The organism is Streptomyces sp. NPDC003027, assembly GCF_053591435.1.
In genome coordinates this window covers 1-114,194 of sequence record NZ_JBSFTU010000001.1, presented here as the reverse complement: position 1 = coordinate 114,194, position 114,194 = coordinate 1, and the positions used below count along the sequence as shown (strand labels likewise).

Annotated in this window: 96 protein-coding genes and 4 tRNA genes; 32 read left to right on the top strand and 68 right to left on the bottom strand. The window is 71.3% G+C overall.

Going from position 1 to position 114,194, the window contains the following annotated elements; genetic code table 11:
• The first annotated feature begins 219 nt into the window (after nt 1–219).
• Nucleotides 220–1,641 carry an MFS transporter gene (locus ACWDX6_RS00500; RefSeq protein WP_451482730.1) on the top strand — a complete coding sequence of 474 codons (1,422 nt, stop codon included), beginning with the start codon at nt 220–222 and terminating at the stop codon, nt 1,639–1,641.
• A gap of 142 nt (nt 1,642–1,783) precedes the next feature.
• A complete protein-coding gene (locus ACWDX6_RS00495; protein ID WP_451482729.1) occupies nt 1,784–2,128 on the top strand; it encodes a hypothetical protein in 345 nt (114 codons plus the stop codon).
• A gap of 382 nt (nt 2,129–2,510) precedes the next feature.
• Here ACWDX6_RS00495 and ACWDX6_RS00490 read toward each other — a convergent pair whose 3' ends face one another.
• The 7 genes from ACWDX6_RS00490 to hrcA all read right to left on the bottom strand — a co-directional run bounded on the left by ACWDX6_RS00490 (nt 2,511) and on the right by hrcA (nt 8,987).
• Nucleotides 2,511–3,515, bottom strand: a complete 1,005-nt coding sequence (locus ACWDX6_RS00490; protein ID WP_451482728.1) for an adenosine deaminase — start codon at nt 3,513–3,515, stop codon at nt 2,511–2,513.
• Between the two features lie 4 nt (nt 3,516–3,519).
• Nucleotides 3,520–4,422, bottom strand: coding sequence for a ribonuclease Z (locus tag ACWDX6_RS00485; protein WP_451482727.1), 903 nt, complete (start codon nt 4,420–4,422; stop codon nt 3,520–3,522).
• A 16-nt stretch (nt 4,423–4,438) separates the two neighbouring features.
• Nucleotides 4,439–4,798, bottom strand: a complete 360-nt coding sequence (locus ACWDX6_RS00480) for a histidine triad nucleotide-binding protein (protein ID WP_451482726.1) — start codon at nt 4,796–4,798, stop codon at nt 4,439–4,441.
• A 117-nt stretch (nt 4,799–4,915) separates the two neighbouring features.
• The gene (locus ACWDX6_RS00475) at nt 4,916–5,659 is read right to left on the bottom strand and encodes a 16S rRNA (uracil(1498)-N(3))-methyltransferase (protein ID WP_451482725.1); all 744 of its coding nucleotides are present in this window, start codon (nt 5,657–5,659) and stop codon (nt 4,916–4,918) included.
• Complete coding sequence (locus ACWDX6_RS00470) at nt 5,656–6,729, bottom strand: nitronate monooxygenase (RefSeq protein WP_451482724.1); 1,074 nt, start codon at nt 6,727–6,729, stop codon at nt 5,656–5,658. The genes ACWDX6_RS00475 and ACWDX6_RS00470 overlap by 4 nt, the downstream gene beginning before the upstream one ends.
• A 101-nt stretch (nt 6,730–6,830) precedes the next feature.
• Nucleotides 6,831–7,970: a molecular chaperone DnaJ gene (gene dnaJ, locus ACWDX6_RS00465; protein WP_451482723.1), complete on the bottom strand. Its 1,140-nt coding sequence runs from the start codon at nt 7,968–7,970 to the stop codon at nt 6,831–6,833.
• A complete protein-coding gene (hrcA, locus tag ACWDX6_RS00460) occupies nt 7,971–8,987 on the bottom strand; it encodes a heat-inducible transcriptional repressor HrcA (protein ID WP_451482722.1) in 1,017 nt (338 codons plus the stop codon).
• 160 nt (nt 8,988–9,147) lie between these two features.
• Here hrcA and ACWDX6_RS00455 point away from each other — a divergent pair, with 160 nt between their 5' ends.
• Nucleotides 9,148–9,867, top strand: coding sequence for an MBL fold metallo-hydrolase (locus tag ACWDX6_RS00455; protein WP_451482721.1), 720 nt, complete (start codon nt 9,148–9,150; stop codon nt 9,865–9,867).
• Between the two features lie 10 nt (nt 9,868–9,877).
• Nucleotides 9,878–10,681, top strand: coding sequence for a DUF3097 domain-containing protein (locus tag ACWDX6_RS00450; RefSeq protein WP_451482720.1), 804 nt, complete (start codon nt 9,878–9,880; stop codon nt 10,679–10,681).
• A gap of 38 nt (nt 10,682–10,719) precedes the next feature.
• Here ACWDX6_RS00450 and hemW read toward each other — a convergent pair whose 3' ends face one another.
• The 3 genes from hemW to lepA form a co-directional block, all read right to left on the bottom strand.
• Complete coding sequence (gene hemW / locus ACWDX6_RS00445) at nt 10,720–11,952, bottom strand: radical SAM family heme chaperone HemW (protein ID WP_451482719.1); 1,233 nt, start codon at nt 11,950–11,952, stop codon at nt 10,720–10,722.
• A 90-nt stretch (nt 11,953–12,042) separates the two neighbouring features.
• Nucleotides 12,043–13,917 carry an AMP-dependent synthetase/ligase gene (locus ACWDX6_RS00440; protein ID WP_451482718.1) on the bottom strand — a complete coding sequence of 625 codons (1,875 nt, stop codon included), beginning with the start codon at nt 13,915–13,917 and terminating at the stop codon, nt 12,043–12,045.
• 254 nt (nt 13,918–14,171) lie between these two features.
• Nucleotides 14,172–16,043 carry a translation elongation factor 4 gene (gene lepA / locus ACWDX6_RS00435; protein WP_451482717.1) on the bottom strand — a complete coding sequence of 624 codons (1,872 nt, stop codon included), beginning with the start codon at nt 16,041–16,043 and terminating at the stop codon, nt 14,172–14,174.
• A 185-nt stretch (nt 16,044–16,228) separates the two neighbouring features.
• On the opposite strand from lepA, the gene rpsT reads away from it, so the two are divergent.
• A complete protein-coding gene (gene rpsT, locus ACWDX6_RS00430; protein ID WP_137989361.1) occupies nt 16,229–16,495 on the top strand; it encodes a 30S ribosomal protein S20 in 267 nt (88 codons plus the stop codon).
• A 273-nt stretch (nt 16,496–16,768) separates the two neighbouring features.
• On the opposite strand, the gene holA is transcribed toward rpsT, so the two are convergent.
• The gene (gene holA / locus ACWDX6_RS00425) at nt 16,769–17,755 is read right to left on the bottom strand and encodes a DNA polymerase III subunit delta (RefSeq protein ID WP_451482716.1); all 987 of its coding nucleotides are present in this window, start codon (nt 17,753–17,755) and stop codon (nt 16,769–16,771) included.
• A 54-nt stretch (nt 17,756–17,809) separates the two neighbouring features.
• Between holA and ACWDX6_RS00420 the strand changes: the two genes are divergently transcribed.
• Entirely contained in the window at nt 17,810–18,055 is a 246-nt protein-coding gene (locus ACWDX6_RS00420; protein ID WP_451482935.1) for a hypothetical protein, read from the top strand.
• 144 nt (nt 18,056–18,199) lie between these two features.
• On the opposite strand, the gene ACWDX6_RS00415 is transcribed toward ACWDX6_RS00420, so the two are convergent.
• The 5 genes from ACWDX6_RS00415 to leuS all read right to left on the bottom strand — a co-directional run bounded on the left by ACWDX6_RS00415 (nt 18,200) and on the right by leuS (nt 26,595).
• A complete protein-coding gene (locus ACWDX6_RS00415) occupies nt 18,200–20,647 on the bottom strand; it encodes a ComEC/Rec2 family competence protein (RefSeq protein ID WP_451482715.1) in 2,448 nt (815 codons plus the stop codon).
• Nucleotides 20,644–21,309 (bottom strand): helix-hairpin-helix domain-containing protein, encoded by a 666-nt coding sequence (locus tag ACWDX6_RS00410; protein ID WP_451482714.1) that lies wholly within the window; start codon nt 21,307–21,309, stop codon nt 20,644–20,646. The genes ACWDX6_RS00415 and ACWDX6_RS00410 overlap by 4 nt, the downstream gene beginning before the upstream one ends.
• Before the next feature lie 486 nt (nt 21,310–21,795).
• A complete protein-coding gene (locus tag ACWDX6_RS00405) occupies nt 21,796–22,641 on the bottom strand; it encodes a DegV family protein (RefSeq protein WP_451482713.1) in 846 nt (281 codons plus the stop codon).
• Nucleotides 22,642–22,764: 123 nt separating this feature from the next.
• Entirely contained in the window at nt 22,765–23,559 is a 795-nt protein-coding gene (locus ACWDX6_RS00400; protein WP_451482712.1) for a hypothetical protein, read from the bottom strand.
• 159 nt (nt 23,560–23,718) lie between these two features.
• Nucleotides 23,719–26,595: a leucine--tRNA ligase gene (gene leuS / locus ACWDX6_RS00395; protein ID WP_451482711.1), complete on the bottom strand. Its 2,877-nt coding sequence runs from the start codon at nt 26,593–26,595 to the stop codon at nt 23,719–23,721.
• Between the two features lie 394 nt (nt 26,596–26,989).
• On the opposite strand from leuS, the gene ACWDX6_RS00390 reads away from it, so the two are divergent.
• Entirely contained in the window at nt 26,990–28,171 is a 1,182-nt protein-coding gene (locus tag ACWDX6_RS00390) for a hypothetical protein (RefSeq protein ID WP_451482710.1), read from the top strand.
• The gene (locus ACWDX6_RS00385; RefSeq protein WP_451482709.1) at nt 28,168–29,745 is read left to right on the top strand and encodes an NADH-ubiquinone oxidoreductase-F iron-sulfur binding region domain-containing protein; all 1,578 of its coding nucleotides are present in this window, start codon (nt 28,168–28,170) and stop codon (nt 29,743–29,745) included. Before ACWDX6_RS00390 ends, ACWDX6_RS00385 begins: the two co-directional genes overlap by 4 nt.
• 115 nt (nt 29,746–29,860) lie before the next feature.
• Here the strand turns inward: ACWDX6_RS00385 and ACWDX6_RS00380 are convergent.
• Nucleotides 29,861–29,933, bottom strand: a tRNA-Ala gene (locus ACWDX6_RS00380).
• 122 nt (nt 29,934–30,055) lie between these two features.
• On the opposite strand from ACWDX6_RS00380, the gene ACWDX6_RS00375 reads away from it, so the two are divergent.
• Entirely contained in the window at nt 30,056–31,273 is a 1,218-nt protein-coding gene (locus tag ACWDX6_RS00375) for a glycosyltransferase 87 family protein (RefSeq protein ID WP_451482708.1), read from the top strand.
• Here ACWDX6_RS00375 and ACWDX6_RS00370 read toward each other — a convergent pair.
• The 8 genes from ACWDX6_RS00370 to ACWDX6_RS00335 form a co-directional block, all read right to left on the bottom strand.
• A complete protein-coding gene (locus tag ACWDX6_RS00370; protein WP_137989347.1) occupies nt 31,242–31,475 on the bottom strand; it encodes a hypothetical protein in 234 nt (77 codons plus the stop codon). The genes ACWDX6_RS00375 and ACWDX6_RS00370 overlap by 32 nt on opposite strands.
• Before the next feature lie 3 nt (nt 31,476–31,478).
• Entirely contained in the window at nt 31,479–31,682 is a 204-nt protein-coding gene (locus ACWDX6_RS00365) for a hypothetical protein (RefSeq protein WP_451482707.1), read from the bottom strand.
• A 165-nt stretch (nt 31,683–31,847) separates the two neighbouring features.
• A tRNA-Ala gene (locus ACWDX6_RS00360) sits at nt 31,848–31,920 on the bottom strand.
• 96 nt (nt 31,921–32,016) lie between these two features.
• Nucleotides 32,017–32,670, bottom strand: coding sequence for a histidine phosphatase family protein (locus tag ACWDX6_RS00355; protein WP_451482934.1), 654 nt, complete (start codon nt 32,668–32,670; stop codon nt 32,017–32,019).
• A complete protein-coding gene (rsfS, locus tag ACWDX6_RS00350) occupies nt 32,667–33,104 on the bottom strand; it encodes a ribosome silencing factor (RefSeq protein WP_451482706.1) in 438 nt (145 codons plus the stop codon). Before rsfS ends, ACWDX6_RS00355 begins: the two co-directional genes overlap by 4 nt.
• Before the next feature lie 107 nt (nt 33,105–33,211).
• The gene (locus tag ACWDX6_RS00345) at nt 33,212–34,933 is read right to left on the bottom strand and encodes an LCP family protein (RefSeq protein WP_451482705.1); all 1,722 of its coding nucleotides are present in this window, start codon (nt 34,931–34,933) and stop codon (nt 33,212–33,214) included.
• 19 nt (nt 34,934–34,952) lie between these two features.
• The gene (gene nadD, locus ACWDX6_RS00340) at nt 34,953–35,573 is read right to left on the bottom strand and encodes a nicotinate-nucleotide adenylyltransferase (RefSeq protein WP_451482704.1); all 621 of its coding nucleotides are present in this window, start codon (nt 35,571–35,573) and stop codon (nt 34,953–34,955) included.
• A 52-nt stretch (nt 35,574–35,625) separates the two neighbouring features.
• Complete coding sequence (locus tag ACWDX6_RS00335) at nt 35,626–35,784, bottom strand: hypothetical protein (protein ID WP_403288804.1); 159 nt, start codon at nt 35,782–35,784, stop codon at nt 35,626–35,628.
• A 226-nt stretch (nt 35,785–36,010) separates the two neighbouring features.
• Between ACWDX6_RS00335 and ACWDX6_RS00330 the strand changes: the two genes are divergently transcribed.
• Complete coding sequence (locus ACWDX6_RS00330; RefSeq protein ID WP_451482703.1) at nt 36,011–37,174, top strand: M48 family metallopeptidase; 1,164 nt, start codon at nt 36,011–36,013, stop codon at nt 37,172–37,174.
• On the opposite strand, the gene ACWDX6_RS00325 is transcribed toward ACWDX6_RS00330, so the two are convergent.
• The 8 genes from ACWDX6_RS00325 to rfbA form a co-directional block, all read right to left on the bottom strand.
• Nucleotides 37,159–38,241 (bottom strand): SCO2583 family membrane protein, encoded by a 1,083-nt coding sequence (locus ACWDX6_RS00325; RefSeq protein ID WP_451482702.1) that lies wholly within the window; start codon nt 38,239–38,241, stop codon nt 37,159–37,161. The genes ACWDX6_RS00330 and ACWDX6_RS00325 overlap by 16 nt on opposite strands.
• 61 nt (nt 38,242–38,302) lie before the next feature.
• Nucleotides 38,303–38,902: an SCO2584 family spore wall biosynthesis protein gene (locus ACWDX6_RS00320; RefSeq protein ID WP_451482701.1), complete on the bottom strand. Its 600-nt coding sequence runs from the start codon at nt 38,900–38,902 to the stop codon at nt 38,303–38,305.
• A 125-nt stretch (nt 38,903–39,027) separates the two neighbouring features.
• Nucleotides 39,028–40,311: a glutamate-5-semialdehyde dehydrogenase gene (locus ACWDX6_RS00315; RefSeq protein ID WP_451482700.1), complete on the bottom strand. Its 1,284-nt coding sequence runs from the start codon at nt 40,309–40,311 to the stop codon at nt 39,028–39,030.
• A 102-nt stretch (nt 40,312–40,413) separates the two neighbouring features.
• Nucleotides 40,414–40,917 (bottom strand): hypothetical protein, encoded by a 504-nt coding sequence (locus ACWDX6_RS00310; protein WP_451482699.1) that lies wholly within the window; start codon nt 40,915–40,917, stop codon nt 40,414–40,416.
• Nucleotides 40,918–41,075: 158 nt separating this feature from the next.
• Nucleotides 41,076–42,203, bottom strand: a complete 1,128-nt coding sequence (proB, locus tag ACWDX6_RS00305; protein WP_451482933.1) for a glutamate 5-kinase — start codon at nt 42,201–42,203, stop codon at nt 41,076–41,078.
• Between the two features lie 120 nt (nt 42,204–42,323).
• Nucleotides 42,324–43,301 (bottom strand): UDP-glucose 4-epimerase GalE, encoded by a 978-nt coding sequence (gene galE / locus ACWDX6_RS00300; protein WP_451482698.1) that lies wholly within the window; start codon nt 43,299–43,301, stop codon nt 42,324–42,326.
• Between the two features lie 94 nt (nt 43,302–43,395).
• Nucleotides 43,396–44,004 carry a dTDP-4-dehydrorhamnose 3,5-epimerase gene (gene rfbC / locus ACWDX6_RS00295; protein WP_451482697.1) on the bottom strand — a complete coding sequence of 203 codons (609 nt, stop codon included), beginning with the start codon at nt 44,002–44,004 and terminating at the stop codon, nt 43,396–43,398.
• A gap of 57 nt (nt 44,005–44,061) precedes the next feature.
• Nucleotides 44,062–44,931 carry a glucose-1-phosphate thymidylyltransferase RfbA gene (gene rfbA / locus ACWDX6_RS00290; protein WP_451482696.1) on the bottom strand — a complete coding sequence of 290 codons (870 nt, stop codon included), beginning with the start codon at nt 44,929–44,931 and terminating at the stop codon, nt 44,062–44,064.
• 103 nt (nt 44,932–45,034) lie between these two features.
• Between rfbA and rfbB the strand changes: the two genes are divergently transcribed.
• From rfbB to ACWDX6_RS00250, 8 genes are all read left to right on the top strand, one after another.
• Nucleotides 45,035–46,024 (top strand): dTDP-glucose 4,6-dehydratase, encoded by a 990-nt coding sequence (gene rfbB / locus ACWDX6_RS00285; RefSeq protein WP_451482695.1) that lies wholly within the window; start codon nt 45,035–45,037, stop codon nt 46,022–46,024.
• Nucleotides 46,021–46,902 carry a dTDP-4-dehydrorhamnose reductase gene (rfbD, locus tag ACWDX6_RS00280; RefSeq protein ID WP_451482694.1) on the top strand — a complete coding sequence of 294 codons (882 nt, stop codon included), beginning with the start codon at nt 46,021–46,023 and terminating at the stop codon, nt 46,900–46,902. Before rfbB ends, rfbD begins: the two co-directional genes overlap by 4 nt.
• Nucleotides 46,899–48,167: a lipopolysaccharide biosynthesis protein gene (locus ACWDX6_RS00275; protein ID WP_451482693.1), complete on the top strand. Its 1,269-nt coding sequence runs from the start codon at nt 46,899–46,901 to the stop codon at nt 48,165–48,167. Before rfbD ends, ACWDX6_RS00275 begins: the two co-directional genes overlap by 4 nt.
• A 154-nt stretch (nt 48,168–48,321) precedes the next feature.
• Complete coding sequence (locus ACWDX6_RS00270; RefSeq protein WP_451482692.1) at nt 48,322–48,720, top strand: DUF2304 domain-containing protein; 399 nt, start codon at nt 48,322–48,324, stop codon at nt 48,718–48,720.
• Entirely contained in the window at nt 48,717–49,448 is a 732-nt protein-coding gene (locus tag ACWDX6_RS00265; protein ID WP_356890468.1) for a glycosyltransferase family 2 protein, read from the top strand. The genes ACWDX6_RS00270 and ACWDX6_RS00265 overlap by 4 nt, the downstream gene beginning before the upstream one ends.
• On the top strand, nt 49,445–50,353 hold the full coding sequence (locus ACWDX6_RS00260) for a glycosyltransferase family 2 protein (RefSeq protein ID WP_451482691.1): 909 nt from the start codon (nt 49,445–49,447) through the stop codon (nt 50,351–50,353). Before ACWDX6_RS00265 ends, ACWDX6_RS00260 begins: the two co-directional genes overlap by 4 nt.
• A gap of 48 nt (nt 50,354–50,401) precedes the next feature.
• Nucleotides 50,402–52,669: a bifunctional glycosyltransferase/CDP-glycerol:glycerophosphate glycerophosphotransferase gene (locus tag ACWDX6_RS00255; protein WP_451482690.1), complete on the top strand. Its 2,268-nt coding sequence runs from the start codon at nt 50,402–50,404 to the stop codon at nt 52,667–52,669.
• Between the two features lie 60 nt (nt 52,670–52,729).
• Complete coding sequence (locus tag ACWDX6_RS00250) at nt 52,730–54,271, top strand: hypothetical protein (protein WP_451482689.1); 1,542 nt, start codon at nt 52,730–52,732, stop codon at nt 54,269–54,271.
• An 89-nt stretch (nt 54,272–54,360) separates the two neighbouring features.
• Here ACWDX6_RS00250 and obgE read toward each other — a convergent pair whose 3' ends face one another.
• The 18 genes from obgE to ACWDX6_RS00160 all read right to left on the bottom strand — a co-directional run bounded on the left by obgE (nt 54,361) and on the right by ACWDX6_RS00160 (nt 79,177).
• On the bottom strand, nt 54,361–55,800 hold the full coding sequence (gene obgE / locus ACWDX6_RS00245) for a GTPase ObgE (protein WP_451482688.1): 1,440 nt from the start codon (nt 55,798–55,800) through the stop codon (nt 54,361–54,363).
• A 107-nt stretch (nt 55,801–55,907) separates the two neighbouring features.
• On the bottom strand, nt 55,908–56,162 hold the full coding sequence (gene rpmA, locus ACWDX6_RS00240; protein WP_356890480.1) for a 50S ribosomal protein L27: 255 nt from the start codon (nt 56,160–56,162) through the stop codon (nt 55,908–55,910).
• Nucleotides 56,163–56,176: 14 nt separating this feature from the next.
• Entirely contained in the window at nt 56,177–56,497 is a 321-nt protein-coding gene (rplU, locus tag ACWDX6_RS00235; protein WP_114036861.1) for a 50S ribosomal protein L21, read from the bottom strand.
• A gap of 199 nt (nt 56,498–56,696) precedes the next feature.
• On the bottom strand, nt 56,697–57,599 hold the full coding sequence (gene galU, locus ACWDX6_RS00230; RefSeq protein ID WP_451482932.1) for a UTP--glucose-1-phosphate uridylyltransferase GalU: 903 nt from the start codon (nt 57,597–57,599) through the stop codon (nt 56,697–56,699).
• A 103-nt stretch (nt 57,600–57,702) separates the two neighbouring features.
• A complete protein-coding gene (locus ACWDX6_RS00225) occupies nt 57,703–61,473 on the bottom strand; it encodes an Rne/Rng family ribonuclease (protein WP_451482687.1) in 3,771 nt (1,256 codons plus the stop codon).
• 232 nt (nt 61,474–61,705) lie between these two features.
• Nucleotides 61,706–62,497: a TIGR03936 family radical SAM-associated protein gene (locus tag ACWDX6_RS00220; RefSeq protein WP_451482686.1), complete on the bottom strand. Its 792-nt coding sequence runs from the start codon at nt 62,495–62,497 to the stop codon at nt 61,706–61,708.
• 124 nt (nt 62,498–62,621) lie between these two features.
• On the bottom strand, nt 62,622–63,752 hold the full coding sequence (locus ACWDX6_RS00215; protein WP_451482685.1) for a hypothetical protein: 1,131 nt from the start codon (nt 63,750–63,752) through the stop codon (nt 62,622–62,624).
• A 73-nt stretch (nt 63,753–63,825) separates the two neighbouring features.
• Complete coding sequence (locus ACWDX6_RS00210; RefSeq protein WP_451482684.1) at nt 63,826–65,754, bottom strand: TIGR03960 family B12-binding radical SAM protein; 1,929 nt, start codon at nt 65,752–65,754, stop codon at nt 63,826–63,828.
• Between the two features lie 50 nt (nt 65,755–65,804).
• Complete coding sequence (locus tag ACWDX6_RS00205) at nt 65,805–67,328, bottom strand: CYTH and CHAD domain-containing protein (protein ID WP_451482683.1); 1,524 nt, start codon at nt 67,326–67,328, stop codon at nt 65,805–65,807.
• A gap of 76 nt (nt 67,329–67,404) precedes the next feature.
• Nucleotides 67,405–68,604: a rod shape-determining protein RodA gene (gene rodA, locus ACWDX6_RS00200; RefSeq protein ID WP_451482682.1), complete on the bottom strand. Its 1,200-nt coding sequence runs from the start codon at nt 68,602–68,604 to the stop codon at nt 67,405–67,407.
• 4 nt (nt 68,605–68,608) lie between these two features.
• Nucleotides 68,609–70,801: a penicillin-binding protein 2 gene (gene mrdA, locus ACWDX6_RS00195; protein WP_451482681.1), complete on the bottom strand. Its 2,193-nt coding sequence runs from the start codon at nt 70,799–70,801 to the stop codon at nt 68,609–68,611.
• Nucleotides 70,802–70,820: 19 nt separating this feature from the next.
• Entirely contained in the window at nt 70,821–71,483 is a 663-nt protein-coding gene (gene mreD, locus ACWDX6_RS00190; protein ID WP_451482680.1) for a rod shape-determining protein MreD, read from the bottom strand.
• A gap of 4 nt (nt 71,484–71,487) precedes the next feature.
• Nucleotides 71,488–72,552 carry a rod shape-determining protein MreC gene (gene mreC / locus ACWDX6_RS00185; RefSeq protein ID WP_451482679.1) on the bottom strand — a complete coding sequence of 355 codons (1,065 nt, stop codon included), beginning with the start codon at nt 72,550–72,552 and terminating at the stop codon, nt 71,488–71,490.
• Nucleotides 72,553–72,669: 117 nt separating this feature from the next.
• Nucleotides 72,670–73,689 carry a rod shape-determining protein gene (locus ACWDX6_RS00180; RefSeq protein ID WP_093876113.1) on the bottom strand — a complete coding sequence of 340 codons (1,020 nt, stop codon included), beginning with the start codon at nt 73,687–73,689 and terminating at the stop codon, nt 72,670–72,672.
• A 282-nt stretch (nt 73,690–73,971) separates the two neighbouring features.
• A complete protein-coding gene (ndk, locus tag ACWDX6_RS00175; protein WP_403288763.1) occupies nt 73,972–74,382 on the bottom strand; it encodes a nucleoside-diphosphate kinase in 411 nt (136 codons plus the stop codon).
• Between the two features lie 132 nt (nt 74,383–74,514).
• Nucleotides 74,515–74,880, bottom strand: coding sequence for a DUF4233 domain-containing protein (locus tag ACWDX6_RS00170; RefSeq protein WP_451482678.1), 366 nt, complete (start codon nt 74,878–74,880; stop codon nt 74,515–74,517).
• Nucleotides 74,881–74,885: 5 nt separating this feature from the next.
• Nucleotides 74,886–76,385 (bottom strand): bifunctional tetrahydrofolate synthase/dihydrofolate synthase, encoded by a 1,500-nt coding sequence (gene folC, locus ACWDX6_RS00165; RefSeq protein WP_451482677.1) that lies wholly within the window; start codon nt 76,383–76,385, stop codon nt 74,886–74,888.
• Nucleotides 76,386–76,555: 170 nt separating this feature from the next.
• Nucleotides 76,556–79,177, bottom strand: a complete 2,622-nt coding sequence (locus ACWDX6_RS00160; RefSeq protein ID WP_451482676.1) for a valine--tRNA ligase — start codon at nt 79,175–79,177, stop codon at nt 76,556–76,558.
• 138 nt (nt 79,178–79,315) lie between these two features.
• On the opposite strand from ACWDX6_RS00160, the gene ACWDX6_RS00155 reads away from it, so the two are divergent.
• On the top strand, nt 79,316–80,332 hold the full coding sequence (locus ACWDX6_RS00155; RefSeq protein WP_451482675.1) for a hypothetical protein: 1,017 nt from the start codon (nt 79,316–79,318) through the stop codon (nt 80,330–80,332).
• 71 nt (nt 80,333–80,403) lie between these two features.
• Here ACWDX6_RS00155 and clpX read toward each other — a convergent pair whose 3' ends face one another.
• The 5 genes from clpX to ACWDX6_RS00130 form a co-directional block, all read right to left on the bottom strand.
• On the bottom strand, nt 80,404–81,687 hold the full coding sequence (gene clpX / locus ACWDX6_RS00150) for an ATP-dependent Clp protease ATP-binding subunit ClpX (protein ID WP_384504978.1): 1,284 nt from the start codon (nt 81,685–81,687) through the stop codon (nt 80,404–80,406).
• A 156-nt stretch (nt 81,688–81,843) separates the two neighbouring features.
• The gene (locus ACWDX6_RS00145; protein WP_373309179.1) at nt 81,844–82,530 is read right to left on the bottom strand and encodes an ATP-dependent Clp protease proteolytic subunit; all 687 of its coding nucleotides are present in this window, start codon (nt 82,528–82,530) and stop codon (nt 81,844–81,846) included.
• A 50-nt stretch (nt 82,531–82,580) separates the two neighbouring features.
• On the bottom strand, nt 82,581–83,186 hold the full coding sequence (locus ACWDX6_RS00140; RefSeq protein WP_391936361.1) for an ATP-dependent Clp protease proteolytic subunit: 606 nt from the start codon (nt 83,184–83,186) through the stop codon (nt 82,581–82,583).
• A gap of 256 nt (nt 83,187–83,442) precedes the next feature.
• Nucleotides 83,443–84,807 carry a trigger factor gene (tig, locus tag ACWDX6_RS00135; protein ID WP_451482674.1) on the bottom strand — a complete coding sequence of 455 codons (1,365 nt, stop codon included), beginning with the start codon at nt 84,805–84,807 and terminating at the stop codon, nt 83,443–83,445.
• A 187-nt stretch (nt 84,808–84,994) separates the two neighbouring features.
• Nucleotides 84,995–85,071 (bottom strand) — tRNA-Pro (locus tag ACWDX6_RS00130).
• A gap of 131 nt (nt 85,072–85,202) precedes the next feature.
• Here ACWDX6_RS00130 and ACWDX6_RS00125 point away from each other — a divergent pair.
• Nucleotides 85,203–85,276 (top strand) — tRNA-Gly (locus tag ACWDX6_RS00125).
• 57 nt (nt 85,277–85,333) lie between these two features.
• On the opposite strand, the gene ACWDX6_RS00120 is transcribed toward ACWDX6_RS00125, so the two are convergent.
• From ACWDX6_RS00120 to ACWDX6_RS00110, 3 genes are all read right to left on the bottom strand, one after another.
• Nucleotides 85,334–85,528, bottom strand: coding sequence for a hypothetical protein (locus ACWDX6_RS00120; RefSeq protein ID WP_403288754.1), 195 nt, complete (start codon nt 85,526–85,528; stop codon nt 85,334–85,336).
• A 162-nt stretch (nt 85,529–85,690) separates the two neighbouring features.
• Nucleotides 85,691–86,140, bottom strand: coding sequence for an HD domain-containing protein (locus tag ACWDX6_RS00115; protein ID WP_451482673.1), 450 nt, complete (start codon nt 86,138–86,140; stop codon nt 85,691–85,693).
• A gap of 41 nt (nt 86,141–86,181) precedes the next feature.
• On the bottom strand, nt 86,182–87,327 hold the full coding sequence (locus tag ACWDX6_RS00110) for a PP2C family protein-serine/threonine phosphatase (protein WP_451482672.1): 1,146 nt from the start codon (nt 87,325–87,327) through the stop codon (nt 86,182–86,184).
• A gap of 107 nt (nt 87,328–87,434) precedes the next feature.
• On the opposite strand from ACWDX6_RS00110, the gene ACWDX6_RS00105 reads away from it, so the two are divergent.
• A complete protein-coding gene (locus ACWDX6_RS00105) occupies nt 87,435–88,664 on the top strand; it encodes a GNAT family N-acetyltransferase (RefSeq protein ID WP_451482671.1) in 1,230 nt (409 codons plus the stop codon).
• Between the two features lie 85 nt (nt 88,665–88,749).
• On the opposite strand, the gene ACWDX6_RS00100 is transcribed toward ACWDX6_RS00105, so the two are convergent.
• Entirely contained in the window at nt 88,750–89,574 is an 825-nt protein-coding gene (locus tag ACWDX6_RS00100; protein WP_451482670.1) for an Fpg/Nei family DNA glycosylase, read from the bottom strand.
• Entirely contained in the window at nt 89,574–90,068 is a 495-nt protein-coding gene (locus tag ACWDX6_RS00095; RefSeq protein ID WP_356890532.1) for a ribose-5-phosphate isomerase, read from the bottom strand. Before ACWDX6_RS00095 ends, ACWDX6_RS00100 begins: the two co-directional genes overlap by 1 nt.
• Nucleotides 90,069–90,252: 184 nt before the next feature.
• On the opposite strand from ACWDX6_RS00095, the gene ACWDX6_RS00090 reads away from it, so the two are divergent.
• Nucleotides 90,253–91,698 carry an amino acid permease gene (locus ACWDX6_RS00090; protein ID WP_451482669.1) on the top strand — a complete coding sequence of 482 codons (1,446 nt, stop codon included), beginning with the start codon at nt 90,253–90,255 and terminating at the stop codon, nt 91,696–91,698.
• Between the two features lie 135 nt (nt 91,699–91,833).
• Here the strand turns inward: ACWDX6_RS00090 and ACWDX6_RS00085 are convergent, their stop codons facing one another.
• A complete protein-coding gene (locus ACWDX6_RS00085) occupies nt 91,834–92,427 on the bottom strand; it encodes a biotin transporter BioY (RefSeq protein ID WP_451482668.1) in 594 nt (197 codons plus the stop codon).
• Between the two features lie 254 nt (nt 92,428–92,681).
• Between ACWDX6_RS00085 and ACWDX6_RS00080 the strand changes: the two genes are divergently transcribed.
• The 3 genes from ACWDX6_RS00080 (at nt 92,682) to ACWDX6_RS00070 (ending at nt 96,432) form a co-directional block, all read left to right on the top strand.
• On the top strand, nt 92,682–94,076 hold the full coding sequence (locus ACWDX6_RS00080; RefSeq protein ID WP_451482667.1) for an amino acid permease: 1,395 nt from the start codon (nt 92,682–92,684) through the stop codon (nt 94,074–94,076).
• 115 nt (nt 94,077–94,191) lie between these two features.
• Nucleotides 94,192–95,610: an amino acid permease gene (locus ACWDX6_RS00075; protein ID WP_451482666.1), complete on the top strand. Its 1,419-nt coding sequence runs from the start codon at nt 94,192–94,194 to the stop codon at nt 95,608–95,610.
• A gap of 177 nt (nt 95,611–95,787) precedes the next feature.
• The gene (locus ACWDX6_RS00070; RefSeq protein WP_451482665.1) at nt 95,788–96,432 is read left to right on the top strand and encodes a superoxide dismutase; all 645 of its coding nucleotides are present in this window, start codon (nt 95,788–95,790) and stop codon (nt 96,430–96,432) included.
• Between the two features lie 125 nt (nt 96,433–96,557).
• Here the strand turns inward: ACWDX6_RS00070 and ACWDX6_RS00065 are convergent, their stop codons facing one another.
• Nucleotides 96,558–97,193 (bottom strand): mycothiol-dependent nitroreductase Rv2466c family protein, encoded by a 636-nt coding sequence (locus ACWDX6_RS00065; RefSeq protein ID WP_451482664.1) that lies wholly within the window; start codon nt 97,191–97,193, stop codon nt 96,558–96,560.
• 148 nt (nt 97,194–97,341) lie between these two features.
• On the opposite strand from ACWDX6_RS00065, the gene pepN (ACWDX6_RS00060) reads away from it, so the two are divergent.
• On the top strand, nt 97,342–99,906 hold the full coding sequence (gene pepN, locus ACWDX6_RS00060; RefSeq protein WP_451482663.1) for an aminopeptidase N: 2,565 nt from the start codon (nt 97,342–97,344) through the stop codon (nt 99,904–99,906).
• A gap of 259 nt (nt 99,907–100,165) precedes the next feature.
• A complete protein-coding gene (locus ACWDX6_RS00055) occupies nt 100,166–101,020 on the top strand; it encodes a hypothetical protein (protein WP_451482662.1) in 855 nt (284 codons plus the stop codon).
• Between the two features lie 3 nt (nt 101,021–101,023).
• Here ACWDX6_RS00055 and ACWDX6_RS00050 read toward each other — a convergent pair whose 3' ends face one another.
• The 5 genes from ACWDX6_RS00050 to ACWDX6_RS00030 form a co-directional block, all read right to left on the bottom strand.
• Nucleotides 101,024–102,187 carry a serine hydrolase domain-containing protein gene (locus tag ACWDX6_RS00050; RefSeq protein WP_451482661.1) on the bottom strand — a complete coding sequence of 388 codons (1,164 nt, stop codon included), beginning with the start codon at nt 102,185–102,187 and terminating at the stop codon, nt 101,024–101,026.
• A gap of 94 nt (nt 102,188–102,281) precedes the next feature.
• A complete protein-coding gene (locus ACWDX6_RS00045; RefSeq protein ID WP_451482660.1) occupies nt 102,282–102,749 on the bottom strand; it encodes an NUDIX hydrolase in 468 nt (155 codons plus the stop codon).
• 9 nt (nt 102,750–102,758) lie between these two features.
• The gene (locus ACWDX6_RS00040; protein ID WP_451482659.1) at nt 102,759–103,253 is read right to left on the bottom strand and encodes an HPP family protein; all 495 of its coding nucleotides are present in this window, start codon (nt 103,251–103,253) and stop codon (nt 102,759–102,761) included.
• Entirely contained in the window at nt 103,250–104,119 is an 870-nt protein-coding gene (locus ACWDX6_RS00035) for a pyridoxamine 5'-phosphate oxidase family protein (RefSeq protein WP_451482658.1), read from the bottom strand. The genes ACWDX6_RS00040 and ACWDX6_RS00035 overlap by 4 nt, the downstream gene beginning before the upstream one ends.
• 63 nt (nt 104,120–104,182) lie before the next feature.
• The gene (locus tag ACWDX6_RS00030) at nt 104,183–104,638 is read right to left on the bottom strand and encodes a VOC family protein (protein ID WP_451482657.1); all 456 of its coding nucleotides are present in this window, start codon (nt 104,636–104,638) and stop codon (nt 104,183–104,185) included.
• A 132-nt stretch (nt 104,639–104,770) separates the two neighbouring features.
• Between ACWDX6_RS00030 and ACWDX6_RS00025 the strand changes: the two genes are divergently transcribed.
• The 5 genes from ACWDX6_RS00025 to pepN (ACWDX6_RS00005) all read left to right on the top strand — a co-directional run bounded on the left by ACWDX6_RS00025 (nt 104,771) and on the right by pepN (ACWDX6_RS00005) (nt 114,052).
• A complete protein-coding gene (locus tag ACWDX6_RS00025; protein WP_451482656.1) occupies nt 104,771–105,313 on the top strand; it encodes a CGNR zinc finger domain-containing protein in 543 nt (180 codons plus the stop codon).
• Between the two features lie 197 nt (nt 105,314–105,510).
• Complete coding sequence (locus ACWDX6_RS00020; protein ID WP_451482655.1) at nt 105,511–108,828, top strand: S8 family serine peptidase; 3,318 nt, start codon at nt 105,511–105,513, stop codon at nt 108,826–108,828.
• Between the two features lie 171 nt (nt 108,829–108,999).
• On the top strand, nt 109,000–110,019 hold the full coding sequence (locus ACWDX6_RS00015) for an aspartate-semialdehyde dehydrogenase (protein ID WP_451482654.1): 1,020 nt from the start codon (nt 109,000–109,002) through the stop codon (nt 110,017–110,019).
• A 91-nt stretch (nt 110,020–110,110) separates the two neighbouring features.
• Entirely contained in the window at nt 110,111–111,424 is a 1,314-nt protein-coding gene (locus ACWDX6_RS00010) for a TerD family protein (protein WP_451482653.1), read from the top strand.
• 51 nt (nt 111,425–111,475) lie between these two features.
• Nucleotides 111,476–114,052, top strand: a complete 2,577-nt coding sequence (gene pepN / locus ACWDX6_RS00005; RefSeq protein ID WP_451482652.1) for an aminopeptidase N — start codon at nt 111,476–111,478, stop codon at nt 114,050–114,052.
• Nucleotides 114,053–114,194 lie beyond the last annotated feature (142 nt).

Here is a 114,194-nt window from a genome sequence, read left to right as displayed (position 1 = left end):
TCAGTGTGCCTGATGGGGGTGGCGTGACGGGGTTGGCGCAGCCGGGAGGCGGGCGTCCCTACCCGGCGGTTCCGATCCCAAACGGAAAGTGTCCTAGATCACATGAGCGGAGGAGGGTAGCGGCTTCTCCGAGGGCTTGATGCCTTGATTACATATGACCGCGATCCCGTGCAACACCGGGCGCTCCACCCCCTCTTCTCTTCCTTCCCTGGAACGCCCATGTCGTCGCGCCCGCGCGCCCTGGGGCCTCTCGTCGCCCTGTTCACGGCCGGTTATGTCGCCCCGTACCTGTTGCCGACCGTCGTCGGCCGGCTCTCCGCCGGACTCGGTCTCACCCCCGCCCAGGCGGGCCTGGTGGGCTCGGTCCTGCTGCTCGCCTCCGCCTCCGCCGGTTTCACGCTGGCCGCGCGCGTGGAGCGGCTCGGCCCGCGCCGGGTCGCCCGGATCGGCCTGCTGGCCATGTGTACCGGTTACGGCACGGCGGCGCTGGCCGCGGCGGTCCCGCTGGTCGTCGGCGGCGCCGTCGTCGGCGGTTTCGGCTCCGGTACCGCGACGGCGGTGGCCGCGACCGGCATCGCCGCGCAGCGGGATCCGCACCGGGCCTCGACGCTCGGCCTCCTGTCGGTCTCGGCGGCCGCGGGCGCGCTGTATCTGACGCTGCCGCACCTGGGCGGGGGTCACGCGCTGCCGTTCGCCGCGATCGCCCTGACCGCGGCGCTGGTGTGGCCGCTGACGGCCGGCCTGCCGGACGGGCGGGGCGGACACCGATCCGGCCCGACGAACCGCCAGGGCCGGACCGGCCGCATCCGCCGGGTCACCGGCGCCTCGGCGGCGCGCACGCCGGACGTCGGCTCCTTCCCGCTGCCGGACGGGCCGGCTCCCGGGTCGGCCCCGATGCCCCACCGGCGCTCGGGCATCGTGCTCGCCGCGGCGATCCTCCTCTGGTCGATGGCCCAGAACGCCCTGTGGGGCGTGAGCGGCCGGATCGGTCTGACCCAGGCCGGGCTGACCGAGGTCACCGTCGGCGCCGTCTTCGCCGCGGCGCTCGGCGCCGGTCTCCTCGGGGTCACCGCGGCGGGCGCGCTCGGCGCACGCCTGGGACGGGCCGTGCCGATCGGGGCCGGCACGGCGGTCATCGCCTGCTGCGTGCTGCTGAGTTCCGCGGCCGGGAGCCTGGCCGCCTTCGCGACCGGCGAGATCCTCTGGAACCTCTGCTACCCGGTGGTGCTGTCCTACCTGCTGGGCCTGGCCGCCTCCCTCGACCCGCGCGGCCGCTGGGCGGTCCTGGTCGGCTCGGCGTCCTCCCTCGGCGTGGCCTGCGGCCCGGTCGTCGGCAGCGTCCTGTCGGAGGCGGCCGGGTACCCGGGCATGGGTCTCGTCCTGTGCGCCGTGCTTCTGGTGCTCGCGTTCCCGATGACCGCGGTCGCCCTGCACACCTCCGGCCGCCCCCTGGTCCCGGGCTCCGTCCGCCGCCGCGGCGGCGCCCCGGCGGCGGTGGTCGCGGGCACGACGACCGCCTCCACGGGCCTGCTCCCCCAGATGGGCGCCCCGGAACAGGAGGTCACCGAGGTCCCGGTGCCCGCCAACCCCCGCGTCGCGCAGCGCTCCTTCCGCCTCGCCCGCCCGAACGACCGGGGCTAGGGCCCGTCTCCTGGACCGGGCCCGGTCTTTGTGTGACGAGATGGGATAGGGGACGTTCGGGTGGTGAACGGGACGTACCGGAACCTCCGTCGGGTGCCGCGCCCTCTTCCTGTTCAGTCGCACGACAACTGAGGAGGCACCCATGACCGCGCTCCAGACGTTCACCACGGTCCCGACCGCGCTGTCGGACCTCGACCCGTACCGCTTCCCCGCCATGTTCGACCACGACCTTCCCGAGGAGCCCCGCACGGCCCACGGGGTCAGGGACATGGACTCCGGCGACCACACGCTGCCCGCACCGGCGCCGGCCAGCCGGCTGCCGCTGCCGCTGGAGCCGGAGGACCGCCGGCGCCTGGACCTGCACGCCGCGCTCACCACGGCGGGCATCGCGCCCCTGCCGGGCGACCTCGCCGCCATCGAGGCGCTGTGCAGGCTGGACGACGCCACCCACATCGCGCTCCAGCGGTGGATCACCCGGATCGTCTGATCCGGTTCCGGTCGATCCGCCGCGGACGCGGGCCGGCCGCTCGGAAGTCGTCGGCGCCGTTGCGCGGCTGGGGCGTCCAGTAGCCGGTCGCCCACTTCGCCGGAGCGACGGCGACGGTGACGCCGACTCCGCCGGGGGCGCCGACGAGGCGGGAGCCGGTGCGGAGCCGTCGGCCGCGGGGCCCGCGGACCTGTCGCCGGAGCCATCCCCGCCGCAGGCGGTGACGGTCAGCGTGACCACGGCGGTGGCGGCCGCGGCGAGGACGGTACCTCGGGGTCAGGCTCGGGGGCGGGCCGGTCCGGCCGCGTCGCGAAAACCGACGGGGCCGGGAGGGGCCGCGCCCCGCCCAGCCCCGTACGCCCGTCGGACGAACTCGCCCGGGCTACTCCGCGTCGAAGTCGTACGCCTCGACCTCGGCGAGGTACCGCGCCCTGCGCGCCTCGTCGTCGTCGAGGAACGACGCCTCGAAGGAGTTGCGCGCCAGCGTCCGCAGCCGGTCGCGGCTCAGCCCGAGCGCGCCGCGCACCGCCGCGAACGTGTCGCCGACGTACCCGCCGAAGTAGGCGGGATCGTCGGAGTTGACGGTCACCATCAGCCCCGCGTCCATCATCGAGACCAGCGGATGGTCCTCCAGGACGTCGATCGCCCTCAGCCGTACGTTCGACAGCGGGCACAGCGTGAGCGGTACCCGCTCGCGGGCCAGCCGCTCCACCAGCTCCGGATCCTCCATCGCGCGCAGGCCGTGGTCGATCCGCTCCACGCCGAGGACGTCCAGGGCCTCGCGGATGTAGGCCGCCGGACCCTCCTCGCCCGCGTGGGCGACCTTGCGCAGGCCGAGCGCCTCGGCCGCCGCGTACACCTCGCGGAACTTCGACGGCGGGTGCCCCACCTCCGCCGAGTCCAGGCCGACGCCCGTGATCCGGTGCAGATACGGCTTCGCCGCCTCCAGGGTCGCCATCGCCGACTCGGCGGACTCGTCGCGCAGGAAGCACATGATCAGCCGGGTGGAGACGCCGTACCGCTCCTCGGCCCCGTCCAGCGAACGGGCCAGGCCCTCGATCACGGTGCCGATGGCCACCCCGCGTGCCGTGTGCGCCTGCGGGTCGAAGAAGATCTCCGCGTGCCGGACGCCCTGTTCGGCGGCGCGCGCCAGATACGCGTCGGTGAGCTCGGTGAAGTCCTCCGCCGTGCGCAGGACGGCCATGAGGCCGTAGTACAGGTCGAGGAAGGACCGCAGATCGCTGAAGAGGTACGCCTTGCGCAGCTCCTCGGTGTCCGCGAACGGCAGGGTGACGCCGTTGCGGGCGGCGAGCGCGAAGGCGAGCTCGGGCTCGAGGGTGCCCTCGATGTGGAGGTGGAGTTCGGCCTTGGGGAGAGGCTGGGGCATGGCTCTATCTTTTCGGTAGGGGGACCCTCATGAGGTCCTGGGCGATGCTCAGCTCGCCCTCGAACCCGGCCGCCCGTGCCTGGCGCTCGAACTCCGCCGGGTCGCTGTAGCGCTGCGAGAAGTGGGTCAGCACGAGATGCCGTACGCCCGCCTCGCGCGCCACCGACGCCGCCTGTCCGGCCGTCAGATGGCCGTGGTCCTCGGCGAGCCTGACGTCCTCGTCGAGGAAGGTCGACTCGATGACGAGCATGTCGGCGCCGTCGGCGAGCGCGTGCACGCCGTCGCAGAGCCGGGTGTCCATGACGAACGCGAACCGCTGCCCGCGCCGGATCTCGCTGACCTCGTCGAGCGTGACCCCGTCGAGGACGCCCTCGCGCTGGAGCCGGCCGACGTCCGGGCCCTTGATCCCGTGCGCGGCGAGCTTCGCGGGCAGGATGCGGCGCCCGTCGGGCTCGGTCAGCCGGTAGCCGAACGACTCGACGGGGTGCGAGAGCCGGTACGCGTCGAGGGTGTACGCGTCGGTGACGGCGAGGGGGCCGTCGGCGGCGACCGGCGTCTCGGTCAGCCGTACGGTCTCGCGGTAGGCCGTCGCGTACCGCAGCCGCTCGAAGAAGCGCTGACCGCTCGCCGGGTAGTGCGCGGTGACCGGGTGCGGGACCTGGTCGAGGTTGATCCGCTGGATCACCCCGGCCAGGCCGAGCGAGTGGTCGCCGTGGAAGTGAGTGACGCAGATCCGGTCGAGGTCGTGGGCCGCGACACCGGCCCGCAGCATCTGGCGCTGGGTGCCCTCGCCGGGGTCGAAGAGGATGCCCTGGCCGTCCCAGCGCAGCAGATAGCCGTTGTGGTTGCGGTGCCGGGTGGGCACCTGGCTGGCGGTGCCGAGGACGACCAGTTCACGTACGGACACGACCGGTTCTTTCCTCTTATCCGGGGGGCCAGTTGAGGCCGCGGCCGCCCAGCACGTGCGCGTGGGCGTGGAAGACGGTCTGGCCCGCGCCGACGCCCGTGTTGAAGACGATGCGGAAGCCGCTGCCGTCGACCTTCTCCTGCGCGGCGATCTCGCCGGCCTCGCGCAGCACGTCGGCGGCGACGGTCGGCGCGGCGGCGGCGAGGGAGGAGGCGTCCGGGTAGTGGAGGCGCGGGATGACGAGGACGTGCGTGGGCGCCTGCGGGTTGATGTCCCGGAAGGCGAGGGTCGTCTCCGTCTCCCGGACGATCGTCGCCGGGACCTCCCCCTCCGCGATCTTGCAGAACAGGCAGTCGCTCTGCGGCTCTCCGGCCATGGCCCGGGCCTCCTCGCCTTCGATGATCAGTACACGGGCATCGTATCGGCCACGTCCGGGCCGGGAGTCGCGGTGGTACGGGCGCGGCGCCCGCGCTCGCGGGACCCCGGCGGGGGCTCAGGACCAGCGGCCCGTACGGCCGAGCAGCAGCGCGGTCGCCGCCGTGCCGGCCGTGGAGGTGCGCAGGACGCTGTGGCCCAGCCGGTACGGCTGGGCGCCCGCCTCCTCGAAGAGGGCCAACTCCTCCGGCGACACTCCCCCTTCCGGCCCGACGACCAGCACGATCTCGCCCTCGGCCGGGAGAGGCGCGTCGGCGAGCGCGCCGCTGGGGTGGGCCCGGTCCTCGTGCAGGACGGCCGCGAAGTCCGCGCCCGCGAGGAGCGCCGCCACCTGCTTGGTGGTCATCGCGTCGGCGACCTCGGGGAAGCGTGTACGACGCGACTGCTTGCCGGCCTCGCGCGCGGTGGCCCGCCATTTGGCGAGGGCCTTCAGGCCCCGGTCACCCTTCCACTGGGTGATGCAGCGGGACGCGGCCCACGGCACGATCGCGTCGACACCGGTCTCGGTCATGATCTCGACGGCGAGTTCGCCCCGGTCGCCCTTGGGCAGCGCCTGGACGACGGTGATACGGGGCGTGGGCTCCGGCTCCTCGTACGTGCCCGAGACCTCGACGGTCAGCCGGTCCTTGCCCTCGGCGGCCAGGACGACGCAGTCGGCCCAGGTGCCGCGCCCGTCCGTGAGGACGAGCTCCTCCCCCGCGCGCAGGCGCTTCACGGAGACGGCGTGGCGGCCCTCGGAGCCGTCCAGGACGAAGCTTCCGGTGCCGGGGACGGCGTCGACGACGAAGACGGGTGCGGTCATGTCAGGTTCCTCTGGGCGAGCGCGGAGAGCGCGGTGTCGAGTTCGGCGGCCAGCACCTCGACGAGCTGTCCCGCCGGGAGTTCGCGGGCGAGCCGGTGGCCCTGGCCGGCCCACAGGGCCATGCCCTGCGCGTCGCCCGCGGCGGCGGCGGCCTTGCGCAGGGGGGCCGTGAGGTGGTGGATCTCGGGATATCCGGCGGGGGCGTAGGGGCCGTGCTCGCGCATGAAGCGGTTGACGAGGCCGCGCGCCGGGCGCCCGGAGAAGGCCCGGGTGAGCTCGGTGCGGACGAAGAGGGGGTCGGTCATGGCCCGCTTGTGCAGCGCGTGCGCGCCCGATTCGGGGCACACGAGGAACGCGGTGCCGAGCTGGGCGGCGTCGGCCCCCGCGGCGAGCACGGCGGCGATCTGCGCCCCGCGCATGAGTCCGCCGGTCGCGACGATCGGCAGCCGCACGGCCTCCCGGACCTGGGTGACCAGCGTCAGGAGCCCGGTCCCGTCGCCGGCCTCCGGGTCGTCGCGATGGGTCCCCTGGTGCCCGCCCGCCTCCACGCCCTGGGCGCAGACGGCGTCGGCCCCGGCCCGCTGGGCGGCCCGGGCCTCCTCGGCGGAATTGACGGTGACGACGGTGAACGTACCGGCGCGGGCGAAGGCTTCGAGGGTGTCGCGGCCGGGGCAGCCGAAGGTGAAGGAGACGACGGGGACCGGGTCCTCCAGCAGGATGGCGACCTTGGCGTCGAAGGCGTCGTCGCGTCCGCTGTCGGCGTCGCCGAGGGCGGTGTCGTACCAGGTGGCCTCGCCGGCGAGCTGGTGACCGTACATCTCGACGGCGGCGGGGTCGGCGGGCTGCCCGCTCTGCGGCATGAAGAGGTTGACGCCGAAGGGCTGCCCGGTCAGCCCGCGGACCTGTTTGATCTCCTGGTACATGCCGCCGGCGGTCTTGTAGCCGCCGGCCAGGAAGCCGAGGCCTCCGGCCTCGCAGACGGCTCCGACCAGCTGCGGACAGGAGGCGCCACCCGCCATGGGGGCCTGCACGATCGGGTACCGGGAGAGATCGTTCAGTGCGGTGGACATGCAGGCATCGTGTCATGAGCGGGTACCGCGCCCGAAACGCCGGAGGGCGCCCTCCGCGCTCGGCGGAGGGCGCCCCCGTACGGGCTTCGGCGGGCCGGTGTCTACCGCCCGTTGAACGCGTCCTTGAGGCGGGAGAACAGGCCCTGCTGACCCGGCTGGAACTGGCCCGTCGGCCGCTCCTCGCCGCGCAGCTTCGCCAGCTCCCGCAGCAGGCGCTCCTGCTCGGGGTCCAGCTTCGACGGCGTCATGACCTCGACGTGCACGATCAGGTCGCCGCGCCCGCCACCGCGCAGATGCGTGATGCCGCGCCCGTGCAGCGGGATCGACTGGCCCGACTGCGTGCCCGGACGGATGTCGACCTCCTCGATGCCGTCGAGCGTCTGCAACGGCACCTTGGTGCCGAGCGCGCCCGCGGTCATCGGGATCGTGACCGTGCAGTGCAGGTCGTCGCCCCGTCGCTGGAAGGTCTCGTGCGGGACTTCGTGGATCTCGACGTACAGGTCGCCCGCCGGGCCTCCGCCCGGGCCGACCTCGCCCTCGCCGGCGAGCTGGATGCGGGTGCCGTTGTCGACACCGGCCGGGATCTTCACGGTCAGCGTGCGACGCGAGCGGACCCGGCCGTCGCCCGCGCACTCGGGGCACGGGGTCGGGACGACGGTTCCGAAGCCCTGGCACTGGGGGCAGGGACGGGAGGTCATGACCTGGCCCAGGAAGGACCGCGTCACCTGCGACACCTCACCGCGGCCGCGGCACATGTCACAGGTCTGCGCGGAGGTGCCGGGCGCGGCGCCCTCGCCGGAGCAGGTCGTGCAGACGACCGCCGTGTCGACCTGGATGTCCTTCGTCGTACCGAACGCGGCCTCGTTGAGGTCGATCTCCAGCCGGATCATCGCGTCCTGGCCGCGGCGCGTCCGCGAGCGCGGCCCGCGCTGCGAGGCCGTACCGAAGAACGCGTCCATGATGTCCGAGAAGTTCCCGAAGCCGCCCTGGCCGAAGCCACCGGCACCGCCGGCACCGCCGGAGGCCGAGAGCGGGTCGCCGCCGAGGTCGTAGACCTGCTTCTTCTGCGGGTCCGACAACACCTCGTAGGCGGCGTTGATCTCCTTGAACCGCTCCTGCGTCTTCGGATCGGGATTCACATCCGGGTGCAGCTCGCGGGCGAGCCGCCGGAATGCCTTCTTGATCTCGTCCTGGGACGCGTCGCGGCGCACGCCGAGTACGGCGTAGTAGTCCGTGGCCACTTACGACTCCGCCAGGATCTGTCCGACGTAACGTGCCACTGCGCGTACCGCTCCCATCGTTCCGGGGTAGTCCATGCGGGTCGGTCCGACCACGCCGAGTTTGGCGACTGCCTCGTCGCCCGAACCGTAGCCGACCGCGACGACGGACGTGGAGGTGAGTCCCTCGTGGGCGTTCTCGTGCCCGATCCGTACGGTCATGCCCGAGTCCTTGGCCTCGCCGAGCAGCTTGAGGAGCACGACCTGCTCCTCCAGAGCCTCCAGGACGGGCCTGATCGTGAGGGGGAAGTCGTGCCCGAAGCGGGTGAGATTGGCGGTGCCGCCGATCATCAGCCGTTCCTCGTGCTCTTCCACCAGGGTTTCCAGCAGGGTCGCGAGAACCGTCGAGACCGTGCCGCGGTCCTCCGCCTCGAAGGACTCCGGCAGATCCTGCACCAGCTGGGGCACGTCCGCGAAACGGCGGCCGACGACCCGGCTGTTCAGCCGGGCCCGCAGATCCGCCAGCGAGGTCTCGCCGAACGGCGCCGGGCAGTCGATCATCCGCTGTTCGACCCGGCCGGTGTCCGTGATCAGGACGAGCATCAGCCGGGCGGGGGCCAGCGAGAGCAGCTCCACGTGGCGGACCGTCGAGCGGGTCAGCGACGGGTACTGCACGACGGCGACCTGGCGGGTCAGCTGCGCGAGCAGCCGGACCGTACGCCCGACGACATCGTCGAGGTCCACGGCACCGTCGAGGAAGTTGTGGATGGCCCGCCGCTCGGGCGTCGACAGCGGCTTGACACCGGCCAGCCGGTCGACGAAGAGGCGGTAGCCCTTGTCGGTCGGGATACGTCCGGCGCTGGTGTGGGGCTGGGCGATGTAGCCCTCGTCCTCGAGGACGGCCATGTCGTTGCGAACGGTGGCGGGCGAGACGCCGAGCTTGTGACGCTCCGTGAGCGCCTTGGAGCCCACGGGCTCCTCCGTCCCCACATAGTCCTGGACGATGGCGCGCAGCACCTCGAGTCTGCGTTCGCTGAGCATGGGCGCACACCTCCAGCTGTCGTTCCGGTTGCTCCGTGTTTGGCACTCGCCCTGTTCGAGTGCCAGGAAACCCCCGGCCAGTGTACGGCGGTGGTCGTCGTTCCTGGCAAGGCGGCGGCGACGCACTCCTGCCCCCCGCCTCAGCGGATAGCGTCGCCGCATGGATGTCGGTTGGGAAGAGTTCGGCTGGGAGCGGCTCGCGGACGGGGTCGGGCGGCGGCGACTGCCCGGCTGGGACGCCACGGTGGGACTGGTGCTCGGGGAGAGGGCGGTGCTCTTGTACGACACGGGCTCCACGCTCCGCGAGGGCGCCGAGCTGCGGACGCAGGTGGAGGCGATGACCGGCCGCAAGGTGACGCACATCGCACTGAGCCATCCGCACTTCGACCATGTGCTGGGTACGGCGGCGTTCTCGGCTGCGGAGGTGTACGGCGCGGTGGGCGTCGACGAGCTGATGCGCCGGGAGCGGCACGCGCTGCGGACGGACGCAGTACAGCACGGGGTCGACGAGGCCGCCGCGACGGAGGCGACCGACGTGCTGGTGGCGCCGCGCCACACGGTGTCCGGCGAGTGGACGCTGGAGCTGGGCGGCCGGCAGGTGCTCCTCGCCAATGTGGGTCCCGGTCACACGGGGCACGACCTGGTGCTTCTCGTACCCGGCGCCCCGGAGGTCGTCTTCTGCGGCGACCTGGTCGAGGAGTCCGGGGAGCCGCAGGCCGGTCCGGAGGCGATCGGCACGCACTGGCCGGCGGCGCTCGACCGGCTGGTGGCCCTGGGCGGCGAGGACGCGGTGTACGTGCCGGGTCACGGGGCGGTCGTCGACGCCACGTTCGTACGGGCGCAGCGGGAAGAGCTGGCACGGCGCTTCGGAGTGTCATAACCTCGCGCGAATGCGCAGCTACAACCCGGACCTGACGCCCCCTTGGAAGAAGCCGGCCCCGGTGCCGGAGGTCCCGGCGGACGCCGACCTCGTGGTGGAGGAGGTCTCGACGGGCTTCTGCGGGGCGGTGATCCGCTGTGAGGCGGGCACGGTGACCCTGGAGGACCGATTCGGCAAGCACCGGGTCTTCCCGATGGAGCCGCGTGGCTTCCTCCTGGAGGGCCGTGTGGTGACCCTGGTCCGTCCGGTGGCGGCGGCGCCCTCCCGCCCCGCCCGTACGGCCTCGGGCTCGATCGCGGTCCCGGGCGCGCGGGCCCGGGTCGCCCGAGCGGGCCGCATCTATGTGGAGGGCCGCCACGACGCCGAGCTGGTGGAGCGGGTCTGGGGCGACGACCTGCGCATCGAGGGTGTCGTGGTGGAGTACCTGGAGGGCATCGACGACCTGCCGTCCATCGTGGCCGACTTCGCCCCGGCGCCGGACGCGCGGCTCGGTGTGCTGGTGGACCACCTGGTGGAGGGGTCGAAGGAGTCCCGCATCGCGTCCCGGATCTCCTCTCCGGACGTCCTGATCGTCGGCCATCCCTACATCGACGTGTGGGAGGCGGTGAAGCCGTCCTCCGTGGGCATCCCGGCCTGGCCGGCCGTCCCGCGCGGCCAGGACTGGAAGACGGGCGTCTGCCGCGCACTGGGCTGGCCGGAGAACACGGGCGCGGCCTGGCAGCACATCCTGTCGAAGGTGCACTCCTACAAGGACCTGGAGCCGGCCCTGCTGGGCCGGGTGGAGGAGCTGATCGACTTCGTCACGGCCCCGTAGGAGTCCACGCGCTCCCGGCGACCCCGGGCAGGCGTCCGCTAGTCCACCAGGTCCCTCACCACCGCGTCCGCCAGCAGACGCCCCCGGAGCGTCAGGACCGCGCGCCCCGACGCGTACGCGGCCGGGTCGAGGAGCCCCTCGTCGCGGGCGCGCAGCGACGCGGAGAGGCCCTCCGGGCGCAGGAGGTCCAGCGGGCAGCCCTCGCGGAGCCGGAGTTCGAGGAGCACCCGCTCCACGCGCCGGTCCTCCGCCGAGAGGATCTCCCGCCCCGCGCCCGGCGACCTCCCCGACGCCAGCGCCGCCGCGTACGCCCCCGGATGCTTCACGTTCCACCAGCGCACACCACCCACGTGGCTGTGTGCCCCCGGCCCGGCGCCCCACCAGTCGGCGCCGCGCCAGTACAGCTCGTTGTGCAGGCAGCGCCCGGCCTCCGTGGTGGCCCAGTTCGACACCTCGTACCACTCGAAGCCGGCCTCCGCGAAGACCGAGTCGGCGATCAGATACCGGTCCGCGTGCACGTCGTCGTCGGTCATCGGCACCTCGCCCCGCCTGATCCGCCGTGCCAGCTGCGTCCCCTCCTCCACGATCAGCGCGTACGCGCTGACATGGTCGGGGCCGGCGCCGATCGCCGCGTCGAGCGAGGCCCGCCAGTCGTCGTCGGACTCCCCCGGCGTGCCGTAGATCAGGTCGAGGTTGACGTGTTCGAAGCCCGCAGCCCGGGCCTCCGCCACGCAGGCCTCGGGGCGCCCCGGCGTGTGCGTGCGGTCCAGGACCTTCAGGACGTGCTGCCGCGCGCTCTGCATCCCGAACGAGATCCGGTTGAACCCGCCCGCCCGCAGCTCCGCCAGGTACGCCGGGTCCACCGACTCCGGGTTCGCCTCCGTCGTCACCTCGGCGTCGTCCGCGAGCCCGAACTCGTCCCGCACCGCCGCCAGCATCCGTACGAGATCCCCGGCGGCGAGCAGGGTCGGTGTCCCGCCGCCCACGAACACGGTCCGCACCGGCCTGGGGTCGTCGCCGAGCACCTTCCGGGCGAGCCGGATCTCCTCGGCCACCTGCTCGGCGTAGTTGTCCCGGGAGGCGAGCACGCCTCCGCTGCCGCGCAGCTCGCTGGCGGTGTACGTGTTGAAGTCGCAGTAGCCGCAGCGCGTCGCGCAGTACGGCACGTGCAGATAGAACCCGAGGGGCCGCTCGGCCGCCCCTTCCAGGGCGTGCGCGGGCAGCGCCCCGGTCTCGGGCATGGGCTCACCATCGGGCAGTACGGAAGGCATGAGCCCATTGTCCCGTACCGCCCGAGGTGACCGTCCTGCCTGTGGAAAACCCGGCCGCGCGGCGCCGCACGCCCCGCGCGCCCGCGTCCGTCACGCCTCGCGCGCGCCGGCGTACATCTCGTCGATCAGGTGCTTGTACGTCCGCTCGACCACCGGCCGCTTGAGCTTCAGGGACGGGGTCAGCTCGCCGTGCTCGATGTCGAGGTCGCGCGGCAGGAGACGGAACTTCTTGATCGTCTGCCAGCGCTGGAGCCCCTCGTTGAGGCGGTCGACGTACCCCTGGATCAACTTCTCGACCTGCGGGGAGGCGACGACCTCGGCGTAGGACCTGCCCGCCAGGCCGTTGTCGGCGGCCCAGCCGAGGATGGTGGGCTCGTCGAGCGCGATCAGCGCCGTGCAGTAGTTCCGGTCGGCGCCGTGCACGAGGATGTTGGAGACGAACGGGCAGACGGCCTTGAACTGCCCCTCGACCTCGGCGGGGGCGATGTACTTGCCGCCCGAGGTCTTGATCAGGTCCTTCTTGCGGTCGGTGATGCGGAGGTAGCCGTCGGCCGAGAGCTCGCCGATGTCGCCGGTGTGGAACCAGCCGTCGGACTCCAGGACCTCGGCCGTCTTCTCGGGCAGGCCGTGGTAGCCCTCCATGACACCGGGGCCGCGCAGCAGGATCTCGCCGTCGTCGGCGATGCGGACCTCGCAGCCGGGGAGCGGCTTGCCGACGGTGCCGGTGCGGTACGCCTCGCCCGGGTTGACGAAGGAGGCCGCGCTGGTCTCCGTCAGGCCGTACCCCTCCAGGATGTGGATGCCGGCACCGGCGAAGAAGTAGCCGATCTCGGGCGAGAGGGCGGCGGAGCCGGAGACGGCGGCGCGCAGCCGGCCGCCGAACGCCTCGCGGAGCTTGGAGTAGACGAGCGCGTCGGCGACCTTGTGCTTGGCGGTGAGGCCGAAGGGGGCCGAGGCGGTGCCGGTGCGCCGGAAGTTGTCCTGGGTGACCTTGGCGTACTCACGGGCGACGCCCGCCGCCCACTGGAAGATCTTGTACTTGGCGCCGCCGCCGGCCCGGGCCTTGGCGGCGACTCCGTTGTAGACCTTCTCGAAGATGCGGGGCACGGCTGCCATGTAGGTCGGCTGGACCACCGGAAGGTTCTCGATGATCTTGTCGACGCGGCCGTCGACGGCGGTGACGTGGCCGACCTCGATCTGGCCGGAAGTCAGCACCTTGCCGAAGACGTGGGCGAGCGGCAGCCACAGGTACTGGACGTCGTCCTCGGTGACCAGGCCGGTCGCGGCGATGGCCTTGGCCATGTACGACCAGTTGTCGTGCGGGAGGCGGACGCCCTTGGGGCGGCCGGTGGTGCCCGAGGTGTAGATGAGGGTGGCGAGCTGGCCGGAGGTGATGGCCGCGACGCGCTCCTTGACCGCGTCGGGGTTCTTCTCCAGGTACGCCTTGCCGCGCGCCTCCAGGTCGGCGAGGGTCAGCACCCACTCGTCGGTCTCGACGCCCGTGGGGTCGATGACGACGACGTGGTGGAGCCCGGGCAGGTCGGCGCGGCGCTCGCGGGCCTTGGCCAGCTGGGCCGCGTCCTCCGCGATCAGGACCTTCGACTCGGAGTCGGAGAGGATGAACGCCGACTCCTCGGCGTTGGTCTGCGGGTAGACGGTGGTGGTCGCGGCGCCCGCGCACATCACACCGAGGTCGGCGAGGATCCATTCGACCCGGGTGGAGGAGGCCAGGGCGACCCGCTCCTCGGGCTGGACCCCGAGGTCGATCAGGCCGGCGGCGATGGCGTAGACCCGTTCGGCCGCCTGCCCCCAGCTGAGCGACTTCCAGTCGTCTGGGCCCTGGCCGGACGCGGCCGGGACCGGGTAGCGATAGGCCTCCGCGTCGGGAGTCCGCGCCACGCGCTCAAGGAAGAGGGCTGCCACGGAGGGCGGCCGGTTCTCGATCAGGGTCTGTGTGTCGCTCACGACGTCCTCCGGGCGGCGGCGGTGCCTGCTGGTGGTGCGATCTGGCGTGCGTTTCTAACCGGCGTGCGTTTCTAACTGGCGAGTAACCTTCGAGCCGGGATCAGAGTAGATGGCCGAAGTCCGCCGCGTAAGGCCCTGTGGGCCGCCGCTTGATACCCGGTTGATAACAGAACGAACGCCGAACGGGCCCGCGCACAGTCCGTGCGTGGGCCCGTTCGGTGTATCTGTCAGCTACGCGTCCGCCGACTGGCCGATCACTTCTTGCTCTTGCCGCCGGCGGAGTCGTCACTCGACAGGACGGCGATGAAGGCCTCCTGGGGCACCTCCACGGAGCCGACCATCTTCATCCGCTTCTTGCCTTCCTTCTGCTTCTCCAGCAGCTTCCGCTTACGGGAGATGTCACCGCCGTAGCACTTGGCGAGGACGTCCTTGCGGATGGCGCGGATGGTCTCACGGGCGATGACCCGCGAGCCGATGGCGGCCTGGATCGGGACCTCGAACGCCTGCCGCGGGATCAGCTCCCGCAGCTTGGCCACGAGCCGCACGCCGTACGCGTACGCCGCGTCCTTGTGGGTGACGGCGGAGAACGCGTCGACCTTGTCGCCGTGCAGCAGGATGTCGACCTTGACCAGGCTGGAGGCCTGCTCGCCGGTGGGCTCGTAGTCGAGGGAGGCGTAACCGCGCGTCTTGGACTTCAGCTGGTCGAAGAAGTCGAAGACGATCTCGGCGAGGGGCAGGGTGTAGCGGATCTCCACCCGGTCCTCGGAGAGGTAGTCCATGCCGAGCAGGGTGCCGCGGCGGGTCTGGCACAGCTCCATGATCGCGCCGATGAACTCGCTGGGGGCGAGGATCGTGGCCCGTACGACGGGCTCGTACACGTCGCTGATCTTGCCCTCGGGGAACTCGCTCGGGTTGGTGACCGTGTGCTCGCTGCCGTCCTCCATGACCACGCGGTAGACCACGTTGGGGGCGGTGGCGATCAGGTCGAGACCGAACTCGCGCTCCAGGCGCTCCCGGATCACGTCCAGGTGGAGCAGACCGAGGAAGCCGACGCGGAAGCCGAAGCCGAGCGCGGCGGAGGTCTCCGGCTCGTAGACCAGCGCGGCGTCGTTGAGCTGCAGCTTGTCGAGGGCCTCGCGGAGGTCCGGGTACTCCGACCCGTCCAGCGGGTAGAGGCCCGAGAACACCATCGGCTTGGGGTCCTTGTAACCGCCGAGGGCCTCGGTGGCGCCCTTGTGCAGCGACGTGATCGTGTCACCGACCTTGGACTGACGGACGTCCTTCACGCCGGTGATGATGTAGCCGACCTCGCCGACGCCGATGCCGTCGGCGGGGGTCATCTCCGGGGACGAGACACCGATCTCGAGCAGCTCGTGGGTGGCGCCGGTCGACATCATCTTGATGCGCTCGCGCTTGTTGAGCTGGCCGTCGACGACTCGTACGTACGTCACGACGCCGCGGTAGGAGTCATAGACCGAGTCGAAGATCATCGCGCGGGCGGGCGCGTCGGCCACACCGACGGGAGCCGGCACGTTCTCCACGACCCGGTCGAGCAGCGCCCCGACGCCGATGCCCGTCTTGGCGGAGACCTTGAGCACGTCCTCGGGCTGGCAGCCGATCAGGTTGGCGAGCTCCTCGGAGAACTTCTCCGGCTGAGCGGCCGGCAGGTCGATCTTGTTCAGTACGGGAACGATGGTGAGGTCGTTCTCCATCGCCAGGTAGAGGTTCGCCAGGGTCTGCGCCTCGATGCCCTGGGCCGCGTCCACGAGCAGGATCGTGCCTTCACAGGCGGCGAGGGAGCGCGACACCTCGTACGTGAAGTCGACGTGCCCGGGGGTGTCGATCATGTTCAGGATGTGGGTCTTGCCCTGGCCCGTGCCCTCGGTGGGCGCCCAGGGCAGCCGGACCGCCTGGGACTTGATCGTGATGCCGCGCTCGCGCTCGATGTCCATCCGGTCGAGGTACTGGGCGCGCATCTGCCGTTGGTCGACGACACCGGTCAGCTGGAGCATCCGGTCGGCAAGGGTCGACTTGCCGTGGTCGATGTGCGCGATGATGCAGAAATTGCGGATCAGCGCCGGGTCGGTACGGCTCGGCTCGGGCACGTGGGTAGGAGTCGCGGGCACGCAGGGTCTCGTCTCGGGGCGATGTCGGATCGATACGTAGGCTCCATGGTCCCACGACCGCGGCGCTGTGCTCGGTTTGGGCGGCACTGAGAGCGCCTGATACCGTGGACAGCTGTGTCTCGTGTGCCCTCTCAGCTACGGGACGCACTCTCTGAAACATCATCGAACCTGAAAAGGCTCTTTTCGTGGCGAACATCAAGTCCCAGATCAAGCGGAACAAGACGAACGAGAAGGCGCGCCTGCGCAACAAGGCCGTCAAGTCCTCGCTCAAGACCGCGATCCGCAAGGCCCGCGAGGCCGTCGCCGCGGGTGACGTCGAGAAGGCCGTCGTGGCTTCTCGCGCCGCCTCCCGTGCGCTCGACAAGGCTGTCTCGAAGGGTGTCATCCACAAGAACGCCGCCGCCAACAAGAAGTCGGCGCTGGCCACCAAGGTTGCCGCTCTGCAGGGCTGAGCTCTGATGTGACGCCGGACGGGACCCAGCGGGCCCTCTCTTCCGCTCCCACCCGGCACCCCGGACTCGCGCGCGACACGCGTTCGCCACGCGTGCGCGAGCCCACCAGTCTCACGCCGAAGGCCCCGCCACTCTCCTTCCCCAGGAGAACGGCGGGGCCTTCGCCGTTCTCCGGACGCCGTCCGCCACGCGACTGCGACGCGCCGGGGGAGGTGCGGTGACCGGCACGGGTCCCGCCCCCAGCTCAGCGCGCCCGCGCAGCGCACGCCGCGCCTACCGTCGCAGCCGCGCCGCCCTCGCCACCGCGACCACCGCCTTCTCCAGGGCGTACTCCGGGTCGTCCCCGCCGCCCTTCACGCCCGCGTCCGCCTCCGCTACCGCCCGCAGCGCCAGCGACACCCCGTCCGGTGTCCAGCCCCGCATCTGCTGACGGACCCGGTCGATCTTCCACGGCGGCATCCCCAGCTCCCGCGCGAGGTCCGCCGGCCGTCCGCCCCGCGCCGCCGACAGCTTGCCGATCGCCCGGACACCCTGCGCCAGCGCGCTGGTGATCAGGACCGCGGGGACGCCGGTCGAGAGCGACCAGCGCAGGGCCTCCAGCGCCTCCGCGGCCCGCCCCTCCACCGCGCGGTCCGCGACGTTGAACGAGGACGCCTCCGCGCGGCCCGTGTAGTACCGCCCGACGATCGCCTCGTCGATCGTGCCCTCCACGTCCGCGGTCAGCTGCGACACCGCCGAGGCGAGCTCCCGCAGATCGCTGCCGATCGAGTCGACCAGCGCTTGGCACGCCTCGGGCGTGGCCGACCGCCCCAGCGAACGGAACTCCTGCCGTACGAACGTCAGACGCTCCGCCGGCTTGGTCGTCTTCGGGCAGGCCACCTCGCGCGCGCCCGCCTTGCGCGCCGCGTCGAGCAGGCCCTTGCCCTTGGCGCCGCCCGCGTGGAGCAGGACGAGCGAGATGTCCTCGATGGGCGCGTCGACGTACGCCTTGATGTCCTTGATCGTGTCCGCGGACAGGTCCTGGGCGTTGCGCACGACGAGGACCTTGCGCTCGGCGAAGAGCGACGGACTGGTCAGCTCCGCCAGCGTGCCGGGCTGGAGCTGCTCGGGGGTGAGATCACGCACGTCCGTGTCGGCGTCGGCGGCGCGGGCGGCCGCCACCACCTCCTGGACCACGCGGTCGAGGAGCAGGTCCTCCTGGCCCACGGCGAGCGTGACGGGGGCGAGCAGGTCGTCGGTCGAAGTCTTTCTGGTGGCCATCGCGTCCCAGCATCCCACGGGCCACCGACACTCCCTCCCGTACCGGAGAATGTCCTGGTGAGCGAACGACACGTACTCGTACTGCCGGACCGCGACGCCGCCGAGGAGGTCGCCGAGGAACTGCCCGCCCGCTTCGGTGTCGCCGAGGAGCCGAAGCTCGTCAGGGACGCCCTGGCGGGCGAGGACGACGCGGAGGACGCCCAGTGGCTGGTCGTCGTGGAGGACCCGGAGGGCCGGCTCGACTCCGCGGCGCTGGACGCGCTCGCCGCCGAGTACGAGGGCTGGCTGGAAGCACCGTAGGAGCTGCGGGTCGCGGGTGGCCGCGGCGCCGGTACGGATGACTCGACGGTCGCCTGGTCGCCTGGTCGCCTACGGAGCCGGCACGGGTTCCTCGGCGGGCGAGGGCCTACGGAGCCGGTACGGGTTCCTCGGCGGGCCGAGCGCTCACCAGCCGTCTCCTCTCGGCAGTGCCCGGAGGCCCGGGCCCGCACCCGTCACCGCGATCGCTCCGTCCTGGTCCGTCCTGAGCACCTCCGCTCCCCCGGCCCGCAGTGCCTCGACCGTTCGGGCCGACGGGTGCCCGTACGGGTTGTCGCGACCGGTCGACACCAGCGCCAGCCTCGGTCGCACGGCCCGTATCAGCCCGGGATCCTGATGGGCGGAGCCGTGGTGGGCGACCTTGAGCACGTCCACCGGTCGCAGGGCGGGGTAGGCACGCGCCAGGGCCTGCTGGGCGGGAGGCTCCAGGTCCCCGAGGAGGAGCAGGGTCATCCCGGCCGCCGTCCGGACGAGCAGGGTGACGCTGGCGTCGTTCGGCCCGGACTCACCTTCCTCCACCGCCCCGGGTGCCGCCCGGGGCCACAGCACCTGCCACTCCAGCGGCCCCAGGCTCCGTCGCTCCCCGGGCCACGCCCGGACGACGGGGACCCCGGCCGCCGCCGCCTGCCGCCGCACGAACGCCGCCTGCCCGGGCGGCTCTTCCAGCCCTGTCGTCTGGATCGCGCCGACGGCCCGCCCCCGCAGCACTCCCGCGAGACCGGCGACATGGTCCGCGTGGAAATGCGTGAGCACCACCAGGGGGACCCGTCGGACCCCGAGGTCGCGCAGGCAGCGGTCCACCAACGCCGGATCGGGCCCGGCGTCCACCACGACGGCCGCATCCCCTCCGGCCGCGAGCACGGTCGCGTCCCCCTGCCCGACCTGGCACATGGCGAACGCCCAGCCCGGCGGCGGCCATCCGGTGACCAGCCGGGTCAGCGGCACCGGCCGCACCACCACAACAAGCAGCAGGACGGCGCACCCGGCTCCGATCACCCGCCGACCGGGCAGCTTCCGCGCGCCGAGCACCAGCAGACCGAAGAGGACCGCCAGGAACAGCCCGCCCCGCCAGCCGCCCGGCCACACCGCCTCCGCCCCCGGCAGCGCGGCCCCGGCGCGGGCGACTTCGGCGACCCACTCGGCGGGCCAGGCCGCGAGCCGCGCGACCAGTTCGGCGGCCCGGGGAGACACCGGTGCCAGGGCGAGGACGGCGAACCCGAGAACCGTCGCGGGGGCGACCGCCGGCTCGGCGAGAAGATTGCACGGGATCGCGACCAGGCTCACCCGGGCCGCGAAGACCGCCACCACCGGCGCGCACACCGCCTGGGCCGCCAGGGCGGCGGCCAGCGCCTCCGCCGGCCTCTCCGGCACGCGGCGCCGCCGCAGCGCCTCGCTCCAGCGCGGCGCGATCGTGAGCAGCGCCCCGGTCGCGAGCACGGAGAGCAGGAAGCCATGGCTTCGCGCCAGCCACGGGTCGTACAGCACCAGCAGCAGCACCGCCGCGGCGAGCGCGGGCAGCAGCGATCTGCGCCGCCCGGTGCCGATGGCGAGGAGGGCGACCAGGCCGCAGGCCGCCGCTCGCAGCACGCTCGGGTCGGGCCGGCAGACGATGACGAAGGCAAGGGTGAGACCGCCGCCGATCAGCGCGGTGGACCGCAGCGGAATACCGAGGCGAGGAGCGAGCCCACCGCGCTCCGCGCGCAGCGCGGTGCCCGGTCTGCCGACCAGGAGCAGCAGGACGATGGTGAGGTTGGACCCGGACACCGCGAGAAGGTGGGTGAGATCGGTGGCCCGGAAGGCGTCGCTCAACTCGGGGTCGATCCGGGAGGTGTCCCCGACGACCAGCCCCGGCAGCAGCGCCCGAGCGTCCGGCCCGAGATCCTCGGTCGCGCGCCGTAGTCCGGCGCGGAGCTCGCCCGCCGTCCGCTGCAAGCCACTCGGCGGACCGGTGATCCGCGGTGGCAGCTCCCGGTCGACCCGGAGCACCGCCGCCAGCGGTTCGCCCTCACGGGTGGTCGGAGCGAGCCGTCCGTCGACCCGCAGCCGGGTGGAGGGCAGCAGACCGAGCCACCGCCCCTGGGAGCCGCCCGCCGGCACGATCACGAGCACCGGCGTCCTGGTCCGGTGCGCCGAACCGTCGGTCGCCTCGACGCGAGTGACCTCCCCGTGCAGGACGACGGAGACCGGGGCCGCGTGGTCGCCCCGGATCCGCGGCCGGGTGAGCCGTGGATCGGAGGTGACCGTCACCTCGGCGCTCACCCGGGCGTACTCCCCGGCGAGTCCCGGTACCGGCCCCCGGCCCAGGTCCGCCGCGTGCAGCCCGCCCGACGCCGCACCGGCCCCGGCGCAGAGCAGCGCCGCCGCCCCCGCCGTGGCCCTGAGCCGCCACGCCCTCCCCCGCCCCGCCCGAGCCACCACGGGAAGCAACAGCAGCGCCGCCCCCGCGGCACACAGCAGCACCCCCGTGAACGTCCACCACCCGGGGACGCCCACGGCGATCGCCGCCGCTCCCCAGGCGGCCAACGCCGGTGGTACCAGCCGGAGATCGACCGGCCCCTCGTCGCTCGGGCTCATGGCCGGACCAGCGGTTCGAGATCCGCGAACCTGCGTTCGCCGATGCCGTTGACCTCACGCAGCTCGGCGACCGACCGGAACCCGCCGTGCTCGGTGCGATGGTCCACGATGTGCTGGGCCAGGACCGGCCCGACGCCGGGCAGGGTGTCGAGCTGCTCCACGGTCGCCGCGTTGAGGCTGAGCGGCATCGCCCGCCGGCCGGCCGCCGCACCTGCGCCGATGCCCGAACCGCTGCCGGACGCGCCGACGGCCGCAGCCGGCATCGGCAGGCCGACGACCACCTGTTCGCCGTCCATGAGGATCCTGGCCCGGTTGAGGCCGGTGACGTCCGTACCCGGCCGGACCCCTCCGGCCGCCCGCAGGGCGTCCGCCACCCTCGATCCCGACGGCAGCGTCAGCACCCCGGGCCGTCGTACCTTGCCGCTCACGTCGACCACCACCGCCGGTGGCGGCGTTCCCGTGGCCGGGGTGAGCGGTTCCGGGGCCGGCGGAGAGGCCCCGCTCTCCGGAAGCGGCGCGGCGCGCACGATCTCCGGTGCCCGCACCGCTTCCGGCCGCCCGGTCCAGAAGTAGCGTCCGGCGAAGCCCGCCGCCACCACCAGGATCACGGCCAGCGCGGCCAGCGTCCTCGGTTCGAGACCGCATCTCGACTGCACCCACATCGGCAGCCGTTCCCTGAGCGCGAGCCCCAGCCGCTCCCGCCGCCGGGGCCCGAGCCTCTCCTGCCGTACCCGGTCGTCCGGTGGTTCGGGCCCGGCGGCGGACGTGCCGGAAGAGACAGGCGTGCCGTGAGCAGCGGACGTACCGGAGGTGACGCCGGCGCCGGCGGGTGGGAAGAGGGCGTCGCCCCGGTGCCTGACGGTCGCGCGGGTCGCCGCGACCGCGTGTCGCCCCCGGGACCGCCGCCGGGCGCGGCCGTCCGATCCCGGGGCGCGACCGGGGCCGCTGGTCGCCCTCGGTGCCCTCACCGGGGACGCGGTCGCCTCGGAGGGAGATGAGTGAAGTGCCTGACGTGCCGTGAAACCAGTGCGAAGAGCCATGCACGAGACGGTAGGCACATCGGCGGGAACCCGCTGAGACGCCTCGATTCCGGTGCATTACTGACCGGTTGTGGAAAAACGCGTCACTCCCACGGGTGACGGAACACCTCAGCGGGGTGAGACGACGACCGCGAGCAGGCCCGGGCCCGTGTGCGCGCCGATCACCGCTCCCACCTCACTGACCTGCAACGCCTCCACGCCTGTCAGTCGCTCACGCAGGCGCTCGGCCAGCACGGCGGCCCGCTCGGGCGCGGAGAGGTGGTGCACGGCGACATCCACCGGGCCGGAGCCCGCCCGCTCCACGGCGATCTCCTCCAGCCGGGCGATGGCCCTCGACGCCGTGCGTACCTTCTCGCGCAGTTCGATCCGGCCCCCCTCGAGTTCGAGGAGCGGCTTCACGGCGAGCGCGGAGCCCAGCAGCGCCTGCGCTGCCCCGATGCGCCCACCCCTGCGCAGGTATTCGAGCGTGTCGACGTAGAAGAAGGCGGAGGTGCCCGCGGCCCGCTTCTCGGCCGCGGCGACCGCCTCGTCGAGCGATCCGCCCGCCTCCGCGACCTCGGCCGCCGCCAGTGCGCAGAACCCGAGCGCCATCCCCATCATCCGGGTGTCCACCACCCGTACGGGCACGGGTGCGTCCTTCGCCGCCAGCACGGCGGCGTCGTACGTGCCGGAGACCTCGGCGGAGAGGTGGAGCGAGACGATGCTCCGCGCGCCGGCCTCGGCCGCGGCGCGATAGGTCGCCGCGAAGACCTCGGGGCTGGGACGCGAGGTGGTCACCGGCCGCCGTTTCTGGAGCGCCTGGGCCAGGGACCGCGCCGAGATCTCGGTGCCCTCCTCAAGGGCCCGGTCGCCGATGACGACGGTCAGCGGTACCGCTGTGATGCCGTGCCGCTCCATCGTCTGCGGTGGCAGGTAGGCCGTGGAATCGGTGACGATCGCGACATGCCGGGACATGAGCGGGAGGTTACCCGCCAAGGCCGCCCCGCGGCAGCCCGGCCCTCGCACGGAAACGGGCCATGTCACCGCGCAGGAGGGGTCTCCCGTCCTGGCGCGCGGTCAACCGGTGTCAGCGCCGCCTCAGTTGGTGGTCTCGGGCCGGGCGGACTTCTCCCAGGGATAGGCCGTCTGCCGAGGATCGCGGGGCGTGATCGCGGGCGGGGTCCGCTGACCCTCGCCGCCCTTGGGGGCGGTGGCACCGGAAGCACCCGAGGCCCTCCCCGGCTCCGCCTCGGCTTCCGCCGGCCACACCTGCCCCGGGTCGGCACCGGGCGCGGCGACGCCTGCCTCGGGCCACGAGAAGTCGGCCGTGTCACGTCCCTGGGCGTCGGTCACCGTCCAGTGGCGCAGCGCGCCCGCCTCCAGGTCGATCTGCGCACTCAGCGAGGACAGGTCGTCCTCCGCGAACCTGCGCGCCCGGTCCCGGGCGGCCCAGCGCAGTGAGTCCGCCGACTGTGTGATCTGTTCCGTACGCTGCCGCAGCTCGGGGAGCTGACCGGCCACCCTCGTGCGGTCCGGCTCCCGCTCCAGGCGCTTGAGCTCCTCGTCGAGCTCCTGACCGTGGGCGCTCAGCCGGTGGAAGAGGTCCAGGGTCTCCTTCAGCGACGCGTCCTCGGCGGCACCTGCCCGCAGGGCCTCCTGCGTGGCCCGCATCGAGGTGCGCAGCGAGAGCCTCAGCTGGGCCAGTTCACCGGCGACCCCGATCTGGCCGTAGCTCTTGGCGCGCAGTGTGGTGTCCTCGACCGTGCGCCGGGCCTGTGTGATCGTGCGGTCGACACCGCGCTTGGCGGCCTTGGCGACCTTCACGGTGGCGTACACCCCCAGCGCCACGAAGGCGAAGAAGAGCAGCGCCATGATCACAATCGCGGCTTCCATGTGCGCCCCTCCGGCGTCGGTCGAGTTCCCCGGCTCGCGAGTCGCCTCGCGCGTCGGGTCTCCTCAGCTGTCGTTCTCCACGGTAAACGCAGCGGGCAGGATGAGGGTTCCATCGGAACCCCCAACCTGCCCGTAGGGGAAAGCCCCCATGCCTCGTCGTCAGCCGGCCACGATGTTGACCAGCTTCGGCGCGCGCACGATCACCTTGCGGATCTGCGCGCCGCCCAGCGCCGCGACCACGTTCGCGTCACCGAGGGCCAGCGCCTCCAGCTCCGCGTCGCTGATCGACGGCGAGACCTCCAGACGCGCCTTGACCTTGCCCTTGATCTGCACGACGCAGGTCACCGTCTCGTCGACGACGTACGCCGGGTCGGCGACGGGGAAGTCCTGGTGGACGACCGAGTCGGTGTGGCCGAGCTTGCGCCACAGCTCCTCGGCGATGTGCGGGGCCAGCGGGGCGACCAGCAGCACCAGCTGCTCGGCGACCGGCCGCGACACCGCTCCGCCCGCCTTGGTCAGGTGGTTGTTCAGCTCCGTGACCTTGGCGATGGCGGTGTTGAACCGCATGGCCGCCATGTCCTGCGAGACGCCGTCGATCGCCTTGTGCAGGGCGCGCAGCGTGTCCTCGTCGGGCGCGGTGTCGACGACCGTGACCTCGCCGGTCGACTCGTCGACGATGTTGCGCCACAGCCGCTGCAGCAGCCGGTACTGGCCGACCACCGCGCGCGTGTCCCAGGGGCGCGAGACGTCCAGCGGGCCCATCGCCATCTCGTACAGGCGCAGGGTGTCGGCGCCGTACTCGGCGCAGATCTCGTCCGGGGTGACCGCGTTCTTCAGGGACTTGCCCATCTTGCCCAGAACACGGCTGACCTTCTCGCCCTGGTACCAGAAGCCGCCGTCGCGCTCCTCGACCTCGGCCGCCGGCACCGCGATCCCGCGCGCGTCGCGGTAGACGAAGGCCTGGATCATGCCCTGGTTGTACAGCTTGTGGAACGGCTCGGCGGAGGAGATGTGGCCCAGGTCGAACAGCACCTTGGACCAGAACCGCGCGTACAGCAGGTGCAGTACGGCGTGCTCGGCACCGCCGACGTACAGGTCGACGCCACCGGTCGGCATGCCCTCGCGCGGGCCCATCCAGTACTGCTCGATGGCCGGGTCGACCAGCTTCTGGTCGTTGTGCGGGTCCAGATAGCGCAGCTCGTACCAGCAGGAACCGGCCCAGTTGGGCATGGTGTTGGTCTCGCGGCGGTACTTCCTCGGCCCGTCGCCCAGGTCCAGGGTGACGTTGACCCAGTCCTCGTTGCGCGACAGCGGCGTCTCCGGCTGGGTGTCGGCGTCGTCCGGGTCGAAGGTGCGCGGCGAGTAGTCGTCGACCTCCGGCAGCTCCAGCGGCAGCATCGACTCGGGCAGCGGGTGCGCGATGCCGTCCTCGTCGTACACGATCGGGAAGGGCTCGCCCCAGTAGCGCTGGCGGCTGAACAGCCAGTCGCGCAGCCGGAAGTTGACGGTGCCCTCGCCGATGCCCCGGTCGGCCAGCCAGGCGGTGATCCTCGCCTTGGCCTCGACGACGCCCAGGCCGTCCAGCGTGACGTCGCCGTTCGACGAGTTGATCAGCTTCGCCTCGTACGAGGAGAAGGCGTCGTCCCAGGTGGACGGGTCGGTGCCGCGGCCGTCGCTCGGCTCGACGACGCAGCGCATCGGCAGCTCGAAGGCGCGCGCGAAGGCGAAGTCCCGGGAGTCGTGCGCCGGGACGGCCATGATCGCGCCGGTGCCGTAGCCCATCAGGACGTAGTCGGCGATGAAGACGGGGACCTGCTCGCCGCTGACCGGGTTGGTGGCGTACACGCCGGTGAAGACGCCGGTCTTGTCCTTGGCCTCGGCCTGCCGCTCGACGTCGGACTTGGAGGCGGCCTGCTTGCGGTAGGCGTCGACGGCCTCGGCGGGGGTGGCGTGGCCGCCGGTCCACACGTCGTGGGTGCCCTCGGGCCAGGCGGCCGGGATGATCTTCGCGGCGCCGTCGACCAGGGGGTGCTCGGGGGCCAGGACCATGTAGGTGGCGCCGAACAGGGTGTCCTGGCGGGTGGTGAAGACGGTGATGGCGTCGGAGTCGCCGACCTGGAAGTCGACGCGGGCGCCCTCGGAGCGGCCGATCCAGTTCCGCTGCTGCAGTTTGATGGCCTCGGGCCAGTCCAGCGCGTCCAGGTCGTCCAGCAGGCGGTCCGCGTAGGCGGTGATGCGCATGTTCCACTGGCGCAGCTTGGCCTTGAAGACGGGGAAGTTGCCGCGCTCGGAGCGTCCGTCGGCGGTGACCTCCTCGTTGGCCAGGACCGTGCCCAGGCCGGGGCACCAGTTGACGGGGGCGTCGGAGGCGTACGCCAGGCGGAAGTCGCCCAGGACGTCGGCGCGCTCGGCGGCGGTCAGCTCGCTCCACGCGCGCGTGCCGGGGACCTCGCGCGTGCCGTTCTCGAACTGCTCGACCAGTTCGGCGATCGGCCGGGCCCTACCGGCCTCGTCGTCGTACCAGGAGTTGAAGATCTGCAGGAAGATCCACTGGGTCCACTTGTAGTACTCCGGGTCGATCGTGGCGAACGACCGGCGCTTGTCGTGGCCCAGGCCCAGCCGGCGCAGCTGGACCTTCATGTTCTCCATGTTGGCCTCGGTCGACACGCGCGGGTGCGTGCCCGTCTGCACGGCGTACTGCTCGGCCGGCAGGCCGAAGGCGTCGAAGCCCAGGGTGTGCAGCACGTTGTGCCCGGTCATGCGCTGGTGGCGGGCGAAGACGTCGGTGGCGATGTAGCCCAGCGGGTGGCCGACGTGCAGGCCCGCGCCCGACGGGTACGGGAACATGTCCATGATGAACTTCTTGGGCCGGGCGGCGATATCGGGGTCGCCCGCCAGGTCGCCGGTGGGGTTCGGCGCCTCGTACGTGCCTTCGGCGTCCCAGAAGTCCTGCCAGCGTGCCTCGATGTCGGCGGCCATGGCCGCCGTATAACGATGCGGGGCCGCCGTCTCGGCAGCCGAATTCATCTCGCTCATGATCCTTGAAGCTCCATCGATCGTCTCTGCCCACTGCCACGAAATGCCACGAAATGAAAAATCCCCTCGCACAGGAGGGGACGCCGCGCCGATTCCGACCGGATCTTTCATCCGTCGGGACTGATCAGCGCGGCTCGCTAAGCAGAAGGCGTACGGCACGCATGGCGTCAGGGTACCGCAGGGCCCGAGCGACCCGCACCGACGTTCCGTCCGCTGGGCCGCAGGGCGCCCGAGGCGCCCGGGTTACTCCGCGTATCGCCCCTATCCAGGGCAACCCCAGAGTCAGTTGCGCGTCGCGCCCCGCGTAAACGAGCAAACCACCTACCGGTCGGTATGCAGCGACTTAGCATGCGGCAACGGGACCGCTTATCCGCACCATTCCGGAGTCGCCCCCATGAACCCTCATCGCAAGATCCGTTCTTCTCCCGCCCTGCGAACCGGTTTGAGCCGGCCGGTCCGGGGCGGGCTTTCGGTCGCGGGACTGGTGATCATTCCGCTGCTCGCGATAGGCGGCAGTGACGGTTTCCGGGCCGCGCTCGACTTCACCACCGGTGTGCTGTCGCTGGTGGCGCTGACCGCCTCGGTCGCGTGGGGCCTCGTCGCCACCGACCGCCTGCTACTCTCCGCGCGTCACCGGCTGCTCGCGCAGGGCGTCCACCGCGCCACCGCCGTCGCCTCCCTCGGCTTTCTGCTGCTGCACGGCACGATCAAGGTCTCCCTCGGTCATGTCGAGCCGATCGGCGCGCTGATCCCCTTCGGCCTCGGCATCACCGGCGCGGCCGGTCTGATCGGCTTCGGCTCCCTCGCCGGTCTGCTGATGGTGATCGCCGCCGCGACCGGCGCTCTGCGCAGCACCCTGGCCTGCCGGAGCCGGTTCGCCGCCCACTGGCGGCCGCTGCACATGCTGGCCTACCCCGCGTGGTGCTTCGCCCTGGTCCACGGCCTGTACGCGGGCCGGCCGGCCGCCGGCTGGGTCGTGGTCGTGTACTGCCTGGCCCTCGCGGCGGTCGCCGCGGCCGTCGCGCTGCGCCAGTTGCCCGCCCCGGCGCAGCGCGAGCTCGCCGACCGGCTGGCCGCGTTCCTGACCTCCCTGGAGGGCCGCGGCCGCCGCGGTCGCCGCGGTCGACCGGCCGCCGGGCGGCCCCCCGGGACCCAGCGGCGCGACGAGGGGGAGCCGCCCCCCGACGAGCCCCCCACGCTGTCCGCCGAGTGGCTGGACCGCCCCGTCGCCCGGCCCCCGGTGAACGCGCCGCCGCCTCCGCCCGTACCCCAGTTGTACGAGACGGCGCCACCGCCCCCGCGCGCCGGCGCGGGTTTCTCCGCCGCCTATCGCGCCGTCTCCCGCAGCCCGTTTCCCGCCCCGAACCCGCCCGCACCCGTCGACCCCGGCGCCCCGCTCGCCGAGCGCGTCCCCATGACCGAGGAGCTTCCCGTCGTCCCCGACCCCTCTCCCCGCCCGCCTTCCTCCCGACCGGGCTACTGGCCCACGCCCTCGCCCACGATGCCGACACCGACCCACGCGAGCCCGCCGCCCGCGGGTGAGCCCTGGACCGCGCCCGGAGGGGACCGCCCGTGAACCGACCCCTCCCCGACGTCCCCGAGGTCCGCGTGGTCGGTCTGCCGCAGCTCACCCAGGGCTTCGACCTGGTCGAGCGGCTCGGCCTCGCCATGCACCTGAAGGTGCACGGACCGCTGGAGCCGATGAGTGGCGAGCGGCTCGCCCAGCTCACGGACGAGATATCCCTGCACGGGCGCGGTGGCGCCGGTTTTCCCTTCGGCCGCAAGCTGAGGGCGGTCGCGCAGGCGGCGATCCGCCGCGGTGTGCGCCCCGTCGTGGTGATCAACGGCAGCGAGGGCGAGCCGGCCTGCCGCAAGGACACGGTGCTCCTCAACCGCGCGCCGCACCTGATTCTGGACGGCGCCCTGCTGGCGGCCGAGGCGCTCGGCGCCCGGACCCTGGTCGTCGCCGTCACCCGCAACTCCACGGAGATCTCCGTCCGGGCCGCCCTGGCCGAACGCGGCCTCTCCGACCGGCGGGGGCAGGCACTACGCGCGCGTGTCGTCCGTACTCCCGAGCGGATGGTCTCCGGCGAGGCGTCGGCGGTCGTCCGCGCGGCGGGCGGGGGCCCCGCTCTGCCCATGGGCCGCCGTGAGCGCGCGGCGGAGTCGGGGGTGGGCGGCGCGCCGACCCTGCTCTCCAACGCCGAGACGTTCGCCCAGCTGGCCGTCGCCGCCCGGATCGGCCCGCGCCGCTTCGGCCACACCGGCCTGGACTCCGAGCCCGGCACGGTCCTCCTGACGATCTCGGGGGCGGTCGCGCGCCCCATGGTGGTCGAGGTCCCGACGGGCGTCCCCCTGCGGTACGTGCTCCAGCTGGCAGGTGCCCCGGCGCTGCCGCAGGGCGTCCTCACCGGCGGCTACCACGGCAACTGGATCGACTCGACCGCCGTCCACAACGCCGTCGTCTCGCGCGCCTCCCTGGCGGCCGTCGGTGGCGCCCTGGGCGCCGGGGCGATCCTGCCCATCGGCCCCGAGACGTGTCCGCTCGGCGAATCACTGCGGGTGGCGAACTGGCTGGCGGCGGAGACGGCCGGCCAGTGCGGGCCCTGCCGGCTCGGTCTGCCCGCGGCGGCCGGCGGTCTGTCGGACGTGCTGAACGGCGGCGGCCCGGCCGCGCTGGAGGCGCTGCGGGAGGTGACGCAGGCGGTGAAGGGCCGCGGCGCGTGCAAGCATCCCGACGGCTCGGCCCGCTTCTTCGCCTCCACGCTGTCGGCGTTCACGGACGATCTGGCCGCCCATGTCCTCGACGGCGGCTGCGGCCGCCCCACGACGGGGGTGCTGCCGCTGCCCGGTCCCGGCTACCAGGACCTGGAGGAGTCCATCCCGAGCGGCGAGAAACTGGCCGTGGACTGGACCCTGTGCCAGGGGCACGGACTGTGCGCCGACATCGTGCCGGAGCTGATCAGGCTGGGCCCGGACGGCTATCCGGCCCTGGCCGACACTTCCGTACCGGTGCATCTGCGAGGACGCGCGCAGCGGGCCGTACGCCGCTGTCCCGCGCTGGCGCTCCGGGTGGAGGCGCCGCCCGCGGAGCGGTCCGTCCTGCCGCCGGTCACGGGCCGCAAGGCGCTGGGAACCGGCCTGGGTTGACGCTGGCACGCACGTCGGCACACGCGGCGCACGTCCGCACATGCCGGCACATGCCGGCACATGCCAGCACACGAAGAAGCGGGTCATCCGATCCGGATGACCCGCTTCTCTTCTGTGGAGCTAAGGAGAATTGAACTCCTGACCTCCTGCATGCCATGCAGGCGCTCTACCAACTGAGCTATAGCCCCGTGCTGTCCGCCCCGTTTCCGGGGTTTCCCCCGCGGCGACAGACAGAACATTAACCGGCTCTCCGGGGGATCACCAAATCGTTTCCCTGGGGGCCGGAGGACGGCAGGTAGGGTCCCCCTCTGTGACCGTGTCCGTCCTCTCCCGAGCCCGCGCCCGCCAGTGGCCCCTCGCCACCGCCGCGGCGGTGTGCCTGCTCTCCTTCATCGCCTTCTGGGTGGCCCAGCGCCTGGCCCACGTGAACATGCTCGACGTGATGGTCTACCGGGCCGAGGGCGAGACGGTCCGGGCCGGCGGCGATCTCTACGCGATGCGCGCCACCTCGGCGAACCTCGCCATGACCTACCCGCCGTTCGCCGGGCTGCTGTTCGTCCCGCTGACGCTGGTCGGCGTCCCGCTGATGCGGACGCTGGCCACCGCGGGGAACCTCCTCCTGGTGATCGCGCTGGTCCAGCTCTCGCTCCAACTGGTCCGCCCGGCCCTGCCGCGCGAGGAGCTGTGGCGCAGGACGTTCTGGGTGGCCGCCGCCGTGGTCTGGTGCGAGCCGGTGTGGACGACGCTGCGGTACGGCCAGATCAATCTGCTCATCGCCGTCGCGGTGCTCTGGGACCTCACCCGGCGCACGGGACACCGCTGGGCCGGGGTCGGCATCGGTCTCGCCACTGCGGTGAAGCTCACACCCGGGCTCTTCGTCGTCCTCCTCCTCGCCGCCGGTCTGTTGGTCCTCCGGCGCGACAAGGGCTGGAACCCGTGGCTGCGCGCGGCCGCCACGGCGACCGCGACGTTCCTCACCGCGACCCTGCTCAGCGCGCTGGTCCTGCCGTACGACTCCCGGCGTTTCTGGACCGGGACGCTCTTCGAGAGCGGCCGGGTGGGCTTCGCCGAGGAGACCGCCAACCAGTCCCTGCGCGGGGTGCTCGCCCGGCTGATGCACACCGACGATCCGGGCATGTGGTGGGCGGTCACCGCGGCCGTCTGCGGCGGTGCGGCGATGGTGTTCGCGGTACGGGCCGCGCTGCGCGGGGACAAAGCCCTGGCGGTGGTGGTCTCCGCGGTCACGGCGCTGATGATCAGCCCCATCTCCTGGTCCCACCACTGGGTGTGGTGCGTACCGCTGCTGCTCCTGATAGCGGACCGGGTGAAGCCGGTGTGGCCGGTGCTGGTGCCGGTGGCGCTGGCGTTCGCCTCGTTCGCGCTGTGGTGGGTGCCGCACGACCCGGGGCGGCCCGAACTCGACCAGAACGCCGGTCAGATGGTGCTCTCCGCCATCTATCCGCTGACGGTGACGGTGCTGTTCGCCGGGTACGGCGTCAGGCGGTGGCGAAGGAGTAGAACCGCTTGAGGGTGCAGTGCTCGTCGAGGAGCCGTCCGTAGATCGGCTCGCCCTCGAGCTCGCGGTAGGTCTCGATGGGGTCGCCTTTTATGATCAGCGCCCGCGCGCACTCCTCGCACCAGTACTGGTACTCGGTGTTGACCGGGTCCATGTCGCGGACGATGGGCGTACCGCTGCCGCACCAGTCGCACTTCCGCCTGTGTGCACCCATCACTCAGCTCCAGCTGTGGCCGCAGGACGTGCACACATAGGACACTCCCCCGTTGTCGCCGAGCACTTGGGCGACCTGGGCAGAGCCGCACGAGGGGCAGTCGAGCCGGGCCCGGGCGCCGCCCTCGGCCCCGGGGTGGTCCTCGACGGGCTCCGCGACGGTATCGACCTCGGCACACTCGGCACCATCGGAACCGCTCGCGGCCATGCGCACACTCCCTCCCGTCCGGACCCTCGTCCCCTCCGGCCGTGCCGATTCTGCCATGGCGCCGCAAGAGAGGGCAGCGCGCTTGGGCCGATACGGAGGAGGAGGGCGCGCAGGGGAGGGAAACGACGAATCCCGCCCCCTACTGGGGACGGGATTCGGTGACTGTGGAGCTAAGGAGAATTGAACTCCTGACCTCCTGCATGCCATGCAGGCGCTCTACCAACTGAGCTATAGCCCCTCGTGTTCTTCGCGCTCCGCGCTGCGAACAAGAAGAACTTTAGCCTGTGACCTGCCGGAAAGTGAAATCCGGGGCTTCGGGCGGTGCCGCGGCCGGTCAGTCGTCGTCGCCGAGGACCGGTTCGGGCAGCGTGCCGGCGTTGTGCTCGAGCAGACGCCAGCCGCGGGCCCCCTCGCCGAGGACCGACCAGCAGCAGTTGGAGAGCCCGCCCAGGCTCTCCCAGTGACGCGCCTCCAGGTCGAGGAGACGGCCGATGGTGGTGCGGATGGTGCCGCCGTGGCTGACGACGACCAGCGTGCCGTCCTCGGGCAGCTTGTCGACGTGCTCCAGGACCACCGGGGCGGCCCGGTCGGCCACCTCGGTCTCCAGTTCGCCGCCGCCCCGGCGCACGGGCTCGCCGCGCTTCCAGGCGGCGTACTGCTCGCCGTACCGCGCGACGATCTCGTCGTGGGTCAGGCCCTGCCACTCCCCCGCGTACGTCTCGCGCAGGGCGGAGTCGTACGCGACGGGGTGGCCGGTGAGGGAGGCCAGCTCGCTCGCGGTGGCCGCCGCCCGCTTCAGGTCGGAGGCGATGATCGCGTCCGGCTTCAGCGAGGCGAGGAGCCGGGCGGCCCGGCGCGCCTGGGCGACACCGGTCTCGGTCAGCTCGATGTCCGTGGAGCCCTGGAAACGGCGCTCCAGGTTCCAGGAGGTCTGGCCGTGGCGCCACAGGACGATGCGGCGGCCCTTGCCGCCCTTGGTGCCGTTCAGCTCAGCTCACCGTCCGCTCCGTCGGCGCCGGTGAGGCGGGCGTGCTCCGCCGCCTTGCCGCGCGTCTTCAGGGCGTCCTCGGGCAGGGACAGCTCGGGGCAGTCCTTCCAGAGCCGCTCCAGGGCGTAGAAGACCCGCTCCTCGCTGTGCTGGACGTGGACGACGATGTCGACGTAGTCCAGGAGGATCCAGCGGGCGTCGCGGTCGCCCTCCCGGCGCACCGGCTTGGCGCCGAGCTCCTTGTTCAGGCGCTCCTCGATCTCGTCGACGATCGACTTGACCTGGCGGTCGTTGGGAGCGGAGGCGAGCAGGAAGGCGTCGGTGATCGACAGCACATCACTGACGTCGTACGCGATGATGTCGTGCGCGAGCCGGTCGGCCGCCGCCTGGGCGGCGGCGTTGACGAGCTCGATGGAGCGATCCGTGGCGGTCACAAGCAGGCTTTCGTCGGCGGTCAGAGACACCTCAAGGGTCTCACGTACCGCCGACCGCCCCGTAAACCTTTACGGGGCGGTACGGCGAGGGGAAGGTCACCCGCTGGTCAGCCCTTGCTGCCGGGGATCCTGTAGTCCTCGCCCAGCACCACGGTGACCTCCGCGTTTCCGGCGGCCTTGCCCTTCTTCACCGAGCCGGCCGGCAGCCCGAGCGTCTTGGCGACCTCGCTCGCCGTCGCCTTCTGGGCGTCGTCGGCGTAGAGGACCTCGGACTTGTTCTCGGTGTCCGTCCCGGAACCGCCGGCGAAGGCGAAGCCGCCATTGATCAGGACGATCCGGGCGGCCTCGGTGGCGCCGTCGTCACCGGTCGCGTTGCGGATCGAGACGCGGGCCGCCGCTCCCTTCTCGGGGGCGCTGACCTTGCCGCCGAGGATGTCCTTGACCACGCTGTCGGCGGCGTCCTCGCTCAGCGAGCCGTCCTGCTCCACCGGGAGCAGCGCCGTCTTGTGGTCGCCGACCTTGGCGTGCTCGGCCAGCTTGGCCAGCGAGGCGCCGAGGTCCTTCTCCGGCAGCGAGGGGTCGAGGATCTGGGCGAGCGTCTCGATGGTGACCGTGGCGGCCTCCGGGTCGTCGGAGAGCTTCCGCAGCACGCCGTACATGACCTGGCCGAACCGCTGCAGCTGCTTGGCCTCGGCCTCGCCGGGCGCGCGGTAGGTGGCGTAGGCGACGGCGGCACGGCCGTTGAGTGTCTGGTTCTCACCCTTGGGGACGAGCGGGGCGTCGCCCTTCTTCTCGCCGGGCACCTCGGTGTCGGTGGTGACCTCGATGTTGCTGACCAGCTCGACGAGGTTCTCCAGGTACGGGGTGTCGAGCCGCCATGTTCCGGTGATCCGGGTGCCGAGGAGGTTGCCGATCGCCTCGCGGGTGCCGCTGGAGCCGTCGTCCTCGACGGATTTGCCGAGCGTGGTGGTGGTGCCCTCGGCGTCGGCGACGGAGAGGGCATTGGGGAGCAGGACGGTGGTGCCCTGCTTGGTCGTGGTGTTGTCCACCAGCAGGGCGGTGGAGGTGCCGCCGCCCTTGGTGTCGTGGAGGTGGACGACGATCGTGTCGCGCTTCTGCGGGCCGGTGGCGGTGCTCTGCGGCTGACCGTCGTCGGACGTGCCGGGGAGCATGCCGGCGGACCAGAGGTAGCCGACACCGCCGACGGCGGCGAGGACGAGGACGACGACCAGGGCGACGACCCGGTTGCGGCCGCGGCGCCTGGCCTCCTCGCGCCGCTCGGAGCGGCTCTCGGTGAACTTCAGCCAGTCGATGACGTCCTCGGAGTCCTCGTCGGGCTCCTCGATGAACGAGAACTGCTCGGTGCGGTAGGCGCGCTCGTCGCCGCCGTCGCGGTCGCGGTCGTCCTGGGGCGCCGGGCGCTGGCCGGGGACCCCGGCGGGCGCGGCGACGGGGGTCGTCACCGGGGCCGGGGCGGGCTCCGCCTGGGCGGCCCACTGGCCGGTCTGCTGCGGGCCGGTGTCGTAGTCGTAGGGGGTGTAGCCGTAGCCCTGGGGCTCCTGCGACTGCTGGGGCTGCTGGGTTTCCTGCGGCTGCTGCGCGTACGGGTCGTACTGCTGCTCCTGCGCCTGGAGCGGCCGGCCGTAGGCGTCATAGCCGTCGTAGGCGTAGCCCGGCTGCGGCGCCTGCTGCTGGGCGTACGGGTCGTACTGCTGCTGCGCCTGCGACGGAACCTGCTGGTAGACCGGCTGCCCGTACTCGTCGTAGCCGACGATCTGCGGCTGCGCCTGTGGGTAGTACGGGTCGTACGGGTTGTGCTGATCGTTCACCGGTGCCCCTCTCCGAGGCTCACTCGCCGCGGTACAACTGGCGCTTGTCGATGTAGCGCACCACGCCGTCCGGCACCAGGTACCAGACCGGGTCGCCCTGCGCGACCCTGGCCCGGCAGTCGGTGGAGGAGATCGCGAGCGCCGGCACCTCGACCAGCGAGACCCCGCCCTTGGGCAGGCCGTCGTCCGTCAGGTCGTGGCCCGGGCGGGTGACGCCGATGAAGTGGGCGAGCGAGAAGAGTTCCTCGGCGTCACGCCAGGTGAGGATCTGCGACAGCGCGTCGGCCCCGGTGATGAAGAAGAGGTCCGAGTCGCTGTTGAGGGAGCGCAGGTCCCGCAGGGTGTCGATGGTGTACGTCGGGCCGCCGCGGTCGATCTCGATCCGGCTGACCGAGAACTGCGGGTTGGACGCGGTGGCGATGACCGTCATCAGATAGCGGTCCTCGGCCGCCGAGACGGCCTTGTCGCTCTTCTGCCACGGCTGCCCGGTCGGTACGAACACCACCTCGTCGAGGTGGAACAGGGCGGCCACCTCACTGGCGGCCACCAGGTGTCCGTGGTGGATCGGGTCGAACGTCCCGCCCATCACGCCGAGTCGGCGCTTGCCGCGACTGCCAGTAGGCACTTCCTGCTCTCCCATGCGTGCAGAGCCTACTGGCACGGCGTCGGCCGCCGGATCCGCGGTCCCCGGCTCAGCGGTCGCGGTTGAAGCGGGTGGTGATCCACAGCAGGAGGAGGAGCGCACCGAGCGCGCCGAAACCGGTGAGGTAAGGGCTGAGGCTTTCGTGGTTGCCGCCGTGCTCGCCCTGGGCGAGCGTGACCAGGTTGGCGGCGGTGCTGTGGAGGCTCATCTTCGGCAGGACCTATCGATCGGGAATGGGAGCGGAGACTTCGCCCACATCGTATGCGGGGCATTCGGGCACGCTCACGCCGACTCAGTCGTTGGCGACGGTGTCGTCCCCGACGATATCCACAGGCCCGGCGATATCCACAGGCCCGGGCGCACCGCGGGCCCAGCGCCTAGGCTGTGGTGCGTCAGGGGGACGAGCAAGGTCTCGTACGAGCAGGGGGCACACCATGACCGAGAAGTCCGACAACCAGCAGGCGAACGTGCCGAGCAGGCAGCGCAAACGCTTCCCCGGCATCTCCTCGCGCGCCTACGAGCATCCCGCCGACCGCTCCGCCCTCGTCGCCCTGCGCAGGCTGACCGGCTTCGACACGGTCTTCAAGGCCCTCAGCGGACTGCTGCCGGAGCGCAGCCTGCGGCTGCTCTTCCTCTCCGACTCCGTACGGGTGAGCGACGCCCAGTTCACGCATCTCAACGACATGCTGAGGGACGCCTGTTACATCCTGGACCTGGAGAAGGTCCCGCCGATGTACGTCACGCAGGACCCGCAGCCGAACGCGATGTGCATCGGCCTGGACGAGCCGATCATCGTGGTCACCACCGGGCTCGTGGAGCTCCTCGACGAGGAGGAGATGCGGGCGGTCGTGGGCCATGAGGTGGGCCACGCGCTCTCCGGGCACTCGGTGTACCGCACGATCCTGCTGTTCCTCACCAGCCTGGCGCTGAAGGTGGCCTGGATCCCGCTGGGGAACGTCGCGATCATGGCGATCGTGACCGCGCTGCGGGAGTGGTTCCGCAAGTCGGAGCTGTCGGCGGACCGGGCGGGGCTGCTGGTCGGCCAGGACCTGCAGGCCTCGATGCGCGGTCTGATGAAGATCGCCGGCGGCAACCATCTGCACGAGATGAACGTGGACGCGTTCCTCGCCCAGGCGGACGAGTACGAGAAGGGCGGCGATCTGCGCGACTCCGTGCTGAAGATCCTGAACGTGCTGCCGCGCTCGCACCCCTTCGCCACCGTCCGGGCCGCCGAGCTGAAGAAGTGGTCCGAGTCCCGTGACTACCAGCGGATCATGGACGGGCACTACCCGCGGCGCTCCGAGGACAAGGACACCTCGGTGAGCGACTCCTTCCGCGAGTCCGCCGGGCACTACGCCGACTCGGTCCGCACCAGCAAGGATCCGCTGATGAAGCTGGTCGGCGACATCGCGGGCGGCGCGGGGGACCTGGCCGGTGATCTGGGCGGAAAGCTGCGCAGCCGGTTCGGCGGCGGAGCCTCGCGCGGCGGAGCGGACGGGGAGGGCGCGACGCCCGGCGGGACTCGCGGGAGCGAGGGCGGCACCGAGGAAGGCGGCGGGGAGAGCGGCACCGCGAAGGGCGGTCAGAGCGAGGGCTGAGCGCCCGGCGCCAGCGCCCCGCAGAGCGACGCGACGGCGGGCCGGCCCGTGGCGTACGGGTCGGTGACCGCCGGACCGCCGGAGGCGGAGACCCGCTCGCCGGCCAGGAGCGGCTTCAGGGCTCCGGCGGCCGCGCCGCCGCATGCCTGCGGGCCGGCCTGGACGACGCTGGTCAGCAGCTCGGCGCGGTGCATCCGCAGATCCTCGCGGTCGAAGCGGAAGTGCAGCTCGCGATGGACCGTGAAGAGGGAGGCCCGGGCCGTGGGGCCGGCGCCGGAGGTGGCGGGGCGCACGGCGTAGGTGAAGGTGTGGTCGGCGGTCACCTCCAGCATGTCCGTCGCCGTCTCCGCGAAGCGGAGGGTGCCCTGGACGCGGGGGGTCGGGTCGGCCAGCTCGACCTTCCCCGGGTCGAAGCGCACGAGCCAGCCGGAGACGGCGTGCCGGCCGTCGTCCTTCGACGACTCGACGCTCCGGTCGAACTGCTCCAGCTGGTCCGGGTCGAGCAGCAGCCGGACGGGCCGCACCGTCACCCCGGTCAGCACGTCGGGCTCGAGCGAGGAGGCGACGAGATAGTCCTTGGCGATGCTGAGGGCCGTGACCACCTGGCTCTCCGAGAAGTGGCCGGTGCGCCCGGCGTCCGGGAGGTTGATGCCGGCGGCGCCGCCGCGGTACTCGGCGGCGGGGCTGCGGGCGAACAGCTGGGCCGGTTCGCCCCCGGCCACGGGGCCCTGCGGGGCCAGTGGGACCACGGTGATCCGCAGCGGTTCGGCCCGCTGGTCGCCGGGGGGCATGTAGGGGTTGCGGACGCCGAGGTAGATGGCGGTTCCGAAGGCGAGGAGGATCAGCAGCACCAGCAGGACGGCCTGGCGGGAGCCGCTCCTGGTCTCCCGGACGCCGGAGAGGGTGCGGACGGGCTGGGCGTGCTCGCCCATCCGCTCGGCGGCGGAGAACTCCTGCAGCCGGGCAGCGCGGACGAACGATTCGTCGAAGACGACGGATCGGTACTCGTCCTCACCACCGCCGGGGTCGGGTGCCGTCCCCTCAGGCGGGTCGCCACGCCCTGCCATACCTTCAGGGTAGGTCCGCCGGAGCTCCGGTAAACGCCCAGGTACACGACAGTTCCAACGATCACGGCGTCCGGGGAGCGGCCGGGACCGGGGGCGGGGAGTAGGCGGCGGAGGCGGAGGGCGCCGTGACGGCGGGAGGCACGGCGCGCGGCTTGTCGATGCCGGTGGTGGCCGGGGCGGGGATCCGGTCCTGCCGGTTGGCCGAGGCTCCGCGGTAGACGGCGGTGAAGGCGAGGGCGACCATGCCGACGCCCATCACGAGGGCGAGCACCCAGGCGACCGGACGGTGCCAGCGGGCGCTGCCCCGATAGGGGCGCAGGGCGCCGCCGTGCGGGCCGTACGGCCCGCAGTCGTCGGCGTCGTCGGCGTCGTCGGAGTTCCAGCTGTCGGCGTAGCGGCCGCCGTAGGGGTCGTCGGGGTCGTCACCGCGGAGCTCGTCCGGGACGCCGGCCGTCCTGGCGCGGGCGGCCTCGGCCTCGGCACGCGCCTGCGCGGCCGCGAGCAGCCGCTCCACGGCGGTCGGTTCATGGATCTCGGCGGCTCGGACGAAGTCCTCGTCGAAGACCACGGTGGCGTAGTCCTCGTCCGCGCCCCCGCGGTCGTCAGCATCGTCAGGGTCCACGCCGTCCGGGAACGGCTTGCCCCCCACGTCGTCCGGCACGCTTTTCAGAGTAGACCTGGGAGGTGGTTCTGGGCAGGGAGAGTGCGAACCGTCCCCGCCCGTCCGGCCCTCTTTCCGGCCTCGTTCGGCGCCGCGAGGATGGAGCCGAACGGGTGAAATCGGGGTTACCGCGTGTGACCGTCGCCGGTGACGATGTACTTCGTCGAGGTCAGCTCCGGCAGGCCCATCGGCCCGCGCGCGTGGAGCTTCTGGGTCGAGATCCCGATCTCGGCGCCGAAGCCGAACTGGCCGCCGTCGGTGAAACGGGTGGAGGCGTTGACGGCGACGGTGGTGGAGTCGACCAGCTGGGTGAAGCGGCGGGCCGCCGCCTGCGAGGTGGTGACGATCGCCTCGGTGTGGCCGGAGGACCAGAGCCGGATGTGGGAGACGGCCGCGTCCAGCGAGTCGACGACGGCGGCGGCGATGTCGTACGAGAGGTACTCGGCCTCCCAGTCCTCGGTGGTCGCGGGGACGACGGTGGCCTTGGAGCCCTCGGCGTGGGAGAGGACCCGCTCGTCGGCGTGGACGGTGACCCCGGCCTCGGCGAGGGCGGCGAGCGCCCGGGGCAGGAACGCTTCGGCGATGTCCTGGTGGACCAGGAGCGTCTCGGCGGCGTTGCAGACGCTGACCCGCTGGGCCTTGGAGTTGACCAGGATGTCGACGGCCATGTCGAGGTCGGCCTGGGCGTCGACGTAGACGTGGCAGTTTCCGGTGCCGGTCTCGATGACCGGGACGGTGGACTCCTCGACGACCGTACGGATGAGGGAGGCGCCGCCGCGCGGGATCAGGACGTCGACCAGGCCGCGGGCGCGCATCAGCTCGCGTACCGAGTCGCGGGACTCGCCGGGGACGAGCTGGATGGCGTCGGCGGGCAGGCCCGCCCCTCCGACGGCGTCGCGCAGGACCTTCACCAGGGCGGTGTTGGAGGAGTACGCGGAGGACGAGCCGCGCAGCAGGACGGCGTTGCCGGACTTCAGGCAGAGGGCGGCCGCGTCGACGGTCACGTTCGGGCGGGCCTCGTAGATGATGCCGACGACGCCGAGCGGCACGCGGACCTGACGCAGGTCGATGCCGTTGGGCAGGGTCGAGCCGCGGACGACCTCGCCGACCGGGTCGGGCAGGGCCGCGACGTCGCGGACGTCGGCGGCGATGGCCCGTACGCGCTCGGGGGTGAGGGTGAGCCGGTCGATGACGGACTCGCTGGTGCCGGCCTGGCGGGCGCGCTCGACGTCCTCGGCGTTGGCCTCGACGATCTCGGCGGTGCGGACCTCGAGCGCGTCCGCGATCGCCAGCAGGGCGTCGTCCTTGGCCGCGCGCGGAAGTGGCGCGATTTCGGCGGCGGCGGAGCGGGCACGGTAGGCGGCCTGGGCGACCGGGGACAGATTGTCGAGGGGCGTGAGCGAGGTCATGTCCGCAGGGTACTGGCACCGCTGCGGACATCCCTCACGTTTCCCGTCCGTATCCCGCACTCCGAGACATCTCCCGGACGACCCCGGACGCCCCGGAAGGGCTCAGTAGGGGTGCACCCCCACCGGGGCGGCGGGCGGCGGGCCGTAGCCCTCGGCGATCCGCTGGTGGTAGGTCTCGCGGTCGATGACCTCCAGGCCGACGATCTCCCAGGGCGGCAGCTTGGCGCTCTGCCGGTGCTCGCCCCACAGCCGGAGCGCGACCGCGGCGGCGTCGTGGAGGTCGCGGGCCTCTTCCCAGTACCGGATCTCCGCGTGATCATTGGCGTAGCGGCTGGTCAGCAGGAAGGGGTGGTCGTGGGCCAGCTGCTCGAGGCCTCTCCTGACCTCCGTCAGCGGGGCCTCTGCCCCGGAGACGCTGAGGGTGATGTGCCAGAGCTTCGACACGACCACCTCCCGCTCCTCGGCGCGTGCCTCACGGGCCGAGGCGACCCGTCCCTCGACGCCGGTCGCGTTCTCCTCGACGTCGAAGTCGGCTCCGGCCTCGACACTCGTCAGGGCGCGTTCGGCCGTCCCGCGGGGCACTGCCCCTGGGCGCGCTCGTCTCACCGGCGGCCTCCTGTTTGATGCGTGTGGTGCTGTACCCCGACTTGTCTTGCCCCCGAGACAAAGTTGACCAGCCCGAGGCGGCACATGGGGCGGTTTTGGTGAAGGTCTCTACCGGATGACCGGAGTTTCGGCCGTTTCCTCGCGGGATCCCCACGGAATCAGGGGCGGACCACCACGAGGTCGTCGCGGTGGACGACCTCCCGCTCGTACTCCGGTCCGAGCTCCTTGGCGAGTTCGGGAGTGGAGCGGCCGAGCATCCGGGGGATCTCCTTGGCGTCGAAGTTGACCAGCCCGCGGGCGACGGGCCGGCCTTCGGTGTCCCGCAGCTCCACCGGGTCACCGGCGACGAACTCGCCCTCGACGGCGGCGATTCCCGCGGCCAGCAGCGACTTCTTGCCCTCGACTACGGCCCGTACGGCTCCGTCGTCCAGGGTCAGGGACCCCTGCGGGGTGGAGGCGTGGGCGAGCCAGAGCAGCCGGTCGGCCGAGCGGCGGCCGGTGCGGTGGAAGTACGTGCCGGTGTCCCGGCCGTTCAGGGCGTCGGCGGCGCGGCTGGCGGAGGTGAGGACGACCGGGATGCCGGCGGCGGCCGCGATCCGGGCCGCCTCGACCTTGGTGACCATGCCGCCGGTGCCGACCCCGGCCTTGCCGGCCGAGCCGATCTCGACGTGGGCGATGTCGGCGGGCCCGGTGACCTCGGCGATCCGCGACGTGCCGGGCTTGGACGGGTCCCCGTCGTACAGCCCGTCGACGTCGGAGAGCAGCACCAGCAGGTCGGCCCGGACGAGGTGGGCGACGAGGGCGGCGAGCCGGTCGTTGTCGCCGAAGCGGATCTCGTCCGTGGCGACGGTGTCGTTCTCGTTGACGATCGGCAGGGCGCCCATGGCGAGCAGCTGGTCGAGGGTGCGGTAGGCGTTGCGGTAGTGGGCGCGGCGGCTGGTGTCGTCGGTGGTGAGCAGCACCTGTCCGACGCGGACGCCGTAGCGGGCGAAGGAGGCGGTGTAGCGGGCGACGAGGAGGCCCTGGCCGACGCTGGCGGCGGCCTGCTGGCGGGCGAGGTCCTTCGGGCGGCGGGTGAGGCCGAGCGGGGCGAGACCGGCGGCGATGGCACCGGAGGAGACGAGCACGATCTCCTTCTCGCCACCGCTGCGGACCTTGGCGAGGACGTCGACGAGGGCGTCGACCCGGTCGGCGTCGAGACCGCCGGACGCGGTGGTCAGCGAGGACGAACCGACCTTGACGACGATCCTGCGGGCTTCCGTCACGTACTGCCTGGCCACTGTCACCTGCGTCGTCCTCACTCGTCTCTCCCCGCGTCGCCGGGCGCGTCCGGCCCCGCACGCCTGCCGCGCCCACCTGCCGCGACTGCCAGGCAATCTACGCGAGCGGCGACGGCCTCCGCCCGGCTATTCCGCTGGGTGGACGCGGCTTCGCCAGGCCGAGGCGATCATGGAACGGACGTCGTGACGGGCCTTCCAGCCCAGCTCGGCGGAGATCCGCTCGCTGGAGGCGACGACCTTGGCCGGGTCGCCGGGGCGGCGCTCGACGACGTCGGGGGTGACGTCGAGTCCGGTGACCTCGCCGATGAGGTCGATCATCTCCCGTACCGAAACCCCTTCGCCGCGGCCGACGTTGAAGGTGAGGTCGCCGGCCTCGCCGGCCGCGGCGCGCTCGTCGAGCCTGCGGGCGACGGCCAGGTGCGCGTCGGCGATGTCGGCGACATGGATGTAGTCGCGGACGCAGGTGCCGTCGGGCGTCGCGTAGTCGTCGCCGAAGACCAGCGGCGGCAGACCGGCGTCGAGCCGCTGGAAGACCATCGGGACCAGGTTGTGGACGCCGGTGTCGGCGAGTTCGGGCGCGGCCGTGCCCGCCACGTTGAAGTAGCGCAGGCAGGCGGTGGCGATGCCGTGGGCGCGGCCCGCCGCGCGGACCAGCCATTCGCCGGCGAGCTTGGTCTCGCCGTACGGGCTCAGCGGCAGGCACGGCGTCTCCTCGGTGACGAGTTCGACGCCGGGCGTGCCGTAGACGGAGGCCGAGGAGGAGAAGACGAAGCGGCGGACGTCCGCGTCGACGGCGGCGTCGAGCAGGACCTGAAGACCGGTCACGTTCTGCTCGTAGTAGAAGAGCGGGCGTTCGACGGACTCGCCGACGGCCTTCTTCGCGGCGAGGTGGACGATGCCGCGGACGCCGTGCTCGCGCAGGACGCGGTCGAGGAAGGGGCGGTCGAGGACGGTGCCCCGCTCCAGCGGCACACCCTCGGGCACCCGGGCGGCGTCGCCGCCGCTGAGGTCGTCCACGACGACGACCCGCTCGCCGGCGTCCGTCATGGACGTGACGACATGGGAACCGATGTATCCGGCACCGCCGGTGATGAGCCACGTCATCCGGGCAGCCTAACCCGTACGCCGACGGCCCGGCGGTCCCTCGCGGGGGCCTCCGGGCCGTCGGCGTACACGTGCGTGATCAGCGGTACCGAGCTCAGCCGGCGGTGGTGCCGAGCGAGCGGCGGAACGCCAGGCAGTCCTCGTAGACGGGCAGGATGCCGGCCTCGCGGGCCTCGGCCAGCGTGGGCCCCTGGGCGTCCTTGGCGGACAGCTCGGGCTCGCCCGTCACCGGCCACTCGATGCCGATCTCCGGGTCGAGCGGGTACACGGTCCGCTCGCGCTCGGGGGCGTACCCCTCGGAGCAGAGGTAGGCGACGGTCGCGTCGTCGGTGAGCGCGCAGAAGCCGTGGCCGAGCCCCTCGGAGAGGTAGACGGCGTTGCGCTCCTTCTCGTCGAGGCGCACCGCCTCCCACTGCCCGAAGGTCGGCGAGCCGACCCGGACGTCGACGATCACGTCGAGCACGGCACCGCGCACACAGGTCACGTACTTGGCCTGCCCGGGCGGGACGTCGGCGAAGTGGATGCCGCGCAGGACGCCCGCCGCGGAGACCGACATGTTGGCCTGCTTCAGAGCGAGCGGGTGGCCGACGGCCTCGGCGAGGCTGTCCGCCTTGTACCACTCGAGGAAGAGACCACGGGCGTCCCCGTGCTGCTGCGGGACGAATTCCCAGGCACCCTCGATACCAAGGGGATTGACCTTCATTACGGAGTCCTTATATCGGTGCGATATCAGTGCGGTGACGCCTCGAATACGGAGCTGCTATGCCTCGTGCTTGAGGAGGTCCAGCAGATAGTCGCCGTAACCGCTCTTCGTCAGCGGTTCCGCGAGGGCGCGCAGCTGGTCGTCGTCGATGAATCCGGCCCGCCAGGCGGCCTCTTCCAGGCAGCCGATCTTCATGCCCTGGCGCTCCTCGACGACCCGCACGTACTCGGACGCCTGGACGAGGGACTGGAAGGTCCCGGTGTCCAGCCAGACGGTGCCGCGGTCCAGGACGGAGACCTGGAGCTCCCCGCGGTCGAGGTAGTACTTGTTGACGTCGGTGATCTCCAGCTCGCCCCGGTCGCTCGGCTTGAGGCCCTTGGCGATCTCCACGACACGGCTGTCGTAGAAGTAGAGGCCGGGGACGGCGTAACGGGACTTGGGGTTCTTCGGCTTCTCCTCGATGGAGCGGGCGCGGCCCTGCTCGTCGAAGTCGACCACGCCGTACGCCGTCGGGTCGGAGACCGCGTGGGCGAAGACCACACCGCCGTCCGGGCGCTGGAAGTCGGCCAGCTGCCGGCCGAGGCCGACGCCGTGGAAGATGTTGTCGCCGAGGATCAGCGCGACGGGCTCGTCGCCGATGAACTCCTCACCGATGACGAACGCCTCGGCGATGCCCGCGGGGCGCTCCTGCGTGGCGAACTGGATGTTCAGCCCGAAGTCCGAGCCGTCGCCGAGCAGCCGCTCGAACTGGGGGCGCTCCTCCGGGCCGGTGATGACCAGGATGTCCCGCAGGCCGGCCATCACGAGGGTCGACAGCGGGTAGTAGATCATCGGCTTGTCGAAGACCGGCATCAGCTGCTTGGACACGGCACGGGTGATCGGCCAGAGCCGGGAGCCGGTACCACCGGCAAGCAAAATTCCACGCATGGTCCTGCACCCTACGACAGCCCCGGGGTGCCCGCCGCCACCGCACGGGTGACACCCGCCACTGAACGGCGGGCAACGGGGAGACCATAGAATGGCGCCCCTTATGAAGATTCTCGTCACCGGCGGCGCCGGCTTCATCGGTTCTCAATTCGTGCGGGCACTCCTTCTGGGAGAACTGCCCTCGGGCCAAGACGCCCACGTCACGGTCCTGGACAACCTGACCTATTCGGGCAACGAGGCGAACCTCCTGCCGGTGGCCGACAAGGCGGGTTACACCTTCGTCCACGGCGATATCCGCGACTTCGCGACGGTCGACGACGTGATGCGCGGCCAGGACGCCGTCGTGCACTTCGCCGCCGAGTCCCACGTGGACCGCTCGATCATGGACGCCTCCCCGTTCGTGACCACGAACGTGCTGGGCACCCAGGTCCTCCTCGACGCCGCGAAGCGCCACGGCGTCGGCCGCTTCGTGCACGTCTCCACGGACGAGGTCTACGGCTCCATCGCCGAGGGCTCGTGGACCGAGGACTGGCCCCTCGCCCCGAACTCCCCGTACTCGGCCTCGAAGGCCGGCTCGGACCTGCTGGCGCTCTCGTACCACCGCACGCACGGCATGGACGTCGTCGTCACGCGCTGCTCCAACAACTACGGGCAGTACCACTTCCCCGAGAAGATGATCCCGCTGTTCACCACGAACCTGCTGGACGGGAAGAAGGTGCCGCTGTACGGCGAGGGCCTGAACATCCGCGACTGGCTGCACGTCTCCGACCACTGCCGCGGCATCGAGATGGTGCTGCGCGGCGGCCGGGCCGGTGAGGTCTACCACATCGGCGGCGGCACCGAGGTGACCAACAAGGAGCTCACCGGCATGCTGCTCGAAGCCTGCGGCGCCGGGTGGGACATGGTCGAGCACGTCGCCGACCGCAAGGGCCACGACCTGCGCTACTCCCTGTCGATCGCCAAGATCCAGGAGGAGCTCGGTTACACCCCGCTCGTCTCCTTCGAGCAGGGCCTGGCCGACACGGTCGCCTGGTACCGCGACAACCGCGACTGGTGGGAGCCGCTCAAGGCGAAGGCGGCGCTGTCCGCATGACGCGCTGGCTGATCACGGGTGCGGCCGGCATGCTCGGCCGCGACCTGACCGAGGTCCTGCGGGAGAGCGGGGCGTCCGTCACGGCGCTGACGCGCCAGGAACTGGACATCACCGACCCGGAGGCGGTCCGCGCGGCGGTCGCCGGCCATGAGGTCGTGGTCAACGCGGCCGCGTGGACCGATGTCGACGGCGCGGAGGCCGACGAGGCCGCGGCGACCCGGATCAACGGCGAGGGCGTGCGCGTCCTGGCCGGGGCCTGCGCCGAGCAGGGCGCGGTCCTGCTCCAGGTCTCCACGGACTATGTCTTCCCGGGCGACGCCGACCGGCCGTACCCGCACGACGCCCCCACCGCGCCGGTGAACGCCTACGGCCGCAGCAAGCTGGCCGGTGAGCGGGCGGTGGCCGAGCTGCTGCCCGAGCGCGGCTATGTGGTGCGCACGGCCTGGCTGTACGGCGCGCACGGCCGCAACTTCGTCTCCACGATGCTGAAGCTCGCCGAGCAGCGCGAGACCGTCGACGTCGTCGACGACCAGCGCGGCCAGCCGACCTGGACCGGCGCGCTCGCCCGTCAGCTGCGCGATCTCGGTGAGGCGGCGGTGGCGGGCAAGGCCCCGGCCGGCGTCTACCACGGCACGGCGACGTCCACGGCGACCTGGTTCGACCTGGCGCGGGCCGCCTTCGAGCTGTCCGGGCTCGACCCGGAGCGGGTGCGGCCGACCACGTCGGAGAAGTTCGTCCGTCCGGCGCGCCGCCCCTCGTACAGCGTTCTGGCGCACGAGCGGTGGGCCGAGGCGGGCGTCGCCGAGCAGCCGCACTGGCGCGACCAGCTCACCGAGGCGCTGCGGTCGATGACCTCCGGCGGGCGGCCGGACGCGTGAGTCTGCTCGATCGCATCACCACCGCGTTGCCGCAGGGCACGGCGTTCGTCGGCGCCGGCACCGCGGTCCTGGGCGTGGCCAGCTATGTCCATCTCGCCGCGGCGGGCCACACGCTCGCCGTGGACGACATGGCGAGCTTCTCCGTCCTGTGGACCGTGGTGTTCTCCATCGGTCTGGGCCTCTTCTTCCCGGTCGAGCAGGAGATCACCCGGGTCGTGGCCTCGCGGGTCGTGGCCGGTGACGGGGCGCTGCCGGTACTGCGCCGCGGTGCGGCGCTCTCCTTCGGGCTGCTCGCGGTGGTGCTGCTGCCGATGTCGCTGTTCGGGCGAGAGCTGGCGGACCTCTTCTTCCACGGTGATGTCGGTCTGGTGGTCGCGATGGGCGGCGCCTTCGCGGCGCTGGCGCTGGCGCATGTGACCCGGGGGGTGCTCGCGGGTCTGGGCCGGTTCCAGGCGTACGGGCTGCAGCTCGGGCTCGACGGCGGTCTGCGGATCGTGATGTCGCTGGCGCTGGCGCTGGCGGGTGTCCGTTCCTCGTTCGCGTTCGCGGCGGTGCTGACGGTGGCTCCGCTGATCGCGGTGCTCGTCACGCTGCGGCCGGTGTTCCGGGGGGCCCGTCAGGGCTCGGCGGCGCACTGGCGTGAGCTGATAGAGCACCTGGGCCTCCTTGTGGGTTCGACGCTGCTCGCCCAACTCCTGGTCAACATCGCGGTGATCAGTACGAAGCTGATCGCGACGGACGACAACGAGCTGGTCACGGCCCTGCTGGCGGCGCTGGTGCTCGCCCGTGTCCCGCTGTTCGTCTTCGGGGCGTTCCAGGTGTCGCTGCTCGCCGGCCTCTCCTCGGCCGCGGCCGAGGGCGACACACAGGGTTACCGGAGGCTGCTCCTGCGGGCGGCGACGGTGACGGGTGGCCTGGGGGTGGCCGGGGGGCTCTGCGCGGTGGCGCTGGGGCCGCTCCTGCTGCCCGTCTTCTTCGGCGCCCCGGACGTGCTCGGACCGGTCGATTTCGCGTGGCTCTCGCTCGGAACGACGCTGTACATGCTGGCCATGGTTCTGGGGCAGGCACTGCTCACGAGCGGTGGCTCGAGGCAGCAGTTGCTGGCGTGGATCGTGGGTACGGTCGTGCTGGTGGCGGTTACTCTCAGTCCGCTCGAACTGCGTACCAGGGTGGAGATCGCCTACGCCGTGGGGTCGCTCGCGGTCGTCACCAGCATGATTCTCGCCCTTCGCTCTCGTGTAGGCTACCGTTCGGTGCACTCATAGGAATGATCACCATTCCCTCACTCTCCGTAACCATCGCGGCGGACAGTGGACTGCAATTCAAGCGGCTCATTTCTCCCAGCCGCTCAGCCCGGAAGAGTAGACAGGCCCTTTCCATGAGTCGTCCGATACACCGGAGTCCGGCATGAAGTTGTGGATGCTGACTTCGGTCACCGGAGTCATTCTGGTCGCGTGCATCGTCGAGCTCCTGCGTCGGCGCAAGCTCAAGGAGAAGTACGCGTTCCTCTGGGTGATCACCGGCCTGGTGATCATTCCGCTCGGGTTCTTCCCGTCCCTGCTCGACTCGGTCGCGCGTGCGGTGGGGGTCGCCTCGGGCGTCAGCCTCATCCTGTTCCTCAGTGTGGCGTTCCTGTTCATCGTCTGCCTCCAGCTGAGCTGGGAGGTCGGCCACCTCGAGGAGGAGGGCCGGACGCTGTCGGAGGAGGTCGCGCTGCTGCGGATAGACGTACAGGAACTGCGGGCACAGGCATCGGCCGCCCAGCAGGAACCGGCCGGGGAGATGGCCGACTCGGCCGAACAGGGGGGCGGCAAGTGATCGACGGCAAGCGCGTACTGATCATCATGCCCGCGTGGAACGAGGCCGACGGCGTCGCCGACGTCATCAAGGAGGTCCACACCACGCTGCCGGGTGTCGACGTCCTCGTGGTCGACGACGGCTCGGCCGACGGCACGTCCCGGGTGGCCAAGGCCGCCGGCGCGACCGTGATGACCCTCCCGTACAACCTCGGCGTCGGCGGCGCGATGCGGGCCGGTTACCGCTACGCCCACGACCGCGGCTACGACGTCGCCATCCAGGTCGACGCGGACGGGCAGCACGACCCGCGCAACGTTCCCGAACTCCTGGCCCGCCTGGGCCACTCGGACCTGGTCATCGGCGCGCGCTTCGCCGGCACCGGCGACTACGAGACCCGCGGCCCGCGCAAGTGGGCCATGCTCGTCCTCGCCTTCTGGCTCTCGCGCATGGCCAAGTCCAAGCTCACCGACGTGACCTCCGGCTTCCGCGCCTGCAACCGCGACCTGATCGACGTGTTCGCGCACTGGTACCCCGTCGAGTACCTCGGCGACACCGTGGAGAGCACCATCGCCGTCGTCCGGGCGGGCTACCGCATCGAGCAGGTCCCGGTGGCCATGCGCCCCCGCGCGACCGGCACGCCCAGCCAGTCGCCCTGGAAGGCCACGCTCTACCTCGGACGCATCGGCATGATCCTGCTGCTCGCCCTGAGCCGCCGGTCCGCCCTCGGCCCGGCGCGGAAGGGCAAGTGACCGCGGTGGAGACGCTCGACATCATGCTGCCGCACTACGGCGACACCGGTCTGCTCCAGGCCGCCGTACGCAGCGTGCTCGACCAGACCGACAAGGACTGGCGGCTGACCGTCGTCGACGACGGCCGCGAGGAGGGCGTACCCGAGTGGTTCGCCTCCCTCGGCGACAGCCGGGTGCGCTACATGCGCAACGAGCGGAACCTCGGCATCACCAAGAACTTCCGCAAGTGCGTGGAGCTGGTGGAGTCCACCCACTTCACCATGCTCGGCAGCGACGACCTGCTGCTGCCCGACTATGTGGCGACGATCCGCGCCGCGATCGAGGCGGTCCCCGACGCGGCGATCTACCAACCGGGCGTCGAGGTCATCGACGAGCACGGCAACCCGTCCACCACGCTGGGCGACGAGGTCAAGAAGCGGCTGTACGCGCCGAAGGACAAGGGCCGCCGACTGGTCCTGTCCGGCGAGCCGCTGGCCGCGAACCTGCTCGGCGGCAACTGGCTGTACTTTCCCTCGATCGCCTGGCGTGCCGACGCCGTCAAGGAGATCAGCTTCCGCGAGGACCTCTCGGTCATCCAGGACCTGGCTCTGATCATCGAGTTGATCCGGCGCGGGGAGAAGCTGGTGGTGGAGCCGGTGACGGCGTTCCGCTACCGGCGCCACTCCGGCAGCCTCTCCTCGGCCGAGGCCGTGACCGGCGCCCGCTTCGGCGAGGCCGTGCGGTTCTTCGACGAGGTGGCCGTGGAGCTCGAGCGGCACGGTTGGCCGAAGGCCGCACGGGCCGCGCGCCGGCACCTGTCGATGCGGCTCCACGCGCTGACCCTGCTGCCCGGAGCGCTGCGACAGCGCCGGACCGACACGATACGCACCCTCCTCGGCTATGCCCTGTCCTCGAGTCAGCGCTGATCAGGTTGTCAACGCCCTGTCTCCCACGTCAGATTCCACGGTATTGAGATGACACAGACGCATTCTTCCTTCAGCTCCGCGACGCCGCGGTTCAGCATCATCGTGCCCACCTTCAAGGTCGAGGCGTTCCTCCGGGACTGCCTGGACTCGGTGTTGGAGCAGTCGTTCCGGGACTACGAGCTGATCGTCGTCAACGACTGCTCTCCGGACGGGTGCGGGGAGATCATCGACGAGTACGCACGGGCGGACTCCCGCGTGGTCGCGATGCACCTGGAGAAGAACGTCGGTCTCGGCAAGGCCCGCAACGCCGGCATGGCCCAGGCGAAGGGCGCGTACCTGCTCTTCCTCGACAGCGACGACACGATGCTGCCCGGCTCGCTGGCCGCCATCGCCCAGCGCATCGAGGAGACCGGCGACCCGGACCTGGTCGTCTTCGACTACTCCCGCACCCACTGGGACGGCCGCGTCGCGCCCAACAGCCTGGCCCACGTGCTGGCCGAGGCCGCGAAGCACGGCTCCTTCACCCTGAAGGAGCAGCCGGAGCTGCTGATGCTGCTCCAGGTGGCCTGGAACAAGGCGTACCGCCGCGAGTTCATCGAGCAGTGGGGCTTCCAGTACCCGAGCGGTTACTACGAGGACACCCCCTGGACCTACCCGGTGATGATCGCGGCGGAGTCGATCTCCGTCCTCGACCGGGTCTGCGTCTACTACCGCCAGCGGCGCCAGGGCAGCATCCTGCACTCCACCAGCCGCAAGCACTTCGACGTGTTCGACCAGTACGACCTCGTCTTCGAGTTCCTCGCCCAGAACCCCCGGTTCGACGAGTGGCGGGCGACGATGTACGAGCGGATGATCAACCACTTCCGGGCGGTCGAGTCCTCCCCCGGCCGTCTCCCGGACGACGCCCGCGCGGAGTTCCGCGAGCGCTGGCAGCTCGCGGACCGCACCCACCGCCCCGAGGGGCTGCCCGAGATCAAGCCCAAGGGCGCGCTGATCCCGGCCAAGCACCGGGCGAAGGCCCGCAAGACCGTCCACGCGCTGCGCAAGCAGAAGTCCCTGGGCGCACGGCTGAAGCGGAAGCTCCGCAAGCGGGTGCTCTCCGCCTACTACCGCGCCCAGCGGATGCTGCCGATCCAGAAGGACGTCGCGGTCTTCTCCGCGTACTGGGGCGCCCGCTACGCCTGCAACCCGGCGGCCATCGACGAGAAGATGCGCGAGCTCGCCCCGGGCATGCGTGCCGTGTGGGTCATCAAGGACGGCTCCGACGCCCTCCCGCCGAAGGGCACCGTCACCGTCCACCCGGGCTCGCTCGGCTTCTGGAAGGCGATGGCCCGCGGCAAGTACTTCGTCAACAACGTCAACTTCGCGCCCTCCGTGGTCAAGCGCCCCGGTCAGATCCACCTCCAGACGCACCACGGCACCCCGCTCAAGCGGATGGGCGTCGACCTGGCGGAGTACCCGGTCGGCCGGCGCGGCATGAACCTCCAGCGCCTGATGGACCGCGTGGACCGCTGGGACTACAGCCTGACGTCCAACAGCTTCTCCACCGCCATCTGGGACCGCGCGTACCCCTCGTACTACGAGCCGCTCGGCTACGGTTACCCGCGCAACGACATCCTGGTGAACGCCACCGCCAAGGACGTGGCCGCGGCCCGCGCGAAGCTCGGCCTCGCCGAGGGCACCAAGGCGGTCCTCTACACGCCGACGCACCGCGACTACCACGACGGCCCCCAGCAGATGCTGGACCTGGACCGGTTCGCCGAGGCCCTGGGCGAGGAGTGGACCGTCCTGGTCCGGGCGCACTACTTCTACTCCCAGCAGAGCCTGCTCGCCGGGGGCACCAGCGGCAGTGCCCGGCTGGTGGACGTCAGCGCGTACCCGTCCGTCGAGGAGCTGTACCTCGCGGCCGACTGCCTGCTGACCGACTACTCCTCGGTGATGTTCGACTACGCCAACCTCGACCGGCCGATCGTGATCTACGCGAACGACTGGGAGGTGTACCGCACCACCCGCGGCAGCTACTTCGACATCACCGTCGAGTCCCCCGGTCTGACGCTGCGGACCGAGGAGGAGCTCACCGAGGCCTTCACCTCGGGCCGCTGGAACAGCGAGGAGTCCGACAAGGCCCGCGCCGAGTTCCGCAAGAAGTTCTGCGAGTTCGACGACGGACGAGCGGCCGAGCGCGTCGTGCGCAAGGTGTTCCTCGGCCAGGACGGTGTTCCGCCGATGCTGCCCCTGGGTGAGCGTCCGGTGCCGCCGCGCCCGGGCCAGGAGCGGCCGGCGCAGCCGGAGCCCCGGGACCGAGAGACCGTCTAGACCGATTAACCTGTTCGACTGGTCCATCCGTCCGCCCTCGATCAGCCCTGCGGAGCCGAGTTGAAACTCCCGCGCATCCCCTACCTCAGCAAGCAATGGGAGAGGGTCCCGCAACAGCGCCGACTGCCCCTCGCCGTCTACGCGACGACCCAGGCGCTGTTCCTGCTGTGGTGGGCCGCGTTCTATCCCGGCGCCCTGAGCTACGACTCGATCACCTACGTCTGGCACGTCACCACCGACAACTGGATGTCCAACCACTCCGTGGCCTACGACGGCCTGGTGTGGCTGTCGCTCAACGTCACGGGTGATCTGGCGGTCCTGACGCTGGCTCAGACGATCGCCATATCGGCGACCCTCGCCTACTGCGCCGGCACCCTGCGGGAGTTCGGGGTGCGCCAGCGGTGGGCGGCCATCGCCGCGGTGGTTCCCGCGCTGGCTCCCCCGACGGCCGTCTTCATCATCTTCGTGTGGAAGGACGTGCCGTTCGTCATCGGCGCGATCCTCGCCTTCGGTGCGGCGGGCCGCCTCGCGGCGCGCCGCGCCCGTGGCGAGCAGGCAGAGCGGGACCGCGTGTTCTACCGCGACGTCGCGCTGCTCTTCCTGGGCTTCCTGGCCCTGGCCGTGTTCCGGAACAACGGCCTGCTGGTCGCCGTGGTCGCGGCGCCGATCCTGCTGCTCGCGCTGCCGAAGATGCGCCGGTGGGTGGTGGCCGCGACGGCGGTACCGGTGATGATCATGCTCACCCTGACCACCGTGATCTACCCGGCGGCCGGTGTGAAGACCCCGCCGAAGGACGCCGTGTACGCGTTCTTCTACGCGGACATCGCGGTCGCCTACAAGCAGCGTCCCGGCTTCTTCACCAAGGAGGACAAGGCGCTGATGTCGGACATCGCTCCGCTGTCCCACTGGGGCGGCCGGGCCGGCAACTGCTACAACGCCGACTGGGCGATGGAGTCGCCGCCGATGGACCGGCCGCTGGCCGCGAAGCGCAACGACGAGCTGATGGCCCTGTGGCAGCGCGTCATGAAGCGGACGCCGGACCTCGTCATCGGCGCGCGGGTGTGCCGGGCGCACATCGCGTGGGCGGTCTTCCCCGGCCCCAAGGAGCTGCGGGCGAACACGCTGCTGAGCGACCCGCAGACGTCGAAGACGCTGTTCAGCTACCTCAAGTGGAACGAGGAGATCAAGAACAGCGAGTACCGCCCGATCCTGAAGATCCGTCCGCTGTCGGAGCCGCTCCACAAGGTCGCCGACTTCTCGTGGCGGGCGAGCAAGGTCCCGCAGTTGCAGTGGCTGCTCTTCCGCGGGGCGATCTGGTGCTACGCCACGTACGCGATCGTGCTGCTGTTCCGGCGCCGTACGAAGCTGCCCGGAACGTTCGCGCTGCTGTCGGTGTCGCTGGGCCTCCAGCTGACGGTGCTCGCGGCCAACCCGGCGCCGCTGTGGCGCTACATGATCGGCCCGATCTTCATCGGCATCCTGCTCCTGCCGCTGCTGGGCGCGAAGCCCCGCTTCGGCAAGCAGACGGACCCGAAGCCCGGGAACACCCCGAACCGGGAGAGCGAGCCGGAACCCGAAGCGGTTCCGGCACCGGTCGCCTGACGTCGGCGGCACACAGCGAAGGGCCCGGCCCGACCCCCTCAGGGGTCGGGCCGGGCCCTTCGTCACTCCCGTTCAGGACGGGTGTCGTCCTAGAACGGGTTGAACTCGTCGAACTCCTGCTGTGCCTCGTCCCGCTCCGCATCGCGGTCGCGGCGGCGCTGGGCCGCCGGGCGCGGGGCTTCGAGGCGGTGGTCCTCGCCGCGGCGGCCGAGCATCTCGGCGCCGGCCATCATCGTGGGCTCCCAGTCGAAGACGACCGCGTTGTCCTCGGAGCCGATCGCGACGCCGTCGCCCGCGCGGGCGCCCGCCTTCATCAGGGCGTCCTCGACGCCGAGGCGGTTGAGGCGGTCGGCCAGGTAGCCGACGGCCTCGTCGTTGTTGAAGTCGGTCTGGCGGACCCAGCGCTCCGGCTTCTCACCGCGCACGCGGTAGACGTCCTCGTCCGCGTCGTACGTGACGGTGAAGCCCGTGTCGTCGACCGCCTTCGGGCGGATGACGATCCGGGTCGCCTCCTCCTTCGGCTTGGCCGCGCGCGCCTGCGCCACGATCTCGGCGAGGGCGAAGGACAGCTCCTTCAGGCCCGTACGCGCCACGGCGGACACCTCGAAGACCTTGTATCCGCGCGCCTCCAGGTCCGGGCGGATCATGTCCGCGAGGTCCTGGCCGTCCGGGATGTCGATCTTGTTGAGGACGACGATCCGGGGACGGTCGTCGAGCCCGCCGTACTGCTTGAGCTCCTCCTCGATCACATCGAGGTCGGTGACCGGGTCGCGGTCGGACTCCAGGGTCGCCGTGTCCAGGACGTGTACGAGGACCGAGCAGCGCTCCACATGGCGCAGGAACTCCAGGCCCAGGCCACGGCCCTGGCTGGCGCCCGGGATCAGGCCCGGTACGTCGGCGATCGTGTACACGGTCGAGCCGGCGGTGACCACGCCCAGGTTCGGGACGAGGGTGGTGAAGGGGTAGTCCGCGATCTTCGGCTTGGCGGCCGACAGGACGGAGATGAGCGAGGACTTGCCCGCGCTCGGGTAGCCCACCAGCGCCACGTCGGCGACGGTCTTCAGCTCCAGGACGATGTCCCGCGCCTCGCCGGGCTCGCCGAGGAGCGCGAAGCCGGGGGCCTTGCGGCGGGCGGAGGACAGCGCGGCGTTGCCGAGGCCGCCGCGGCCGCCCTGGCCCGCGATGAAGGTGGTGCCCTGCCCGACGAGGTCGGCCAGCACGTTGCCCTGCTTGTCGAGGACGACGGTGCCGTCGGGCACGGTCAGGACGAGGTCCTGGCCGTCCTTGCCGGAGCGGTGGTCGCCGGCGCCGGGCTGACCGTTGGTCGCCTTGCGGTGCGGCGAGTGGTGGTACTCGAGGAGCGTGGTGACGGCCTGGTCGACGACCAGGATCACATCGCCGCCACGGCCGCCGTTGCCCCCGTCCGGGCCGCCGAGCGGCTTGAACTTCTCCCGGTGGACGGAGGCGCAGCCGTGGCCTCCGTTACCCGCGGCGACATGCAGTTCGACGCGGTCCACGAAGGTGGTCATGGGTGTGCCTCCATCTACTTACGTGCGGAATGTCTATCTAGTAACACGCGAAAGGCGGACCCGCTTCCCCTTACGGGAAGTGAGGTCCGCCTCCGCAAAAGAACCGATCAGGCGACCGGAACGATGTTCACGACCTTGCGGCCACGGTGGGTGCCGAACTGCACCGCACCGGCGTCGAGCGCGAACAGCGTGTCGTCGCCGCCACGGCCGACACCCGAACCCGGGTGGAAGTGCGTGCCACGCTGGCGGACCAGGATCTCACCGGCGCTGACGACCTGACCGCCGAAGCGCTTCACGCCGAGCCGCTGAGCGTTGGAGTCGCGACCGTTCCGAGTGGACGATGCGCCCTTCTTGTGTGCCATCTCTCCTCAGTCCCTTACTTCGCAGCCGTGGGGATGCCGGTGACCTTGATCGCCGTGTACTGCTGGCGGTGGCCCTGGCGACGGCGGTAGCCGGTCTTGTTCTTGTAGCGAAGGATGTCGATCTTCGCGCCCTTGTGGTGGTCCACGACCTCGGCCGTGACCTTGATACCGGCCAGGACCCACGGGTCGCTGGTCACGGCGTCGCCGTCGACAACGAGCAGGGTCGAGAGCTCGACCGTGTCGCCAACCTTGGCAGTGGAAATCTTGTCAACCTCAACGATGTCGCCGACAGCAACCTTGTGCTGGCGACCACCGCTGCGCACGATGGCGTACACGCGGATCTCTCTCTCACTCGGGAACGGTCCCCTGATGCCAGCCGCTCACACGGGCCGAAGCCCGTGGTGATCCGGAAGTGGACGAGCGGCCTCTCCCGGCGGACCGGGAGGAGGGTGCTCAGGGGGGTGGCGTGCCATACGACACGCCGACGGTCAAGGTTACGGGCCGGTGCGGCAGGGGGTCAAATTCAGGTGACCGTCACGCTTCGGCGGTCTCCGCGACGAAACCGCGCAGCCAGGCGCGGAACTCGGGGCCCAGGTCCTCCCGCTCGCACGCGAGACGCACGATCGCCCGCAGATAGTCGCCGCGGTCGCCCGTGTCGTAGCGGCGCCCCTTGAAGACGACACCGTGGACCGGCCCGCCCACGGCCTCGTCCCGCGCCAGCGTCTGCAGGGCGTCGGTGAGCTGGATCTCCCCGCCCCGGCCCGGCTCGGTCTCGCGCAGCACGCCGAAGACGGCCGGGTCGAGGACGTAGCGGCCGATGACGGCGTAGCCGCTCGGCGCCTCGGCCGGGTCCGGCTTCTCCACCAGACCGGTGACCCGTACGACGTCGGCGTCCTCGGTCGGCTCGACGGCGGCGCACCCGTACAGATGGATCTGCGCCGGGTCCACCTCCATCAGGGCGATGACGCTGCCGCCGCGCCGGGTCAGGACCTCCAGCATCCGGGCGAGCAGCGGGTCGCGCGGGTCGATCAGGTCGTCGCCCAGAAGGACGGCGAACGGCTCGTCGCCGACGTGCGGGGCCGCGCAGAGCACCGCGTGCCCGAGGCCGCGCGGGTCGCCCTGCCGGACGTAGTGCATGGTGGCGAGCTCGCTCGACTCCTGCACCTTCGCCAGCCGCTCCTCGTCGCCCTTGCGGGTGAGGGCGGACTCCAGCTCGTGGTTCCGGTCGAAGTGGTCCTCGAGGGGGCGCTTGTTGCGCCCCGTCACCATGAGGACGTCCGGCAGGCCCGCCGACACCGCCTCCTCCACCACGTACTGGATGGCGGGCTTGTCGACGACGGGCAGCATCTCCTTGGGAGTGGCCTTCGTCGCCGGCAAGAACCTCGTGCCCAGACCGGCGGCGGGGATGACCGCCTTGCGGACACGCGTGGTGGGGATGTTGTTCACGGGCTGGTCCCTGTTTTCCGAATCTCGTGTCAAAGCCGTGTGGGCCGTCCTCGGGCGAGGACGGCCCACACGGGCCGGCTGCGTCGGTGCCCCGTCAGTCCTGCGCGGGGGCCGCGGTCTTCTTGGCAGCCTTCTTGGCGGTCGTCGTCTTCTTCGCCGCCGTCTTCTTGGCGGTCGCCGTCTTCTTGGTGGCGGCCTTCTTGGCGGTGGCCTTCTTGGCCGTCTTGCGCGCCGTCTTCTTGGCCGGGGCGGCTGCCTCGGCCTCGGACGCCGCCTCGGACACCGCCTCGGACACCTCGCTCGCGGGCTCGGCGGCGACCGGGGTCTCGACCACCACGACGGCGGCCTCCTCGGCGGCACCGGCCGGGGATCCGGCGGGAGCGGTGACCTTGCGGACCACCCGGCGGCGGGCCTTCGGCGGGGCGGCCACGGGGGCCTCCTCGACGACCGGCTCCGGCTCCGGCTCCACGACGGGCTCGGGCGCGGCCTCGACGACCGGCTCGGGCTCCACGGCGGGCGCCGGGGCGGGCGAACCCGCCGGGGCCGTCGCCTTACGGGTGGCACGGCGGCGGGCCTTCGGCGGGGCGGCCACCGGGGCCTCCTCGACGACCGGCTCCGGCTCCGGCTCCACGACGGGCTCGGGCGCGGCCTCGACGACCGGCTCGGGCTCCACGACGGGCTGCCGCTCGACGACCGGCGGGCCGGCGGGCGCGGAGGCCTTGCGGGTCGCCCGGCGACGGCCACGGCCGCGCGTCGCGGCGGCCTCGGCCTCGGCAATGCTGCTGTACAGCTCCTCGTCCGGGCGGAAGGGCTCCTCCACGGCGATCGGAGCGGCGACCTCCGCGGCCAGCTCGGCCTCGGTCTCGACACCCTCCGCCTCGGTCTCCGCCGCCGCACCCTCGACGTGGTCGTGCTCGTGCTCGACGCCGCCGCGGCCGCGCTTCTTCGCGCGCTTGCCGCCACCGCCGCCACCCGGCGCGGTCGGCTGCTCCATGTGCACGATCACGCCGCGGCCGTTGCAGTGGACACAGGTCTCGGAGAACGACTCCAGGAGGCCCTGGCCGACCCGCTTGCGGGTCATCTGGACCAGGCCCAGCGAGGTGACCTCGGCCACCTGGTGCTTGGTCCGGTCCCGGCCCAGGCACTCCAGGAGGCGGCGCAGCACCAGGTCGCGGTTGGACTCCAGGACCATGTCGATGAAGTCGATGACGACGATGCCGCCGAGGTCGCGCAGGCGCAGCTGGCGCACGATCTCCTCGGCCGCCTCGAGGTTGTTCCTCGTGACGGTCTCTTCGAGGTTGCCGCCCTGACCGGTGAACTTGCCGGTGTTGACGTCGACGACGATCATCGCCTCGGTCTTGTCGATCACCAGCGAGCCACCGCTCGGCAGCCAGACCTTGCGGTCCAGCGCCTTCATCAGCTGCTCGTCGATCCGGTACGTCGCGAAGACGTCGACCTCGCTCGTCCACCGGGACAGGCGGTCGGACAGGTCCGGCGCGACATGGGAGACGTACCCGTGGATGGTCTCCCACGCGTCGTCGCCGCTGACGATGACCTTCGAGAAGTCCTCGTTGAAGATGTCGCGGACGACGCGGACGGTCATGTCCGGCTCGCCGTAGAGAAGGGTCGGCGCGTTGCCGCTCTTCGCCTTCTTCTGGATCTCCTCCCACTGCGCCTGCAGACGCTCGACGTCACGGCGCAGCTCGTCCTCGCTCGCGCCCTCGGCGGCGGTGCGCACGATGACGCCCGCGTCCTCGGGGACGATCTTCTTGAGGATGGTCTTCAGACGGGCGCGCTCGGTGTCCGGGAGCTTGCGGCTGATGCCGGTCATCGAGCCCTCGGGGACGTACACGAGGTAGCGGCCCGGCAGGGAGACCTGGCTGGTGAGGCGCGCGCCCTTGTGGCCCATCGGGTCCTTCGTCACCTGGACGAGGACGGACTGGCCGGACTTGAGGGCGGTCTCGATGCGGCGCGGCCCGTTGGCCATGCCGAGCGCCTCGAAGTTGACCTCACCGGCGTACAGGACGGCGTTGCGGCCCTTGCCGATGTCGACGAAGGCGGCCTCCATCGACGGCAGGACGTTCTGGACCTTGCCCAGGTAGACGTTGCCGACGTACGAGGTGGCCTGCTCCTTGTTGACGTAGTGCTCGACGAGCACGTTGTCTTCCAGGACGCCGATCTGGGTGCGCTCGCCGTTCTGGCGGACGACCATCACGCGCTCGACGGCCTCGCGGCGCGCCAGGAACTCGGCCTCGGTGATGATCGGCACACGACGACGGCCCTGCTCGCGGCCCTCGCGGCGACGCTGCTTCTTCGCCTCCAGACGCGTGGAGCCCTTGATGGACTGCACCTCGTCGGACGGCTCGGCCTTCTCGCGGGCCGGGCGCGGCTCGCGGACCTTGACGACCGTACGGACGCCCTCCTCCTCGGCCGACTCGGTGTCGGTGTCGGTGGAGGCGTCACCGCTGCGGCGGCGACGGCGACGGCGGCGCCGGGAGCTGCTGGTGCCGGCGGCGGACGGGGTGCCGCCCTCGTACTCGTCGGACTCCTCGCCCTCGTCCTCGGACTCGTCGTCCTCGGCGTGGGCGGCCCCCGACTTCTCGGCCTCCTCGGACTCCTCGTCCTCGGCCTCCTCCGCCTCGGTGAGTTCACCGCGGCGACGGCGACGGCCGCCACGGCGGCGTCGGCGGGACGGCCGGTCCTCGTACTCGTCGGACTCCTCGGCCTCCACGGCCTCCGTCTCGGGCTCCTCCGCCTCGACCTCGGGCTCGTCGGCCACGGTGGCCGGGACGGGCTCGACGGCGACGGGCTCGACGTGCTCGCCACGACGGCGACGGCGACGGCGGCCGGCGGGCTCGGCCGGTTCGGCGGACCGAGCGGCCTCGACCGGCTCGACCGGCTCGACGGTCTGCTCTTCCTCCTCCGGCTCCTGGGCCTCGGCGGCAGCGGCGGCGGCCGCGGTCTCCGGGGTCTGGAACATGGGCTCGGTGAAGACCGGGGCCTGGAAGACGGCGACGGCGGGGCGCGTGGCGCGACGGCGGCGCGGCGCCTCCTCGGCGGCCGGGGGCGTGGGGGCGACGGCCGGCTCGGAGGTGAACTGCGGCGAGGTGGCACGGCGGCGGCTACGACCGCGGGTGGCGGCCTTCTCGGCGGCGGCGACCTCGGGCTCGTTCTCGCCGGTGGTGATCTGCGCGACGGTCTCCTGCGGCAGGCTCTCACCGGCCGGAGCGGCCTCCGGCGAGGTGGCCTTGCGGGTGGCACGACGACGGGTACGCGGCGCGGGCGACTCCTCCGCCGCGGCCGCCTCTACGGCCGCCTCCGCGACGGGCGTCTCCACGGCCGGGGCCTCCACGACCTGCTCGGCCGGCGCCTCCGGCGAGGTGGTCTTGCGGGTGGCACGACGACGGGTACGCGGCGCGGGCGACTCCTCCGCCGCGGCCGCCTCTACGGCCGCCTCCGCGACGGGCGTCTCCACGACCTGCTCCGCAGGCGCCTCCGCCGACGTGGCCTTGCGGGTCGCACGACGACGGGTACGCGGTGCGGGCGACTCCTCCGCCGGGGCCGCCTCTACGGGCGCCTCGGGCGTCTCCACGGCCGGGGCCTCCACAGCCTGCTCCGCAGGCGCCTCCGGCGACGTGGCCTTGCGGGTCGCACGACGACGGGTACGCGGCGCGGGCGACTCCTCCGCCGCGGCCGCCTCTACGGGCGCCTCCGCGACGGGCGTCTCCACGACGACCTCGGCGGTGGTGTCCGCGGCGACCGGGGGTCCGGCCGGGCGGGAGGCTGCGCGGCGCCTGCGGCGGGGCGGCAGCCTGTCACCAGGTGCGTTGTTGTTCTCTGTGTCTTCTTCGTGCTGCTCGAGCATGCGGGGTTCTCCCGTCACGCTCCCGGGCGCCGCGCCTTGTTCCGGTCCGGCGGCACGATCGCGCGCGATGCGCGGTACCGCCGTCCGGGGCGCGGGCGCCGCACGGGAGCTGATGTCTGGCTCGCCGGTTCCGTACGCCCTGTGCATACGGCCTGGCGAAAGTCTTCTGGTCAGTGCGCTGCCCGACCCAGGTGGCTCCCGAGTACCAGGGCTGCGCTACAACGACCGCTCCCTACGCGGTACCGGCACCCGGCGCCGTCGCTGAGGCGGTCGCGGCGGCCGTGGGTGGGGCGGCCGTGACTGCCTCGCGGTCGGGCGCGAGCGGGTCGGTCACCGTGCCGGACTCCTCGTCGAAGAGCCCCTGCGCCAGCCTGGTCACCGCAGCGGGGACCGGCGGCGCCAGGTCGGCCACAGCTCGGAGACCGGACAGGACGTCGTCGGGTCGTACGGCAGGTGTCACGTGCCGAACAACCAGCCGCAGTATCGCACAGGCATTGTCCAGCGGCCTATCAGCCTCGGATCGTGCCTGTGGACGGTCGGCGACGAGGTCGGCGACGGCGGAACGGGCGTCGAAGGTGCGGATGCCGTTCTTGGTCTTGCGCCGCACTTCCACGGTCTCGGCGGCGAGGAAGGCCTCGACGGCCTTCCGCGCGTCCTCGACGGTGACGCCGTCGAGCCGCAGCTCCCACACGGAGGCGGTGAGCCGGTCGGCGAGCCCGGAGGTCCGGGCCTCGACGGCATCGGTGATGTCGAGGCCTGCCGGGAGCGACTCGTCGAGCAGGACCCGCAGGGTCTCCGGATCCCGCGCCTCGGTGAGGGCGATCTCCAGGTACTCGGCCTCGGATCCCGTACCCGTCGGGGCGGCGTTGGCGTACGACACCTTGGGGTGCGGGGTGAAGCCGGCCGAGTACGCCATGGGCACCTCGGCTCGGCGCAGCGCACGCTCGAAGGCGCGCTGGAAGTCACGGTGGCTGGTGAACCGGAGGCGGCCGCGCTTGGTGTAGCGCAGTCGGATGCGCTGCACCGCCGGTGCGGGCGGCGGGCCTTCGGGCTGTCGCTTGCCCAGTGGTTCTTCTCCTCGGTGCGGGGCGGGCGCGGGTGGCGCACCGCCCACCAGATGCGGGTGGCCCCTGGGGGTCCCGACCGGCTCACCCCCGCCGGAACGGGGAGATCTCGGGTGCGGGCGCCGCGCCGGAGGCGGTTGTTGTACTACCCAGAGTACGCGTAGAGGCCGCCACCGGTTCCCCAGGCTCGGTCGGCCGGGCTCCGCCGACCAGGGCGTGCCAGGCGTCCCGCCTGGCCTGTCGCACGGTGGCGCGGGCGGAGGCGAGGGCGGCGCGGGCGGCGCGCCCCGCTTCGAGGGCGGCCTTCCGGGCCGGGGCCCAGACCTGGTCGCGGACCCAATGGCCGACGGGGACGCACACGCTTCGGTAGATCCGGACGGCGGGCCGCCCGAGCAGCTGCCAGGCCGCCCACCTGAGCGCCCGCCCGACGGCCCGGGAGACGAAACCGGCGATCCGCCAGCAGACCTGGAGGGCGTCACCGATCTCCCGGCAGACGGGAACGATCGCCCGCCGCCACAGCCAACGGGCCGGTGCCACCACCCCGTGACGGACGACCGGCACGACGACGTACCGCCAGAGCCCCACCCACGGCCACACGAACACGGCCCGGCCCAGCCGGGCCAGACCCCGCCCGAGCCCGGTGAACACCCACGCGAGTCCGCGTCCGAGGCCGGTGAGCAGCCAGGCGAGTCCGCGTCCGAGCGGCGCGAGGACGGTGCCGTACAGCCGGCGGGCGGGAAGCGCGAAGCCGTAGCGGGCCACGGGCAGGACGCCGTACCGCCACACGGCGTCGGCCAGGAGGGTGAGCGCTCGGCCGATCGGGGTGAGGATCCAGCGGTACGCCCAGAGGGCGGGGACGACGAGCCCGTACCGGACGAGCGGCACCAGCAGATAGCGCCAGAGCCCCACCCACGGCCACACGAACACGGCCCGGCCCAGCCATCCGGCGGCGACGGCCAGCCCTCGAAGGAGCGGTGCCAGAACGTTCCGGCCCCACCAGACCAGCGGGGCGGCCACCTGCCGGCCGATCCAGCCGAGCCCTCGCGCCAGCGGCCGCAGCAGCACCCGCTCGACGAACCGGCCGCAGACGACGAGCACGTCCCAGACCATCCGGACCGGCACGACGAGCACCAGCACCACGATCCGGACCGGCACCCTGATGAACGCCGTGAGGCAGCCCTCGGGCCGGGGCGGCTGCGACTTCTCCATGCTCATGCAGGACATGACGCGACGGCCCGGCCGAAGGTTTCCCCTCGGCCGGGCCGTCGTCGGAGTGTGACGGAAGGCGCTACTTGACGACCGTCAGCGGCAGCAGCTTCTTGCCCGTCGGGCCGACCTGGATCTCGGTCTGCATGGCGGGGCAGACACCGCAGTCGAAGCACGGCGTCCAGCGGCAGTCCTCGACCTCGGTCTCGTCCAGCGCGTCCTGCCAGTCCTCCCAGAGCCAGTCCTTGTCGAGACCGGAGTCCAGGTGGTCCCAGGGCAGGACCTCCTCGTACGTGCGCTCGCGCGTGGTGTACCAGTCGACGTCGACGCCCATGGACGGCAGGGTCTTCTCCGCGCACGCCATCCAGCGGTCGTAGCTGAAGTGCTCGCGCCAGCCGTCGAAGCGGCCGCCGTCCTCGTACACCGCGCGGATGACCGCGCCGACGCGGCGGTCGCCACGGGAGAGGAGACCCTCGACGATGCCGGGCTTGCCGTCGTGGTAGCGGAAGCCGATCGAGCGGCCGTACTTCTTGTCGCCGCGGATCTTGTCGCGGAGCTTCTCCAGGCGCGCGTCGGTCTCCTCGGCGGAGAGCTGCGGCGCCCACTGGAACGGCGTGTGCGGCTTGGGCACGAAGCCGCCGATCGAGACCGTGCAGCGGATGTCGTTCTGGCCCGAGACCTTGCGGCCCTCGGCGATGACCTTGACCGCCATGTCGCCGATCTGGAGGACGTCCTCGTCCGTCTCGGTCGGCAGGCCGCACATGAAGTACAGCTTCACCTGGCGCCAGCCGTTGCCGTACGCCGTGGAGACGGTCCGGATCAGATCCTCCTCCGAGACCATCTTGTTGATGACCTTGCGCATGCGCTCGGAGCCGCCCTCGGGGGCGAAGGTGAGACCGGAGCGACGCCCGTTCCTGGTCAGCTCGTTGGCGAGGTCGACGTTGAAGGCGTCGACGCGGGTCGAGGGGAGGGACAGGCCGATCTTGTCCTCCTCGTACCGGTCGGCCAGGCCCTTGGCGATGTCACCGATCTCGGTGTGGTCCGCGGAGGACAGCGAGAGCAGGCCCACCTCCTCGAAGCCGGTCGCCTTGAGACCCTTCTCGACCATCTCGCCGATGCCGGTGATGCTTCGCTCCCGCACGGGGCGCGTGATCATGCCGGCCTGGCAGAAACGGCAGCCGCGGGTGCAGCCGCGGAAGATCTCGACGGACATCCGCTCGTGGACGGTCTCGGCGAGCGGGACCAGCGGCTGCTTGGGGTAGGGCCACTCGTCGAGGTCCATGACGGTGTGCTTGGACACGCGCCACGGAACGCCGGAACGGTTGGGTACGACGCGGGCGATCCGGCCGTCGGGCAGGTACTCGACGTCGTAGAAGCCCGGGATGTAGACCGAGCCGGTCTTCGCCAGCCGGAGGAGGACCTCCTCGCGGCCGCCCGGGCGGCCCTCGGCCTTCCAGGCGCGGATGATCTCGGTCATGTCGAGGACGGCCTGCTCGCCGTCGCCGATGATCGCCGCGTCGATGAAGTCCGCGATCGGCTCGGGGTTGAAGGCGGCGTGGCCGCCGGCGAGCACGATCGGGTGGTCGACGGTCCGGTCCTTCGACTCCAGCGGGATGCCCGCGAGGTCGAGCGCGGTGAGCATGTTGGTGTAGCCCAGCTCGGTGGAGAAGCTCAGGCCGAAGACGTCGAAGGCGCCGACGGGGCGGTGGCTGTCCACGGTGAACTGCGGGACGCCGTGCTCGCGCATCAGCTCTTCCAGGTCCGGCCAGACGCTGTAGGTGCGCTCGGCCAGGACGCCCTCCCGCTCGTTCAGCACCTCGTAGAGGATCATGACGCCCTGGTTGGGCAGACCGACCTCGTACGCGTCCGGGTACATCAGTGCCCAGCGGACGTCGGCGGACTCCCACGGCTTGACCGTGGAGTTCAGCTCTCCACCGACGTACTGGATCGGCTTCTGCACGTGCGGGAGCAGGGCTTCGAGCTGCGGGAAGACAGACTCGGCAGCAGACATCTCGAACCTTCGTGAGCGGGCAGGGGGCGACTCTCAAGCGTACCCGGTGCTCAGCGGGTGAGTGCCGCCCTGTTTTTCGGCGCGGAGGCCCGCTCCCAGGCCTCGGGGAAGGCGCGTTCCCGGGCCGCGCCGGCCGCTTCCTCCCGGCCGTGCAGGAGTCCCCAGGTGAAGGCGGACTCCCCCGCCGCGTGGGCCTGGATTCCGAGGGTGCGCAGGGTCTCGCGGGCGACGACGCTGTCCTGGTGGTCGCCGAGGACCGACTGGACGGCCTTGAGGTGCCTGGCGAAGCGCTTGGCGGGCTTGCCGAGCGCGGGGGCGGCGGCCTCGGCGGCGTAGCGGGCGCGCTTGGCGGCCTTGCGGGCCTCGTGCATGGCGCGGTCGCGCTCGGGCCCCGGGGGGAGGGTGAGGGCCCGGTCGACGCGGCCGGCGAGGCGGTCGTAGTCCTTCAGGACGGCCTTGGCGACGACGGGCGGCGCGTCCCGGTGGGCGGCCTTGCGCAGCGGCGGGTCGGCGAGGAGCCGGTCGAGGGTCTTCAGGAGGGCCAGGTGGCGGTCGGACTCCAGGGCGGCGAGGACCGTGCGCCGGGCGTCGGTGCGCCGCGAGGCGTCCCAGACCTGGAGGCGGGCGCGGACGGGGCCGAGGAGCAGGGTGTCGGGGAGGTCGTCGATCCGGCGGCTCAGGCGGGCGGCGAGGACCTCCTGGTCGCGGGCGACGCCGAGTTCTCCCGCGAGCCATTTGAGCTCGTCGCCGACGGGGTCGGTGACGGTCCGGTCGAGGATCTTGCGGTACGTCTTGAAGGCGCTGCGGAGCCGTCGGGTGGCGACGCGCATCTTGTGGACGGAGCCGGGCAGGTCGCGGCGGACGGCGGGGTCGAACCGGACGATGGCCTCGATCTGCTCCCGTACGTACGCGAGGACGCCGGCGCCCGCGGTGGTCTCGTCCAGGGGCTCCGGCCGGGGCCGGGCGGGCTCGGGTGCCGTCTCGGCCAGGGCCCTGGCCAGCTTGGAGGGTGAGGTGGAAGGCCGGATGCCGGCCTTCTTCAGGCGTTTCTCGACCGCGTCGAGGAGTCCGGGGTCGGTACCGTCCGCCAGTTCGACCTCGATCTCCTTCCAGGAGGCGGTCCCGCCCTGGTCGGTGTCCAGTCGCTCCGCGAGGACCGTGTCCACCGACACCTCGGCCAGCAGGGTGCCTTCGCCGTCCAGGAGATGGCGGACGTCGCGGGAGGAGAGGAGGCGTACGACGGGGACGACGTCCTCGTCCAGGGTGCGGGAGCGCAGGAGCTCCGCCAGGGGCGCCGGGAGGGTGTCGGCCAGCGGGGCCCTGACCTCGTCGCGGATTCCGGCGGCGACGGGGAACTTGAGGTGCCAGCCGGCGTCCTGGCCGCCGGTGCGGCGGCGCAGGGTGAGCGAGTCGGCGGCCAGGCGCAGGTCGGCGGTGTCGTAGTAGACGGCGTCCAGTTCGGTGACGCCCCGGTCGAGGACGGCGGCCACGCCGGGGGCCTTGGTGAGGTCCGGCAGGGTCGTCTCGTCGGTGGCTTCGTACTTCCGCTCGATCTCGCGCTTCGTCTCCGCCATCATTCGAATCTAATTGCCCGCGGGGCGGCGGTCCATGCCGTTATGTCGCCATGTCCCTCGTCATGCCGTCATGCCGTCATGCCGTCATCGGCCGCTGGACCCTGATCGACTGGAGCAGTCCGATCGCCACCCACACCGCGAACATCGACGAGCCGCCGTAGGAGACGAACGGCAGCGGGAGCCCCGCGACCGGCATGATGCCAAGGGTCATGCCGATGTTCTCGAAGGACTGGAAGGCGAACCAGGCGATGATGCCGGCGGCGACGATCGTGCCGTACAGCTCCGTGGTCTCGCGGGCGATCCGGCAGGCCCGCCAGAGGATGACGCCGAGCAGCGCGAGGATCAGTCCGGCGCCGAGGAAGCCGAGCTCCTCGCCCGCGACGGTGAAGATGAAGTCGGTCTGCTGTTCGGGCACGAACTGGCCGCTGGTCTGGTGCCCGTTGAAGAGTCCCGCGCCGTAGAGGCCGCCGGAGCCGATCGCGATGCGGGCCTGGTTGGTGTTGTAGCCGACGCCCGCCGGGTCCAGCTCGGGGTTGGCGAAGGCGGCGAAGCGGTTGATCTGGTACTCGTCGAGGACGCCGAGCGCGGCGACGAGGAGGGCGCCGGTGACTCCGGCGGCGATGAGGCCGAAGACCCACCGGTTGGAGGCGCCGGAGGCGAGGAGCACGCCGAGCACGATGACCACCATGACCATCACCGAGCCGAGGTCGGGCATCAGCATGACGATGCCCATCGGGAGCGCGGCCAGGACGAGCGCCTTGGCGACGGTGCCGTGGTCGGGGTGGATCTGGTCGCCGGCGTCGACCTTGGCCGCCAGCAGCACCGCCATGATCAGGATGATCGTGACCTTGACGAACTCGCTGGGCTGGAGGGAGAAGCCGCCACCGATGACGATCCACGCGTGGGCGCCGTTGATGGTCGCGCCGAGCGGGGTGAGGACGGCGAGGATCAGCAGGAGGGAGATGCCGTAGAGCACCGGCACCGCGCCGCGCAGGGCGCGGTGGCCGAGCCAGACCGTGCCGAGCATGAGGACGAGGCCGATGCCGGTGTTGAGCAGGTGCCGCCACAGGAAGTACTGCGGGTCGCCCTGGTTGAGCTCGGTACGGCCCCGGGTGGCGGACCAGACGAGCAGCGCGCCGAGCAGGGACAGGGCGAGGCTGGAGAGCAGGATCGGCCAGTCGAGCCGGCGCAGCACCGAGTCGCGGGCGGTGAGTTTCGCGAGCGGCCCGCGCTCGGGGGCATACCGGGAGACGGAGAAGCCGTGGGGTGCGGTCATCGGGTCAGTCCCTCCAGACGGGAGGCGGCCCCGCGAGTGGCTCCTGCCCGCCTTCCCTCTTCTTGTCGGGGTCGACCAGCTGCGACTTGGGGTCGTACGGCTTGACCTCCGGCGCGTCGATGGAACCGTCGGGCTGGATCTTCGGCAGCGTCTGCTGCGGCTTGGGCAGCAGGGCGCGCTTGAGGTCCTGGTTGCCCTCGTCGTCGAGGCCGTAGAGGGCGTCGTAGATGTTGCGCACGGCGGGGCCGGAGGCGCCGGAGCCGGTGCCACCCTGGGAGATCGTCATGACGATGGTGTAGTCGTCGGTGTAGGTCGCGAACCACGAGGTGGTCTGCTTGCCGTAGACCTGGGCGGTGCCGGTCTTGGCCCGCATCGGGATCTTGTCCTGCGGCCAGCCGCCGAACCGCCAGGCGGCGGTGCCGCCGGGCTCGACGACGGAGCGCAGGCCCTTGTCGAGGTCGCTGATGGTCTGGGCGTCGACCGGCAGCCGGCCGTGGGCCTGGGGCTTGATCTCGATGATCCTCTTGCCGTCGGGGCTGATGACGGCCTTGCCGATGGTGGGGTTGTAGAGGGTGCCGCCGTTGCTGATGGCGGCGTAGGCGGTGGCCAGCTGGATGGGGGTGATGAGGACGTCACCCTGCCCGATGGCGAAGTTGATGCTGTCGAACGCCTTCAGCTGGTTGCCTTCGAGGCAGCTCTCGTAGGCGATCTGCTCGACGTACGTGCCGCCCTTCTTGCCCTGCTTGCACCAGGAGTCCTTGTTGGCCTCCCAGAAGCTCTGCTTCCACTGGCGGTCCGGGATGCGGCCGGTGACCTCGTTCGGCAGGTCGATGCCGGTCTCGGAGCCGAATCCGTAGTCGCGGGCGGTCCGGTAGAACCAGTCGTGGGCGTCCTTCTTCGGCTTTATTCCGCCGTCACGCTGCCACTCCTGGTGGCCGAGGCGGTAGAAGACGGTGTTGCAGGAGAACTTGAGGGCGTCCCCGAGGGTGATGGGGCCGTGGCCCTTGGACTCGAAGTTCGCGAAGCTGCGGTTGCCCATGCTGTACGAGCTGCTGCAGTTGTAGCGGTCGTTGAAGGGGTAGCCGGCGCGCACGGCGGCGCTGGCGGACACCACCTTGAAGACGGAGCCGGCCGGTGCCTGGCCCTGGATGGCCCGGTTGAGCAGCGGGTAGTTGGAGTTCTTGTCGGTGAGCCGGGCGTAGTCCTTGGCGGAGATGCCGCCGATCCAGGCGTTGGGGTCGTAGTCGGGCTGGGAGGCCATCGCGACGACCCGGCCGGTCTTGGACTCCAGGACGACGACGGCGCCCGCGTCGGCCTCGTAGGGGCGGCCGGTGATCTTGTCGGTCTCCTGCCGGACGGCCTTCATCGCCGCGTGGAGCTCGTACTCGGCGACCGACTGGACCCGGGCGTCGATGCTGGTGACGACGTGGGAGCCGGGCACACCCGGGTCGGACTGCGTCTGGCCCATGACCCGGCCGAGCTTGTCGACCTCGTACGAGGTGACGCCCGCCTTGCCGCGCAACTGCTTGTCGTACGTACGTTCCAGGCCGGAGCGGCCGACCTGGTCGGAGCGCAGATGCGGCGAGTCGGTGTCCTTGGCCTTCTCGATCTCCTCGTCGGTGACGGGCGAGAGGTAGCCGAGCACCTGCGCGGTGCGGGCCTTGGCGGGGGCCGGGTAGCGGCGTACGGCGGTGGGTTCGGCGGTGATGCCGGGGAAGTCCTCGGCGCGCTCGCGGATCTGGAGGGCCTGCTGCGGGGTGGCCTCGTCGGTGACCGGGATCGGCTGGTAGGGCGAGCCGTTCCAGCAGGGCTGCGGGGTCTCGGAGTCGCAGAGCCGGACCTTGTCCATGACGTCCTTGGGCTTCATGCCCAGGACGCCGGCGAGGCGGGTGAGGACGCCCTTGCCGTCGTCCTTCATCTTCATCAGGGCGGTGCGGGACGCGGAGACGACGAGGCGGGTCTCGTTGTCGGCGAGCGGGACACCGCGGGCGTCGAGGATGGAGCCGCGGACGGCGGGCTGGACGACCCGCTGGACGTGGTTGCTCCTCGCCTCGTCGGTGTACTCCTTGCCGTTGCGGACCTGGAGGTACCAGAGGCGTCCACCGAGGGTGAGGAGGAGGGAGAAGACGAGGACCTGGATGATGACGAGCCGGATCTGGACCCTGGGAGTCCGCCCGGTCTCCGGGATGTTGCTCATACTGCCGGTGCCCCCTCGGTCACAGTCGCTTGACTCCCTTGATACGTCCGGCGCGTGAGGCTCTGGTACGGGCCGCCTTGACGAGCAGTCCGCCGCGCTGGGATCCGATCCGCAGGCCGGTGCCGGAGGCGAGCCAGCCGGAGGAGACGTCGGTGCCTCCGGTGGTGTCGGCGAGCGGGTCGTTGTCCACACGCCGGGCCAGCGCCATGATCAGCGGCACGGTGAAGGGCGCGAGGAGCAGGTCGTAGACGACCGCGGTGAAGAGCAGGGAACCGAGGCCGACATGGCGGGCGGCGGTGTCTCCGACCAGGGCGCCGACCCCCGCGTACAACAGGGTGGTGCCGATCGCGGCGGCGACGACGACGGCCATCGGGCCGCTGGCGGACTTGAGCCGGCCGTTCTCGGGGCGGGCGAGTCCGGCGAGGTAGCCGATGAGGCAGAGCACCAGGGCGTAGCGGCCGGCGGCGTGGTCGGCGGGCGGTGCGAGGTCGGCGATCAGGCCGGCCCCGAAGCCGACGAGGCAGCCGCTGACGGGCCCGTACACGAGTGCGAGAGCGACGACGGTCAGCAGGACGAGGTCCGGTACGGCGCCGGGGAGCTGGAGGCGGGCGAGGACGGAGACCTGGATGACGAGGGCGACCACGACGAGCGCCGTGGAGAGCAGGATCCGGTTGAACTTCATGGTCTCAGTCCCCCTGCAGCTGGTTCTGTCCGTCGTCCTGCGGCTCCGGCTGCACCGGCGGCCGGCTCGCCTGCTGTTCCGGCTGCTGGCCGTCCGGCTGCTGTCCCGGCTGCTGTCCGTCCTGCGTCTGCTGCCCGGGCTGCTGTCCCGCCTGTTCGCCCTGGGGGGCGGGCGGGGTGACCGTGACGGTGACGGTCGGCGCGGGCTTGGGCTTGGGCGGCAGGACCATGTCGCGCGGGTCGGTGCGCGGCGCCTGGACGACGATGCCCACGATGTCCAGCTTGGTGAAGCCGACGTACGGGCGGACGTAGACGTTGCGTGTGAGGCCGCCGCCCGCCGGGTCCACGCGCACGACCTCGCCGACCGGGACGCCGGGGACGAAGGGCCGGTTGGCCTGCGAGCCGAAGGTGACGAGCCGGTCCCCCGGCTTGACCTTGGCCTTGCCGTTGAGGAGCTGCACGAGCAGCGGGCGGTCGCCCTGGCCGGTGGCGAAGCCGAGTTCGTCCGTCTTCTCCATGCGCGTACCGACGGTGAAGTCGGGGTCGTTGGCGAGCAGCACGGTCGAGGTGGAGGGGCCGACCGTGGTGACGCGGCCGACGAGGCCGGAGCCGTTGAGCACGGTCATGTCGCGCCTGATGCCGTCGTCGGCGCCGGCGTCGATGGTGACGGTCCAGGAGAAGCCCTGGGCCGATCCTATGGCGATGACCTCGGCGGCCTTGATGCCGTACTGCCCGGCACCGGCCGTCTTCAGCATGGTGTCGAGTTCGCGGAGGCGGCTGCGGTTGCGGTCGTCGCTGCCGAGCTTGGCCTTGAGGGCGGCGTTCTCGCGTTCCAGGGCGGCGATCCGGGTGTGCCGCTCGCCGGAGTCGCGTACCGCTCCTATGGCGTTGCCGATCGGGTCGACGGCGGCCGCGACGCCGTTCTCGACCGGTCCGAAGACCGCGGCCGCGGCATGCCGGGCGCCGTCGACCGGTGACTCCTCGCCACCGCGGATGTCCACCGTGATCAGTGCGAACGCGATGGCGATCAGCAGCACCAGGAGCAGCCGGCTCTCTCGTGTGTCCCTCACGTGCGGCGGCCGTGCCTTTCCTCTTGGTCCGGTTGTTCCGAGCGGTGTGAGCCGTGATGTCGACGATCCGCCGTACGGGTGCTTTCGCCACCCGTACAGCGGATGTCCCTTGGTCCCTTACCGGCGGGGCTGGGCGTCCAGGACCTGCTGGAGCGCCTCGAACTCCTCCACGCACTTGCCCGAGCCGAGGGCCACCGAGTCCAGCGGGTCCTCGGCGATGTGGATCGGCATCCCGGTCTCGCGGCGCAGCCGCTCGTCCAGGCCGCGCAGCAACGCACCGCCACCCGTGAGAACGATGCCGCGGTCCATCACGTCACCGGAGAGTTCCGGCGGGCACTTGTCGAGCGTGGTCTTCACGGCGTCGACGATCGCGTTGACGGGCTCCTCGATCGCCTTGCGGACCTCCGCGGCGGAGATGACCACGGTCTTGGGCAGACCGGAGACGAGGTCGCGGCCGCGGATCTCGGTGTGCTCGTCCTTGTCGAGGTCGTACGCCGAACCGATGGTGATCTTGATCTGCTCGGCGGTGCGCTCACCGAGGAGGAGCGAGTACTCCTTCTTGATGTGCTGGATGATCGCGTTGTCGAGCTCGTCACCGGCCACCCGGATGGACTGTGCCGTGACGATTCCTCCGAGCGAGATCACGGCGACCTCGGTCGTGCCGCCGCCGATGTCGACGACCATGTTGCCGGTCGCCTCGTGCACGGGGAGGCCGGCGCCGATGGCGGCGGCCATGGGCTCCTCGATGATGTGCACCTGTCGGGCGCCGGCCTGGGTCGATGCCTCGATGACGGCGCGGCGCTCGACTCCGGTGATACCGGAGGGAACGCACACGACGACCCGGGGACGGGCCAGATAGCGGCGCTTGTGGATCTTGAGGATGAAGTAGCGGAGCATCCGCTCGGTGATCTCGAAGTCGGCGATCACGCCGTCCTTCAGCGGCCGGACGGCGACGATGTTGCCGGGTGTCCGGCCGATCATCTTCTTCGCCTCGGCACCGACCGCGAGGATCCCGCCGGTGTTGGTGTTGATCGCGACGACGGACGGCTCGTTCAGAACGATCCCTCGACCCCTGACGTACACCAGCGTGTTGGCGGTCCCGAGGTCGACAGCCATGTCACGGCCGATGAACGACATAGAGTTCCCCTTGTTTCCCATGAGGATGCGTCGGGCCTTCCCAATTGGAGCTTGACGGCTTCTCAGGTCGGCGAGGTGGTGGGTGCGGGTGGTGCGGCACTGGATTTTGCCATCGTAGTGCCGCCCGCACGGATACCGCGCGGTGGTCCACCTCTGTATAGGTGACGGTAGGACGCAGCGATGCGTTCCCGGTTGCGTCGTTCATATGCCCGGGGGCGACCGAAATTCCTTCGGTCGCCCCAGGTCGTTGCGGTGGATGGCTGACACGCGGTCAGCCTCGGGTCACGCCCCGGGGAAGAAAATCTTCATCTCCCGAATGGCGGACTCCTCGGAGTCCGAGGCGTGGATCAGGTTCTCCCGGACGATGGTCCCGAAGTCCCCCCGGATGGAGCCGGGGGCCGCGGCGATCGGGTCGGTCGGGCCGGCCAGGGTCCGCAGACCCTCGATGACCCGCTCGCCCTCGACCACCATGGCGACGACGGGGCCCGACTGCATGAAGCCCATCAGCGGCTCGTAGAAGGGCTTGCCCTTGTGCTCGCCGTAGTGCTGCTCCAGCGTGTCCTCGCTCAGCTCGCGCAGCTCGAGGGCGGTGATGGTCCAGCCGGCCTTCCGCTCGATACGGCCGATGATCTCGCCGATCAGCCCACGGCGGACGGCGTCGGGCTTGAGCAGGACGAGCGTGCGCTGGCTCACGGTGGAGACTCCTTACGAATGCGGTGTGCGGACCTCAGAGGCTACAGGGCCCCCACGGCCGTCGATTACTCAGCGTCAGGCCGTACGGATACCCGGGCGCCGAGCCCGGATCGCCCACGGCCCCGGGTGCGGTCAGCCGGGCTGACCGGCCTCCGCTTCGGCCGCCCGCGCCTGTGCGGCCCAGCGCGCCTTGGCCTCGTCGATCTTCCGGCCGTAGTGGAGGGAGGCCCACCACAGCACCGCGAAGGTCGCGCCGAGGAAGAACATCACCGGCACCACGAAGCCGCTCGCGATCAGGGCGATCTGCAGCGCCCAGCCGAGCTGGAGACCGCCCGGGCGGGTGATCAGCCCGCACAGCAGCACCGACAGCAGCATCGCGACACCGCAGACCGTCCAGACCGTGGCCAGGGGGAGACTGTCGTCCTTCATCGCGACGAGCCCGGCGAACCCGATCACGAAGAACTCGCCGATCAGCGTCGAGGCACAGAGCGTACGCATGGGATTCAGCGCCTTCCGAGCAGCAGCCGGGCGTCCCCGACCGTGAAGATCGAACCGGTCACCAGCACACCCGCGCCCGCGTACTCGCCCTCTTCCTCGGCGAGCGTGATCGCCGCCTCGATGGCGTCGTCCAGGCGCGGCTCGACGACCACCCGGTCGTCACCGAAGACCTCGACCGCGATCGCGGCCAGCGCGTCCACGTCCGTGGCCCGCGGGCTGGAGTTCGCCGTGACGACGACCTCGGCGAAGATCGGCTCGAAAGCCTCCAGGAGCCCCCTGACGTCCTTGTCCGAACTGGTGGAGACCACACCGATGAGCCGCGAGAAACCGAAGGACTCACTGACGCCGTCCGCCGTGGCCCGGGCGCCCGCCGGGTTGTGGGCGGCGTCCAGGAGGACCGTCGGGGAGTTGCGCACGACCTCCAGCCGGCCGGGCGAGGACGCCGAGGCGAAGGCCCGGCGGACCGTGTCGACGTCCAGCGTGCGGGCGTGGTCGGCGCCGATGCCGAAGAACGCCTCGACCGCCGCCAGGGCGACGGCCGCGTTGTGCGCCTGGTGCGCGCCGTGGAGCGGCAGGAAGACGTCGTCGTAGGCGCCGCCGAGCCCGCGCAGGGTCAGCAGCTGGCCGCCGACGGCGACCTCCCGCTCCACGACACCGAACTCCATGCCCTCACGGGCCACCGTGGCGTCCACCTCGACGGCCTTCTTCAGCATGACCTGCGCCGCGTCCACCGGCTGCTGCGCCAGGACGACCGTCGCACCCTGCTTGATGATCCCGGACTTCTCGCCCGCGATCGCGCCGGGCGTCTCGCCGAGGCGGTCGGTGTGGTCGAGGTCGATGGGGGTGACGACGGCGACCGAGGCGTCGATGACGTTGGTGGCGTCCCAGGTGCCGCCCATGCCGACCTCGACGACGGCCACGTCCACGGGGGCGTCGGCGAAGGCGGCGTACGCCATCCCCGTCATGACCTCGAAGAAGGAGAGCCGGAACTCCTCGCGGGCGTCCACCAGCTCCACGTACGGCTTGATGTCCTGGTACGTCTCGATGAACCGCTCAGCGGAGATCGGGGCGCCGTCCAGGCTGATCCGCTCGGTGATCGTCTGCACGTGCGGCGAGGTGTACCGCCCGGTGCGCAGGTCGAAGGCGGTGAGCAGGGACTCGATCATCCGGGCCGTGGACGTCTTGCCGTTCGTGCCCGTGATGTGGATCGAGGGGTAGGCGCGCTGCGGCTCGCCGAGCACGTCCATCAGGGCGGCGATCCGCCGGACCGACGGCTCCAGCTTGGTCTCGCCCCAGCGGGTGGCGAGCTCGGTCTCGACCTCGCGCAGCGCCTTGTCGACCTCCGGATCGGAGGGACGGGCGGGCACGGGGTCACCCTGGGGCGGACCGGCCTGCGCGCGCAGCGTGCGGCTGCCGGCCTCGATCACCGCCAGGTCGGGGTCACGGTCGGTCTCGGCGTCGACGATGTCGTCGAACTGGTCGAACTCGTCGCGGGGCTCACTCACGGGCCCAGTCTACGGAGGGGGACCGACAGGACCCGGGACCACCCCTTTCGGCACTTTCGCCCACGCGGTACGCGAGCCGGCGGGCGCCCCTGATCCAGCGGGTGGACCTGATGGCAGAGGGGCCCGGAACCGACCGGCATCCCGACCGGTTCCGGGCCCCTCGCCGGCGCTCAGGCCTGCGGCAGCCGCTCCAGCTGCGCCTGGATGCGGGCGATGTCCTCGTCCGCCTTGGCGAGCCGCGTCCGGATCTTCTCGACGACGTTGTCCGGCGCCTTCGCCAGGAACGCCTCGTTGCCGAGCTTCCCGTCGGCCTGCGCCTTCTCCTTCTCGGCGGCGGCGAGGTCCTTGGCCAGCCGCTTGCGCTCCGCCGCCACGTCGATCGTGCCGGACAGGTCGAGCGCGACCGTGGCGCCGGCGACCGGCAGGGAGGCGGTGGGCGAGAAGCCCTCGCCCTCCGGCTGGAGGCGCAGCAGCTGGCGGATGGCCGCCTCGTGCGGGGCGAGCGCGGTGCCGGTCAGGTCCAGGCGGGCCGGAACCTTCTGGCCGGGCTGGAGACCCTGGTCCGAGCGGAACCGGCGGACCTCGGTGACGACCTTCTGGACCAGCTCGATCTCCTTCTCGGCGGCCTCGTCGCGGAAGCCCGAGTCGACCGGCCAGTCCGCGATGACGACGGACTCCTTGCCGGTGAGCGTGGTCCAGAGCGTCTCGGTGACGAACGGGACGATCGGGTGCAGCAGGCGCAGCATGACGTCCAGGACCTCGCCGAGGACCCGGCCGGAGACCTCGGCCTGCTCGCCGCCCGCGAAGAACGTGGTCTTCGACAGCTCGACGTACCAGTCGAAGACCTCGTCCCACGCGAAGTGGTACAGGGCGTCGGCGAGCTTCGCGAACTGGTAGTCGTCGTAGTACGCGTCGACCTCGGCGACCGTCTTGTTGAGACGGGAGAGGATCCACCGGTCCGTGGCGGACATCTGCGACAGGTCCGGCAGCGGGCCCTCGACCGTCGCGCCGTTCATCAGCGCGAAGCGGGTCGCGTTCCAGATCTTGTTGGCGAAGTTACGGGACGCCTTGACCCAGTCCTCGCCGATCGGGACGTCGACGCCCGGGTTGGCGCCGTTGGCCAGGGTGAAGCGGACGGCGTCGGAGCCGTACTCGTCCATCCAGTCCAGCGGGTTGACCGCGTTGCCGAAGGACTTCGACATCTTCTTGCCGAACTGGTCGCGGACCATGCCGTGCAGCGCGATCGTGTGGAACGGCGGGGTGCCGTCCATCGCGTACAGGCCGAACATCATCATCCGGGCGACCCAGAAGAAGAGGATGTCGTAGCCGGTGACCAGGACGGAGTTCGGATAGAACTTCGCGAGGCTGTCGGTCTGCTCCGGCCAGCCGAGCGTGGAGAACGGCCACAGGCCGGAGGAGAACCAGGTGTCCAGGACGTCCGTGTCCTGGTGCCAGCCCTCTCCCGTGGGGGCCTCGTCGTCCGGTCCGACGCAGACGATCTCGCCGTTCGGGCCGTACCAGACCGGGATGCGGTGGCCCCACCACAGCTGGCGCGAGATGCACCAGTCGTGGAGGTTGTCGACCCAGTCGAAGTACCGCTTCTCCATCTCCTGCGGGTGGATCTTGACCCGGCCGTCGCGGACCGCGTCACCGGCGGCCTGGGCGAGCGGACCGACCTTGACCCACCACTGCATCGACAGGCGCGGCTCGATGGTGGTCTTGCAGCGCGAGCAGTGGCCGACGGAGTGGACGTACGGGCGCTTCTCGGCGACGATCCGGCCGTCGGCGCGCAGCGCGGCGACGATGGCGGAACGCGCTTCGAGGCGGTCCAGGCCCTGGAAGGGGCCGTGGGCGGTGATGACCGCGCGCTCGTCCATGATCGCGAGGTTCGGCAGGTTGTGGCGCTGACCGATCTCGAAGTCGTTCGGGTCGTGCGCCGGGGTGACCTTGACGGCGCCGGTGCCGAACTCGGGGTCGACGTGCTCGTCGGCGACGACCGGGATCCGGCGGCCGGTCAGCGGCAGCTCGATCTCGGTCCCGACCAGGTGCTTGTACCGCTCGTCGTCCGGGTGGACGGCGACGGCCGTGTCACCGAGCATCGTCTCGGCGCGGGTCGTCGCGACGACGATCTCCGTGTCCCCGGAGCCGTACCGGATGGAGACGAGCTCGCCGTCGTCGTCCTGGTACTCCACCTCGATGTCCGAGATGGCCGTCAGACAGCGCGGGCACCAGTTGATGATGCGCTCGGCGCGGTAGATCAGCTCGTCGTCGTAGAGCTTCTTGAAGAGGGTCTTGACCGCCTGCGAGAGGCCCTCGTCCATGGTGAAGCGCTCACGGGACCAGGCGACGCCGTCACCGAGGCGCTTCATCTGGCCGGAGATCTGGCCCCCGGACTCGGCCTTCCACTTCCAGACACGCTCGACGAACGCCTCACGGCCCAGGTCGTGGCGGGACTTGCCCTCCTTGGCGAGCTCGCGCTCGACGACGTTCTGGGTGGCGATACCGGCGTGGTCCATGCCCGGCTGCCACAGCGTCTCGTACCCCTGCATGCGCTTGCGGCGGGTGAGGGCGTCGATCAGCGTGTGCTCGAAGGCGTGGCCCAGGTGGAGTGAACCGGTGACGTTCGGCGGGGGGATGACGATGGTGTACGGAGGCTTCTCGCTCTTCTCGTCCGCCTCGAAGTAACCGCGCTCCACCCAGCGCTCGTACAGCTTCCCCTCTACTTCGGCCGGCGCGTACTGGGTCGGCAGTTCCGGGTTGGCTGCTGGCTGCTGCTGAGTGTTCTCGGTCACGGGGTCAGTTTAGGGGTGCGGCGGGGTGCTCCTGAAACTCGATTGTTCGGTAACGGTGTGGGCCCCGCCGCCCCGGGCGGGCGGCCGTTCCGTCAGGATGTTCGCTACGCGTAAACATCCTGCGAGGGGAACCTGTCCATGAGCTACAACCAGCCGGGCCCGTACGGCGGCCAGCCGCCGCAGCAGCCGGGTCCCTACGGCCAGCCCGGCCCGTACGGCGGCCAGCCGCCGCAGCAGCCGGGACCGTACGGCGCCCAGCCGGGCTACGGCTACCCCCAGCAGGCCCCGCAGGGCGTCCCGCCGCAGCAGCCGCCGTACGGCTACCCGCAGCAGCAGCCCCAGCAGCCCGCCCCGTACGGACAGCCTCCCCAGCAGCCCCCCTACGGCCAGCAGCCCCCGTACGGCGCCCCGCAAGGCCCCGGCGGCTACCCGCCGCACCCGCCGGCCGCCCCGAAGAAGAAGACGGGCCTCGTCGTCGTCGGCGCGATCGTGGCGCTCGCGCTGGTCGGCGGCGGCGCGTGGTACTTCACGGCGGGAGGCGGCGCCGGGGCCGGCAACAGCGCGGTGGGCGACGACACCAAGGGGTACAGGATCGCGGCGCCCGAGACCGTGGACACGTACAAGAAGATTCCGAAGCAGACCGGCTCCCGCCCGGACGGGCCTCTCAGCGGGGAGGAGAAGGCCCGCGCCGAGGCCATGGGGGTGAAGAACGCCTCCCAGGCCATCGCGCAGTACAAGACCAACGGCGCCCAGGCGCTCACGGGCAAGCAGCTGTCGTTCAGCGGTCTGTGGGGCGAGATCGACGACCCGGCGCAGGTGATCGACAACTACTTCGCCGGTATCGGCAACAATCCCGACGCCAAGAAGTCGGGGCTGAAGTACGAACTGATCGGCACGGCGGAGACCGTGGAGCCGGCCGGCTTCAAGGGCGCGCTGATGAAGTGCCAGAACGTCCGGATGACCAACGAGAACAGCACCGGCGCGGCGACCGGTCCCAAGTCCATGGAGCTCCCCACCTGCGTGTGGGCCGACCACTCCACCGTGGGCGCGAGCAACATCATCGACATGGCCGGCATGATGACCGGCCAGAGCGTGCCCCGTTCCGAGGTGGCCGAGGCGAACGCCAAGCTCTACAACACGGCACGCACCAAGTAACGCGCGGCGCAACAGGGGCGCCCGGCACGGTTGTCGTCAACCGGCCGGGCGCCCCTGGGCGTTGTCGAAACCTACGCCGACTTCTCGTGCCGGCCGTCGTTCTTCACGATCCGCGGCACCAGCGTCGGGTTCACGTTGTTGTGCACCACGTCCGCCGTGATGACCACACGGGCCACGTCCTTGCGGGACGGGACCTCGTACATCACCGACATCAGGACCTCTTCCATGATGGCCCGCAGGCCACGCGCGCCCGTGCCGCGCAGGATCGCCTGGTCGGCGATGGCCTCCAGGGACGGGCGGTCGAAGTCCAGCTCGACGCCGTCGAGTTCGAAGAGGCGCTGGTACTGCTTCACCAGCGCGTTGCGCGGCTCGACGAGGATCTTGAGCAGGGCCTCGCGGTCGAGGTTGTGGACCGAGGTGATGACCGGGAGGCGGCCGATGAACTCCGGGATCATCCCGAACTTCACCAGGTCCTCGGGCATGACCTCCTGGAACTGGTCGCTCGCCTCGATCTCCCGCTTGGAGCGGATGGTCGCCCCGAAGCCGATGCCCTTGGCGCCCGCCCGCGACTCGATGATCTTCTCGAGGCCGGCGAAGGCGCCGCCTACGATGAAGAGCACGTTCGTCGTGTCGATCTGGATGAACTCCTGGTGCGGGTGCTTCCGGCCGCCCTGCGGCGGTACGGAGGCGGTGGTGCCCTCCAGGATCTTCAGCAGGGCCTGCTGCACGCCCTCACCGGAGACGTCCCGCGTGATCGACGGGTTTTCGCTCTTACGGGCGACCTTGTCGATCTCGTCGATGTAGATGATCCCGGTCTCGGCCTTCTTGACGTCGTAGTCGGCGGCCTGGATCAGCTTGAGCAGGATGTTCTCGACGTCCTCGCCGACATAGCCGGCCTCCGTCAGCGCCGTCGCGTCGGCGATGGCGAACGGGACGTTGAGCATCCGGGCCAGGGTCTGCGCGAGCAGCGTCTTGCCGGAACCGGTGGGGCCGAGCAGCAGGATGTTGGACTTCGCCAGCTCGATGGCGTCGTCACGGCCCGCGCCGCCGCCGTTCTCACCGGCCTGGACGCGCTTGTAGTGGTTGTACACCGCGACCGAGAGGGCCTTCTTCGCGGGCTCCTGCCCGACGACGTACCCCTCGAGGAACTCGTAGATCTCGCGGGGCTTGGGGAGTTCCTCCCACCGCACCTCGCTCGTCTCCGCGAGTTCTTCCTCGATGATCTCGTTGCAGAGGTCGATGCACTCATCGCAGATGTACACACCGGGTCCTGCGATGAGCTTCTTCACCTGCTTCTGGCTCTTTCCGCAGAACGAGCACTTGAGCAGGTCGCCGCCATCACCGATGCGTGCCACGAGGTGCTTCCCCTTCGCCTGGGAGCGCTTGGTTCAGCGACTCCTGGTGCCTCATATTCGACGGTACCTTGCCGGGCCCCCCGTTCGGGCCCCCCTTGGCACGGTTCACATGGTCGGGATTCGGCCACACGGTCCGTGCCAGGGGAAGGCCGAGCGTCAGGCTGCCGCGGCGGCCGTGCTCTTGCGGGTCGAGACGATCTGGTCGACCAGGCCGTACGCCAGCGCGTCCTCGGCGGTCAGGATCTTGTCACGCTCGATGTCGTCGCGGATCTTCTCGATCGGCGTCGAGGAGTGCTTGGCCAGCATCTCCTCCAGCTGCGTGCGCATGCGCAGGATCTCGTTGGCCGCGATCTCCAGGTCGGAGAGCTGCTCGCGGCCGGTGCCGCCGGACGGCTGGTGGATCAGCACGCGGGCGTTCGGCAGGGCCATCCGCTTGCCGGGCGTGCCGGCGGCGAGCAGCACGGCCGCGGCGGAGGCCGCCTGGCCCATGCACACCGTCTGGATGTCCGGCTTCACGAACTGCATCGTGTCGTAGATGGCCGTCAGCGCGGTGAAGGAGCCACCGGGGCTGTTGATGTAGATCGAGATGTCGCGGTCGGGGTCCATCGACTCCAGGCACAGCAGCTGCGCCATGACGTCGTTGGCCGACGCGTCGTCGATCTGCACGCCGAGGAAGATCACGCGCTCTTCGAAGAGCTTCGCGTACGGGTCGTACTCGCGCACGCCCTGCGAGGTGCGCTCGACGAAGCGCGGGACGACGTACCGGTTGTCCACCTGGGGGCCGGTGTAGAGGCCGCTCGCGGAGAAGGTCGGGGGCATCGCGTTCATGGGGTTGTTCACCATCCTGGTGGCGTTCAGCGGGCTGGGATCGGTGCGGTAGGGGCGGCGGGCGCTCAGGCGCCCGTGCCGCCGCCGCCCGGAACGCCCGAAGCGGCAGAGATGATCTCGTCGATGAGGCCGTACTCCTTGGCCTCCTCCGCGGTGAACCAGCGGTCGCGGTCGCCGTCGCGGATGATCGCCTCGACGGTCTGGCCGGAGTGCAGTGCGGTGATCTCGGCCATGCGCCTCTTCGTACGGAGGAGGTACTCGGCCTGGATCTTGATGTCCGAGGCCGTACCGCCGATACCGGCGGAGCCCTGGTGCATCAGGATGTCGGTGTTCGGCAGCGCGAAGCGCTTGCCGTTGGCGCCGCCGGTGAGCAGGAACTGGCCCATCGAGGCCGCCATGCCCATACCGATGGTCACGACGTCGTTGGGGATGTACTGCATGGTGTCGTAGATGGCCATGCCGGCCGTCACCGAGCCACCGGGGCTGTTGATGTACAGGTAGATGTCCTTGTCCGGGTCGGCGGCCAGGAGGAGCATCTGCGCGGTGATCTTGTTGGCGATCTCGTCGTCGACCTGCTGGCCGAGGAAGATGATGCGCTCGCCGAGCAGCCGGTTGTAGACATGGTCGCCGAGGCCACCACCGATGGACGGCTCACCCGCGGCGTAAGGCATCAGATTCGTCACGTATCCACCTGCTCGTCTCTGACGGCTCCGGCCGTCTCAGCGTCTCTCGTACCGAGGACGGGGTAGGACCCTGCCCTCGTATTCATGGACCCTAACGCGCAGGTCGGACAAGACCATCCCGCTTCCCGAACTGTTCGCTGGGAGCGCAAGGTAGTTGGCCGCACCGCGCATTCGTTCCGCAGACGGTCACGGGCCCGGGCGCACCGCAGTGCGTCCGGGCCCGTGGACCGGTTCAGCGCGAGGCTCAGGCCTCGTTCTTCTCCTCGGCGGCCTCGACCGCGGCGGCCTCGGTCTCGTCCTCGTCCTCGAGGTCGACGGTCTCGCCGTTGGTGTCGACGACCTTGGCGGCCTCGACGACGACCGCGAGGGCCTTGCCGCGGGCGACCTCGCCGACGAGCATCGGCACCTGGCCACCCTCGACGACGGCCTGGGCGAACTGGTCGGGGCTCATGCCGGAGGAGGCGGCGCGGCGCATGAGGTGCTCGGTGAGCTCCTCCTGGCTGACGTTGAGCTTCTCCTTGTTGACGAGCTCATCGAGGATGAACTGCGTCTTGATGCCCTTCTCGGCCTGCTCCTTGGTCTCCGCCAGGAACTCCTCCTCGGTCTTGCCCTGGATCTCCAGGTACTTCTCGAGGGTGAGGCCCATCTGGCCGAGCTGGTGGTGCTCCAGGTTGTGCTTGCGGGTGTTGATCTCGTCCTCGAGGAGCTTCTCGGGGATCGGGACCTCCGCCAGCTTCAGCAGCTCGTCGAGGACGCGCTCCTGGGCCTGGGTGGCCTGGTCGAACTGCTTCATGTTCTCGAGGCGCTTGCGGCTGTCGGCCTTGAGCTCGTCGAGGGTGTCGAACTCCGACGCCATCTGCGCGAACTCGTCGTCCAGCTCGGGGAGCTCACGGGCGGAGACGGCGGTGACCTTGACGGTGACCTCGGCGTCCTTGCCCTCGGCGGAGCCGCCCTTCAGCTGCGAGGTGAAGGTGGTCTCGCCGCCGGCCTCCAGGCCGGTGACGGCCTCGTCGATGCCGTCGAGGAGCTCGCCGGAACCGATGGTGTACGAGACGCCCTCGGCGACACCGTCGGGCAGGACCTCGCCGTCGACCTTGGCCTCGAGGTCGATGGTGACGACGTCACCCTCGGCGGCGGCGCGCTCGACCGGGTTGGTGGAGGCGAAGCGCTCGCGCAGCTGCTGCACGGACTTCTCGACGTCCTCGTCGCTGACCTCGACCGCGTCGACGGTGACCTCGATGCCGGAGTAGTCCGGGATCTCGATCGCCGGGCGGATGTCGACCTCGGCGGTGAAGGCCAGCAGCTCGCCGTCCTTCAGCTCGGTGATGTCGACCTCGGGCTGACCCAGCGGGTTGACCTCGGCCTCGTTGACGGCCTCGGTGTAGAACTTCGGGAGCGCGTCGTTGACGGCCTCCTCCAGCACCGCACCACGGCCGAACCGCTGGTCGATCACACGAGCCGGGATCTTGCCCTTACGGAAGCCCTTGACCGTGACCTGCTGGTTGATCTTCTTGTACGCCGCGTCGAGGCTGTCCTTGAGCTCCTCGAAGGGCACCTCGACAGTGAGCCGAACCCGAGTCGGGTTCAGGGTCTCCACGGCGCTCTTCACGGTTCGGTCTCCTTGGTGGCTGATTCTTGGTCTCTGCCGATGCCGCTTGATGGCGGTCCCGGCCGATCGGCCCGGTCAGAGAGACACACGGGCACGCAGCTTGCATAGTAACCGCAAGCGGGATGAGGCCCACAACGCGATCTTCCGCGGGGCGGTCCGCCCGGCTCGATCTTGTATCGCGTGATGTTGGTCGGGGTGGCGGGATTTGAACCCACGGCCTTCCGCTCCCAAAGCGGACGCGCTACCAAGCTGCGCCACACCCCGTCGGTGCGACACGTAGGGTACATGCACGGAGACAGTGCGACGCCCCCTCCGGAAGGGGCGTGCGGGGACCGCCCGGGACCCGCTACGATGCTGTCCGTGCCGCGGCCCTTGTGACCTGCGGCGCGACCTGTGCGGGCGTAGCTCAATGGTAGAGCCCTAGTCTTCCAAACTAGCTACGCGGGTTCGATTCCCGTCGCCCGCTCCATACGCCACCGGCCCGGCCCCTTCCGAGGGGCCGGGCCGGTGGCGTTCTCGCGTCCGCTCAGAACCTGATCGAGCTGACCGTCTGCGTTATCGAGTCCAGGAAGCGCTGGATGTCGTCGGCCATGCCCGTGGAGGCAAGGAAGAAGCCGAAGAGCACCGCGACGACGGCCGGGCCGGCCTTCAGGTTTCCGCCGCGGATCAGCACCACCAGGATGATCGCCAACAGCAGCACCACAGACAGTGAAATGGCCACAACTGATCACACCCTCGGTCGGTCCCACCTTGCCGCCCGGGAGCGCGCGTCACAGAACACCCCCGCTGCATCCATCGTGCCACCAACTTCCCGCCCCGGAACGCCGGGTGAGGAATCGTCGACGTACGAATCGAGCCAACCCGCGAGATTTCGTCTTGATCGTTACGGGGTGGGGAGCCCGAGGAGCGCGCGGACATGGGCGTACTTGGCGGTCAGCCGGGCCCGGGTGGGTGCGTCGAGGGCGGCGAGGCGGGTGGGGTCGGCGTTGTGGGCGAGGTCGGCCTCCTTGACCAGGAGGGCGCCCGGGGTGGCGAGAACACGCCGGGTGTACGACTCCGGTCTCTCGCCCGGCCGCTTGGTGAGCGCGAGGACCATGTCCTTGACGGCGCGGGGGAGTTCGGCGCGCTCCAGCCACTCGGCGGAGAGCGCGTCGTCCTCGACGGCGTCGTGCAGCCAGGCCGCCGCGATCTGCTCCTCGCTGCCGCCCCGGGCGCGCACGCCCTCGGCGACCGCCCGCAGATGTTCGGCGTACGGGCGCCCCGCCTTGTCGGTCTGGCCCTCGTGGGCCGCGACGGCGAGGGATTCGACCTGGGCGAGCGTGAGGTGCGGCATGCGCCGACTGTACGGGGCAGGCGCGGGCGCGGGCGCGGTCCTCAGGTCTTGCGGCTGATCAGCAGGAGCGCCCGGTCGTCGTTGACGTCCTTGGCGCAGGCCTCGATGAGGTGCCAGGCGGCGCCCTCGAAGCCGGAGGCGACGTAGCGGTCGGCCTCGCCGGTCAGCCGGTCGATGCCCTCGGCGATGTCCCGGTCCGCCGCCTCGACCAGGCCGTCGGTGAACAGCATCAGGACGTCGCCGGGCCGGAGCGAGCCCTTGACCGGGTGGAACTCGGCGCCGTCGTAGACGCCGAGGAGCGGGCCCTCGCCGGTCTTCTCCTCCCAGCGGCCGCTGCCCGCGTGCAGCTGGAGCGCGGGCAGATGGCCGGCGGAGAGGAGTTCGTAGTCCCCGGAGTCCAGGTCGAGCACGAGATGGATGGAGGTGGCGAAGCCTTCGTCCCAGTCCTGACGGAGCAGGTAGCCGTTGGCGGCCGGCAGGAAGGCGTGCGGGGGCAGCGAGCCGAGGAGCCCGCCGAAGGCGCCGGAGAGCAGCAGGGCGCGGGAGCCCGCGTCCATGCCCTTGCCCGAGACGTCGGTGAGCAGCACTTCGAGGGTGCGGCCGCCGTTGGTGCGGGCGGCGACGACGAAGTCGCCGGAGAACGACTGGCCGCCCGCCGGGCGGAGCGCCATCTCACGGTGCCAGCCCTGGGGGAGCCGGGGCAGGGCGCTCTGGACCCGGATGCGTTCGCGCAGGTCGAAGAGCATGGTCCCGCCGCGCCGCCAGGGCACGCCGACCCGGGCCCGGAACTGCGCGATCAGCAGGCCGAAGAGGCCGCAGGCCGCGACGACCAGGACCGTTCCCGGGGTGACCCGGGCGGGGCCCTCGGTGTACGGGCCGAGCACGAAGGACTCGACGATCAGGGCGCCGGCGGCCGCCGCGTACAGGCCGAGCAGGCTCGCCGGGCGCAGCAGCAGTCCGCCCGCCACGATCGGCAGGACGAGGGCGGCGGGCGCGCACCAGACCGGATTGGTGAGCGTGCCGAGCGTGATCGCGGGAATGGTGAGCAGTAGACCGGCCAGCGCCACCCAGTCGGAACCGTCGCCGCGGAAGTAGTCGACGCCGGATTTGCGCAGCGCGACGCGGACCCGGTGGGCGCTCTTGCGCATCCGGGCCGCATACGCGTCGACTCCCCTGCGACCTCTCATTGGGCTGGACCCTATCCACCCGCCCGGACGTCGCGCAGCGGGACCCCGAAGACATTGCGCGTGAAATCGGGTCGCCCCGGGCGCGTGCGCGCTGATATCGATGGCATATGACTTATGAACTTCGGGTGCTGGACCCGGCCGAGTGGGACGACTGGTTCGGGAAGCTGGAGCTCGCGTTCGGCGGTGTTCCGGAGTCGCCGGAGGAGCGGGCCCTCTGGCAGGAGTTGACCGAGTGCGACCGCTCGATCGGGGTCTGGGACGGCGAGGAGTGCGTGGGCACGGCCGGGGCGTTCAGCTTCCGGCTCTCCGTGCCGGGTGGGGCGGTGGTGCCGGCGGCGGGCGTCACGATGGTCGGCGTGGCCCCGACGCACCGGCGGCGCGGGATCCTCACCTCGATGATGCGGCGCCAGCTGGACGACGTCCGGGCGGCCGGCGAGTCCCTGGCCGTTCTGACGGCCTCGGAGCCGGAGATCTACGGGCGGTTCGGGTACGGCATCGCCACGTACACGACGCGGGCGGTGATCGACACGGCCCGGGTGCGGCTCTCGGTGCCGGAGGGCACGGACGCGGTGGCGCTGCGGCTGGCCGACCCGGCGAAGGCGGCGGATGCGTGCGAGGCGGTGTACGCGCGGCGGGTCGCGGCCCGGCCGGGGATGCTCGCCCGGCAGCCGGGGTGGGAGCGGCTGCCGCTGCTCGACCCGCCGGGCGAGCGGGGCGACGCGTCGGCGCGGATGTGCGTGCTGGCGGAGCGGGACGGGGAGGTCGTCGGGTACGCGCTGTACGCGGTCAAGCCGGAGTGGACGCACGCCGGGGCCGACGGCACGGTCGTGCTCAAGGACCTGGAGGCGCTGGACCCGGTGGCGGAGGCGGCGCTGTGGCGGTTCCTGTGCTCGATCGACCTGACGTCGTCGGTCCAGATCAACAGCCGGCCGGTGGACAGCGCCTGGCAGCATCTGGTGAGCGATGTCCGGCGCTGTGCGCCGACGCAGCGGGACGCGCTGCATGTGCGTCTGGTGGAGCTGGGCGCGGCGCTGGAGGCGCGGACGTATCAGGCGCCGGTGGACGTGGTGTTCGAGGTCGCGGACGCGTTCTGCCCGTGGAACGAGGGGCGTTGGCGGCTCACGGGGGACGGCAAGGGTGCGGTGTGCGCGCGTACGGAGGAGGCGGCGGACGTCGCTCTGTCCGTACGGGAGTTGGGGGCGGCGTACCTGGGGGGCGTGAGCCTGACGTCGCTGGCCGCGGCGGGGCGGGTGCGGGAACTTCGGGAAGGGGCGCTGACGGAGGCGTCCGTGGCCTTCGGGTGGCCCGTGGCGCCGTGGTTGCCGCACGGTTTCTAGTCCCCTTCCGGACCCCGTCCGGCGCTGATCCGCCGGACGCGGGCCGGGCGCCTCGGGCGGTCCGAGGAGACGCGGTCGCGGGCCCCTACGCCGTCTGGCAGGCCGGGCACCAGAAGAGGTTGCGGGCGGCGAGGGTGGCCGTGCGGATCTCGCCGTGGCAGATGTGGCAGGGGCCGGGGGCCCGGCGGTAGACGTAGACCTCGCCGCCGTGGTCGTCGACCCGCGGCGGGCGGCCCATCGCCTCGGGGGTGTGCTCGGGGCGGACGGTGTCGATGCGGTTGTGGCGGACGCCCTCGCGCATCAGGTGGACGAGGTCCGTCCAGATCGCCCGCCACTGCCCCGCCGTCAGGTCCCTGCCCGCGCGGTACGGGTCGATGCCGTGGCGGAAGAGGACCTCGGCCCGGTAGACGTTGCCGACGCCCGCGACGACCTTCTGGTCCATGAGCAGGGCCGCGATCGTCGTGCGCGAGGTCGAGATCCGGCGCCACGCCTTGTCGGCTCCGTCGGTGTGGTCGCCGTCCCTGAGCGGGTCGGGGCCGAGGCGGTCGTGTATCGCGCGCTTCTCGGCGTCCGTGATCAGGGCGCAGGTGGTGGGGCCACGCAGGTCGACGTACGCGCCGTCGTGGGCCAGGCGCAGGCGGACGGTGTCGGTGGGCGGCGGCGCGGGGGCGTCCCCGAAGTTCACCTTGCCGAAGAGGCCCAGGTGGATGTGGACCCATTCCCCGCCCAGGCCGCCGAAGCCGAGGAAGAGGTGCTTGCCGTGGGCCTCGGTGGTCTCCAGGACGGTGCCGTCCAGGAGGGCCGCGGAGTCCGCGAACTTGCCCTGGGGGCTGGAGACGCGCACGGACCGGCCGCCGAACCGTTCGCGGTAGTCGGCGGCCAGTCGGTGGATCGTGTGCCCTTCGGGCATCAGGCGGTGGGCTCCTGCGGGTGGTGGGCCGGGATCGGGGGCAGCTCGCCGGTCGTCTCGTACGCCGAGAGCATGTCGATACGGCGGGTGTGGCGCTCGTCACCGGAGTACGGCGTGTTCAGGAAGATCTCGACGAACTTGGTCGCCTCTTCCCGGGTGTGCATCCGGCCGCCGATGGAGACGACGTTGGCGTTGTTGTGCTCGCGGCCGAGGGCGGCGGTCTGCTCGCTCCAGGCGAGGGCCGCGCGCACCCCCTTCACCTTGTTCGCGGCGATCTGCTCGCCGTTGCCGGAGCCGCCGATGACGATGCCCAGGCTGTCCGGGTCCGCGGCCGTCTTCTCGGCGGCACGCAGGCAGAACGGCGGGTAGTCGTCCACCGCGTCGTAGATGTGGGGACCGCAGTCGACGGGCTCGTGGCCATGGGCCTTCAGCCACTCGACGAGGTGGTTCTTGAGTTCGAAGCCGGCATGGTCGGAGCCGAGGTACACGCGCATGGTTCCGAGTGTGGCACGGCCGTGGCGGGGTAGCGGTCAGCGGGGTCGGGACCGCCACCCGGGCCGGCCAGGACCCTCCCCTCTCGCGCAACGATCCGGAATTGGGTCTTCCGATCACCCGGGCTCACGGGTTTCAATGCTCGTTGCTCGCGACCCGAGCGCCCCCAGACCTAAGGAAGCGTTCATGACTACGCAGCCGACCCTTGCGAAGGAAGGCGGCACCACCGGCAACCCCGGTGATTCGCAGCATTCCGACGGACTCAAGGCCGGTCTCAAGAACCGCCACCTCTCGATGATCGCCATCGGTGGCGTCATCGGCGCCGGCCTCTTCGTCGGCTCCGGCTCCGGCATCGCCGCGGCCGGTCCCGCCATCCTTGTCTCGTACGCGCTCGTCGGCACGATGGTCGTGTTCGTGATGCGGATGCTCGGCGAGATGGCGGCCGCCCGGCCGTCGTCGGGCTCCTTCTCGGCCTACGCCGACCAGGCGCTGGGCCGCTGGGCCGGATTCACCATCGGCTGGCTGTACTGGTTCTTCTGGGTCGTCGTGCTGGCCGTCGAGGCGACGGCGGGCGCGGTCATCCTGGAGTCGTGGATACCGGCCGTGCCGCAGTGGGCCTGGGCGCTGATCGTGATGGTCGTGCTGACCGCCACCAACCTCGCCTCCGTCTCCTCGTACGGCGAGTTCGAGTTCTGGTTCGCCGGGATCAAGGTCGTCGCGATCGCCGCGTTCGTCGTCGTCGGCCTCCTCGCCGTCTTCGGCGTGCTGCCGGGCTCGGACAACCCGGGCGCGGGCTTCGCCCACCTCACCGACACCGGGGGCTTCTTCCCGATGGGCGCGGGCGCGATCCTCACCGGTGTGCTGATGGTCGTCTTCTCCTTCATGGGCAGCGAGATCGTCACGCTCGCCGCCGGCGAGTCCGAGAACCCGCAGAAGGCGGTCACCAAGGCCACCAACAGCGTGATCTGGCGGATCGCCGTCTTCTACCTGGGCTCGATCTTCGTCGTCCTGACGCTGCTGCCGTGGAACGACAAGTCGATCGTCGACAAGGGCTCGTACGTCGCCGCGCTCGACACGATCGGCCTGCCGCACGCCGGCCAGATCATGAACGTGATCGTGCTGACGGCCGTGCTCTCCTGCCTGAACTCGGGCCTCTACACCGCCTCCCGCATGGCCTTCTCGCTCGGCCGGCGCGGTGACGCGCCGAAGGCGTTCGCCCGCACCAACGCGCGGGGCGTGCCGACGGCGGCGATCCTCGCCTCGGTGGTCTTCGGTTTCGTCGCGGTGTTCTTCAACTACTGGCGGCCGGACGACGTCTTCGCCTTCCTGCTCAACTCCTCCGGTGCGGTCGCGCTCTTCGTCTGGCTGGTCATCTGCGTGACCCAGCTGCGGATGCGCGGGATCATCCTGCGCGAGACGCCGGAGAAGCTCGTCGTACGGATGTGGCTCTTCCCGTACCTGACCTGGGCGACCATCGCGATGATCGTCTTCGTCCTCGGCTACATGGTCTACGACGGCGGCAGCGCGCGGGAGCAGGTCGTGCTCTCGCTCCTGGTGGCCGCCCTGGTGCTGGTGATCGCGCTGGTCAAGGACCGGTTCGCGAAGGCCACGCGCGAGGAGATCGGGCACTGATCCGGACCCTCCGCACCTGACGGGCTCCGCGCCCGACCGGCTCCGCATGCGACGGAGAGGGTCGGGAACGCACGGAAGGCTCTCCGTACGCCGATCACCTCGGCGACGGAGAGCCTTCCCATGTCCGGTCGGGCATCAGCCCTTGCGGCCGAGGAGCTTCCACGCGGTGGGGAGCACGCCCATCGCGAGAGCCGCCTTGAGCGCGTCGCCGATGAGGAACGGGGTCACACCGGCCGCGATGGCCTGCGGCAGCGTCATGCCGGTGGCGAGGGCGAGGTACGGCACGCCCACCGCGTAGATGATCAGGGAGCCGAGCGCCATCGTGCCCGCCGTGCGGAGCACGGAGCGGTCGGCGCCGCGGCGGGCCAGGGAACCGACGACGGTGGCCGCGAGCAGCATGCCGAGGACGTAGCCGAAGGACGGCATCCCGTAGCCGGAGGTGGCCTGGGCGAACCACGGCACGCCCGCCATGCCGGCGACCGCGTACACGGCGAGGGCGAGGAAGCCGCGGCGGGCGCCCAGCGAGGTGCCGACGAGCAGGGCGGCGAAGGTCTGGCCCGAGACCGGGACCGGGGAGCCGGGAACCGGTACGGCGATCTGCGCGGCGATTCCGGTGAGGGCGGCGCCGCCGACGACCAGCGCGATGTCGCGGGCGCGGCTGACCGGCAGCAGGTCGGCCAGGACCGTTCCGGCACGGAGGGAACGGACGGGGACGGCGGCGGTGCTCATCGGTACTCCGCGAGGGTGAGGACGGGAGGGACAGGTTGACCGTAGTCGAGGAGTGAACGCCCGATCACCGTCAGCCGCCCACAAAGCGGAGGGGGAACGCTTCATGGAGATCACACAAAGGAGGGCGGCCAACCCTCGCGCCACGTGATGCTTGTCACTGGGAACTCTCGCCGAGAGGCCCCTTTTGCGTCAGGGCACGATCACCGGAGAGACTGTGGGGTCTCCATAAACGCTTTCGAGAGCACGGCCCTCATATGCACGACGCACCGCCCGCCGCCCCGGCTCCCCTCGCTCCCGAACCGGAGCCGCTCTCCCATGGGCTGAAGCAGCGTCATCTGACGATGCTGGGGCTCGGCGGTGTGATCGGTGCCGGGCTCTTCGTCGGTTCGGGGGCGGGCATCGCCGTCGCCGGGCCCGGCATCGTGCTCTCGTACCTGATCGCGGGCACGCTCGCGATGCTGATCATGCGGATGCTCGGCGAGATGTCGGCGGCGATGCCCGCCTCCGGCGCCTTCTCCGTCCACGCCGAGCGGGCCCTCGGCCGCTGGGCGGGCTTCTCGGTGGGCTGGCTGTACTGGTTCCTGCTGGTGGTGGTGCTCGCCGTCGAGGCGACGGGCGCGGCGCGGATCGCGCACGGCTGGGTGCCGGGGATCCCGCAGTGGGGCTGGGTGCTGCTCTTCATGGTCGTGTTCACCGCCGCCAATCTCACGGCGGTGCGGAACTTCGGCGAGTTCGAGTTCTGGTTCGCCGGGCTGAAGGTCGGCGCGATCGTCCTCTTCCTCGTCCTGGGGGTCCTCGCGATCCTCGGACTGCTTCCGGACACCGACCCGGTCGGCATGGCGAATCTGACGGGGCAGGGCGGATTCCTGCCGGGCGGCTGGGAGGGCGTGGTCTCCGGCGTCCTCGCGGTCGTCTTCGCCTTCGGCGGTCTGGAGGTCGTCACGATCGCGGCCGCCGAGTCCGACGACCCCGCCCGCAACGTGGCGCGGGCGGTGCGCAGCGCGGTCTGGCGGATCCTCTTCTTCTACGTCGGTTCGATGCTGGTCATCGTGACCCTGCTGCCGTGGACGTCGATGGAGCCGGGGCAGTCGCCGTACGTCGCCGTCCTGGACGCGATCGGGGTTCCGTCGGCCGGTCAGATCATGAACGTCGTGGTGTTCGTGGCGCTGCTCTCGGCGCTCAACGCGAACCTCTACGGATCGTCCCGGATGGTCTTCTCGCTCGCCGAGCGCGGGGAGGCGCCGAAGGGGCTGCTGAGGATCTCGGCGGGCGGGGTGCCGCGGCGGGCCGTGCTCGCGTCGGTGGCGTTCGGGTTCGTCTCCGTCCTGCTCAATCTGAAGTGGCCGGATTCCGTCTTCCTCTACATGCTCAACGCGGTCGGAGCCGTCCTCCTCTTCGTCTGGGGACTCATCGCGGTCTCCCAGCTGAGGCTGCGCCGCCGGATCGAGCGCGAGGCGCCGGAGACCCTGACGCTGCGCATGTGGGGTTTCCCGTGGCTGACCTGGGCGGCGCTGGCCGCCATGGCGGCCGTACTGGTGCTGATGCTGACCGACGACGGGGCGCGGCCGCAGGTGCTCTGGTCGGGCGCGGCCACCGGCGCCGTCCTGCTGGTGGCGTGGGTGCGGGAAGCGCGCACGAAGCGGAAGTGAATCTTCACCTTGTGTGAAGGTCGTGCCCGTATAGCGGACATCCGTTCCCTGTAAGCGGTGCGCGCGCCCAGACTGTGGCGCGTTCCCCCGTACCGGCCAATGAACAGGGCGGCCCATGTCCCGGACCACCGCGCCCACGCCCGTCGACCGCAAGGACGACGGAGCCAGTGCGTCGCACGGCCTCTCGCACGGCCTCAAGCAGCGCCACCTCTCGATGATCGCCCTGGGCGGCGTCATCGGAGCCGGCCTCTTCGTCGGCTCCGGCGCGGGCATCGCCGCCGCCGGCCCCTCGATCGTGGTCGCCTACGCGATCTCCGGGCTGCTCGTCATGCTCGTGATGCGCATGCTCGGCGAGATGTCGGCGGCCAACCCGGCCTCCGGCTCCTTCTCCGTCCACGCCGAGCGGGCCATCGGCCCCTGGGCCGGTTTCACCGCGGGCTGGGCCTTCTGGTTCCTGCTCTGCGTGGCCGTCGGCCTGGAGGGCATCGGCGCCGCCAAGATCATGACGGGCTGGTTCCCGGGCACCCCGGAGTGGGCCTGGGTGGCCCTCTTCATGCTGGTGTTCTGCGCCACCAACCTGGCGGCGGTGAAGAACTTCGGCGAGTTCGAGTTCTGGTTCGCCGCGCTCAAGGTCGGCGCGATCGTCCTCTTCCTCGGTATCGGCGTGCTGGCCATCGCCGGTGTGCTGCCCGGTTCGGACGCCCCCGGCGCCACGAACCTGACCGGGGACGGCGGATTCTTCCCCAACGGCTCCGAGGGCCTGATCGTGGGACTGCTCGCCTCCGTCTTCGCGTACGGCGGTCTGGAGACCGTCACCATCGCCGCGGCCGAGTCCGAGCACCCCGTCCAGGGCGTCGCCAAGGCGGTCCGTACGGCGATGTGGCGCATCGCGCTCTTCTACATCGGCTCCATGGCGGTCATCGTCACCCTCGTCCCGTGGGACGACAAGGCGGTGGTCGAGAAGGGCCCGTACGTCGCCACCCTGGACCATCTGGGCATCCCGGCGGCCGGCCAGATCATGAACGTGGTCGTGCTGATCGCCCTGCTGTCCGCCATGAACGCCAACATCTACGGCGCCTCCCGGATGGCCTGCTCGCTGGTCGACCGGGGTCAGGGCCCGAAGGCGCTGGGCCGTACGTTCGGCGGCGTGCCGCGCCCGGCGGTGCTCGTCTCCTCGGTCTTCGGCTTCGTGTGCGTGCTGCTGAGCTACTGGCGTCCGGACGACATCTTCATCTGGCTCCTGAACACCATCGGCGCGATCATCCTCGTCGTCTGGTTCTTCATCGCCGTCTCGCAGCTGCTGCTGCGCCGCCGGACCGAGCGCGAGGCGCCGGAGAAGCTGGTCGTGAAGATGTGGGCCTACCCGGTGCTCACCTGGGTGGCGCTGGGCGGCATGGCGGCGATCTTCTTCCTGATGGCCCGCGACGAGGGCACCCGGGTGCAGCTGTACTGGACGGGCGGCCTGACCGTGCTGCTCGCGGCGATCGGCTTCGCGCTCCAGAAGGCGCGGCGGCCGGTGTCGCCGGACGCCTGACCTGACCCGTACGACGAGAACCCCCGGACCCGGTCGGTCCGGGGGTTCTCGCGTTCCCCGGCACGGGGGTCCGGCGCGGGACCTAGGCCCAAGGGCTGATCAACTTCGCCGACTCCTGCTGCTAGCCTGCACTTGCATAGAGGTTGCAATAAGCACCAGCAGCGAGAGGCTCGGCACATGGCGATCTACACCCTTCCGGAACTGCCGTACGACTACGCGGCGCTGGAGCCGGTGATCAACCCGCAGATCATCGAGCTGCACCACGACAAGCACCACGCCGCCTACGTCAAGGGGGCGAACGACACCCTGGAGCAGCTGGAAGAGGCGCGCGACAAGGAGCAGTGGGGCGCGATCAACGGCCTGGAGAAGAACCTGGCCTTCCACCTCTCCGGCCACATCCTGCACTCCATCTACTGGAACAACATGGACAGCCCCAAGGGCGGCGGCGGGGGCGAGCCGCTCGCCGCCGACGGTGTCGGTGAGCTCGCGGACGCGATCACCGAGTCCTTCGGCTCGTTCGCCAAGTTCAAGTCGCAGCTGACGAAGGCCTCCGCGACCACCCAGGGCTCGGGCTGGGGTGTGCTCGCCTACGAGCCGATCAGCGGCCGGCTCATCGTCGAGCAGGTCTACGACCACCAGGGCAACGTCGGCCAGGGCTCGGTCCCGATCCTGGTCTTCGACGCCTGGGAGCACGCCTTCTACCTCCAGTACAAGAACCAGAAGGTCGACTTCATCGAGGCCATGTGGCAGGTCGTCAACTGGCAGGACGTGAACAAGCGCTACCAGGCGGCCAAGAACTCCGTACCGCTGATCTCCATCTGATCAGCCCCTCGGCGCCCTGCTCGTGATCGTCTTCTCAACCTTCACCGGCAGGCGGAAGAAGGACGACCCCCGCGAGGACGTGACTCGCGGGGGTCGTCTGTATCAGCGGAAGGTGTGTCCGCGGGCTACTCGAAGCTCGGCTCCGCCGTCCGCGTGCGCTTGATCTCGTAGAAGCCCGGCGTCGAGGCCACCAGGAGCGTGCCGTCCCACAGCCGGGCCGCCGCCTCGCCGCGCGGCGCCGGGGTCACCACCGGGCCGAAGAAGGCGACCTCCTCGCCGTCCGCGCCCGGTACGGAGATCACCGGGGTGCCGACGTCCTGACCGACCTTGTCGATGCCCTCCTTGTGGGAGGTGCGCAGCTCGGTGTCGTACGTGTCCTTGTCGGCGTACTCGACCAGGTCGGCCGGCAGGCCCGCGTCGGTGAGGGCCGCGGCCATCGCCTCGCGGGTGGGGCCCTCGCCGTTGTTGTGGAAACGGGTGCCGAGCGCGGTGTAGAGCTTGCCGACGACCTCGTCGCCGTGCAGCTGCTGGGCCGCGATCACCACGCGGACCGGGCCCCACGCCTGGGTCTCCAGCATCTCGCGGTACTCCGGCGGGACCTCGTCGAGACGGTTCTCGTTGAGGACCGCCAGGCTCATGACCTTCCAGCGCACGTCGACCGGGCGCACCTTCTCCACCTCCAGCATCCAGCGGGAGGTCATCCAGGCCCAGGGGCACAGCGGGTCGAACCAGAAGTCGGCGGTGGTCCTGCTCTCGGACATGTCACTCCTCAGGGACGTGCGTCTGCGGTCGATGTGGTGCGCCAGACGGAGCAACGTCACGGCGGGGGCGAGCCATTCCCCGAGTGCCGGGGGTCAGCGGCACATGGGAGGATCGGTGCTGTTTCCAACGAGCCACGAAGGAGTGACCGTGCCCGGAGAGAATCTGTCCCGCGACGAGGCCCGCGAGCGGGCCGAGCTGCTGACCGTCGACGGGTACCAGGTCGCCCTCGATCTGCGCTCCGCGGTCGGCGAGTCCGGGGAGGGCGTGCGCACCTTCCGCTCGGTGACCACGATCCGGTTCCGCCGTACGGGGACGGGCTCGGCCACCTTCGTCGACCTGATCGCCCCCGCCGTGAACTCGGTGGAGCTGAACGGCCGGGCGCTGGACCCGGCCGTCGTCTTCGACGGCTCGCGGATCGCGCTGGACGGGCTGGCGGACGAGAACGTCCTGGTGGTGGACGCCCAGTGCGCCTACAGCCGGACCGGCGAGGGCATGCACCGCTTCGTCGACCCGGAGGACGGCGAGGTCTACCTCTACACCCAGTACGAACCGGCCGATGCCCGACGCGTTCACGCCAACTTCGAACAGCCGGACCTCAAGGCTCCGTACCGCTTCGAGGTGACGGCGCCCGAGGGCTGGACGGTCTGGTCGAACGGCGTGGGCGAGCGGGGCGCCGACGGGGTGTGGCGCTTCGCGGAGACGGCGCCCATCTCGACGTACATCACCTGTGTCGTCGCGGGGCCGTACCACTACGTCACGGACACGTACAAGCGCACGCTGGGCGACGGGACCGAGCTGGAGATCCCGCTCGGCGCGATGTGCCGCAAGGGGCTCGCGAAGCACTTCGACGCCGACGACGTCTTCCTGATCACCAAGCAGGGCTTCGACTTCTTCCACGACAACTTCGACTACCCGTACCCCTTCGGGAAGTACGACCAGGCCTTCGTCCCCGAGTACAACCTCGGCGCGATGGAGAACCCGGGCATGGTGACCTTCCGCGAGGAGTACATCTACCGGGGCAAGGTGACGCAGGCGGCGTACGAGCGCCGGGCGAACGTCATCCTGCACGAGATGGCGCACATGTGGTTCGGCGACCTGGTCACCATGGTGTGGTGGGACGACCTGTGGCTGAAGGAGTCCTTCGCCGACTTCATGGGCTCGTTCTCGCTGGCGGAGGCGACCCGCTTCACCAACAGCTGGGTGACCTTCGCCAACAACCGCAAGGCGTGGGCCTACCGCGCCGACCAGCTGCCCTCCACGCACCCGATCACGGCCGACATCCGTGACCTGGAGGACGCCAAGCTGAACTTCGACGGCATCACCTACGCCAAGGGCGCGTCCGTCCTCAAGCAGCTGGTGGCGTACGCCGGACGGGACGCGTTCCTGGAGGGCGCGCGGCGCTACTTCAAGCGGCACGCGTACGGCAACACGCGCCTCGCCGACCTGCTGTCCGTACTGGAGGAGACCTCCGGCCGTGACATGAAGGCGTGGTCCCGCTCCTGGCTCCAGACCTCCGGCGTCAACGCGCTGACACCGGTGGTCACGTACGACGCGGAGGGCCGGATCACCGAGCTGGCCGTCGTCCAGGACGGCGACGAGCTGCGCCCGCACCGGGCCGCCGTGGGGCTCTACCGGCTGTCGGTGGCGGGCGAACTGGTGCGGTACGCGCGGGCCGAGGCGGACGTCACCGGGGCGCGGACGGTCGTGGCCGAACTGGCGGGCGCCGAGCGGCCGGCGCTCGTCCTCGTCAACGACGACGACCTCACGTACTGCAAGATCCGCTTCGACGAGCGGTCGCTGACCACGCTCCGGGCGCACCTGGGCGACATCACCGACCCGCTGGCGCGCGCGCTGTGCTGGTCGGCGCTGTGGAACCTGACGCGGGACGGTCTGATGCCGGCCCGGGACTTCGTGGCGGTCGTGCTGGACTTCGCGGGCCGCGAGACGGACATCGGTGTGCTGCAGATGGTGCACGCCTGGGCCCAGGCGGCGGTCACGCACTACGCCGCGGTGGAGTGGCGCGAGGAGGGCGGCCGGCTGCTCGCGGAAGGCGCGCTGCGGGAGCTGCGGCTGGCCGAGCCGGGCAGTGAACACCAGCTGACCTGGGCGCGGTTCTTCGCGTCGGTCTCCTCGTCGGACGCGGACTTCCAGCTCCTGGAGGGGCTCCTCGACGGCACGGCGAAGATCGACGGGCTGGACGTCGACCAGGAGCTGCGCTGGTCGTTCCTGACGCCGCTGGCCGCGCACGGCCGTGCGGACGAGGCGCGGATCGACGCGGAGCTGGCCCGGGACGACACCGCGACGGGCAAGCGCCACCAGGTCCGCTGCCTGGCGGCCCGGCCCTCCGCCGCCGTCAAGGCGCAGGCGTGGGCGCAGGTCGTCGAGTCGGACGCGCTGTCGAACGCGCTCGTGGAGGCGACGATCGCGGGGTTCGTCCAGCCCTCGCAGCGCGAGCTGATCGCGCCGTACGCGGAGAAGTACTTCGCGGTGATCGAACGGCTGTGGGCGGACCGGTCGATCCAGATCGGGATGGACGTGGTGCGGGGTCTGTTCCCCGGGCTGCAGGACAGCGAGGAGACCCTGGGGGCGACGGACGCGTGGCTCTCCGCGCACGCGTCCGCCCCGCCGGCGCTGCGCCGGCTGGTCCTGGAGTCCCGGGACGACCTGGCGCGGGCGCTGCGCGCCCAGGCGTGCGATCGCGCGGCGGCGTAGCGGTTCATCGGTCATCGGATCGGCCCCGGCGACGAGCTCGGCTCGTGGCCGGGGCCGGCCCGTGCCAGGGGCCGTGCCCGGTGGATCAGGGCGGGCGCGCCGCGGCGGGATCGGCGCGACAGGCGGCGCGGGTCCGGCCTCGCGAGTGCCGGGACTGATCGGCAGTCGAACGTGCGTACTTTAGGACGAGCTTGTCCCTGAATGTCTACGACTCTGTAACAGCGGTTAGCGGACGCGTGGGCGGCGGAAGACCTTCCGCATGAACCACAACACCCCCATCACCCCCCGCCCCCTCCCCCGCACCGGCGACGACCGGATCCAGGAGGCGCTCCACTACACCCGGCGCCGTGGCGGCGTGCCGGCCCAGGGTGCCGAGGCGATGGTGACCGGCCTCGCCGCGCTCGCCCTGCACCGCTTCGCCTCCGCTCCCGCGCTGCTCTCCGTCGACCGGATCGACGTGCTGGTGCACCGCGCGCGCCGGCTGCGGTCCACCGGCCGGGTGCGGGTCGTGCGCGCACAGGACCTCCCCGAGCCGCTGGACATCGGCGGGGTGCCCGTCGCGCCGGTCGCCCGGGCGCTCGCCGACGCGGTCTCCGCGCTCAGCGACGCGGGCGTGGTGCGCCGGCTGCTCACCGAGGCCGTACGCGCCGGTCACTGCGAACCCGGCGTGGTGGTACGTGAGTTGAGCCGCGAGCGGCTGCTGAACCGGCCCCATGTGGTGGACGCCGTCGACTCGCTGCTCGCCGAGGGCCGGGCCATCGCCGAGGAACGGCTCTACGAGATGGTGCGGGAGTTCGCCCTGCCCGACCCGATGTGGAACGTCGATCTGCGGCTGCCGGGCGGTCCCCATCTCGGCGGCCTCGACGCCTACTGGCCGGACCAGGCGGTGGCGGTGGAGCTGGACACCCGGGCGCCGAGACAGGACGACGACGCGCTGTGGTCGGAGTACACCCGTAAGCGCGAGCATCTGGAGCGGCTCGGCATCACGGTCGTCCACATCACCCCGCGCAAGCTGCGCGAGGCGATGGACCAGCAGGCGACGGTGATCCGCACGGCCCTGATGGCCGCGTCGGACCGGCAGCCCGCCGCCTACGTCGTCGTCCTCCCCCGGTAGCGGCTACTTCTTCGGCGCCGTGCCGCAGAACTCCGCCTCGACGACGCTCTGGCTGTCGCCGGTCCAGTCGGCGTTGAAGTTCATGGCGAGCGTGTGCTCGCCGTCCCGGGTGGTGACGGCCTGCGAGGAGGAACCGTGGATGCCGCCGCCGTGGCCCCAGACCTCCTTGCCGCAGCTCAGCTTCACCTGCATCAGCCCGAGGCCGTAACGGAGTTCGGGGGCGCTCGGGTCGGTGGCGACGGTGTCGGTCAGCTCCCGCTGCTCCGCCTTCGGCAGCAGCTTGCCCTTGAGCAGGGCTCGGTAGAACGTCTGCAGATCACTGGAGTTGGAGATCATCTCGCCCGCCGCGTGGGCGAGGGACGGGTTCAGCTCGGTGACGTCGTGGACCTGGGTGGCGTCCGGGTCGAAGGAGAGCTTCGAGTACGCCCGTGAGCTCGGCTTCGGCATCGTCACGTCGGTGCCGGGGACGCTGGTGGCGCGCAGCTTCAGCGGCTTGGTGATCCGGCGCTCGATCTCCTTGCCGTACGGACGTCCGGTGGCCTTCTCGATCACCAGGCCGGCCAGGACGTAGTTGGTGTTGGAGTAGTTCCAGCCGGTGCCGGGGGCGAAGTCCGGCTCGTGCGTCATCGCGACGGCGACGAGCCGCTCCGGGGTCCAGGTGTCGTAGCGGTGCTCCAGAAACGCGGGGCCGAAGACCTTCTCCTGGAATCCCGGGTCCGAGGTGACGTTGTAGACGCCGCTCGTGTGGTTGAGGAGCTGGCGGACGGTGATCTTCCGGCCGTCGTGACCGTTGCCCCGGACCATGCCGGGCAGCCACTTCTCGACCGGGTCGTCGAGGTCGAGGCGGCCTTCGGCCTGGAGCCGGAGGAGGACGGTGGCGACGAAGGTCTTGGTGATGGAGCCGACGCGGTAGTGGTCCCTGCCGCCGCGCTGGCCCGCGGTCCCGGTCCAGCCGGCGCGGCCGACGCGGGCCTGGGCGACGGCTCCGGGAACGCCCGCCCCGACCGCCGCGTCGAGGGCCTGCTGGGTGGCGTGGTGGTTCTGCTTCTCGGGCGCGGTGGGCGCCGCCGCCGCCGCGGCGGCGGGCGCGGCGAGGGCGGTGGCGGTGAGCGCGGCCACGGCGGTGGCTGCGAGAACGGTGCGGGTCATGGTGCGTACGGCCGGCATGTGCGGGCTCCCCTGTCGTGCGTACTGCGGTCACGGGAGGGGACCGCGGCAGGGGCGGTGACGGTTGAGCGGGGCCCGAACGGTTGAGCGGAAATCAGCCGTTCGCGGGATCGGTGCGCCGGGAGCGGCCGACCGGGGGGCGCTCACGCCACAACTCCAGCCCGATGTCGACCAGTTCGACGCGTGTCAGGCCGGGGACCGCGGCGAGGGGATGCCAGGCGGCGAGATCGGTGGAGCCGTTGGTCTCGTTGCGCAGGGAGCCCCCGGTGACGCGGGCCTCGTAGATGATCCGCAACCCTTGGAAGTCGCCGGGGACGGCGAGCCGGCGCAGCCAGGAGCGGCGGATCGAGTCGATGCCGAGCAGGACAGTGGGTTCGGTGAGGTACCCGGTCTCCTCCTCGACCTCGCGGACGACGGTACGGACCGGCTCCTCGCCGTGGTCCATGCCGCCGCCGGGGAGCGTCCACTTCTTGGTGCCGTCGCCGGCCACCCAGCGGGCGAGCAGAATCTCGTCGTCGCGTACGCACACGGCGTAGGCCGCCACCCTCAACTCCTTCTTCATGCGGAGAGGTTAGAACCAGTACGCCGGGTACGCGCGCCCGGTGGCGCGGGCGCCGGCCAGGCCGACGGCGACGAGGAGGAGGACGGCCAGGGCGAGCAGTCCGAGGAAGGCGAAGAACGGCGGATTCTCGAGGGTGACGATCACGGCGGTCGCGGCGGCGGGCGAGTGCGGGGTACGGGCCAGCATCATCACGCCGAGCGCGAGACCTCCGGCGACGGCGGCGCCCCAGATCCCCGGGCCGGCGACGGCGAGGACGGCGAAGCCGGTGAGCGCGGAGAGCAGTTGCCCGCCGACGACGGAGCGCGGCTGGGAGAGCGGCAGATCGGGCGCCCCGGCCACGAGCGCCATGCTCGCCGCGAGCGGCGGGATGAGCAGGGGCTCGTGGAGGACGGCGCCGACGGCGACGAGCACGAGCAGGGCGACGACGCTGACCGCGGTGGCCAGGGCCACGACCTGGGGGCGGGGCCGTGCGGGGGGCCGGGCGGGCGCCGGGGCGGTCGTCATGAAGGGTCCTGGTTCAGGGGCGGGTTGGCCGGGGAGTACACGGGGGCGGACCAGCGCAGGGGGCTGGCGGACGGGGTCTCGACCGCCTGGGCGATACGGAAGCGGGTGCGCCGGCCGTCGGGGCCGTACTCGGTGTGGGCGACGCCGGTCAGCCGGAGCGTCGTGCCGTCGCTCCAGTCCAGGAAGAGCAGCCCGGCCCGGTCGTCGGTCTCCAGGTTGCCCAGGGTCAGGAACATCGCGTTGCCGGGGTAGTCCGGCCAGCTCAGTTCGGTCGGCGAGTCGACCCGGACGAAGCCGGGGTTGCCGCCCCGGTGGCTGGCGTCCGCGCCGTCCGGGGCGACGGTCGCGACGAAGAAGGTGTCGGCGGCGCGGACGAGCCGTTCCTGGTCGGGGGTGAGCGCCGCGCCGCGCCGCTCGGCACCGGCGGGGGTGGCGGGGCCGGGTGCGAACAGGTCCCGCTTCTGGAGGTACTTCGGGCAGTTGGAGAAGACCTGGTCCGCCTCGACGGTGAAGCCGCGCCGGCTGGGCCGGGCGATGCCGTTGAGGCGCATCCGGCGGCGGGTGCGGGGGTCGAGGGCGATCGTGCCGACGGGGGTTCCGGCGGCGGTGCCCTCGGGGAGGGCGGCCGCCACGGAGATGGTGTGCGGGCCGGTCGCCCGCACGAAGCCGGGCTCACCGGTGAGCAGCGAGCTCCAGACCCGCCCGGCGCCGTCCGCCGCGCCGATCACCAGCATCGGCTGCTGTCCGAGGAACGCGGCGGCGATGGTGGGGACGCCGTCGCGGATGGAGCGGGCGGCGTGGGCGGCGCGGTCGCGGACGCCTACGCGGTCCTGTACGGCGAGGGCGCCGGAGTTGTAGGGGTCCATGTCCTTCGAGGGGTCCTTCCCGGGCCGGGCGGGGCGGTGGGGTGACAGGTGCCGCCGAGGCGGTCAGAAGAAGCCGCAGGTGGGGGCCGCCTCGTTCGGCGCCGTCGCACCCTCCGCGCCCTTGCGCGCGTAGATCTCCAGACGGGTGCCGTCCGGGTCGTGGAAGAAGACGCCGCCGGACGTCGCGCCCTCGGCGTGGGCGACCACACCCTCGTACGCGAAGGAGGCGCCACGCGCCTTCAGTTCCGCCTCGGCCGCCGCGACCCGCTCGATCGACTCGGCCTCGAAGGCGAGGTGGTGGAGGCCCGCGCGGCCGGGGTCGTACGCGTCGTCCGCCTGCTCCCAGAGCGTGAGGACGAGCTGCCCGTCCTGGCCGAGGAAGGCGTACCGCCTGCCCTCCTCCTTGCCCTCCCGCAGGACCTCGAAGCCGAGGACGTCGGCGTAGAACCCGATCGAGCGCTCCAGGTCCGTCACGTTGAGCCCGACGTGGCCGGTGCGCAGCGTTCCGATCGCCGACATGGCGGTCCCCTTTTCGTCGATGGCCGGCCCGAGACGAGCTAACCGCTGAATTGGACTTTAGAGGTTAGCTGCCGTGAGCGTCAACCGGTCACGTACTCTTGAAGGGTTAGTACGACGAGGAGGGCGTCCGCCATGACCGTTTCCGACCCCCGGCCGCTCACCGGCGAGCCCGTCTCCCTCGATCTCCTCAACACCCGCTGGAACGAGGACGGCACGCACCAGGACCTGCTCACCGGCACCGACGGCCTCGCCGTCTGGCTCGCCGCCAACGGGCTGGACGACCGCTTCACCGCCGACGCGACCACCCTCCGCCACACCCTCGCCGCCCGTGACGCACTCGCCGGCCTCGTGGACCGGCCCGGCGACCCGGCCGCCGCCGCCCGCGTCGACGCGGTTCTGGGGCACGGCCGGATCCGGGCCACCCTCACCCCGGAGGGGCCGGGCGAGGAGGCCGAGTTCGAGGACGCCGCCTGGGGGCCCGGCTGGACCGCCGCCCGGGACTACCTCGACCTGCTGCGCACGGCGCCCGACCGGATCCGGGCCTGCGCCCACGAGGCGTGCGTCCTGCACTTCTTCGACACGTCGCGGAACGGGACCCGGCGCTGGTGCTCCATGGCGGTCTGCGGCAACCGGGCCAAGGCCTCGCGGCACTATGCCCGTACAAAAGACAACTAGTCACCCGCGCGAGCCCTCCGACTCGCCCCGGTAGAGGGCGATTCATCCCTCGTGGCGCATGTCCCGCAGTGGCGGATGTGCGCCACACGCGCATCCCGCCACCTCTGGACCCTCCCCAAACCCCTGTCGCTTACGAAAGGCTGAGCGGTCATCCGGTACCGAATTCCGGACCCTCTCTTTCACCACCAGGGATGTAAATGACCACCCCCGAAACTCAGAGCTCCATACCCGGGCGCTCGACCCCCGGGCACAGACGCGCGGCACGCATCGCCGCCGCCGCCGGACTCGTGACCGCGCTCATCGCGGCCGGTGCCGCTCCGGTCCTGGCCGCCGACGCCCCGGCGACCACGCCGCCGGTCAAGTCCTCGGACTCCGCCGACAAGCTCGGCGCGACCGACGCGCAGCGCCTCTCCGAGGCCGAGGCCACCGGCGAGAAGAACGTCACCCTCCTCGTCGCCACCGCCCCCGGCGCCACCGAGCAGGTCGCCGGCCAGCTCGACGCCGTGCAGGGCGCCTCGGTCGGCAAGCGGGAGGACGGGCTCGGCTACGTCCGCGCCACCGTCCCCACCGCCAAGGCGGAGGCCGCCATCCAGGCGGCCGCCAAGCTCTCCTCCGTCCAGTCGATCGACCTCCAGGCCGAGATCAAGCTGGACGACCCGACGCCGGACGCGGGCGTCGCGGGCACCGCCGAGGGCACGACCGTCACCTCGACGTACCCGGCCCCCGGCAAGAAGACCCCGGCGAAGAACCCGTACAACCCGGCCCACGAGACCGGTGCCGTCGAGTTCGTCGAGGAGCACCCCAAGGCCGACGGCCGCGGCGTGACCATCGGCATCCTCGACTCCGGTGTCGACCTCGGCCACCCGGCCCTGCAGAAGACCACCACCGGCGAGCGCAAGATCGTCGACTGGGTCACCGCCACCGACCCGCTGACCGAGGGCGACGCCACCTGGCGTGCCCAGGTCACCCCGGTCGCCGGCCCCGTCTTCACCGCCTCGTCGCAGAGCTGGAAGGCGCCCGAGGGCTCCTACCAGTTCAGCCGCTTCGCCGAGTCGATCACCGCGGGCGGCGACCCGGCCGGTGACATCAACCGCGACGGCGACAAGACCGACCTCTTCGGCATGCTGTACGACCCGGCCGCCGGGACCGTGCGCGTCGACTCCGACCAGAACAACGACTTCACGGACAACGCGCCGATGAAGCCGTACAAGGACGGGTACCAGATCGGCTACTTCGGTACCGACAACCCGGCCACCGAGGTCGTCGAGCGCACCCCGTTCGTCGTGGAGATCCGCAAGGACGTCGCGATGGACCCGCTCGGCGGCAGCTGGGTGGGCCAGAAGCGCGACTTCGTCAACATCGGCATCGTCGAGTCCTCCCACGGCACGCACGTCGCCGGCATCACCGCCGCCCACGGCCTCTTCGGCGGCAAGATGAACGGCGCCGCGCCCGGCGCGAAGCTCGTCTCCTCGCGCGCCTGCACCTGGACCGGCGGCTGCACCAACACGGCCCTCATGGAGGGCATGACGGACCTCGTCGTCAACCGCGGCGTCGACATCGTCAACATGTCGATCGGCGGCCTGCCCGCGCAGAACGACGGTGACAACGTCCGCGCCCGCCTCTACACCCGTCTGATCGACGAGCACGGTGTCCAGCTGGTCATCTCGGCCGGCAACTCCGGCCCGGGCATCAACACGATCGGCGACCCCGGCCTGGCCGACAAGGTCATCTCGGTCGGCGCGGCCATCTCCAAGGAGACCTGGGCCGCCAACTACGGCTCGGCCGTCGAGAAGAAGTACGCCATGTTCCCCTTCTCCTCGCGCGGCCCGCGTGAGGACGGCGGCTTCACCCCGACCATCTCCGGTCCCGGTTCGGCCGTGAACACCATCCCGACCTGGCAGGCGGGCTCGGGCGTGCCCGAGGCCGGCTACACGCTGCCCGCCGGATACGGGATGCTCAACGGCACCTCGATGTCCTCCCCGCAGGTCGCGGGCGCGAGCGCGCTGCTCCTCTCCGCCGCGAAGCAGAAGGGCGTGGAGCTCTCCCCGCTCACCCTGCGCACCGCGCTCACCTCGACCGCCAAGCGGATCTCCGGTGTCGCGGCCCACGAGCAGGGCTCCGGCCTGATCGACATCAACGAGGCCTGGGACTCGATCAAGGACGGCGCCACGGCGCACGACTACAAGGTCCAGGCCCCGGTCGACACGAAGATCTTCCCGGCCCCGCGCACCGGCACCGGTGTGTACGACCGTGAGGGCGGCCTCAAGGTCGGCCAGAAGAAGGTCTACGACGTCACCATCACGCGCACGAGCGGCCCGAACCGGACCATCGAGCACGAGCTGGACCTGAAGTACAACGACGGCACCTTCCGGATCCTCGGCGACGACGAGGTCGACCTGCCGCTGAACAAGCCGGTCACCGTCAAGGTCCAGGCCCGGCCCACCACGGCCGGTGTGCACAGCGTGATCCTGGAGGCCGACGACGAGCGCACCGAGGGCGTCGACAAGCAGATCCTGTCGACCGTCGTCGTCGCGAACGACCTGGTCGCACCCGGCTTCGGCACCTCCGCCACCGGCTCGGTGCAGCGCAACAGCCACAAGTCGTACTTCGTGACCGTCCCGGCGGGCGCCAAGTCCCTCGAGGTCGCCCTCGGCGGTCTCAAGGAGAAGAGCCAGACCCGGTTCATCGCGATCCACCCGTACGGCGTGGCGATCGAGTCCACCGCGTCCACCGCGTGCTACCCGCACTACAACCCGGCCAACACCTGCCGTCCGGACCTGCGTTCGTACGCCAACCCGACGCCGGGCGTCTGGGAGATCGAGGTCGAGTCGCGTCGCACCTCGCCCGACCTGGACAACCCGTACAAGCTGGACGTCCAGGTGCTCGGCGCCGAGTTCGACCCGGCGGTGCAGACCGTCGCCGAGGCGAAGGTCGGCACCCCGGCCCCGGTCGAGTGGAAGGTCACCAACAGGTTCGCCGCGATCAACGGCACGCTGAAGGGTGGCTCGCTCGGCTCGGCCAAGGTCGAGACCCCGACCATCAAGCACCACGAGCAGCAGACGAAGACCGTCACCATCGGTGAGGGTGTCGAGCGGCTCGACGTGGCGATCGGCAACACCTCGGACAAGGCCGCCGACCTGGACCTGACGGTCCTGCTCGACGGCAAGCAGGTGGGCCAGGCCGCGGACGGCGACTCGGAGGAGGCCGTCTCGCTGGTCAAGCCGGCCGCCGGTACCTACACGATCGTGATCGACGGCTACTCGGTGCAGGCCGAGGGCGGCACGACCTTCGACTACAAGGACGTGTACTACTCGTCCTCGCTCGGCAGCGTCCGGGTCGACGCGTCGAAGCCGGTGACGCTGGCCAACGGCGCGAGCGCCCAGGTCGGCGCCGAGGTGCTGGTCGCCGGTGCCGCGCCCGAGGGCCGGCAGTTCTTCGGCGAGGTCCAGCTGCTCAACGCGCGCGGCACGGTCGCGGGCTCCGGCAGCGTCGTGATCGGCAAGGTCACGCCGTGACACACGCCGCACCAGCGGTGAAAAGCCGCTGAGCGGGTAGGGAGGCGGGCGCCGGAACCGGCGCCCGCCTTTCGCATGTCCCGACCCTTGGACAATGGATTGGACAAGGCGCCCGGTGACATACGCATCATGGACCGGCAGCACCCTGCACAAACGTACGGAGGAGTCCCCGTGAAGGTCGGAATCGTCGGAGCCACCGGTCAGGTCGGCACAGTCATGCGCAAGATCCTGGCCGAGCGCAACTTTCCGGTCGACGAGCTGCGGCTCTTCGCCTCCGCCCGCTCCGCGGGCACGGTCCTCGACGGGGTGACGGTCGAGGACGCCTCCACCGCCGACTACACCGGCCTGGACATCGTGCTGTTCTCCGCCGGCGGCGCCACCTCCAAGGCGCTCGCGGAGAAGGTCGCCTCCCAGGGTGCCGTCGTGATCGACAACTCCTCCGCCTGGCGGCGCGACCCCGAGGTGCCGCTGGTGGTCTCCGAGGTCAACCCGCACGCGATCAAGGACCGCCCCAAGGGGATCATCGCCAACCCGAACTGCACCACGATGGCCGCGATGCCGGTCCTCAGGCCGCTCCACCAGGAGGCCGGCCTGACCGCGCTCGTCGCCACCACCTACCAGGCCGTCTCCGGCTCGGGTGTGGCGGGCGTGGCCGAGCTGCGGACGCAGGCGTGCGCCGTGGCCGAGAACGCCGACCGGCTGGCCTTCGACGGCGAGGCCGTCGAGTTCCCCGAGCCCGCCGTCTACAAGCGTCCGATCGCCTTCAACGTCGTCCCGCTGGCCGGCTCGATCGTCGACGACGGCACCTTCGAGACCGACGAGGAGCAGAAGCTCCGCAACGAGTCCCGCAAGATCCTGGAGATCCCGGAGCTCAAGGTCTCCGGCACCTGCGTCCGGGTCCCGGTCTTCTCCGGCCACTCCCTCCAGGTGAACGCCCGCTTCGACCGCCCGATCAGCGTCGAGCGCGCGTACGAGCTGCTCAAGGACGCCGCGGGAGTCGAGCTCTCCGAGATCCCCACCCCGCTCCAGGCGGCCGGCAAGGACGCGTCGTACGTCGGCCGGATCCGCGTGGACGAGACCGTGGAGAACGGTCTCGCGCTCTTCCTCTCCAACGACAACCTGCGCAAGGGCGCCGCCCTGAACGCGGTGCAGATCGCGGAGCTGGTGGCCCAGGAGCTCAAGGGCGCCTGACCGTCCCCGCGGCCGACGGGCCTGGAACCTGCCTCCGGCGGAATTCGGACAACGCGTTCGAACACCCTCCGCCGGGTGGCAGGATCCGACCATGACCCACTTACCGAAGGGCGCCGACATCCCGGTGCCGGAGCGGGCCCTCCAGGTCGCGGTCGCCTGGCGGACCGGGCCCGGCGTGCCCGACGTGGACATCTCGGCCCTGCTGCTCGACGCGGGCGGACGGGTGCGGGGTGACACGGATCTCGTCTTCCACCACCACGGCAAGCATGCCTCGGGCGCCGTACGGCACCTGGGCAGGTCGGCGCGCGGGGCGCCGGGCTCCCCGGCCGCGGACTGGCTGTGGCTGGATCTCGGCCGGCTGGAGCCGTCCGTCGAGCGGATCGTGATCGCCGCCTCCGCCGACGGCGGCGTCCTCGGTCAGGTACCGGACCTGGACATCCGGGTCACGGACACGGCGGGCGCCCCGGCCGCGTACTTCGCCCTCGGCGGCGCGACGACGGAGACGGCGTTCCTCCTCGGCGAGTTCCTCCGCCGTGACGGCGGCTGGAGGTTCCGCGCCGTGGGCCAGGGGTACGTGTCGGGGCTCGCGGGCCTGGCGACGGACTTCGGCGTCGTGGCGCAGGCCCCGCCGGAACCCGTCCCCGGCCCCGGCCACGTCCCGCTCCCGCCCTCGGGCGCCGGTGACGCCCCGCCGCCCCCCGGTCCGGGCCGGGCACAGCCGCTCGCGCCGCCCGTGTCCCCGGTGACGCCCGTGATGCCCGTGACGCCCGTGACGTCCGTGACGTCCTTCGAGTCGTACACCCCGGTGCCGAGCCACGCCCCGCCCGCCGCCCCCGTCGATCCCTTCTCCGTCTCCTTCCGCCCCTCCACCCACCAGGGCCGCGGCAAGGAGACCGTGCGCTGCGACCCCGCCATCCCGCCCGGCTGGGCGCTCCTGGAGATCCAGTCCTCCCACTCGATCTCCACCACCATCGAGTCCTGCGACGAGCACGGCCGCGCCGCGGAGTTCCTGCTCACCGCCTACGAGGACGACGTCAGGGCCCGCACCGTCGCCGTCGTCCCCCGCGACCGGCCGCTGACCCTGCGGGTCGAGGCCGACACCCCCTGGAACCTGCGGGTCCTGCCGCTCACGCACGCACGCCGTTTCGACAGCCGCATCGAGGGCGTCGCGCACGACCTCGTCGTCTACGACGGGCCCCCGGCCGTCCTCGACTTCCTCCACGACGGCCGGTCCGACTTCACCGTCCACCAGCACACCCCGCCCGCCGAGCCCGCGTACGACGCCGAGGACCAGGAGCTCCTCGTCAAGGAGGTCGGGCAGGTCCGGGTCAGCGCTGCCGTGTCCGGGCCGGGACTGCTGCGCATCAGCGGGGACGGGCCCTGGAAATGCTCGGTGCGCCGGTGAGTACGCCGTGGAAGGATGAGCCAAACGTCACGAAACCGAGGAGTTGACCGGGTGCCTGGCACAAACCTGACCCGTGAAGAGGCGCAGCAGCGGGCGAAGCTGCTGACCGTGGACGCGTACGAGGTCGCACTGGACCTCTCCGGTGCGCAGGAGGGCGGCATCTACCGGTCCGTCACCACCGTCCGCTTCGACTGCGCCGAGGCCGGCGCCGAGACCTTCATCGACCTCGTCGCCCCCGCCGTGCACGAGGTCGTGCTGAACGGCCGCGAGCTCGACGTGGCCGCCGTCTTCCGGGACTCGCGGATCAAACTGGCCCATCTCCACCAGGGCCCGAACGAGCTGCACGTCGTCGCCGACTGCGCGTACACCAACACCGGTGAGGGCCTGCACCGGTTCGTCGACCCGGTCGACGACCAGGCCTATCTGTACACGCAGTTCGAGGTGCCGGACGCCCGCCGGGTCTTCGCGGCCTTCGAGCAGCCCGACCTGAAGGCGACCTTCCAGTTCACCGTGAAGGCGCCGAGCGGCTGGACGGTGATCTCGAACTCGCCGACGCCCGAGCCCAAGGACGACCTCTGGGTCTTCGAGCCGACCCCGCGCATCTCGACGTACATCACCGCGCTGATCGCCGGCCCGTACCACTCGGTGCACTCGTCCTACGAGAAGGACGGGCAGACGGTCCCGCTGGGCATCTACTGCCGCCCGTCGCTCGCCGAGTACCTCGACTCGGACCACATCTTCGACGTCACGCGCCAGGGCTTCGACTGGTTCCAGGAGAAGTTCGCGTACGACTACCCCTTCGCCAAGTACGACCAGCTCTTCGTGCCCGAGTTCAACGCGGGCGCGATGGAGAACGCGGGCGCGGTCACCATTCGCGACCAGTACGTCTTCCGCTCGAAGGTGACGGACGCGGCGTACGAGCGCCGGGCCGAGACGATCCTGCATGAGCTGGCGCACATGTGGTTCGGCGACCTGGTCACCATGGAGTGGTGGAACGACCTGTGGCTGAACGAGTCGTTCGCCACCTACACCTCGGTCGCCTGCCAGGCCTCCGTGACGGGCACCCGCTGGCCGAACGCCTGGACCACCTTCGCCAACGCGGAGAAGACCTGGGCCTACCGCCAGGACCAGCTGCCCTCCACCCACCCGATCATGGCCGAGATCAACGACCTGGAGGACGTGCTCGTCAACTTCGACGGCATCACGTACGCCAAGGGTGCCAGCGTGCTGAAGCAGCTGGTCGCGTACGTCGGCGAGGACGAGTTCTTCAAGGGCGTGCAGGCGTACTTCAAGGCGCACGCCTTCGGCAACACGCGCCTGTCGGATCTGCTGGGCGCGCTGGAGAAGACCTCCGGCCGTGACCTCAAGGCCTGGTCGAAGGCGTGGCTGGAGACGGCCGGCATCAACATCCTCCGCCCGGAGATCGAGACGGACGCCTCCGGTGTCATCACCTCGTTCGCGGTCAGGCAGGAGGCGCCCGCGCTGCCCGCCGGCGCCAAGGGCGAGTCGATCCTGCGTCCGCACCGGATCGCGATCGGCTTCTACGACCTGGACGAGGCCGGCAAGCTGGTCCGTACGGAACGGGTCGAGCTGGACGTCACCGCCACCGAGCTGACCTCCGTACCGCAGCTGGAGGGCAAGGCCCGCCCGGCGGTCGTGCTGCTCAACGACGACGACCTGTCGTACGCCAAGGTCCGGCTCGACGAGGTGTCGCTGAAGAACGTCACCGCGCACCTCGGGGACTTCACCGAGTCGCTGCCGCGCGCCCTGTGCTGGGCCTCTGCCTGGGACATGACCCGCGACGGTGAACTCGCCACGCGCGACTACCTGGAGCTGGTGCTCTCCGGCATCGGCAAGGAGAGCGACATCGGCGTCGTCCAGTCGCTCCAGGGGCAGACGAAGGCGGCCCTGGACCTGTACGCGGCGCCGGAGTGGCGCGAGACGGGCCTGAACCGGTGGACCGAGGCGACGCTGGCGCATCTGCGCGCGGCCGAGCCGGGCAGCGACCACCAGCTGGCCTGGGCACGGGCGTTCGCGGCGACCGCCCGCACGCCGCAGCAGCTCGACCTGCTCGCCGGTCTCCTGGAGGGCCGGGAGACGATCGAGGGCCTGGCCGTCGACACCGAGCTGCGCTGGGTGTTCGTGCAGCGGCTGGCGGCGGCCGGGGTGTACGACGAGCCCGAGATCGCCGGCGAGCTGGCGCGCGACAGGACCGCGGCGGGCGAGCGGCATGCCGCGACCGCTCGGGCGGCCCGTCCGACGGAGGCGGCGAAGGCCGAGGCGTGGGCGTCGGTCGTGGAGTCCGACAAGCTGGCGAACGCCGTGCAGGAGGCGGTGATCGGCGGCTTCGTCCAGACCGACCAGCGCGAGCTGCTGGCGCCGTACACGGAGAAGTACTTCGCCTCCATCAAGGGCGTCTCGGAGACGCGCAGCCACGAGATGGTCCAGCAGATCGTGGTCGGCCTCTACCCGACGATCCAGGTGTCGCGCGAGACCCTGGACGCCACCGACGCGTGGATCGAGGCGAACGACCCGTCCCCGGCGCTGCGCCGGCTGGTGACCGAGTGCCGCGCGGGCGTGGAGCGTGCGCTGAAGGCACAGGCGGCGGACGCGGCCGCCGCGCGCTAGCGGACACGGCTCGCGTGACAGCGAAGGGGCCCCGGACGACCGTCCGCCTCGTCTTCACGGTCACCACGGTGACCGCGACCGTGGTCGCGATGGCGCAGGTGGCGATGGTGGACGCCGTCGAGCCGGCCGGGGCGGAGTGGCT

What these genes read in the sequence shown, in the direction of transcription:
- ACWDX6_RS00500 (WP_451482730.1), top strand. Translation starts at nt 220, where the DNA reads ATGTCGTCGCGCCCGCGCGCCCTGGGGCCTCTCGTCGCCCTGTTCACG.
- ACWDX6_RS00495 (WP_451482729.1), top strand. Translation starts at nt 1,784, where the DNA reads ATGACCGCGCTCCAGACGTTCACCACGGTCCCGACCGCGCTGTCGGAC.
- ACWDX6_RS00490 (WP_451482728.1), bottom strand. Translation starts at nt 3,515, where the DNA reads ATGCCCCAGCCTCTCCCCAAGGCCGAACTCCACCTCCACATCGAGGGC.
- ACWDX6_RS00480 (WP_451482726.1), bottom strand. Translation starts at nt 4,798, where the DNA reads ATGGCCGGAGAGCCGCAGAGCGACTGCCTGTTCTGCAAGATCGCGGAG.
- ACWDX6_RS00475 (WP_451482725.1), bottom strand. Translation starts at nt 5,659, where the DNA reads ATGACCGCACCCGTCTTCGTCGTCGACGCCGTCCCCGGCACCGGAAGC.
- ACWDX6_RS00470 (WP_451482724.1), bottom strand. Translation starts at nt 6,729, where the DNA reads ATGTCCACCGCACTGAACGATCTCTCCCGGTACCCGATCGTGCAGGCC.
- hrcA (WP_451482722.1), bottom strand. Translation starts at nt 8,987, where the DNA reads ATGCTCAGCGAACGCAGACTCGAGGTGCTGCGCGCCATCGTCCAGGAC.
- ACWDX6_RS00455 (WP_451482721.1), top strand. Translation starts at nt 9,148, where the DNA reads ATGGATGTCGGTTGGGAAGAGTTCGGCTGGGAGCGGCTCGCGGACGGG.
- ACWDX6_RS00450 (WP_451482720.1), top strand. Translation starts at nt 9,878, where the DNA reads ATGCGCAGCTACAACCCGGACCTGACGCCCCCTTGGAAGAAGCCGGCC.
- hemW (WP_451482719.1), bottom strand. Translation starts at nt 11,952, where the DNA reads ATGCCTTCCGTACTGCCCGATGGTGAGCCCATGCCCGAGACCGGGGCG.
- holA (WP_451482716.1), bottom strand. Translation starts at nt 17,755, where the DNA reads ATGGCCACCAGAAAGACTTCGACCGACGACCTGCTCGCCCCCGTCACG.
- ACWDX6_RS00415 (WP_451482715.1), bottom strand. Translation starts at nt 20,647, where the DNA reads ATGAGCCCGAGCGACGAGGGGCCGGTCGATCTCCGGCTGGTACCACCG.
- ACWDX6_RS00410 (WP_451482714.1), bottom strand. Translation starts at nt 21,309, where the DNA reads ATGTGGGTGCAGTCGAGATGCGGTCTCGAACCGAGGACGCTGGCCGCG.
- ACWDX6_RS00405 (WP_451482713.1), bottom strand. Translation starts at nt 22,641, where the DNA reads ATGTCCCGGCATGTCGCGATCGTCACCGATTCCACGGCCTACCTGCCA.
- ACWDX6_RS00400 (WP_451482712.1), bottom strand. Translation starts at nt 23,559, where the DNA reads ATGGAAGCCGCGATTGTGATCATGGCGCTGCTCTTCTTCGCCTTCGTG.
- leuS (WP_451482711.1), bottom strand. Translation starts at nt 26,595, where the DNA reads ATGAGCGAGATGAATTCGGCTGCCGAGACGGCGGCCCCGCATCGTTAT.
- ACWDX6_RS00390 (WP_451482710.1), top strand. Translation starts at nt 26,990, where the DNA reads ATGAACCCTCATCGCAAGATCCGTTCTTCTCCCGCCCTGCGAACCGGT.
- ACWDX6_RS00370 (WP_137989347.1), bottom strand. Translation starts at nt 31,475, where the DNA reads ATGGGTGCACACAGGCGGAAGTGCGACTGGTGCGGCAGCGGTACGCCC.
- ACWDX6_RS00365 (WP_451482707.1), bottom strand. Translation starts at nt 31,682, where the DNA reads ATGGCCGCGAGCGGTTCCGATGGTGCCGAGTGTGCCGAGGTCGATACC.
- nadD (WP_451482704.1), bottom strand. Translation starts at nt 35,573, where the DNA reads ATGGGAGAGCAGGAAGTGCCTACTGGCAGTCGCGGCAAGCGCCGACTC.
- ACWDX6_RS00335 (WP_403288804.1), bottom strand. Translation starts at nt 35,784, where the DNA reads ATGAGCCTCCACAGCACCGCCGCCAACCTGGTCACGCTCGCCCAGGGC.
- ACWDX6_RS00330 (WP_451482703.1), top strand. Translation starts at nt 36,011, where the DNA reads ATGACCGAGAAGTCCGACAACCAGCAGGCGAACGTGCCGAGCAGGCAG.
- ACWDX6_RS00325 (WP_451482702.1), bottom strand. Translation starts at nt 38,241, where the DNA reads ATGGCAGGGCGTGGCGACCCGCCTGAGGGGACGGCACCCGACCCCGGC.
- ACWDX6_RS00315 (WP_451482700.1), bottom strand. Translation starts at nt 40,311, where the DNA reads ATGACCTCGCTCACGCCCCTCGACAATCTGTCCCCGGTCGCCCAGGCC.
- galE (WP_451482698.1), bottom strand. Translation starts at nt 43,301, where the DNA reads ATGACGTGGCTCATCACCGGCGGTGCCGGATACATCGGTTCCCATGTC.
- rfbC (WP_451482697.1), bottom strand. Translation starts at nt 44,004, where the DNA reads ATGAAGGTCAATCCCCTTGGTATCGAGGGTGCCTGGGAATTCGTCCCG.
- rfbA (WP_451482696.1), bottom strand. Translation starts at nt 44,931, where the DNA reads ATGCGTGGAATTTTGCTTGCCGGTGGTACCGGCTCCCGGCTCTGGCCG.
- rfbB (WP_451482695.1), top strand. Translation starts at nt 45,035, where the DNA reads ATGAAGATTCTCGTCACCGGCGGCGCCGGCTTCATCGGTTCTCAATTC.
- rfbD (WP_451482694.1), top strand. Translation starts at nt 46,021, where the DNA reads ATGACGCGCTGGCTGATCACGGGTGCGGCCGGCATGCTCGGCCGCGAC.
- ACWDX6_RS00270 (WP_451482692.1), top strand. Translation starts at nt 48,322, where the DNA reads ATGCTGACTTCGGTCACCGGAGTCATTCTGGTCGCGTGCATCGTCGAG.
- ACWDX6_RS00255 (WP_451482690.1), top strand. Translation starts at nt 50,402, where the DNA reads ATGACACAGACGCATTCTTCCTTCAGCTCCGCGACGCCGCGGTTCAGC.
- obgE (WP_451482688.1), bottom strand. Translation starts at nt 55,800, where the DNA reads ATGACCACCTTCGTGGACCGCGTCGAACTGCATGTCGCCGCGGGTAAC.
- rpmA (WP_356890480.1), bottom strand. Translation starts at nt 56,162, where the DNA reads ATGGCACACAAGAAGGGCGCATCGTCCACTCGGAACGGTCGCGACTCC.
- ACWDX6_RS00225 (WP_451482687.1), bottom strand. Translation starts at nt 61,473, where the DNA reads ATGCTCGAGCAGCACGAAGAAGACACAGAGAACAACAACGCACCTGGT.
- ACWDX6_RS00215 (WP_451482685.1), bottom strand. Translation starts at nt 63,752, where the DNA reads ATGAGCATGGAGAAGTCGCAGCCGCCCCGGCCCGAGGGCTGCCTCACG.
- ACWDX6_RS00210 (WP_451482684.1), bottom strand. Translation starts at nt 65,754, where the DNA reads ATGTCTGCTGCCGAGTCTGTCTTCCCGCAGCTCGAAGCCCTGCTCCCG.
- ACWDX6_RS00205 (WP_451482683.1), bottom strand. Translation starts at nt 67,328, where the DNA reads ATGGCGGAGACGAAGCGCGAGATCGAGCGGAAGTACGAAGCCACCGAC.
- rodA (WP_451482682.1), bottom strand. Translation starts at nt 68,604, where the DNA reads ATGACCGCACCCCACGGCTTCTCCGTCTCCCGGTATGCCCCCGAGCGC.
- mrdA (WP_451482681.1), bottom strand. Translation starts at nt 70,801, where the DNA reads ATGAGCAACATCCCGGAGACCGGGCGGACTCCCAGGGTCCAGATCCGG.
- mreD (WP_451482680.1), bottom strand. Translation starts at nt 71,483, where the DNA reads ATGAAGTTCAACCGGATCCTGCTCTCCACGGCGCTCGTCGTGGTCGCC.
- ACWDX6_RS00180 (WP_093876113.1), bottom strand. Translation starts at nt 73,689, where the DNA reads ATGTCGTTCATCGGCCGTGACATGGCTGTCGACCTCGGGACCGCCAAC.
- ACWDX6_RS00170 (WP_451482678.1), bottom strand. Translation starts at nt 74,880, where the DNA reads ATGCGTACGCTCTGTGCCTCGACGCTGATCGGCGAGTTCTTCGTGATC.
- ACWDX6_RS00155 (WP_451482675.1), top strand. Translation starts at nt 79,316, where the DNA reads ATGAGCTACAACCAGCCGGGCCCGTACGGCGGCCAGCCGCCGCAGCAG.
- ACWDX6_RS00145 (WP_373309179.1), bottom strand. Translation starts at nt 82,530, where the DNA reads ATGGTGAACAACCCCATGAACGCGATGCCCCCGACCTTCTCCGCGAGC.
- ACWDX6_RS00140 (WP_391936361.1), bottom strand. Translation starts at nt 83,186, where the DNA reads ATGCCTTACGCCGCGGGTGAGCCGTCCATCGGTGGTGGCCTCGGCGAC.
- ACWDX6_RS00115 (WP_451482673.1), bottom strand. Translation starts at nt 86,140, where the DNA reads ATGCCGCACCTCACGCTCGCCCAGGTCGAATCCCTCGCCGTCGCGGCC.
- ACWDX6_RS00110 (WP_451482672.1), bottom strand. Translation starts at nt 87,327, where the DNA reads ATGAGAGGTCGCAGGGGAGTCGACGCGTATGCGGCCCGGATGCGCAAG.
- ACWDX6_RS00105 (WP_451482671.1), top strand. Translation starts at nt 87,435, where the DNA reads ATGACTTATGAACTTCGGGTGCTGGACCCGGCCGAGTGGGACGACTGG.
- ACWDX6_RS00100 (WP_451482670.1), bottom strand. Translation starts at nt 89,574, where the DNA reads ATGCCCGAAGGGCACACGATCCACCGACTGGCCGCCGACTACCGCGAA.
- ACWDX6_RS00095 (WP_356890532.1), bottom strand. Translation starts at nt 90,068, where the DNA reads ATGCGCGTGTACCTCGGCTCCGACCATGCCGGCTTCGAACTCAAGAAC.
- ACWDX6_RS00090 (WP_451482669.1), top strand. Translation starts at nt 90,253, where the DNA reads ATGACTACGCAGCCGACCCTTGCGAAGGAAGGCGGCACCACCGGCAAC.
- ACWDX6_RS00085 (WP_451482668.1), bottom strand. Translation starts at nt 92,427, where the DNA reads ATGAGCACCGCCGCCGTCCCCGTCCGTTCCCTCCGTGCCGGAACGGTC.
- ACWDX6_RS00080 (WP_451482667.1), top strand. Translation starts at nt 92,682, where the DNA reads ATGCACGACGCACCGCCCGCCGCCCCGGCTCCCCTCGCTCCCGAACCG.
- ACWDX6_RS00075 (WP_451482666.1), top strand. Translation starts at nt 94,192, where the DNA reads ATGTCCCGGACCACCGCGCCCACGCCCGTCGACCGCAAGGACGACGGA.
- ACWDX6_RS00070 (WP_451482665.1), top strand. Translation starts at nt 95,788, where the DNA reads ATGGCGATCTACACCCTTCCGGAACTGCCGTACGACTACGCGGCGCTG.
- ACWDX6_RS00065 (WP_451482664.1), bottom strand. Translation starts at nt 97,193, where the DNA reads ATGTCCGAGAGCAGGACCACCGCCGACTTCTGGTTCGACCCGCTGTGC.
- ACWDX6_RS00055 (WP_451482662.1), top strand. Translation starts at nt 100,166, where the DNA reads ATGAACCACAACACCCCCATCACCCCCCGCCCCCTCCCCCGCACCGGC.
- ACWDX6_RS00050 (WP_451482661.1), bottom strand. Translation starts at nt 102,187, where the DNA reads ATGCCGGCCGTACGCACCATGACCCGCACCGTTCTCGCAGCCACCGCC.
- ACWDX6_RS00045 (WP_451482660.1), bottom strand. Translation starts at nt 102,749, where the DNA reads ATGAAGAAGGAGTTGAGGGTGGCGGCCTACGCCGTGTGCGTACGCGAC.
- ACWDX6_RS00040 (WP_451482659.1), bottom strand. Translation starts at nt 103,253, where the DNA reads ATGACGACCGCCCCGGCGCCCGCCCGGCCCCCCGCACGGCCCCGCCCC.
- ACWDX6_RS00035 (WP_451482658.1), bottom strand. Translation starts at nt 104,119, where the DNA reads ATGGACCCCTACAACTCCGGCGCCCTCGCCGTACAGGACCGCGTAGGC.
- ACWDX6_RS00030 (WP_451482657.1), bottom strand. Translation starts at nt 104,638, where the DNA reads ATGTCGGCGATCGGAACGCTGCGCACCGGCCACGTCGGGCTCAACGTG.
- ACWDX6_RS00025 (WP_451482656.1), top strand. Translation starts at nt 104,771, where the DNA reads ATGACCGTTTCCGACCCCCGGCCGCTCACCGGCGAGCCCGTCTCCCTC.
- ACWDX6_RS00020 (WP_451482655.1), top strand. Translation starts at nt 105,511, where the DNA reads ATGACCACCCCCGAAACTCAGAGCTCCATACCCGGGCGCTCGACCCCC.
- ACWDX6_RS00010 (WP_451482653.1), top strand. Translation starts at nt 110,111, where the DNA reads ATGACCCACTTACCGAAGGGCGCCGACATCCCGGTGCCGGAGCGGGCC.